This window comes from Rhizobium sp. AN68 (genome assembly GCF_030758035.1).
Lineage (GTDB): Bacteria > Pseudomonadota > Alphaproteobacteria > Rhizobiales > Rhizobiaceae > Agrobacterium > Agrobacterium tumefaciens.
On sequence record NZ_JARWMI010000002.1, the window covers coordinates 851,526 to 966,282 of the forward strand.

General features: G+C 58.6%; 106 protein-coding genes, 2 tRNA genes, 1 other RNA gene and 5 pseudogenes (2 of these 114 only partly in view). 44 read left to right on the top strand and 70 right to left on the bottom strand.

Translation table 11 applies throughout. The features are described 5' to 3' along the window. On the top strand, nt 1-161 hold the 3' end of the coding sequence (locus RBH71_RS07335; protein ID WP_035199628.1) for a DUF2125 domain-containing protein. It extends 841 nt beyond the left edge of the window; 161 of the gene's 1,002 nt are visible here — the last part of the coding sequence; its start codon lies beyond the left edge, outside the window; the stop codon is at nt 159-161. Here the strand turns inward: RBH71_RS07335 and RBH71_RS07340 are convergent. From RBH71_RS07340 to RBH71_RS07355, 4 genes are all read right to left on the bottom strand, one after another. Beyond that, the gene (locus RBH71_RS07340) at nt 158-577 is read right to left on the bottom strand and encodes a GNAT family N-acetyltransferase (protein ID WP_013761790.1); all 420 of its coding nucleotides are present in this window, start codon (nt 575-577) and stop codon (nt 158-160) included. The two genes, RBH71_RS07335 and RBH71_RS07340, sit on opposite strands and share 4 nt — an antisense overlap. 9 nt (nt 578-586) lie before the next feature. Further along, nucleotides 587-1,516 (bottom strand): prephenate/arogenate dehydrogenase family protein, encoded by a 930-nt coding sequence (locus tag RBH71_RS07345; RefSeq protein ID WP_003511341.1) that lies wholly within the window; start codon nt 1,514-1,516, stop codon nt 587-589. After that, nucleotides 1,516-2,622, bottom strand: coding sequence for a histidinol-phosphate transaminase (gene hisC / locus RBH71_RS07350; RefSeq protein WP_003511343.1), 1,107 nt, complete (start codon nt 2,620-2,622; stop codon nt 1,516-1,518). The genes RBH71_RS07345 and hisC overlap by 1 nt, the downstream gene beginning before the upstream one ends. 84 nt (nt 2,623-2,706) lie before the next feature. Further along, nucleotides 2,707-3,468 carry a class I SAM-dependent methyltransferase gene (locus tag RBH71_RS07355; protein WP_003511344.1) on the bottom strand — a complete coding sequence of 254 codons (762 nt, stop codon included), beginning with the start codon at nt 3,466-3,468 and terminating at the stop codon, nt 2,707-2,709. A gap of 107 nt (nt 3,469-3,575) precedes the next feature. Here RBH71_RS07355 and gloB point away from each other — a divergent pair, with 107 nt between their 5' ends. Both gloB and RBH71_RS07365 read left to right on the top strand, forming a co-directional pair. Beyond that, nucleotides 3,576-4,346 carry a hydroxyacylglutathione hydrolase gene (gene gloB, locus RBH71_RS07360; protein WP_003511345.1) on the top strand — a complete coding sequence of 257 codons (771 nt, stop codon included), beginning with the start codon at nt 3,576-3,578 and terminating at the stop codon, nt 4,344-4,346. Then, nucleotides 4,346-4,786: a cupin domain-containing protein gene (locus RBH71_RS07365; RefSeq protein ID WP_013761794.1), complete on the top strand. Its 441-nt coding sequence runs from the start codon at nt 4,346-4,348 to the stop codon at nt 4,784-4,786. Before gloB ends, RBH71_RS07365 begins: the two co-directional genes overlap by 1 nt. A 5-nt stretch (nt 4,787-4,791) precedes the next feature. Here RBH71_RS07365 and RBH71_RS07370 read toward each other — a convergent pair whose 3' ends face one another. Further along, on the bottom strand, nt 4,792-5,565 hold the full coding sequence (locus tag RBH71_RS07370) for a DUF3108 domain-containing protein (protein WP_323687232.1): 774 nt from the start codon (nt 5,563-5,565) through the stop codon (nt 4,792-4,794). Between the two features lie 251 nt (nt 5,566-5,816). Between RBH71_RS07370 and rpmB the strand changes: the two genes are divergently transcribed. From rpmB to RBH71_RS07385, 3 genes are all read left to right on the top strand, one after another. After that, nucleotides 5,817-6,107 (top strand): 50S ribosomal protein L28, encoded by a 291-nt coding sequence (gene rpmB / locus RBH71_RS07375; protein WP_003509888.1) that lies wholly within the window; start codon nt 5,817-5,819, stop codon nt 6,105-6,107. Between the two features lie 111 nt (nt 6,108-6,218). Continuing rightward, nucleotides 6,219-6,857, top strand: coding sequence for a queuosine precursor transporter (locus RBH71_RS07380; RefSeq protein ID WP_003511348.1), 639 nt, complete (start codon nt 6,219-6,221; stop codon nt 6,855-6,857). Nucleotides 6,858-6,972: 115 nt separating this feature from the next. Next, nucleotides 6,973-7,305: a pentapeptide repeat-containing protein gene (locus RBH71_RS07385; protein WP_003511349.1), complete on the top strand. Its 333-nt coding sequence runs from the start codon at nt 6,973-6,975 to the stop codon at nt 7,303-7,305. Nucleotides 7,306-7,309: 4 nt separating this feature from the next. On the opposite strand, the gene RBH71_RS07390 is transcribed toward RBH71_RS07385, so the two are convergent. The 4 genes from RBH71_RS07390 to RBH71_RS07405 all read right to left on the bottom strand — a co-directional run bounded on the left by RBH71_RS07390 (nt 7,310) and on the right by RBH71_RS07405 (nt 12,033). Beyond that, nucleotides 7,310-8,287, bottom strand: a complete 978-nt coding sequence (locus tag RBH71_RS07390) for an esterase-like activity of phytase family protein (RefSeq protein WP_323687233.1) — start codon at nt 8,285-8,287, stop codon at nt 7,310-7,312. A gap of 37 nt (nt 8,288-8,324) precedes the next feature. Further along, the gene (gene cobT, locus RBH71_RS07395; protein ID WP_111801040.1) at nt 8,325-10,229 is read right to left on the bottom strand and encodes a cobaltochelatase subunit CobT; all 1,905 of its coding nucleotides are present in this window, start codon (nt 10,227-10,229) and stop codon (nt 8,325-8,327) included. A 107-nt stretch (nt 10,230-10,336) separates the two neighbouring features. Then, nucleotides 10,337-11,326, bottom strand: a complete 990-nt coding sequence (gene cobS, locus RBH71_RS07400) for a cobaltochelatase subunit CobS (RefSeq protein ID WP_003511352.1) — start codon at nt 11,324-11,326, stop codon at nt 10,337-10,339. 68 nt (nt 11,327-11,394) lie between these two features. Next, nucleotides 11,395-12,033, bottom strand: a complete 639-nt coding sequence (locus RBH71_RS07405; protein WP_013761799.1) for a J domain-containing protein — start codon at nt 12,031-12,033, stop codon at nt 11,395-11,397. A gap of 115 nt (nt 12,034-12,148) precedes the next feature. On the opposite strand from RBH71_RS07405, the gene RBH71_RS07410 reads away from it, so the two are divergent. Continuing rightward, entirely contained in the window at nt 12,149-12,430 is a 282-nt protein-coding gene (locus RBH71_RS07410) for a BolA family protein (RefSeq protein WP_019564879.1), read from the top strand. A 19-nt stretch (nt 12,431-12,449) separates the two neighbouring features. On the opposite strand, the gene aroB is transcribed toward RBH71_RS07410, so the two are convergent. Together aroB and RBH71_RS07420 are read right to left on the bottom strand one after the other, a co-directional pair. After that, nucleotides 12,450-13,583: a 3-dehydroquinate synthase gene (gene aroB / locus RBH71_RS07415; protein WP_003511355.1), complete on the bottom strand. Its 1,134-nt coding sequence runs from the start codon at nt 13,581-13,583 to the stop codon at nt 12,450-12,452. 5 nt (nt 13,584-13,588) lie between these two features. Further along, nucleotides 13,589-14,170 carry a shikimate kinase gene (locus RBH71_RS07420; RefSeq protein ID WP_003511357.1) on the bottom strand — a complete coding sequence of 194 codons (582 nt, stop codon included), beginning with the start codon at nt 14,168-14,170 and terminating at the stop codon, nt 13,589-13,591. 188 nt (nt 14,171-14,358) lie between these two features. Between RBH71_RS07420 and RBH71_RS07425 the strand changes: the two genes are divergently transcribed. From RBH71_RS07425 to RBH71_RS07445, 5 genes are all read left to right on the top strand, one after another. Continuing rightward, nucleotides 14,359-14,532: a hypothetical protein gene (locus RBH71_RS07425; RefSeq protein WP_003511358.1), complete on the top strand. Its 174-nt coding sequence runs from the start codon at nt 14,359-14,361 to the stop codon at nt 14,530-14,532. An 11-nt stretch (nt 14,533-14,543) separates the two neighbouring features. Then, the gene (xerD, locus tag RBH71_RS07430) at nt 14,544-15,524 is read left to right on the top strand and encodes a site-specific tyrosine recombinase XerD (protein WP_416349315.1); all 981 of its coding nucleotides are present in this window, start codon (nt 14,544-14,546) and stop codon (nt 15,522-15,524) included. 63 nt (nt 15,525-15,587) lie between these two features. Beyond that, nucleotides 15,588-16,541, top strand: coding sequence for an acetyl-CoA carboxylase carboxyltransferase subunit alpha (locus RBH71_RS07435; RefSeq protein ID WP_003511360.1), 954 nt, complete (start codon nt 15,588-15,590; stop codon nt 16,539-16,541). 290 nt (nt 16,542-16,831) lie between these two features. After that, a complete protein-coding gene (locus tag RBH71_RS07440; RefSeq protein ID WP_111801038.1) occupies nt 16,832-18,130 on the top strand; it encodes a L,D-transpeptidase family protein in 1,299 nt (432 codons plus the stop codon). Beyond that, entirely contained in the window at nt 18,127-18,363 is a 237-nt protein-coding gene (locus RBH71_RS07445; protein WP_019564883.1) for a sulfurtransferase TusA family protein, read from the top strand. The genes RBH71_RS07440 and RBH71_RS07445 overlap by 4 nt, the downstream gene beginning before the upstream one ends. A gap of 106 nt (nt 18,364-18,469) precedes the next feature. Here the strand turns inward: RBH71_RS07445 and RBH71_RS07450 are convergent, their stop codons facing one another. Both RBH71_RS07450 and RBH71_RS07455 read right to left on the bottom strand, forming a co-directional pair. Next, nucleotides 18,470-19,609 (bottom strand): CobW family GTP-binding protein, encoded by a 1,140-nt coding sequence (locus tag RBH71_RS07450; RefSeq protein ID WP_111803046.1) that lies wholly within the window; start codon nt 19,607-19,609, stop codon nt 18,470-18,472. Nucleotides 19,610-19,816: 207 nt separating this feature from the next. Beyond that, entirely contained in the window at nt 19,817-20,875 is a 1,059-nt protein-coding gene (locus RBH71_RS07455; protein ID WP_046205618.1) for a D-alanyl-D-alanine carboxypeptidase family protein, read from the bottom strand. 224 nt (nt 20,876-21,099) lie between these two features. Between RBH71_RS07455 and RBH71_RS07460 the strand changes: the two genes are divergently transcribed. After that, nucleotides 21,100-22,263, top strand: a complete 1,164-nt coding sequence (locus RBH71_RS07460) for a M20 aminoacylase family protein (RefSeq protein WP_111803047.1) — start codon at nt 21,100-21,102, stop codon at nt 22,261-22,263. Between the two features lie 683 nt (nt 22,264-22,946). Further along, nucleotides 22,947-23,243: a hypothetical protein gene (locus RBH71_RS07465; RefSeq protein ID WP_013761805.1), complete on the top strand. Its 297-nt coding sequence runs from the start codon at nt 22,947-22,949 to the stop codon at nt 23,241-23,243. 115 nt (nt 23,244-23,358) lie between these two features. Here the strand turns inward: RBH71_RS07465 and pbpC are convergent, their stop codons facing one another. The 6 genes from pbpC to RBH71_RS07495 form a co-directional block, all read right to left on the bottom strand. Continuing rightward, entirely contained in the window at nt 23,359-25,437 is a 2,079-nt protein-coding gene (gene pbpC, locus RBH71_RS07470; RefSeq protein WP_162632401.1) for a penicillin-binding protein 1C, read from the bottom strand. Then, entirely contained in the window at nt 25,434-30,878 is a 5,445-nt protein-coding gene (locus RBH71_RS07475; protein ID WP_323687234.1) for an alpha-2-macroglobulin family protein, read from the bottom strand. Before RBH71_RS07475 ends, pbpC begins: the two co-directional genes overlap by 4 nt. A gap of 122 nt (nt 30,879-31,000) precedes the next feature. Further along, nucleotides 31,001-31,189: a Trm112 family protein gene (locus tag RBH71_RS07480; protein WP_003511371.1), complete on the bottom strand. Its 189-nt coding sequence runs from the start codon at nt 31,187-31,189 to the stop codon at nt 31,001-31,003. 10 nt (nt 31,190-31,199) lie between these two features. Then, nucleotides 31,200-31,871 (bottom strand): LON peptidase substrate-binding domain-containing protein, encoded by a 672-nt coding sequence (locus RBH71_RS07485; protein ID WP_003511372.1) that lies wholly within the window; start codon nt 31,869-31,871, stop codon nt 31,200-31,202. 68 nt (nt 31,872-31,939) lie between these two features. Then, nucleotides 31,940-32,908, bottom strand: a complete 969-nt coding sequence (trxA, locus tag RBH71_RS07490; protein ID WP_003511373.1) for a thioredoxin — start codon at nt 32,906-32,908, stop codon at nt 31,940-31,942. A 54-nt stretch (nt 32,909-32,962) separates the two neighbouring features. Next, the gene (locus RBH71_RS07495; protein ID WP_111803068.1) at nt 32,963-33,472 is read right to left on the bottom strand and encodes a prolyl-tRNA synthetase associated domain-containing protein; all 510 of its coding nucleotides are present in this window, start codon (nt 33,470-33,472) and stop codon (nt 32,963-32,965) included. Between the two features lie 256 nt (nt 33,473-33,728). Here RBH71_RS07495 and RBH71_RS07500 point away from each other — a divergent pair. After that, a tRNA-Gly gene (locus RBH71_RS07500) sits at nt 33,729-33,803 on the top strand. A 793-nt stretch (nt 33,804-34,596) separates the two neighbouring features. On the opposite strand, the gene RBH71_RS07505 is transcribed toward RBH71_RS07500, so the two are convergent. From RBH71_RS07505 to ruvC, 24 genes and pseudogenes are all read right to left on the bottom strand, one after another. Next, nucleotides 34,597-34,673 (bottom strand) — tRNA-Met (locus RBH71_RS07505). A 135-nt stretch (nt 34,674-34,808) separates the two neighbouring features. Then, entirely contained in the window at nt 34,809-36,005 is a 1,197-nt protein-coding gene (mnmA, locus tag RBH71_RS07510) for a tRNA 2-thiouridine(34) synthase MnmA (RefSeq protein WP_035199644.1), read from the bottom strand. A gap of 205 nt (nt 36,006-36,210) precedes the next feature. Then, a complete protein-coding gene (locus RBH71_RS07515) occupies nt 36,211-37,401 on the bottom strand; it encodes an OpgC family protein (protein WP_003511376.1) in 1,191 nt (396 codons plus the stop codon). A gap of 488 nt (nt 37,402-37,889) precedes the next feature. After that, nucleotides 37,890-38,972: a Tim44 domain-containing protein gene (locus RBH71_RS07520; RefSeq protein WP_003511377.1), complete on the bottom strand. Its 1,083-nt coding sequence runs from the start codon at nt 38,970-38,972 to the stop codon at nt 37,890-37,892. A 225-nt stretch (nt 38,973-39,197) separates the two neighbouring features. Then, the gene (serA, locus tag RBH71_RS07525; protein ID WP_003511378.1) at nt 39,198-40,793 is read right to left on the bottom strand and encodes a phosphoglycerate dehydrogenase; all 1,596 of its coding nucleotides are present in this window, start codon (nt 40,791-40,793) and stop codon (nt 39,198-39,200) included. An 83-nt stretch (nt 40,794-40,876) separates the two neighbouring features. Continuing rightward, nucleotides 40,877-42,055 (bottom strand): phosphoserine transaminase, encoded by a 1,179-nt coding sequence (locus RBH71_RS07530; protein WP_003511379.1) that lies wholly within the window; start codon nt 42,053-42,055, stop codon nt 40,877-40,879. Nucleotides 42,056-42,271: 216 nt separating this feature from the next. Further along, a complete protein-coding gene (locus tag RBH71_RS07535; RefSeq protein WP_003511380.1) occupies nt 42,272-43,117 on the bottom strand; it encodes an outer membrane protein in 846 nt (281 codons plus the stop codon). A gap of 188 nt (nt 43,118-43,305) precedes the next feature. Continuing rightward, on the bottom strand, nt 43,306-44,658 hold the full coding sequence (gene glmM, locus RBH71_RS07540) for a phosphoglucosamine mutase (RefSeq protein ID WP_003511381.1): 1,353 nt from the start codon (nt 44,656-44,658) through the stop codon (nt 43,306-43,308). Between the two features lie 188 nt (nt 44,659-44,846). Then, entirely contained in the window at nt 44,847-46,811 is a 1,965-nt protein-coding gene (ftsH, locus tag RBH71_RS07545; protein ID WP_003511383.1) for an ATP-dependent zinc metalloprotease FtsH, read from the bottom strand. A 154-nt stretch (nt 46,812-46,965) separates the two neighbouring features. After that, nucleotides 46,966-48,303, bottom strand: coding sequence for a tRNA lysidine(34) synthetase TilS (tilS, locus tag RBH71_RS07550; RefSeq protein WP_111803050.1), 1,338 nt, complete (start codon nt 48,301-48,303; stop codon nt 46,966-46,968). 30 nt (nt 48,304-48,333) lie between these two features. Continuing rightward, on the bottom strand, nt 48,334-49,326 hold the full coding sequence (gene ybgF / locus RBH71_RS07555; RefSeq protein WP_003511385.1) for a tol-pal system protein YbgF: 993 nt from the start codon (nt 49,324-49,326) through the stop codon (nt 48,334-48,336). A gap of 158 nt (nt 49,327-49,484) precedes the next feature. Continuing rightward, entirely contained in the window at nt 49,485-50,018 is a 534-nt protein-coding gene (gene pal / locus RBH71_RS07560; protein WP_003511386.1) for a peptidoglycan-associated lipoprotein Pal, read from the bottom strand. Nucleotides 50,019-50,228: 210 nt separating this feature from the next. Beyond that, a complete protein-coding gene (tolB, locus tag RBH71_RS07565; RefSeq protein ID WP_003511387.1) occupies nt 50,229-51,536 on the bottom strand; it encodes a Tol-Pal system beta propeller repeat protein TolB in 1,308 nt (435 codons plus the stop codon). A 20-nt stretch (nt 51,537-51,556) separates the two neighbouring features. Beyond that, nucleotides 51,557-52,726, bottom strand: a complete 1,170-nt coding sequence (locus RBH71_RS07570; protein ID WP_013761817.1) for a hypothetical protein — start codon at nt 52,724-52,726, stop codon at nt 51,557-51,559. A gap of 8 nt (nt 52,727-52,734) precedes the next feature. Continuing rightward, nucleotides 52,735-53,193, bottom strand: coding sequence for a protein TolR (gene tolR, locus RBH71_RS07575; RefSeq protein ID WP_003511389.1), 459 nt, complete (start codon nt 53,191-53,193; stop codon nt 52,735-52,737). 46 nt (nt 53,194-53,239) lie between these two features. After that, nucleotides 53,240-53,959, bottom strand: coding sequence for a protein TolQ (tolQ, locus tag RBH71_RS07580; RefSeq protein WP_003511390.1), 720 nt, complete (start codon nt 53,957-53,959; stop codon nt 53,240-53,242). Nucleotides 53,960-54,220: 261 nt separating this feature from the next. Continuing rightward, nucleotides 54,221-54,661: a tol-pal system-associated acyl-CoA thioesterase gene (gene ybgC, locus RBH71_RS07585; RefSeq protein WP_003511391.1), complete on the bottom strand. Its 441-nt coding sequence runs from the start codon at nt 54,659-54,661 to the stop codon at nt 54,221-54,223. Continuing rightward, on the bottom strand, nt 54,658-55,194 hold the full coding sequence (locus tag RBH71_RS07590; protein WP_111803051.1) for an NUDIX hydrolase: 537 nt from the start codon (nt 55,192-55,194) through the stop codon (nt 54,658-54,660). The genes ybgC and RBH71_RS07590 overlap by 4 nt, the downstream gene beginning before the upstream one ends. Next, nucleotides 55,191-55,718: an NUDIX hydrolase gene (locus RBH71_RS07595; protein WP_003511393.1), complete on the bottom strand. Its 528-nt coding sequence runs from the start codon at nt 55,716-55,718 to the stop codon at nt 55,191-55,193. The genes RBH71_RS07590 and RBH71_RS07595 overlap by 4 nt, the downstream gene beginning before the upstream one ends. After that, nucleotides 55,718-56,296 (bottom strand): DinB family protein, encoded by a 579-nt coding sequence (locus RBH71_RS07600; protein WP_003511394.1) that lies wholly within the window; start codon nt 56,294-56,296, stop codon nt 55,718-55,720. Before RBH71_RS07600 ends, RBH71_RS07595 begins: the two co-directional genes overlap by 1 nt. A gap of 37 nt (nt 56,297-56,333) precedes the next feature. Continuing rightward, the gene (locus tag RBH71_RS07605) at nt 56,334-56,552 is read right to left on the bottom strand and encodes a DUF2945 domain-containing protein (protein ID WP_075807662.1); all 219 of its coding nucleotides are present in this window, start codon (nt 56,550-56,552) and stop codon (nt 56,334-56,336) included. Nucleotides 56,553-56,604: 52 nt separating this feature from the next. Then, nucleotides 56,605-57,644: pseudogene (gene ruvB, locus RBH71_RS07610) on the bottom strand (Holliday junction branch migration DNA helicase RuvB). Nucleotides 57,645-57,770: 126 nt separating this feature from the next. Further along, entirely contained in the window at nt 57,771-58,388 is a 618-nt protein-coding gene (ruvA, locus tag RBH71_RS07615; protein WP_003511397.1) for a Holliday junction branch migration protein RuvA, read from the bottom strand. Nucleotides 58,389-58,419: 31 nt separating this feature from the next. Then, complete coding sequence (gene ruvC / locus RBH71_RS07620) at nt 58,420-58,932, bottom strand: crossover junction endodeoxyribonuclease RuvC (protein WP_003511398.1); 513 nt, start codon at nt 58,930-58,932, stop codon at nt 58,420-58,422. Between the two features lie 247 nt (nt 58,933-59,179). On the opposite strand from ruvC, the gene RBH71_RS07625 reads away from it, so the two are divergent. Together RBH71_RS07625 and RBH71_RS07630 are read left to right on the top strand one after the other, a co-directional pair. After that, a complete protein-coding gene (locus tag RBH71_RS07625; protein ID WP_035251502.1) occupies nt 59,180-61,489 on the top strand; it encodes a methyl-accepting chemotaxis protein in 2,310 nt (769 codons plus the stop codon). A gap of 132 nt (nt 61,490-61,621) precedes the next feature. Then, nucleotides 61,622-62,623, top strand: a complete 1,002-nt coding sequence (locus RBH71_RS07630) for an LLM class flavin-dependent oxidoreductase (RefSeq protein ID WP_003511400.1) — start codon at nt 61,622-61,624, stop codon at nt 62,621-62,623. Nucleotides 62,624-62,677: 54 nt separating this feature from the next. Here the strand turns inward: RBH71_RS07630 and RBH71_RS07635 are convergent, their stop codons facing one another. Beyond that, nucleotides 62,678-63,424 carry a YebC/PmpR family DNA-binding transcriptional regulator gene (locus tag RBH71_RS07635; protein ID WP_003497595.1) on the bottom strand — a complete coding sequence of 249 codons (747 nt, stop codon included), beginning with the start codon at nt 63,422-63,424 and terminating at the stop codon, nt 62,678-62,680. A gap of 200 nt (nt 63,425-63,624) precedes the next feature. On the opposite strand from RBH71_RS07635, the gene RBH71_RS07640 reads away from it, so the two are divergent. After that, nucleotides 63,625-64,128: a pyridoxamine 5'-phosphate oxidase family protein gene (locus RBH71_RS07640; RefSeq protein ID WP_003511401.1), complete on the top strand. Its 504-nt coding sequence runs from the start codon at nt 63,625-63,627 to the stop codon at nt 64,126-64,128. A gap of 38 nt (nt 64,129-64,166) precedes the next feature. Here the strand turns inward: RBH71_RS07640 and RBH71_RS07645 are convergent, their stop codons facing one another. From RBH71_RS07645 to RBH71_RS07675, 7 genes are all read right to left on the bottom strand, one after another. Further along, entirely contained in the window at nt 64,167-65,009 is an 843-nt protein-coding gene (locus RBH71_RS07645; protein WP_035251509.1) for an MBL fold metallo-hydrolase, read from the bottom strand. Between the two features lie 127 nt (nt 65,010-65,136). Next, on the bottom strand, nt 65,137-65,961 hold the full coding sequence (locus RBH71_RS07650) for a TIGR00282 family metallophosphoesterase (protein ID WP_003511403.1): 825 nt from the start codon (nt 65,959-65,961) through the stop codon (nt 65,137-65,139). Nucleotides 65,962-66,066: 105 nt separating this feature from the next. Continuing rightward, nucleotides 66,067-66,648 carry a 5-formyltetrahydrofolate cyclo-ligase gene (locus tag RBH71_RS07655; protein ID WP_111803052.1) on the bottom strand — a complete coding sequence of 194 codons (582 nt, stop codon included), beginning with the start codon at nt 66,646-66,648 and terminating at the stop codon, nt 66,067-66,069. Beyond that, the gene (locus RBH71_RS07660; RefSeq protein ID WP_003511405.1) at nt 66,648-67,910 is read right to left on the bottom strand and encodes a hemolysin family protein; all 1,263 of its coding nucleotides are present in this window, start codon (nt 67,908-67,910) and stop codon (nt 66,648-66,650) included. Before RBH71_RS07660 ends, RBH71_RS07655 begins: the two co-directional genes overlap by 1 nt. 234 nt (nt 67,911-68,144) lie before the next feature. Beyond that, a non-coding RNA gene (gene ssrS, locus RBH71_RS07665) (6S RNA) lies at nt 68,145-68,303 on the bottom strand. 78 nt (nt 68,304-68,381) lie between these two features. After that, entirely contained in the window at nt 68,382-68,759 is a 378-nt protein-coding gene (locus RBH71_RS07670) for a cell division protein ZapA (RefSeq protein ID WP_003511406.1), read from the bottom strand. Between the two features lie 11 nt (nt 68,760-68,770). After that, a complete protein-coding gene (locus RBH71_RS07675; RefSeq protein ID WP_003511407.1) occupies nt 68,771-69,043 on the bottom strand; it encodes a DUF4164 domain-containing protein in 273 nt (90 codons plus the stop codon). A 324-nt stretch (nt 69,044-69,367) separates the two neighbouring features. Here RBH71_RS07675 and tkt point away from each other — a divergent pair, with 324 nt between their 5' ends. Both tkt and gap read left to right on the top strand, forming a co-directional pair. Then, on the top strand, nt 69,368-71,350 hold the full coding sequence (tkt, locus tag RBH71_RS07680; RefSeq protein ID WP_003511408.1) for a transketolase: 1,983 nt from the start codon (nt 69,368-69,370) through the stop codon (nt 71,348-71,350). Nucleotides 71,351-71,412: 62 nt separating this feature from the next. Then, nucleotides 71,413-72,423 carry a type I glyceraldehyde-3-phosphate dehydrogenase gene (gene gap / locus RBH71_RS07685; RefSeq protein ID WP_003511409.1) on the top strand — a complete coding sequence of 337 codons (1,011 nt, stop codon included), beginning with the start codon at nt 71,413-71,415 and terminating at the stop codon, nt 72,421-72,423. Between the two features lie 200 nt (nt 72,424-72,623). On the opposite strand, the gene RBH71_RS07690 is transcribed toward gap, so the two are convergent. Beyond that, the gene (locus RBH71_RS07690) at nt 72,624-72,890 is read right to left on the bottom strand and encodes a hypothetical protein (protein WP_003511410.1); all 267 of its coding nucleotides are present in this window, start codon (nt 72,888-72,890) and stop codon (nt 72,624-72,626) included. Between the two features lie 386 nt (nt 72,891-73,276). Between RBH71_RS07690 and RBH71_RS07695 the strand changes: the two genes are divergently transcribed. From RBH71_RS07695 to RBH71_RS07705, 3 genes are all read left to right on the top strand, one after another. Next, on the top strand, nt 73,277-75,142 hold the full coding sequence (locus tag RBH71_RS07695; protein ID WP_111803069.1) for a potassium/proton antiporter: 1,866 nt from the start codon (nt 73,277-73,279) through the stop codon (nt 75,140-75,142). Between the two features lie 68 nt (nt 75,143-75,210). Then, nucleotides 75,211-76,413 (top strand): phosphoglycerate kinase, encoded by a 1,203-nt coding sequence (locus RBH71_RS07700; protein ID WP_003511413.1) that lies wholly within the window; start codon nt 75,211-75,213, stop codon nt 76,411-76,413. A gap of 190 nt (nt 76,414-76,603) precedes the next feature. After that, the gene (locus RBH71_RS07705; protein WP_003511414.1) at nt 76,604-77,629 is read left to right on the top strand and encodes a class I fructose-bisphosphate aldolase; all 1,026 of its coding nucleotides are present in this window, start codon (nt 76,604-76,606) and stop codon (nt 77,627-77,629) included. A 56-nt stretch (nt 77,630-77,685) separates the two neighbouring features. Here the strand turns inward: RBH71_RS07705 and RBH71_RS07710 are convergent, their stop codons facing one another. Then, nucleotides 77,686-77,841: a hypothetical protein gene (locus tag RBH71_RS07710; RefSeq protein ID WP_200951524.1), complete on the bottom strand. Its 156-nt coding sequence runs from the start codon at nt 77,839-77,841 to the stop codon at nt 77,686-77,688. 136 nt (nt 77,842-77,977) lie between these two features. Between RBH71_RS07710 and RBH71_RS07715 the strand changes: the two genes are divergently transcribed. From RBH71_RS07715 to RBH71_RS07725, 3 genes are all read left to right on the top strand, one after another. Continuing rightward, nucleotides 77,978-79,267, top strand: coding sequence for an MFS transporter (locus tag RBH71_RS07715; RefSeq protein ID WP_323687235.1), 1,290 nt, complete (start codon nt 77,978-77,980; stop codon nt 79,265-79,267). Beyond that, the gene (locus RBH71_RS07720; RefSeq protein WP_003511418.1) at nt 79,264-79,455 is read left to right on the top strand and encodes a DUF1192 domain-containing protein; all 192 of its coding nucleotides are present in this window, start codon (nt 79,264-79,266) and stop codon (nt 79,453-79,455) included. Before RBH71_RS07715 ends, RBH71_RS07720 begins: the two co-directional genes overlap by 4 nt. 405 nt (nt 79,456-79,860) lie before the next feature. Continuing rightward, nucleotides 79,861-80,376 (top strand): DUF1465 family protein, encoded by a 516-nt coding sequence (locus RBH71_RS07725; protein WP_003511419.1) that lies wholly within the window; start codon nt 79,861-79,863, stop codon nt 80,374-80,376. Nucleotides 80,377-80,527: 151 nt separating this feature from the next. On the opposite strand, the gene rpmE is transcribed toward RBH71_RS07725, so the two are convergent. Next, entirely contained in the window at nt 80,528-80,749 is a 222-nt protein-coding gene (gene rpmE, locus RBH71_RS07730) for a 50S ribosomal protein L31 (RefSeq protein WP_003506183.1), read from the bottom strand. 261 nt (nt 80,750-81,010) lie between these two features. Between rpmE and RBH71_RS07735 the strand changes: the two genes are divergently transcribed. Further along, nucleotides 81,011-82,810, top strand: a complete 1,800-nt coding sequence (locus RBH71_RS07735) for an ABC transporter transmembrane domain-containing protein (RefSeq protein ID WP_013761837.1) — start codon at nt 81,011-81,013, stop codon at nt 82,808-82,810. Between the two features lie 11 nt (nt 82,811-82,821). Here the strand turns inward: RBH71_RS07735 and RBH71_RS07740 are convergent. The 6 genes and pseudogenes from RBH71_RS07740 to RBH71_RS07765 form a co-directional block, all read right to left on the bottom strand. Next, a pseudogene (locus RBH71_RS07740) lies at nt 82,822-84,467 on the bottom strand (FAD-binding dehydrogenase). Between the two features lie 89 nt (nt 84,468-84,556). Continuing rightward, nucleotides 84,557-85,588, bottom strand: a complete 1,032-nt coding sequence (locus RBH71_RS07745) for a peptidoglycan -binding protein (RefSeq protein ID WP_003511422.1) — start codon at nt 85,586-85,588, stop codon at nt 84,557-84,559. A gap of 2 nt (nt 85,589-85,590) precedes the next feature. Next, the gene (locus RBH71_RS07750; protein WP_003511423.1) at nt 85,591-86,610 is read right to left on the bottom strand and encodes a hypothetical protein; all 1,020 of its coding nucleotides are present in this window, start codon (nt 86,608-86,610) and stop codon (nt 85,591-85,593) included. Between the two features lie 200 nt (nt 86,611-86,810). Further along, nucleotides 86,811-87,611, bottom strand: coding sequence for an inositol monophosphatase family protein (locus RBH71_RS07755; protein WP_003511424.1), 801 nt, complete (start codon nt 87,609-87,611; stop codon nt 86,811-86,813). A 164-nt stretch (nt 87,612-87,775) separates the two neighbouring features. Beyond that, a pseudogene (locus RBH71_RS07760) lies at nt 87,776-88,875 on the bottom strand (tetratricopeptide repeat protein). 8 nt (nt 88,876-88,883) lie between these two features. Beyond that, complete coding sequence (locus RBH71_RS07765) at nt 88,884-89,537, bottom strand: thiamine phosphate synthase (protein WP_003511427.1); 654 nt, start codon at nt 89,535-89,537, stop codon at nt 88,884-88,886. Between the two features lie 103 nt (nt 89,538-89,640). Here RBH71_RS07765 and RBH71_RS07770 point away from each other — a divergent pair, with 103 nt between their 5' ends. Continuing rightward, entirely contained in the window at nt 89,641-90,405 is a 765-nt protein-coding gene (locus RBH71_RS07770; protein ID WP_003511429.1) for a sulfite exporter TauE/SafE family protein, read from the top strand. Between the two features lie 100 nt (nt 90,406-90,505). On the opposite strand, the gene RBH71_RS07775 is transcribed toward RBH71_RS07770, so the two are convergent. After that, entirely contained in the window at nt 90,506-90,682 is a 177-nt protein-coding gene (locus RBH71_RS07775; RefSeq protein ID WP_003511430.1) for a YdcH family protein, read from the bottom strand. Between the two features lie 236 nt (nt 90,683-90,918). On the opposite strand from RBH71_RS07775, the gene RBH71_RS07780 reads away from it, so the two are divergent. The 5 genes from RBH71_RS07780 (at nt 90,919) to RBH71_RS07800 (ending at nt 93,830) form a co-directional block, all read left to right on the top strand. Continuing rightward, nucleotides 90,919-91,122, top strand: coding sequence for a YdcH family protein (locus tag RBH71_RS07780; RefSeq protein ID WP_003511431.1), 204 nt, complete (start codon nt 90,919-90,921; stop codon nt 91,120-91,122). 154 nt (nt 91,123-91,276) lie between these two features. Continuing rightward, entirely contained in the window at nt 91,277-91,744 is a 468-nt protein-coding gene (purE, locus tag RBH71_RS07785; protein ID WP_034501985.1) for a 5-(carboxyamino)imidazole ribonucleotide mutase, read from the top strand. A gap of 11 nt (nt 91,745-91,755) precedes the next feature. Then, entirely contained in the window at nt 91,756-92,844 is a 1,089-nt protein-coding gene (locus RBH71_RS07790; protein ID WP_003511433.1) for a 5-(carboxyamino)imidazole ribonucleotide synthase, read from the top strand. Between the two features lie 139 nt (nt 92,845-92,983). Then, nucleotides 92,984-93,109, top strand: coding sequence for a type B 50S ribosomal protein L36 (gene ykgO / locus RBH71_RS07795; protein WP_003497670.1), 126 nt, complete (start codon nt 92,984-92,986; stop codon nt 93,107-93,109). A gap of 100 nt (nt 93,110-93,209) precedes the next feature. Beyond that, nucleotides 93,210-93,830 (top strand): tetratricopeptide repeat protein, encoded by a 621-nt coding sequence (locus RBH71_RS07800; RefSeq protein WP_003511434.1) that lies wholly within the window; start codon nt 93,210-93,212, stop codon nt 93,828-93,830. Nucleotides 93,831-93,899: 69 nt separating this feature from the next. On the opposite strand, the gene RBH71_RS07805 is transcribed toward RBH71_RS07800, so the two are convergent. From RBH71_RS07805 to RBH71_RS07815, 3 genes are all read right to left on the bottom strand, one after another. Continuing rightward, complete coding sequence (locus RBH71_RS07805; protein WP_006314683.1) at nt 93,900-94,157, bottom strand: DUF2312 domain-containing protein; 258 nt, start codon at nt 94,155-94,157, stop codon at nt 93,900-93,902. Nucleotides 94,158-94,308: 151 nt separating this feature from the next. After that, complete coding sequence (locus RBH71_RS07810; protein ID WP_003511437.1) at nt 94,309-94,614, bottom strand: DUF1244 domain-containing protein; 306 nt, start codon at nt 94,612-94,614, stop codon at nt 94,309-94,311. 15 nt (nt 94,615-94,629) lie between these two features. Further along, a complete protein-coding gene (locus RBH71_RS07815) occupies nt 94,630-95,418 on the bottom strand; it encodes an N-formylglutamate amidohydrolase (RefSeq protein WP_003511438.1) in 789 nt (262 codons plus the stop codon). 273 nt (nt 95,419-95,691) lie between these two features. Here RBH71_RS07815 and RBH71_RS07820 point away from each other — a divergent pair, with 273 nt between their 5' ends. Continuing rightward, nucleotides 95,692-96,096, top strand: a complete 405-nt coding sequence (locus RBH71_RS07820; RefSeq protein ID WP_370647635.1) for a DUF1036 domain-containing protein — start codon at nt 95,692-95,694, stop codon at nt 96,094-96,096. Next, complete coding sequence (pyk, locus tag RBH71_RS07825) at nt 96,096-97,535, top strand: pyruvate kinase (protein WP_003511440.1); 1,440 nt, start codon at nt 96,096-96,098, stop codon at nt 97,533-97,535. The genes RBH71_RS07820 and pyk overlap by 1 nt, the downstream gene beginning before the upstream one ends. An 86-nt stretch (nt 97,536-97,621) precedes the next feature. Here pyk and RBH71_RS07830 read toward each other — a convergent pair whose 3' ends face one another. From RBH71_RS07830 to RBH71_RS07835, 3 genes and pseudogenes are all read right to left on the bottom strand, one after another. Continuing rightward, complete coding sequence (locus RBH71_RS07830; RefSeq protein WP_162632403.1) at nt 97,622-99,529, bottom strand: DUF882 domain-containing protein; 1,908 nt, start codon at nt 99,527-99,529, stop codon at nt 97,622-97,624. A 176-nt stretch (nt 99,530-99,705) separates the two neighbouring features. Next, a pseudogene (locus RBH71_RS26640) lies at nt 99,706-99,963 on the bottom strand (helix-turn-helix domain-containing protein); the annotation flags it as partial. Between the two features lie 96 nt (nt 99,964-100,059). Then, nucleotides 100,060-101,249 (bottom strand): annotated as a pseudogene (locus RBH71_RS07835) (sigma-54-dependent transcriptional regulator); the annotation flags it as partial. 169 nt (nt 101,250-101,418) lie between these two features. Here RBH71_RS07835 and RBH71_RS07840 point away from each other — a divergent pair. Both RBH71_RS07840 and RBH71_RS07845 read left to right on the top strand, forming a co-directional pair. Next, complete coding sequence (locus tag RBH71_RS07840) at nt 101,419-103,269, top strand: M3 family oligoendopeptidase (RefSeq protein WP_323687236.1); 1,851 nt, start codon at nt 101,419-101,421, stop codon at nt 103,267-103,269. Nucleotides 103,270-103,311: 42 nt separating this feature from the next. Continuing rightward, the gene (locus RBH71_RS07845) at nt 103,312-103,947 is read left to right on the top strand and encodes an aminotransferase class IV family protein (protein WP_097099901.1); all 636 of its coding nucleotides are present in this window, start codon (nt 103,312-103,314) and stop codon (nt 103,945-103,947) included. Here the strand turns inward: RBH71_RS07845 and RBH71_RS07850 are convergent. Next, nucleotides 103,944-104,852, bottom strand: coding sequence for a sensor domain-containing diguanylate cyclase (locus tag RBH71_RS07850; protein ID WP_003511446.1), 909 nt, complete (start codon nt 104,850-104,852; stop codon nt 103,944-103,946). The genes RBH71_RS07845 and RBH71_RS07850 overlap by 4 nt on opposite strands. A gap of 323 nt (nt 104,853-105,175) precedes the next feature. Here RBH71_RS07850 and RBH71_RS07855 point away from each other — a divergent pair, with 323 nt between their 5' ends. The 6 genes from RBH71_RS07855 (at nt 105,176) to RBH71_RS07880 (ending at nt 112,265) form a co-directional block, all read left to right on the top strand. Continuing rightward, on the top strand, nt 105,176-106,621 hold the full coding sequence (locus RBH71_RS07855; RefSeq protein WP_003511447.1) for a homospermidine synthase: 1,446 nt from the start codon (nt 105,176-105,178) through the stop codon (nt 106,619-106,621). Between the two features lie 148 nt (nt 106,622-106,769). Further along, nucleotides 106,770-107,144, top strand: a complete 375-nt coding sequence (gene omp10 / locus RBH71_RS07860) for an outer membrane lipoprotein Omp10 (protein ID WP_111803056.1) — start codon at nt 106,770-106,772, stop codon at nt 107,142-107,144. A gap of 217 nt (nt 107,145-107,361) precedes the next feature. Further along, entirely contained in the window at nt 107,362-109,293 is a 1,932-nt protein-coding gene (locus RBH71_RS07865) for a 5'-nucleotidase C-terminal domain-containing protein (RefSeq protein ID WP_013761852.1), read from the top strand. Nucleotides 109,294-109,650: 357 nt separating this feature from the next. Further along, complete coding sequence (hemH, locus tag RBH71_RS07870; protein ID WP_003511450.1) at nt 109,651-110,685, top strand: ferrochelatase; 1,035 nt, start codon at nt 109,651-109,653, stop codon at nt 110,683-110,685. A gap of 60 nt (nt 110,686-110,745) precedes the next feature. Next, nucleotides 110,746-111,795 (top strand): SPFH domain-containing protein, encoded by a 1,050-nt coding sequence (locus RBH71_RS07875; RefSeq protein ID WP_003511451.1) that lies wholly within the window; start codon nt 110,746-110,748, stop codon nt 111,793-111,795. Between the two features lie 2 nt (nt 111,796-111,797). Continuing rightward, nucleotides 111,798-112,265 (top strand): NfeD family protein, encoded by a 468-nt coding sequence (locus RBH71_RS07880; RefSeq protein ID WP_003511454.1) that lies wholly within the window; start codon nt 111,798-111,800, stop codon nt 112,263-112,265. Nucleotides 112,266-112,268: 3 nt separating this feature from the next. On the opposite strand, the gene RBH71_RS07885 is transcribed toward RBH71_RS07880, so the two are convergent. Continuing rightward, entirely contained in the window at nt 112,269-113,264 is a 996-nt protein-coding gene (locus RBH71_RS07885; RefSeq protein ID WP_003511455.1) for a KpsF/GutQ family sugar-phosphate isomerase, read from the bottom strand. Between the two features lie 60 nt (nt 113,265-113,324). Continuing rightward, nucleotides 113,325-113,690, bottom strand: a complete 366-nt coding sequence (locus tag RBH71_RS07890) for a PAS domain-containing protein (RefSeq protein WP_013761857.1) — start codon at nt 113,688-113,690, stop codon at nt 113,325-113,327. A 404-nt stretch (nt 113,691-114,094) separates the two neighbouring features. Here RBH71_RS07890 and uppP point away from each other — a divergent pair, with 404 nt between their 5' ends. Then, nucleotides 114,095-114,757: the 5' portion of a polysaccharide biosynthesis protein UppP gene (gene uppP, locus RBH71_RS07895; protein ID WP_003511457.1), read on the top strand. The gene runs 816 nt beyond the window's last position; only the first 663 of its 1,479 coding nucleotides appear in the window; the start codon lies at nt 114,095-114,097; the stop codon falls past the right edge of the window.

Consider the following 114,757-nt stretch of genomic DNA (forward strand, 5'->3'; position numbering starts at 1 on the left):
AGCAGGCGTTTCCGCAGCTGCAATCCACCATCGATACCGCCCGCAAAATGCTCCGCGCACTCGCCGGCGGCGGCGACAGGGCGTCCGTCGACCTCGTGGTGGATCGCGGCCGCGCCACCGTCAGCGGTTTCATTCCGTTGGGGAAGATCCCGCCGATTTAACAGAGAGCTTTTGTAAAAAACACCTCAGCGGCATCCTGAATTTTTGAAAGATGCAGGATGCCGGCTTCTTTGTATCCATTGCGACGATGCCACATCTGCGGTTCCCGCTCGTCCTGCTGGCTGGACGTCATCACCAGTGAGGCACCCTGCTCACGCATCAGAGTTTCCCAAAAAACTGTAAGCGTTGCGCCGACGCCATGTCCCCGAAACTCAGGAACGACGCGGATCATATCCATGTAGGGAATCTTACCCCAGAACATCGAGAACCGCAGAAAACCGACTAGAATCGTATCTTCTTTCGCGACGAGATATTCGCGGCGTCCGACGCAACGCCGCAACCAATCCTCATCGATCCATTTGTCTTCCCGCAGCAGCCATTCGATATCGTCATCCGTCGCCGCCGATATCAATATCACTTCAGCGCCCTACTTCTTCTGATCCAGCGCGTGACGCCCAAAGTCAGGCGTATCGACGTCCTGACCGGCCTCGATGATGGAGCGGCGGATGGAGCGTGTGCGGGAAAACAGTTCGAACAACTTGTCGCCCTCCCCCCAGCGGATCGCCCTTTGCAGCGAAGCAAGGTCTTCCGAGAACCGTGCCAGCATTTCGAGGATGGCATCCTTGTTGTGCAAGCAGACATCGCGCCACATGGTGGGGTCCGAGGCGGCGAGACGCGTGAAATCTCGGAAGCCGGAAGCGGAATATTTGATGACTTCCGACTCGGTTACCGTCTCCAGATCGTCCGCCGTGCCGACGATGTTGTAGGCGATGATGTGCGGCAGATGCGAGACGATCGCCAGAACCTTGTCGTGGTGTTCGGCATCCATTTCATCCACACGCGAGCCGAGCGCCCGCCAGAAATCCTTGAGCCTTTCCAGCGCCTCCGCATCCGTGCCCGGCAGCGGCGTGAAGATGCACCAGCGCTCGCGGAAAAGACCGGAAAAACCGGCATCTGGGCCGGATTTTTCCGTACCCGCCAGCGGATGGCCGGGAATGAAATGCACATTGTCAGGCATATGCGGCGCCATCTGCGCGATGACAGAGGCCTTGGTAGAGCCGACATCGGTGACGATGGCCCCGGGCTTCAGATGCGGCGCGATCTGCTCGGCAACCGCCCCGGATGAACCGACCGGCACTGAAACGATGACAAGATCAGCATCCCTGACGGCCTGCGCGGCGGATGTCGTATACTCGCTTCCAAGCGCCAGTTCCTCTGCCCGCTTCAGCGTTTCCGCGCTGCGGGTGGAAATCGTGACATGCCGGGCAAGACCCAGTTCCTTGATGTCGCGCGCAATAGACGAGCCGATCAGGCCGATGCCAACAAGCGCGATGCGCTCAAACATGATCTCGCCCATTACGCCTGCCCCATGAACTCGGTGAGCGCGGCGATGACGCCAAGATTGGCTTCTTCCGAACCAACCGTCATACGCAAGGCATTGGGGAAACCGTAACCGCGCACGGCACGCAGGATATAACCGCGGCGGCTCAGGAACTCGTCCGCATCTGGTGCACGCTTGCCATCCTGGTCCGGGAAATGGATGAGGACAAAGTTGGTGACTGATGGCGTGACCTTGAGGCCGAGACCGGTGAAGACCGTCGTGAGTTTCTCCAGCCAGAGCGTGTTGTGAGAGATCGCCTTTTCCAGGAATGCCTGATCGCGGATGGCCGCGGCACCCGCTGCGATCGCCGGCGCGCTCATGTTGAACGGACCACGCACCCGGTTCAGCGCATCGATGATGGCGGCCGGACCATACATCCAGCCGACGCGCAGTGCGGCCAGACCGTAAACCTTGGAGAAGGTGCGCGTCATGACCACGTTGCGGTTCCCAGACACCAGCTCGAGACCGGCCTCGTAGTCGTTCTTGCGTACATATTCGGCATAAGCCGCATCAAGCACGAGCACGACATGTTTCGGCAGACCAGCCTGAAGGCGGCGGATTTCCGCGACCGGAACATAGGTGCCGGTGGGATTGCCGGGATTGGCGATGAAAACCATCTTCGTCCTTGGCGTGACGGCGGCAAGAATGGCGTCCACATCGACGGCGCAATCCTTTTCCTTCACCGTCACCGGCGTTGCGCCCGCACCCATGATCTGGATCTTGTAGACGAGGAAACCGTGTTCGGTGATGATCGCCTCATCGCCCGTACCCAGATAGACGTGGCAGAGCAGGCCAAGAAGCTCATCCGAGCCGTTACCGCACATGATATTCGCTATGTTGAGGCCATGCACGTCTGCAATCGCCTGACGCAGCGCAATCGCCTGTCCGTCGGGATAGATTTCCAGATGGCTGGCGGTGGCGGCGAATGCCTCGATCGCCTTCGGGCTTGGCCCGAGCGGCGTTTCGTTGGAGGAGAGCTTATAAACCTTCGCGACGCCATCCACGTGTTCCTTGCCGGGAACATAAGCGGCGATATCCAGAATACCCGGACGCGGAAGAGGTTGGCTAAGCTCTGCACTCATTTGATCGACCTTCGGAAATGCGCCGGGGAGCCCGGCAAAAGCAATGCCGGAGGCATTAGACCGGAATGGCCCCTTTGTCGAGGGTCAGCGCGGCTTTCCGTGCTTTGCGGCGGTGCGGGTGGTGGGCACACCCTGAGGCGCCAGGACCGGCACGAAAACCCGGCGTGAGGCGCGCTGGGTAACGGGCAATCCCTGATAGAGACGTTTCTGTGCCTCAACCACGATAACGCCGGAAAACAGCGGCCAGAGCCTGCGGCCGGTAAGCTCAAGGTATCGGCGGAATTTCAGTACCGGGCGGCTGGTGGTGGGCGGAAAGAATAGCGCTTCGGCGCTTGCCCCCGGCGTAAAATTGGTCTCGCGCAGAAGCGCCGTCAACTGCCCGCGCGAATAGGGCCGGCCCGAGCCGAAAGGTGTGTGTTCCATGCGTGCCCAGACCCCACGCCTGTTCGGCACCACGATCACCAGACGCCCGCCGGGCGCCAGCACCCGCCAGAGTTCTTTCAGGGTTTCGCGCGGATTTTCGGCAAATTCCAGAGCATGCACCATCAACACCCGGTCTATCGACGAATCGGGTAGCGGCAGCTCCTCGTCAAACACCAGCGCCGTGGAGGAAAGCTCGCCTGCCGGCCAGTTCACCGCTCCCTGCCCCGCCGGCATGAAGGCAAAGGTGCGCTCCGTGTCATGACGGAACCGCTCCAGAAACGGCACGGCGTAACCGAGGCCGACCAGCCTTTCCTCCGGCAAAGGCGGCCAGAGCGATGAAAGCGCCATGGTGATCGCCTGCTCGGCCGAGCGGCCAAGCGGGGAATGATAGAATTCGCGCAGATCGACGATATCGGTGTTCATGGGCGAGAATGTAGCATCAGGCGGTTGGACTTCAAGGCGTCTGCGCCTACATTGAAATTCAGGCGGACAAATGCGCCGGCCAAGGCCGGCAAATGGAGAGGACCACGATGAAACCTTTGGAAATAGACGTCTTTCTTTGCCGCAGTGATAATTTTGGCGTTCTGCTGCACGATCCAGAAAGCGGGGCGACCGCCGCGATCGATGCGCCGGAGGAAGGCCCCATCCTGCAGGCTCTTCATGGGCATGGCTGGAAGCTCACGCATATCTTCACCACCCATCACCATCAGGACCATGTGGAAGCCAATCTGGCGCTGAAGGACAAATTCCAGTGCGAAATACATGGCCCACATGATGAGGCGATTGCGATCCCCGGTCTCGACCGGTCCCAGGCCGATGGCGACGAGTTCGAATTTGCCGGACGGCGCGTTCAGGTCATTGCCACACCCGGTCATACGGCGGGGCATATCTGCTACTACCTTCCCGATGACGGCCTGCTGTTTGCAGCCGATACGCTGTTCGCCATGGGTTGCGGTCGCCTGTTCGAACGTACGGCAACAGATATGTGGCACTCTTTCCAGAAGTTAATGGCGCTGCCGGATGACACGAAAGTCTATTTCGGCCACGAATATACACTTTCGAATGCCCGTTTCGCGCTCACCGTCGATCCTGATAACGCGGCTCTAATCGAGCGCGCCGAAAGCGTCGAAAAGGCGCGGCAGGCGAATGAATTCACCATTCCCACCACCATCGGGCTGGAAAAACAGACCAACCCTTATATGCGGGTGGCCGATGCCGGCATCCGCAGTCATCTTGGCCTTGAAGGCGCAACCGATGCCGAAGTCTTTGCCGAAATCCGCACACGCAAGGACAATTTCTGATGGGCGCCGATCTGTCTTCGGCAGCGATCATTCGCGAACTGGAACTGGAGCCGCACCCCGAGGGCGGCTTTTACCACCAGACATTTCGCGACAAGGCAGGTGGTGAGCGCGGCCATTCGACGGCGATCTATTATCTTCTGGAAAAGGGGACGCGCTCGCACTGGCATCGCGTCACCGATGCGGTGGAGGTCTGGCACTATTATGCCGGCGCTCCGATCACCCTGCATCTTTCCGAAGATGGCAGGGAGGTACAGACCTTTACCCTCGGCCCCGACATTCTGGAAGGCGAGCGCCCGCAGGTGATCGTGCCTGCCAATTGCTGGCAATCGGCAGAAAGCCTCGGCGACTTCACCCTCGTCGGCTGCACCGTCTCGCCGGGTTTCGCCTTTTCAAGCTTCGTGATGGCCGAACCCGGATGGTCGCCGGGCGATACGCCGTAACTGCATCAGCCGCCATATTTGGTGGCGGTGATGTAGACTTGGCCTACCCGCGTCGGAATGACGGCGTAGACCGGGGCATAGACATCCATATTGTCCGATTTGGCAAACCAGATCTCCATGGAAATGGATTTCAGGTATTCGATATCCTTACGCCCCTGGCGATAACCCGACTTCGGCACGTAACGCGCCTTGCAGACCATGGCATCGCCGCTGAAGCCATTCGTCTTGAAGGGCTTGGTGCCGCTGGGGCTCAACACCAGATCCAGCCGCGATTCGCCGTCATAGATCGGCAGGCGCGACGGGCAGATGCGGCCGCCGGCGGGAATGATGAGGCCAGAGATTGGATCGAGGACGGAGCGCAGGTCGCCGTCCTTCACATTCACCCAATTGTCCGGCCGCGCCTTCGGCTCCGGTTTCACCGTCGTCGATGTGACGTTGCCGTTGCGATAGACCACATCATAGGTCCGCACCCGCTTGCCGTCCTTGTAAACAAGCGAATATGTGTTCGCCTGCAGCCGATGGCCACGTTTGGCACCCGAAATCGTCGTCTTGCCGGAAATATCCGCCAGAACGCTTGCAAGCCCTGCTGAGCTGAAGGAACCGGAAATCGAATAGTTCGGGCCGTTCATGCGAGTCGAAAAACTCGCCTTGGCAATTGGTAGAATACCGAGATTGATGCTGTATTCGCTTGTATGGCGGGCTTCGGCGGCGAGCGAGGGAGATACGCCTGCAAACGCCATTGTCACAGCCATGAAAATGCTTTTTCCTCTGGCAATCATTTGGATATCACCTTAAAAGAGGCGCGGAAGCGGCCTTATGGGGCGATCATATACGCCGACTTGTGGCAATAAAAAAGCGGATGCCGGTTGAAAACGCCGGAATTTCCTTTCATTTGCTCGCGAGCGGCTTGACTGTTAAGTCCCGTCTGACTATAGAACCGCAACTTTCCAATCATGGCCAGTTGGATTGCCACCACGGTTTTGCCGGTGGCGAGCCAGTGGTGAAACAGACAAACGAAATAGGTGTACCCATGTCCCGTGTATGCGAATTGACCGGCAAGGGCGTCCAGACGGGCAACAACGTCAGCCACGCCAACAACAAGACCAAGCGCCGGTTCCTTCCGAACCTCTGCCAGGTTACGTTGATCTCCGATGCTCTCGGCCAGCGTTTCCGCCTGCGTGTTTCCGCAGCAGCTCTGCGCTCCGTTGAACATCGTGGCGGCCTCGATGCCTTCCTTCTGAAGTCCGGCGAAAACGAACTGAGCATGCGCGCTCGTCTCCTGCGCCGCCAGATCGCCAAGAAGACGGCCGAAGCTGCTTAATTAGCGGTTTCGACATCACTGATATTCAGAAGGCTTGAATGGCTTTTGCCGCTCAAGCCTTTTGCTTGTTCTAATTCGGCTCCAACTGGTGGCATCACCCAGGATAAAAAAATGCCCTACCTGCGCTACACGCTCATTTACGTTCTGCTGATGACACTGGTGGTCGTCGCGTCCAATATTCTGGTGCAATACCCGCTTTCCGGATCGCTGTTCGGCGTCAATCTCGGCGATCTTTTGACCTGGGGTGCCTTTACCTATCCGGTCGCCTTCCTCGTCACAGACCTTACAAACCGCCAGTTCGGCCCGTCAGTCGCGCGCCGCGTCGTACTTGCCGGTTTTATTGTTGGTGTCACACTGTCCTTCTGGACCTCGATCCCGCGTATCGCCGTTGCCTCCGGCACCGCCTATCTGATTGGCCAGCTGCTCGATATTTCCGTATTCAACCGCCTGCGCCGCCAGCGCTGGTGGCACGCACCTCTTGCCGGCTCCATGCTGGGTTCGGTGCTGGATACCGCGCTGTTCTTCTCCATCGCCTTTGCTGCGAGTTTCTCCTTCGTCGGTCCCAACGATGCCTTCGCCATTGAAAATGCCCCCGTGCTCGGCATCTTCGCTCTGGAGGCACCGCGCTGGATTTCCTGGGCGCTCGGCGACCTCTCGGTGAAGATCCTCGTCGGCCTCGTGATGCTCCTGCCCTACGGCGCACTAATGAACACGCTGAAGCCGATGCCAAAGGTCGCCAAATCGGGCTGACACCATTGTCATCCAGGTTTAAGGCTGGGGTGGGAGCGTGGATCGAATCGCGCTTGCAAACCAGCCGACTGCGTTGCAGTCTGCGGTCCGTGGCACAGCTCAGAGGCAGGCAGATATGCAGATCAATGACGTTATCGATATTGTGGAGGCCGCCAGCGCCACGCTTTCAGGCTCCACCTTCAACGACGTCAATCTGTCGGGTACGATGTTCAACGACGTCAATCTCGCCGGAACCAGCTTCAACCAGATCAACTTTTCCGGCGCGTCATTTACCGACAGCAACATGTCCGGCTGGTCGATCGACGATGTTAATCTTTCCGGTCTGAAACTGAGCAACGCCAACCTGTCCGGCGCGCAGATAACAGGATGCCGAATGACCGGGATGAAGATCGACGGCATTCCCGTCGAGGATCTGATGGCTGCCTACAAGGCGGCGCAGCAGGTGTGAACCTTCACTCCACCAACTTGAACTCCAGCATCAGATTGCGCTGGAGAAATGAGTGATTGTCATCGGAAACGATGATGAGGCGCGTGGAACCATCAGGCCCCTTCACCACATCCATGCCTTCCATATTATCGATCTGGTAGACCATGCCCGCTTCCAGCAGGATTTCGCCATCAACCACCGCGCCTGGCCTGATATCGGCAGCCTTGATGCGGCGGATGCGCATCCCCACCCCTTCAGCGAAATTGAAGCGCCGCTCCAGAAGCAGCAGGTCGCCATTGGGCAGGAAAGCGCCGTCCGTCACGTCGAATGAGGGGTGATGGGTGACCGCGAATGTGCCCTTCAACGGGCCTTCCAGTATGGCGGCAAGAAGATTGCCGTCGGCATCGATGCTTTTCTCAGCCACCACGACAAGGGCACCGCCAAGCGGCGGATCGGCCGGCGAGACCGCAAGGGCCTCCATGCCGCCATTGTGGCGCAGTTCGCTGTTGGGAATGAGATGAGGCAGGCGGCTGAGCGGCTTTGAGGTCTCGAACCCCGGATCGGGATAGGCATCGATCCTGTGCCGCTGCTCGTAGCTGACGAATACCTTGCCATCCCGCAGCGCCAGACCTTCCGCATCCATTTCCATCTTGCGGGAAGGTTCACGGCCGCTGGCATCCAGCATGGCAGTGATACGCACGTCAGCCAACCCGGACAGCGCGCCCGACGGGCCGCGTGCGATCTTGCCCGTGAGCCAGTGGCCGGTATCCAGCACAGCAACGAATTCCTGCCCGTTTGGGCGAAAGCGGATGGAGGATATGGCACCGAACAGTTTTTCCGGCGTGCTCATCACCATGCCGCCGATAAATTCCAGCTTGCCGAAACGCCTGGCGCTGGTGCCGACCTCGAAGCCTGACAACAGACGAACGCTGACCGGAACATCGATGGTCGACGCGCCGATCGGAACCGGAACAAGCGCTGCGACCGCAAGAACTGCAGCCATCGCCAGCGATTTACAGGAAAGAAAAGCCCGGCCCCGCTTATCCCGCACGGCGAACCTTGCGGGACGAGCTGGCGGTGGTATTGGTATCCTCGAAGAGAGCAGCAAGCTGTTCGGTCATCGCGCCAGCCAGTTCGTCCGCATCCACGATCGTCACGGCGCGACGGTAATAACGCGTCACATCATGGCCGATACCGATCGCCAGAAGCTCCACCGGCGAACGTGTCTCGATCTGTTCGATAACGGCGCGCAGGTGCCGCTCCAGATAATTGCCCGCATTGACCGACAGCGTCGAATCGTCCACCGGCGCACCGTCCGAAATCATCATCATGATCTTGCGCTGCTCGGGGCGACCGATGAGGCGGTTATGCGCCCACATCAGCGCTTCGCCGTCAATGTTTTCCTTCAGCAGGCCTTCACGCATCATCAGGCCAAGATTGCGCCGTGCACGCCGCCAGGGTGCATCCGCCGACTTGTAGATGATATGGCGCAAATCATTAAGCCGACCCGGCGAGCCGGGTTTGCCGCTGGCCAGCCATTGCTCGCGCGACTGACCGCCCTTCCACGCCTTGGTGGTGAAGCCGAGAATCTCCACCTTCACACCCGACCGTTCCAGCGTACGCGCAAGAATATCGGCGCAGGTGGCCGCAACCGTGATCGGGCGGCCACGCATCGAACCCGAATTGTCGATGACGAGCGAAACCACCGTGTCGCGGAACTTGGTGTCGCGCTCCTTCTTGAAGGAGAGCGGCTGCATGGGATCGATGATAAGCCGCACGAGGCGAGCCGGATCGAGATAGCCCTCTTCCAGATCGAAATCCCACGAACGGTTCTGCTGCGCCATCAGGCGGCGTTGCAGCCGGTTCGCCAGACGTCCGACGGCGCCCTGAAGATGGGCGAGCTGTTTGTCGAGAAACGCGCGCAGGCGGTCAAGCTCCGCCTCGTCGCACAGTTCCTCGGCGTGGATTTCCTCGTCGAATTCCTGGGTGAATATGCGGTAGTCGACCTTCTCGTTGAAATCGTCGAAGGGGCTGTTGGGGCGGCGGGTCTCGCCAGGCGTCTCGGAATCCTCATCGAGATCGTCGGACATTTCCTCGTCCGACATCTCGGCGCCGTCCATCTCGCCTTCTTCCATCTCCTCCTGCGAGGCCTCGCTTTCATCAGCGGGCGTCGCATCGGAACCGGCTTCTTCCTCGACCTGTTCTTCTTCGGTCTCGTTAGTGCGCGGCTGCTCCTCGTCGGATTCTGCCTCCTGGCTTTCCGGCTCGTTATCGTCGTCGCCGAATTCCTCCGCCATCTGCATGGAGGTCAGCATCTTGCGCACCAGCCGCGAAAAAGCCTTCTGGTCGCCAATCACCTTGGAAAGGTCGCTCAGGTCGCCGGCGGCCTTGTCCTCGATGAAGTCGCGCCACAGGTCGAGAACCTTGCCGGCACTGGCCGGTGGCTTTTCACCGGTAAGCTTCTCGCGCACCAAAAGGGCGACGGCTTCGGCAAGCGGTGCATCGTCCTTGGTGTTGATGCCCGAAAAATTCGCCTTGGCATATTTTTCCGTGTTCATGGCCTGAATGTTGGAGGCCATGCCCGGCATGCGCAGTGCACCGATGGATTCCACCCGCGCCTGCTCAACAGCGTCAAAGATCAACCGCGCCTCGGCACCCTGCGGCGACATCACCGCATGGGTGTCAGCGTCATGGCAGGCAAGGCGAAGCGCCATGGAATCGCCAAGGCCACGGGTGACGGCGATTTCCTGCGCGGTGGGTTTCTTGGAAATTTCCGGCAGGCGCATGCGCTCTCCGGCAAGGCCAGGCCGCTCATTGGCGAAAACGACCTCAACCTCTGCATCGCCGGCAACCGATCGCACACATCCGGCAATCGCCTGACGCAACGGTTCGGTATCGACCGCCGTACCCGGTTTTGCTCTGGAATTGTCGCCGCGCGCTGCCATTGTCTTTCCTGTCAGTTGTCGACGCTTCGGAGCCGCCCATCCAAGGATGCGCGGCCCGCCGGCGTCTTCAAGTCATCGGTGATGTTCTCCGGACAAGCCGGGGAAGATCAGGCGCTGAGAACGATGTTCGCAGCACTTTCCTTCAGCTCGACGCCGAAAGCCCGCTGATATTGTTCGGCAACCAGCGTGCGCTCCAGTTCGTCGCACTTGTTGAGGAAGGTCACGCGGAACGCAAAGGCGAGATCGCCAAAGATTTCCGCATTTTCCGCCCAGGTAATGACGGTACGCGGGCTCATGACCGTGGAAAGGTCGCCGTTGACGAAGGCCGAACGGGTAAGATCGGCCACACGCACCATCTTGGAGACGGTTTCGCGACCCTTCGGATTGTTGAGGCTCTTTACCTTTGCGGCAATGATGTTCACTTCCTGCTCATGCGGCAGGTAGTTCAGCGTGGTGACGATGGACCAGCGGTCCATCTGCGCCTGGTTGATCTGCTGCGTGCCGTGGTAAAGTCCCGTCGTGTCGCCGAGGCCGACCGTGTTGGCGGTCGCAAAAATGCGGAAGGCGGGGTGAGGACGGATAACGCGGCTCTGGTCGAGCAGCGTCAGGCGGCCCGAGGATTCCAGCACGCGCTGGATGACGAACATCACGTCCGGGCGACCGGCATCGTATTCGTCGAAGACCAGCGCGACATTGTGCTGGTAAGCCCAGGGCAAAATGCCGTCCTTGAATTCGGTGACCTGCTTGCCGTCTTTAAGGACGATGGCGTCCTTGCCGACGAGGTCGATACGGCTGACGTGGCTGTCAAGATTGACGCGCACGCAGGGCCAGTTCAGGCGGGCAGCTACCTGCTCAATATGGGTGGACTTGCCCGTGCCGTGAAAGCCGGAAACCATGACGCGTCGGTTGTGAGCAAAACCGGCAAGAATAGCGAGCGTCGTATCGCGGTCGAAAAGATAGTCAGGATCAAGGTCGGGCACATAGGCGTCGCCCTGCGAATAGGCGGGAACCCGCAGATCCGTATCAATGCCGAAAACCTCCCGCACGGACACCGTCGTGTCGGGCAGGTTGGAAATATCAAGGTCGATTTTGCTCATCACGTCTCCAAGGCGGGCGGCGGCCACCCGGCCACATCATCAATCAGGCGGTAAACACGAACGTTGGCTTAGCAGAAACCTGACTGCTTTAACAATTGATATGCTTGAACAACAGCCCGAAAACGTTCTTCCGAGCCGCGATCGCCACCATTAGCATCAGGATGGTGCTTTTTGACAAGCTCCTTATAGCGCCTTTTTATCTCTTCCTGCTTTGCACCCGCAGAAAGGCCGAGCGTATCGAAGGCTTTCGCCTCCAGCGTCTTCAACTTGCGGTCCTGCTGCAGGCGCTGGCCGCCGGCCTTTGCCCCGTTTGCAAAACCATTCGTGAAGCCAAAAGGATCGCGGATGCGGGCATTGGCCGCGCCCGCCGCGCCGGAACGCAGCGTGGAGTGCAGCGGGCTGTCGCGCGCAGTCTTGTTCACGCCAACCGTCCAGGTGGGACGATGGCCGGTGATCGCTTCCTTCTGGTAACGGGCGATCTCGGTGTCAGACAGGCCAGAGAAATAATTATAGCCCTTATTGTATTCCTTCACATGCTCGAAACAGAACAGGAAGAATTGCCCCTCGGCATTGCGGCCGACAGGTGCACGGTGAGCGCCCGGCTTGTCGCATCCGTCCCACTGGCAGGTCGGGGCCTGAACCTCAGGTTCCCTGTCCCTTTTTCTGCGTGTACGGATGCGGTCGAAATATTTCGAATCCAGTTTCATGATGCCCTGATTATGGGGTGCGAAAAGGCGCACAACAAGAATTGACAAAGCGGAATGTTGCAGGCTTTTAGGTAGCCCCTTTTAAAGACCAGCCAACAGGATTGGAGCCCATCGCATGTCCCTGCGAGAACGCATAGAAACAAAGCTTCGGCAGAGCTTTTCGCCGGAACGCCTGGTGGTGATCGATGAAAGCCAGATGCATGCCGGCCATCAGCCGGACATAACCGGCACCGGCGAGACGCATATGCGTGTTCAGATAGTGTCTGAAAGCTTCGCAGGCAAGTCACGCATTGAGCGCCACCGGGCGATCAATGCACTTTTGAAACCGGAACTCGACGCCGGGCTGCATGCCCTCGCCATCGAGGCGGCGGCGCCGGGGGAGCCGACGCGGTTCTAGGCAACGCGCGCCTTAAGCCTCAGCCGGGATGCTTTTCCGACAGGAAAGACTGCACCTCGGACGTCGCGACATCGTCGGCCACGAAGGACTGGCCGATGCCGTGAGTTAGGATGAAGGTGAGCTTGCCGCCCTTGACCTTCTTGTCCTGCGCAATTGCCGCCATCAGCATCTCGACCGGCGGCAGTTCACCTGGAATATCCTTCATTGACACTGGCAGACCAACCGCCTTGAGGTGCGCTTCGACGCGCGCGGCATCATCAGGGCTTGCAAGGTTGAGGCGGGCGGAAAACTGGTGCGCCAGCACCATGCCGATGGCGACACCTTCGCCGTGCACCAGCCGCTTGCTGTCATAATTCGTTGCTGCCTCCAGCGCGTGGCCGAATGTGTGGCCGAGGTTCAGAAGGGCGCGTACGCCGTTTTCCTTCTCGTCGGCCACCACCACATCGGCCTTCGCCTGGCAGCTTGTGGCAATCGCCTGGATGCGGGCGGGACCGCCGGTGCGGATTTCATCCCAGTTCTTTTCCAGCCAGAAGAAGAAGTCCGGCTTGTCGATCAAGCCGTATTTCACCACCTCGGCGTAACCGGCGCGGAATTCGCGCTCGCTCAGCGTATCGAGCACCGCCGTATCGGCCAGCACCAGATCGGGCTGATGGAAAACGCCGACAAGGTTCTTGCCTTGGCGGGTATTGATGCCTGTCTTGCCGCCGACGGAGGAATCCACCTGCGACAGAAGCGAGGTCGGTATCTGCACGAAACGCACGCCGCGACGCACGATGCCCGCCGCAAAACCGGCGAGATCGCCGATAACACCGCCGCCAAGTGCAATCACCGCATCGTTGCGCTCCACCCGTGCGGAGAGAACGGCATCGCAAACAGTGACCAGATGTTCGAAGCTCTTGGTCTTCTCGCCTGCGGGCAAGGTCAGCGAAACGGCTTCGATGCCATCCGTCTGCAGGCCGTCCATCAGGCCTTCGAGGTAAAGCGGTGCAACATGCTCGTCAGTGATGATAGCGGCACGCCTGCCCTTCAGCCGCGACGAAATCTCGCCGCCCGCCCTGCCGATCAGGCCCGGTCCGATCAGAATGTCGTAAGCGCGCTCACCGAGCGGCACATGGACAAGACGTTCGTCGGTGTGGATTTCGGAAGGCGTCATGATGCTCAGTCTTTCTGTTCAAGGCCGGCGATGGCGGCCAGCACTTCGGTCACGATGATCTCCTTGCGGACATCGCGGGATTCGATGGTCAGATCCGCTTCCGCATAGATCGGATAACGTTTCTCCATCAGAGCCGCCAGCGTGGCCTTGGGGTTTTCGGTCTTGAGAAGCGGGCGATGATCGCGCTTGTTGACCCTTTCCCACAAAACCTCGATATCGGCCTTCAGCCACAGCGACACACTGCCGCGCGTGATGTGCCGGCGGGTATTGTCGTTGATGAAAGCGCCGCCGCCGGTAGAAATGACCTTGGGGCCACCGCGCAGCAGCCGCTTGACGACCCGCGTTTCCAGCGCCCGGAACTCCTCCTCGCCATAGGTGGCGAAAAGTTCGGCTATCGTCATGCGGGAAACACGCTCGATTTCGACATCCGTGTCGATGAAGGAGACCTTGAGCTGCTGGGCGACCATGCGACCGATCGCGGACTTTCCAGCCCCCATCAGTCCGACAAAGACGACGTTGCGCCCGGCGAGCTTGGCCCGCGCTTGCTCCCCGAGTGTGACCGGGACAGATAAATTCTTTTCATTCATAAAATTGAAAGCCCGTTTGGCATGGATATCTGCAAATGTTTACGAAGCGTCAAGCCAAATTGCTGACTGAATTGCGTTGAATCACATTCATCGCCGCATGCGGCAGCGGCGGACTACCGCTTTTTGATCTTGTCGCCGCTTTCGCTGCACCGCATATACATTCAGACTGCCACCCTCACGGAGCCGCCATGCCAACCCTCTTCCGCTTCACGATGATACTGGCAACCATCGCGGGGCTGATCTATGGCGGCATGGTGCTGCTGGTAATGTTCGTCAAGCCCAATGATCGCGAGGTGACGGTGCGCATTCCTTCCGAGCGGCTGAACCCGCCGTCGGCGGAGCCGGCAAGGCGCACCCCATGAATAGCAAAGAGATGAGCGGGCGGGACGGCGCGCGGCTCGAAAGTTTTCTGGAAATGATGAGCGCCGAACGGGGTGCCGCCGCCAATACGCTCTCTTCTTACGAACGCGACCTTTCCGATCTGCGTGAATTTCTCGGTGGCCGAGGCCAGTCCTTGATGGAAGCCGCAACGGCAGACCTGTCGGCCTATCTGACCCATCTTTCCACTCAGGGCTTTGCAGCCACGTCGCAGGCAAGACGCCTGTCTTCCATGCGGCAATTCTACCGGTTCCTCTATTCTGAAGGACTTCGCGGCGACGACCCGACCGGTACCATTGATGCGCCCAAGAAGGGCCTCACCCTGCCCAAGACGATGAGCGTCGCGGACGTAACGAAACTTCTTGGCATCGCTGCTGAAGAGGCCGCCTTAACCGGCCCCGGCCAGCTTGCCCGCATCCGCATGCATCTCCTGCTCGAACTTCTCTACGCGACCGGCATGCGCGTCAGCGAACTCGTTTCGCTGCCGGTCAAGGTTTTGCGCCAGGAGGGACGCTTCCTGATGATCCGCGGCAAGGGCAACAAGGACCGTATGGTGCTGCTGTCTCGCGCGGCCATCGACGCGATGGAAAAATACGACGCGGCCAGGAAGTCGCTCGTACCTGAGAAAAGCAGGACGCCCGCGTCCCCCAAAAAGGCTGACAGTCCGGAAAGTCCGTGGCTGTTTCCTTCAAACAGCAAGGAAGGGCATCTGCCGCGACAGGTTTTCGCCCGCGACCTGAAGGACATTGCCATTCGCGCGGGCCTCAATCCCTCGGCGGTGTCACCGCATGTCCTGCGCCACGCCTTTGCCAGCCACCTTCTGCAGAACGGCGCCGACCTGCGCGCCGTGCAGGAACTGCTCGGCCATTCCGACATTTCCACGACACAAATCTATACACATGTGCTGGAAGAACGCCTGCAAGAGCTGGTACAAACACATCACCCCCTTGCCAAACAGGGCAAAAACCTTGATTAGAGCGACCGGAACCGCCGGATAATCCGGCTCAAACCTTGCGCAAAACGATCGGAAACGGATCTCATGCACAATTATCTCGACTTCGAAAAACCTATCTCGGACCTTGAAGGCAAGATCATCGAGCTGAAGAAGCTTGCCGATGAAGACGAGAGCATAGACACCTCGGAGGAGATCAATCGCCTGGAATCACGCGTCAATGACGCGATGCAGGATATCTATTCCAAGCTGAACGCCTGGCAGAAAACGCAGGTCGCGCGCCATCCGCAGCGCCCGCATTTCGTCGATTACGCCAAGGCGCTGTTCACGGATTTCACGCCGCTTGCCGGCGACCGCAAATTTTCCGAAGACGCTGCCATTCAGGCAGGCCTTGCCCGCTTTAATGGCCAGCCCGTCGCCATTATCGGTCAGGAAAAGGGTAATGACACCAAAAGCCGCCTGAAGCACAATTTCGGCAGCCCGCGCCCGGAAGGTTACCGCAAGGCGATCCGCGTGCTGGAACTGGCTGACCGCTTCTCGCTGCCGGTCGTGACCCTCATCGATACCGCTGGTGCCTATCCCGGCGTCGGCGCAGAAGAGCGCGGTCAGGCAGAAGCCATCGCCCGCTCGACGGAAATGTGCCTCAACGTCAAGGTGCCGATCGTCTCCGTCGTCATCGGCGAAGGCGGCTCGGGCGGCGCAATCGCGATCGCCACGGGCAACCGCGTCTACATGCTCGAACATGCGATCTATTCGGTGATTTCGCCGGAAGGTGCCGCTTCCATTCTCTGGCGCGATTCGACCCGTGCCAAGGAAGCCGCGACCAACATGAAAATCACCTCGGAAGATCTGAAGTCGCTTGGCGTCATCGACGGCATCATTCCCGAGCCGATGGGCGGCGCGCATCGTGATCCGGCGGCCGTGATTGGTGCCACCGGCGACGTTATCGCCAAGGCGCTCGCCGATCTTTCGCAGCGCTCGGGCACGCAGCTGCGCGCCGAACGCCGCCAGAAATTCCTGGATATCGGCAGAAACCTTTAGAGCGTTTCCAGTAAAAATGCGCAGCGGTTTGCGTGCGGAAATGCGCAAAAAGAGGCAGTTAGATTTTTTGGTGGATCAAAAAGAAGCCAAAACAATCTAGCTCCAGCCTTATTTTCCTTGAATCTCGCCCCAACTCGGCCATAGTCCGGACACATCAACAGATGTATCGGCGGCCGCAGGGGCGGGTCCGATTTGAGTTAAGAAGATGTAAACGGTTAATACCGTATTTAAAATACACGCGGGACGGTGTAGAACTCCGTCGCCCGTGCCATCGTCTTTCGGATCAGATCATGCGTTTGACACAATTTGCTCTTCTCGCCTGCACCGCGCTCATTCTCAGCGGCTGCAACGATACGCTCGAAACCGTCGAACGCGACGTCTCCCACGTTAAAAACAAGGTTGATTACCCGCTTTCTCCGTCCATTCTTGCCGAGATCGACAAGAAGAACATGGATCGCACCTCACCGATCATGATCCGCATCTTCAAGGAAGAAGGCGCGTTGGAAATCTGGAAGGCCAAGCGCGACAACCGCTTCGACAAGATTGCCGAATACCAGATTTGCGCCTGGTCCGGCAAACTCGGCCCCAAGGTGAAAGAGGGCGACCGGCAGGCGCCGGAAGGTTTCTACAACCTGACGCCCGCGCACCTCAATCCCAACTCTAAATATTACCTCGCCATCAACACCGGCTTTCCGAACCGCTACGATGCCGCCAACGGCCGCAACGGCACCAACCTGATGATCCATGGCGCCTGCTCGTCCTCCGGCTGCTATTCGATGACGGATGCGCAGATCCTTGAAATCTACGGTTTCGCCCGCGACGCCTTCAAGGGTGGCCAGAAGACCGTTCAGCTGCAGGCCTTTCCCTTCCGCATGACCGCGGAAAACATGGCCCGCCACCGCCAGAGCGAACATCTCGATTTCTGGAAGATGCTGAAGGTCGGTTACGACAATTTCGAAGTCACGAAACGCCCGCCAGAAGTGAATGTCTGCGAGAAGAAATATGTCTTCAACCAGCAGACCGAAGGCGGCACGTTCAACGCATCTGCGCAATGCCCGGCTATGAGCACGCCGCCGGCACTGGTGAGCGCGCTTTCGAGCTACGAAAAGACCTATGATCTCGCCTATGAAAAGGCGATGAAGAAATATGACGGCATGGCCTGGTACGACCCGAGCGAGGCGGAGCGCAAGGCGCTGGTTGCCGAAAAGCGCAAGGGCCGCGAACCCGCTTATGCTCCGACCGGCTCGGCGCTGAAAGCCGGCAAGCTGATGAAGGAAACGGAATATGCCGCGCTGATGGAGAAGAAGGCGCAGCAGGTGACCTCGTCTTCGCCGGCGACCACCGCAACCGCGTCTTCTCTGCGGACGCCGCATCCTTCGGCAACCCAGCCCGCAGCTCCGCAATCGAACCCTGCCCCGGCGGCCCCGACAATGGTTGCCGCTGCTACGCCTGCGGCTTCGGGGCCTGGTCAGAACGGAACTGCCGCCCAGGTCCCTGTGCCGGCCATGAACCCGCTCGCTTTTTCCGCAGCACCGCCAGCGGAAGCGCCGGAAAAGAAGCCGTTCTGGAAGTTCTGGGCCAAGGAATGACCGACACGGCTGACATAATTTTCGACTTGAGGGGGCTTAAATGCCCCCTTCCGGTTTTAAGAAGCCGTAAAAAACTCGCTGGCCTGCAGGCGGGCGATGTTCTTGTTGTAGAGACGACCGACCCGCTGGCGGTTATCGATATTGCCCATATGTGCAACCAGGATGGGCATAGCCTGGTTGAAACTACGACGTTGACCAAAGGACACCGATTCAGGATCGTGAAGGGAGCGTAATTACCCTCGCTGCCGAGAATACTCCACTCGATCTCCCCCTTGAGGGTGAGATACTCGACAAGGTAAAGGGTGCCCTGCCCACAGGTTTCAACCACAGTTTTGCGACCTAAAACCTCAACCCCGAAACCGCCAGCGGATTGTCCGTCATCGCCTGCCTGTCCGGACGGTCGATGCCCGGCGTGCCGGTGAACGCAGCAAACAGGTCCTGCACGAACGCCTCCGGCAAATCCTTGGTAATCAGCACCATGCGCGTGCGCTGGTCAGATGGGTCCGGCCATACCGCGAGGCGCTCGGGTGTGTGGAAAATGTTCTGTACCCCGTGCAGCACAAGGGGTCGGTCCGGATTGTCCGACAGCTTGACGACGGCCTTCATCCGCAACAACTTTTCCCCATGCGCCGAACGCAGCAAGTCCACGAACATGTCGATTGCCATCGGGGCTATCGGCTGGTCGTGAATGATCGAGAAGGAACGGATCGACGCGTCGTGCCGGTTCACATCGTGGTGGTGATGGTGGCCATCGTGGTCGCCATGATGGTGGTGGTCATGGTCATGGTCATGGTCATGGTGATCGTGTTCCGCCTCTTCCCCCAGCCAGCGGCCGACATCGGCATTTTTGCTGCCGGGATCGTAAAGACCGTTATCCAGCAGTGCGGCAGCACTCCAGTCGGCCCGGTCACCATCCTCGATCGTCGCGCGCGGGTTTAGCGCCTGAAGGCGAGCCGTCAGCGTGGAAATTGTGGAAGCATCGGCAAGCGCGCGCTTCGTCATCACCAGCCTGTCGGCCACCGCCGCCTGCTTCACCGCTTCCTCGTGATTATCGAGTGTGGACAGGCCGTTCACGGCATCCACAACCGTAATGATGCCGTTCAGAACGAAATTCTGCGCAATCACCGGGTTGCCCATGACAGACTGCATGACGGGAGCGGGATCAGCAAGACCGGTGGTTTCGATCACGACCCGCTTCACCGGCTTCAGCTTGCCGGTCTGGATGCCGTCCATCAGTTCCGCCAGCGTATCCACCAGCTCGCCGCGAACGGTGCAGCAAAGGCAGCCTTCCGCCAGTTCGATGATGCCCTCGCCTGCACTTTCAACCAGCATATGGTCGATGCTGACATCGCCGAATTCATTGATGATGATCGCGGCGTCGCTCATATCGGGGTCTTTGAGAAGCCGGTTGAGCAGCGTCGATTTTCCGGCGCCGAGAAATCCGGTGATGATGGAAACCGGTATGCGATCGCGAGACATGTCTTGCCTGTATGTTGATGGCCGCTCCGGCAGATCGTTGGACGATATTAGATCCGGAACCGCGCAATAATCACAAAAAATCGCCCGAGGCCTGAAGGCCACGAGCGACACTGTAATATCATAACAAACCGAAGCTGCGAATACAGATTCCGCTCAGTGTTCAGGCTTCGCGCGCACCCTAATCCATAAGAGTGCGGTTAGGCGAAATCAGAATGTCGGACGCGGGATCGGAATCGGCACGTTAGCCACTTGTCCCTTGGCGCTCGCACCCTTGGCGGTGTTGACCGCCACCGTCTCACTGCCGGGAATGAGACCCGCGAAAGAATATTCCGGCGGACGGGTCATTTCCGTAACGTAGGGCGAATGGATGACCATGCGGCCGGTCTCGTCTCGGCTTTCGCTGCGCACCTTGGCTGCCTTCGGATTGCAGATTTCGGCACTGACGTCGTTTACCTCGGCGGTATCGCCATAGGGTGCCAGCGAGGCGAGTGAAACGCCTTGGCCCGAGGGCGCCGTCAGTCCCATCTGCAGCAGATCAGCGGACTGGTCGGTTCGCCCGGCAAGGCTATCTGCCCCCAGCACCACAGTTATGACCGAACGGCCGTTGCGCACGGCGGAGGACACCTGGTTGAAACCGGATGCGCAGATGAAGCCGGTCTTCATGCCATCTGCGCCATCAAAGCGGCCAACAAGCATATTGAAGTTGGCGTAGTCCTTCTTGCCGGTGGTGACACCTTCCAGCGAGAAATAATGGGCATATTCCGGGAATTCCCGCTTGATGATCAACGCCAGAAGCGCAAGGTCACGCGCCGTCGTATATTGGCCCTTGCCGGGCAGGCCGTTGGCGTTGATGTAACGGGTGGAGCTCATGCCCAGCCGCTGCGCCTGCGCATTCATCTGCGCCACGAAATTATCGCTGGTGCCGCCGATGGTTTCGGCAATCGCCACGGCGATATCATTGGCGGATTTGATGAGCAGCAGCTTCAGTGCGCTGTCCATCGTCAGCTTCTGGCCGGGCTTGAAATACATTTTCGAGGCCGGCTGGTCGGCGGCCTTCTTGCTCATCACCACTTCCGTCTGCGGGCTGAGCTTGCCGGCCTTCATCTGCGAAAAGGCGATATAGGCGGTCATCAGCTTGGTCAGCGAGGCCGGATACCACTTGCGGAACGCTTCTTGGTGGGAAATCACCTTGCCGGTTTTGACATCGACCACCATTTTCGGATTGGCATTCGCCACGGGTGCAGCGGCAACAAGGCCGGCGGTCATGATGGCAATGGCTGCGGAGAGCCGCCGGGCGGCGTTTGGCGATTTAAGATTCTGTGGCAAGGCTTATCCTCGAATTCCCGTCTTCAGTCAGGGAATGGCAATATTCACCATATATGTCCTAGCAATGGCAAAGTACATTGATTACGTCAATTATGCGGCGCACTATCCACTGCGGAGGATAGGCTTTTACGCCATGCCGCACCGATGAACCCAGGAATGAACGAATGCCGATTTTGAACAGAGCCGCCGAACTTCAGCAGGAAGTCAGCGAATGGCGGCGTCACCTGCATGAAAATCCCGAGATTTTGTATGATGTCGACAACACCGCAGCTTTCGTTGCGGACAAGCTGAAATCTTTCGGCGTTGACGAAATCGTGACCGGTCTTGGCCGCACGGGCGTGGTCGGCATCATCAGAGGCAATATTCCGGGCAATCGCACCATCGGCTTTAGGGCGGATATGGATGCTCTTCCCATCCTAGAGGAAACCGGCAAACCCTGGGCTTCCAAAACCGCAGGCGCCATGCATGCCTGCGGCCACGACGGCCACACCGCCATGCTGCTTGGCGCCGCCAAATATCTCGCGGAAACCCGCAATTTCACCGGGTCCATCGCGGTCATCTTCCAGCCCGCCGAAGAAGGCGGCGCGGGTGCGCTCGCCATGGTCGAGGACGGCCTGATGGAGCGGTTCGGCATCGATGAGGTCTACGGCATGCACAATATGCCGGGTATTCCGCTCGGCTCGTTCGCCATCCGCAAGGGTGGTATCATGGCGGCACCGGACAAGTTCTCGATCACTGTCAAAGGTCGTGGCGGCCATGCGGCCCAGCCGCACCGCACGATCGACCCGATCACGATCGGCGCACAGATCGTCGGCAATCTGCAGATGATCGCCTCGCGCAATGCCGATCCGATCCGATCCGTGGTTGTGTCCGTCACTCGCTTTCACGCCGGCTCCAGCCACAACATCATTCCCAACGACGCGCTGATTGCCGGCACGGTGCGTAGTCTGGACGAGACGGTGCGTGATCTCGCGCAGGATCGCATCAAGCAGATGGCGGAAGGCATAGCGCTAGCAAATGGAGCGGAAGCCGAGGTCGTCTATGAGCGTTATTGCCCGGTGACCTTCAACCATGCGGACGAGACCGACCACGCCATCCGCGTCGCCCGCGATGTAGCTGGTGAAAAGAACGTCGACCCCGATGTCGACCCTTCCATGGCGGGCGAGGATTTTTCCTTCATGTTGAAGGAAAGGCCGGGTGCCTTCATCTTCATCGGCAACGGCGATTCGGCCGGCCTTCACAACCCTGGATACGATTTCAACGACGACGCCATCGCCTACGGCATTTCCTATTGGGTGAAACTTGCCGAGCAACGCCCGACGAACTGACTGCCGGGACGCAAAGAAAGCAGAGGAACAGATCGACCGCGATAAAGAACGCGGTTGATCCGCCGGCTACGGCAGGTTAAAGAGCAATTCAGTGTCCACGTAGCTCAGCAGGATAGAGCACAGGATTCCTAAAACAAATTGGGGGTTGCGCCCGGAAACGACGCAATCGATCTGCTCAAAGTCGGGGAAAGCTTCGCTGGTCTTCCAGCATGCCAATCCCGAGCCAAGCTCCGGAGAAATCCGGTGAAGGTGTAGAGACTGGATGGGCAGCACCTAAAAGCCGAAAGGCTCATGGTGAAGGGACAGTCCAGACCACGAACGTCCTATCCAATGGAGATGGGCGGCGGCTAAAGCCGAAGTGGTATGAATCCTGGGGTCGGAGGTTCGAATCCTCTCGTGGACACCATTTTCCTGTAAATTCAGTTTAAAACAATAATATAGAAAAGAGCGGAATGTCGTGACCCGCTTCACTGCTCGCCATGCGGCTCTAGTCCTAGACAAACATAATAGCTGTCCCGTTTCGGTCAGCGTGCACACCGGTATTTTCGAACGGCGACCGCATCGATTGGTCACGTTCGTTTTACCAATTAGCTCCGGTCTTTTGCGCGTTTGATCGCAAACACATCTCGTGCATCCACAAACAGCACCTATCTAAGATGCTCACACCCGATGAAGGAGACAGAATGATCAACGAATATGGCCCATACGTACAGATGGGAACGCTTGCAGAGCAGATGGCCACCCGATACCGGATGGACCCAAATCTCGCACTGGAACCGCACCTGTTGCACTATATGGAAGAAGTCGAGGTAAATATCGCCGCCGACAGCTTCGATCATGTTGGGTTCATGGACAAGATCCGCAGCCGGCTGGAAATGACACTGGCGAAGACCGTCGACCCTCGATGCCGAGAATTCCTGCATGCGGTTGTGGTCGCACTTCAGGAGCGTATCGATCGTCATTCACTCGACGTTGCGTGATCGCCGTTCCTCCTTCCACGTTGCATCAGGTCTCCGCAAATGAACTTCTATGACGCGGGCAAGAAGCTGCCTGCGACGCGGCGTTCAGCAGCGTGGTGCGCAAGCCGTCAAAAATTCACTCGATGAAAACGCGCACGCTCGAAGCGCGGCCATCGGCGTCGATCACGGTCAGCGTTGAAAACCCCTGCCCTTCCGGTCGCCATTCGCTGTTGCGGCGGAGCGAAGCATCCGGGAGCGGCCTGCCGTTGGCGAGCCAGCGGAAGGGCGCGCGGCCGCCTTGCAGCTTCAGCACTAGCGGCGAAATGCCTGACTGGCTGGAGAGCTCCACCCTAGCCCCTTCCGGTGGATAGACGATGCGCGGCGCGCTTTCGCGCCTTGAGGCCGAAAGCAGGCCGCTTGCGGTCAATGTGAAACGCCGCTGGTTGGCGGGAAGGTCGCTCACGGCCACCCGCGCGACGCCAGAGGGTGCAGCAGGCATTGGCGTGATCGCTACGCCGGATTTCTCGAAAGCCTCGAAGAGGATCGGGGCTGCCGTCGCATAACCGGCAATGCCCGGGACGGCGCCGTTATCGGCACGACCGACCCAGACGCCGATGACATGCCGCCCGTCATAACCTACCGACCAGGCATCACGGTAACCGTAGCTAGTGCCGGTCTTGTAGGCGATGCCGCGCTGCTTCATGCCGAGTGGCGGCAGCACACCGGACAGGATGTCGGAGACGTTCCAGATCGCAGCGTCGGCAAACAGCCGATCTCCGGCAAGCCGTTGCGGCGCGGAGCGCACACCGTCCCCCAGCCGCACAGGGTCGCCGCCGCCGGCAAGGCCCGCATAAAGCTGCACCAGATCAACCAGCGAAATACCAGCACCTCCCAGCGCAATGGCAAGGCCCGGCGCCTCGGTGGTGGGAAGCACGAGCTTCACGCCCACGCGGCGGAAACGCACCATCAGCGCAGACGGGCTGACAGCATCCAGAAGCTTTACGGCGGGCACATTGAGCGACAGTTGCAGTGCCTGCCTGATGCTGACATCACCCTGATAATGCATGTCGAAATTACGCGGGCGGTAACCGGAAAAATCCGCCGGGCGATCCTCGATGATGGTTTCCTGCCCGATGAGACCATTTTCAAAGGCAAGGCCATAGATGAACGGCTTGAGAGTGGAGCCCGGCGAGCGCACGGCGCGGCTCATCTCCACGAAACCGCGCCTTGCAGTATCGAGATAATCAGCGGAACCAACTTCAGCCAGAATATCACCGGTCTGCGCGTCGGCCATGACGATGGCGACGGAGACCTTTTCTGTCAGCTTTTCCGCTGCATGGCGGGCAACGGCTTCCAGTTCCCGCTGGATCGGCAATCTGAGCGTCGAGTGCGCCTCGGTGGCATTGGGAAACTTCACGCGTGCGGCAGCCGCCATATGCGGTGCATAGGCCGGCAGATCACGCCGGTTGGCGGGAACGGCTGCAAGGATCGCCCGCTCTGCTTCCCCTTCACCCACCACGCGTTCCACGGCAAGGCGCTGCAAAACCCTCTCCCGCGCCTGCCTTGCCGCATCCGGAAAGCGGTCCGGTCGGCGTTTCTCCGGCAATTGCGGCAGCGCAACCAGAAGAGCCGCCTCCGCCGTGTCGAGCCGGGCGGGCTCCTTGCCAAACCAGGCGAGGCTTGCGGCACGAACACCCTCAAGATTGCCGCCATAAGGCGCGATATTCAGATAAAGATCGAGGATTTCCGCCTTGTCGAGCCGTCTTTCGATCTGGAGCGCGCGCAATCCCTGCAGAAACTTCGCCGAAAACGACCGGTCGGTGCGCGGTTCGATCAGCCGCGCCACCTGCATGGAAAGCGTCGAGGCGCCGGAAACGATCCGGCCGTTGCTTGCCAATTGCCAGGCGGAGCGCAGCAGCGCCCACGGGTCAATGCCGTGATGGTCGTAAAAACGCTGGTCCTCATAAGCGATCAGCATGCGCAGGAACTGCGGATCGATTTCTGCAGCGCTGGTTTTCAGCCGCCAGCGGCCATCAGGTGTCGCAAATGCGCGCAGCAACCGCCCGTCTCTATCCAGCACCTCGAAGGACCGCTGCTGCGCAGCCTCCAGCGGTGGTGGATAGGCCTTGTCCAGCGCATCGAGACCGAAGGCCGCACCGCCTACAAGCAGAGCGGCCGACACGATGCCGACGATGATCGCCTTTTTTCGCCTCATGGGGTTGCCGAACGCACCTCCATGCGGCCCGTTGCCGTGCGGGCGGAAAATTGCGGCCGGTACATATCCTCGACCGAGGCCGCCGGATGATCATAAGTGCCCGGGGTGACGGCCCGGACCACATAGGCCAGCGTGATTTCCGAACTGTCGCCAGCCGTGCGGTCGAAGGCCGCAACGAACCGGTCGTAGCGGAATTCGGTATGCGCAGCTTCGGTTTCCGGCAACCAGTCGAAATTCGAAAGGGCGGCAGAATTGACGAGGCTCGGATTGTCGATCTCGAAACCAGAAGGCAGAAGGTCAGTCACGAGAATGCGTGCTTGCCAGTCATTTTTAGGCGTAACATTCAGCACCGCCACATAACGCTCGTTCTGCACCACCTCGCTCGCGTTCACCTCCTCGCCATCCATGGAATAATAGGTACGGGTAATGGTGAACCCCTCGCCACCGGCGGCAAGCGGTTGTGCCGGGGGCGCGACCGTGGTGACCACCGCCGTGACCGGATCAGCCGACGCGTTGGCGATCTTCAAGGGTGCCGCCAGCAATTCGTCGCCGGTCATCCGCTTGCCGAAACCACCGGTCTGCAAATCGCCGTTCACATCAAGACGGATATCCTTGTCCTCACCTTTGACGGCGCGGGCGGCAAGCAGCATCCATGCCTGTTCCTGGGTGCTGGTATAGGGTTTCTTTTCCCATTCCTTCGCCACGGCACCTGCAAGTTGCGGCACGACGGCAGGAACCGGACGGCTTTCCGCCGCAAGCGCCAGCGTCGCTGCGCCATCACGCAGGGCGGAACCGTAATCCGCCCTTGCGAAGCTAACCTTGGTGGTACGGCTCGCCATATCGAGCGAGGCACCGAACACAGTCTTCGCGCGTGCCTGATCTCCATAAAGCGAAAGGGCTGCGGCAACCTGCGCCTTGGCAAGCGGTGTGGGGAAATCGGCAAGCGCCGTATCCGCATAATATCTGAGATCGTTGATCGCCGCCTTGCGGTTGCGCGCCAGAACGTAAAGCGAATAGGCGATCTCGTTGCCGCGATCCTTGACGTTGCTATCGTAGGAAAGACCGTTTTGCAGGTTGCTCAAAGCCTGCACCATCGCCTGCTCGGGAACATCGTAGTCCTGCTCGCGCGCACGGGTCAGGAAGTCGCTGATATAGGCATCCAGCCATAGATCTCCATAACCGGGAGACCAGAGGCCGAAACTGCCGGAACTCGACTGGAAGGACAGCACCCGGTAGATCGCCTCCTGCACGCGGAGGCGGGTATCCGGGTCCTCGGCGATGCCGCTATCCTTGGTCATTTCCGAGAGATAAAGCAGCGGCAACGCGCGGCTCGTCGTCTGCTCGGCGCAGCCGTAAGGATATTTGTCGAGCATCATCACCAGCGCCGGAATATCGAAGGCTGGCGAGCGTGTGACGTTGACGGCGACGGACGAACCGAGAAGCATGCTATCGGCCAGAAGGTCGCCATTGATCGTCAGGCTGCTATTGGGCGCGATCTTGATTTCACGCCGCGTCGTGACCGGCAGAACGGCTGGACGCACGGGAACATTCAATACCTGCTCCAGCGAAAGACCGGCGGCATTGGAGACCTTGATGGTGATTGCGCCATTGCCCGGCTGTTCGCCTGTCAACGGCACGGTCAGCGACGACTTGCCGCCCTTTTGCAGTGCCAGGGTCTGCGACATCTCACCCTGATCGACTGTAAGTGCCGTGTTGCTGGTCACATCCAGCCGGTAGTCGCCGGCCTCGCCATCGGTATTCGCGATATCGAGCCGCAATTGCGAGACATCGCCGGGCGCGAGGAACTTCGGTGCACTGGCAGTCACCACCACGGGGTCTCGAATGACGGCGTCGGAGACCGCATGTCCCACGCCCGTCTTCGTCCAGGCGACAGCCATGACGCGGGCCGTGCCGTTGAACTGAGGAATATCGAAGCTCACCGTCGCCTTGCCGTCTGCGTCAAGTTCGACAGGTCCCGAGAAGAAGGCCACGAGCTTTTCGGTGGGCGGGCTGCCCTGCAGTGCTGCGCCCCCGCCATCACCGCCCGTTCTAAGGCGGCCGGTGGCGCCAAGCGAACCGTCGATCAGGCGGCCATAGAGGTCGCGGATTTCCAGCCCCAGCCGTCGCTGACCGAAATACCATTCATCCGGCTTCGGCGGTTCATAGCGGGTGAGGTTCAATATGCCGACATCCACAGCCGCGACGATGACATAGGCCTTTTCGCCCACGCCCGCGCCGGCGACACTGATCGGAATTTCAAGCGGCTGACGCGGCAGCGTCTTCTGCGGCGCGCCTAGCGTTACCGCAAGCTTGCGCTCGGCGGGATCGACGGCAAGCCACTTGATGCCTATGGCGCGCATCGGCATGCGGCTTTCCTGCGCATCGCCCGGACGGAACAGCGTGGCCGTCACATACGCCCCCGCGCCCCATTCCTCGGTAACGGGAATGTCGATCTCGCCGCCATCCTCACCGATCTCAGCATTCTGCACGGAAATCAGCTTTTCCGAACCTGACGTGACCATCAGCTGACCGGCAAAACGCGACGATACCTTGAGTTTTGCGGTATCACCGATCTTGTAGTTTTGTTTGTCCAGCGCGATTTCCAGCGCATCCGGCGTCTCTGTCGAGCTTGCCTCGACGTAGAAACCAGCATCAAATTCGACGCTCGAAACCGGTGCGCCATTGCCGGCACCTTCCACTTCCAGCCTGTAGCGGCCCCAGGTGACAGGCACGGAAATCTCACCGCCATTGGCATAGACGGAAACCGTGCCGGTTTCGGTCTGTTTGGTATATTCCACCGGTTCGTACCGCCAGGAGTTACCCTGACGATACCATTGATAGTTTCGCTCTACCTTGATGAGCTTCCAGCTGAGGCCACTCATCGCCTGTTTCGCGCCATCAGCTGTCACGCCGATAATGTGGAAACGGCCAACGGAATTCTGGGCGAGATCACCCGAAAACTGCGGTTTGATGCCGATGACAGGTGCTTGCGCCTTCACCGGCAGCGTCAGAGATCGTTCGACGGCGCGGCCACCGGCCTCGCGCATCCGAACGGTGATGTTGGCGGAAAGCAGCTGCGTGGTGGAAGGCAAATCCGTCAGATCGACATTGAAACTTGCCTTGCCTTCTTCGTCCAGCGCCGGCAGATCGGCAAGCGCGGTGCGATTTTCCTCTTCGCTTTCCTCATCGGCCAGACCGAAGAAATAACCCTCGAAGTCGGTACTCGTGCGGGTCGGCTTGACGGCGACCTCACCTTCCAGCGTCAGGCCGGCTGCGGGCGCGCCGTAGAGATAACGGCCATCGACGTCGATTGGCGTTTCCGCGCCCGGCTCGATCTGTTTCACCTTGCTGGAAAGATCAAATTCGGTGCGATCAGGCACGAAATCATCGACCAGAAAGCTCTTTTCGCTGATCGCAGCCGTTTTCGGATCGGTATGAATGCGCAGCGTCCAGGTGCCGCGCATGGCATTCGCCTGCAAGGGCAGATCGACCGCATGGCCGCCGAGCGCCTTGCCGTCACTCACGAAACGCCGGTCCTCGACGCCATCAGGACGCGAGAAGATGAAGGTCAGCGGCAGATCCTCGATCGCCTTGCCGTCGACATCACGGGCCAGCGCTGCCGCGTGCACGGTCTCGCCGGCGCGGTAGATGCCGCGCTCTGTCCAGCTGAACACGTCGATAGCGCCGGGGGCCGCGCGGCCAGTCACGCCACGGTCGGAAAGATCGAAACCGGCGCGCGTCATGTCCAGAAAGATGTAGTCCTTGTCGCCGTTGCGCGCTGTGAGGATGGCGGGCGCCTGCGCCGCTGTGCCACGCATCAGGCCTGCCGAAAATACTGCCCTGCCGTCTGCATCCGTCTTTGCCGTGCCGAGCACTTCGTTGTTCTTGGCGAGCAATTGCAAATCCACCCCGCCAAGCGGTGCGGCGCTGCCGAGTGAGCGCACGAATACGTTCAGGCCATCGGTGCCGGCATAGGTGGTGATGCCCGTATCGGAAACGAGGAACCACTGCGTGGCGCGCGAATCCCATGTCTCCGGTGCGGTGCCGGGCGGTACGGCGGTCAGCACATAGATGCCGGGCTTCCGCTCTGGCAAGGCTTCGTCCACCGGAAAGCTCGTCACTACGTCCTTGTTGAGGTCCGGCTGAATGTCTATCGAACCTTGCCAGACCAGCTCGCCGAGCTCGTTTTCAATACGGTCGGCGTTGTAACCGTCCATCTGCGTCAAAAACTGCGAGTTTGCCAAGACCGACGTGATGTTACGGTCGCCAATACGGTAAAGCTTCAGATCGGCCTTCTCGGCATTGACCGAAACGATGGGAATGCCGCGCCGCGCCGTGCCCGGCAGCACGAAGTTCTCGCCGGTAAAGCGGACACTCGCTGCACGGTCACGCACGTAGATATCGAGATCGACCTGCTTTTCCAGCGGTTCTTCCACCGAGGACGGCAGGCCGGCGCGGAACGCAATCTTGTAACGCTGACCATGGGTCAGCCCCTCGACGCAAATCTCACTGCCCTTCGCCTCGATCGCCTTGGGTGCAGCACCATCCAATGTGACGAAAGAGGAATAATCGACACCGTTCTTCACCAGAGGTTCGGAAAACTGCACGCATGCGCGCGGGCTGACACTATCCGTATCAATCGTATTGTTGATGACGCGGAATCCCTGGCGCGTGCGCAGATCGGCATAGGCCGCCTTCGTCTGCGCATTATCGGAAAGTGTGAGGCTCTCCTTATAGGCATTAAGCGCCGCGCGATAATTCTGGGTCTTTTCGAAAGCCTGGGCCAGCCGGTTCAACGCCTCGGTGCGGGCACTGACCGTGCGGCTCAACTGATAGGCATTGATGGCAGCGGAAGCGGCCTGGCCCGCAATCGCGTAATTGTCGGTAACCTGCGCCGCCCTTTGCGAAAATTCGGCCCAGAGAGCACCGTCATCGGGCGAAATCGCAAGAGCCGCCTTGTAGGTTTCGATCGCGTCCGCTGCCGCCTGCTGCCTTGCTGTTTGCAGCAGGCTCTCCAGTCCCTGGCTCTGCTGCTCCGCGCTTGCCGCAAGGCCCGATTTCAGCCGGCGCGCTTCCTGCTGCAGGCTATCAGTCACGAAAGAAAGACGCTGCGGTGCACCGATATCGGCTTCAGCGACAACCTGCACGATCTTGCCGGCGACGGCACCGGGGAAGGCATTGAGCTGATTGAAATCCGATTTAAGGAAACACCATTGCACCTTGGGATTGTAGGTGAACGCCTTGCAGGCGGTATCGCCGACGCAAATCTCACCGCACTGCTCAAGCGAGACATTCTGCTCGGTTCTGAGATCGAACCCGAAATAATCGCCATTTTTGGTGGTAACCACCTTGCGGGAAGGTTCCGCCGCCACAGCTGGAATAAAAGTAATGGCGGTTGAGACCGCAATCAACGAGATCCGGACGAGCGCGCGCAACGACATCAGTTTTCTCCCCGCAACAGACATGTCGGGCGGGACTCTGGTCAAATCCACGCACGGTTGTCAACGCATCATCGTCAATTTGCGACGTGACACTGTGGAGAGAGCGGCAGGCAGGGCTAACGCTAGTCTTCTAATTTGCGCGCTTCGGAAATCAGCATGATCGGCACCCCGTCGCGGATCGGGTAGGCGAGCCCTGCGCTTTCGGACACCAGCTCGTTGCGGGCGCGATCGTAGGAAAGACGTCCCTTCGTCAAGGGGCAAACCAGCAGCTCAAGCAGCTTGGGATCGGCATTGCTCATCCTGTCGTCCATGGCGGCGATCCTACTGCAGCACAGTACCGGCCTCGCCCGAGCCCTGGGCAAGAACGATCTCGGTGATGGCGATCAATGTTTCGGCCCGCGTCCTCAGGTCAGGCGCTTCCAGCAGCGCCTGCTTTTCGGCGGGACCAAAGGGAGACATCATGGAAAGCGAATTGACGAGGACACGATTGCCTGCGCGCTCCACGCTTTCCCAATCGGCTTCCAGCTGGTTCGCATCCAGAAACGCACGGAATACCCGCAGCAGATTTTCGCGGTCCACAGCGTCCTCATCATACTCGCCGGAAAGATCGGCGATGAAGGGCGCGTGCCGGAAACTGCGATAGGGTTTGCCCACATCCACCTCTTCCAGCAGGCGGAAGCGGCAGATGCCAGTGAGCGAAATGACATAACGCCCATCCCCGGTCTCCGAAAAGGAAGTGATGCGACCAAGACATCCGACAGCGCTCAAAGGACCACCATCATGCCCCCCCTCAATGACGTGAAGGGCCGGCTGCACCATGCCGATGACCCGGTGGCCGGCCAGTGCCATATCGATCATGGCGAGGTATCTAGGCTCGAAGACATTGAGCGGCAGGTGGCCTTCCGGCAAAAGCAACGCGCCCGACAATGGAAATACCGGCACAGTTTCCGGCAGATCGTTGTTCTTCACATATCTCGCATTTCCGACATGCATGGGATCAAGCCCCCTGTTCACCGCTGCCCGGCCGGCGGATCAACCGCCATGGCCGGGATATGCCCGCATTACGAAAACAAGATTGCCGAAAGCTTCCGGCGCCCGGCCACACTTGCCGGATCCTTGAAGCCCCAGGCCTCGAAAAACTCCAGAAGCTGGCGGCGCGCGCCGTCATCATCAAAGGTTCTGTCCTTGCGCATGACATAGAGCAGATGGTCCGCTGCCTCATCCCGCCGCCCTTGAGCGTTGAGGACCTTGGCAAGCTTCACACGAGCCTCGTAATTATCGGGATCGAGCGCGAGATCACGTTCCAGCGCCACCGGGTCGCCAATCTTGCGGGCTTCTTCATATTGCGCGATCTTTTTCGAGACGAGCTGAATGCCAGCATCTGCGGCCACTTCCGCCGGCAAGGACGAGAGGAGTTCGCTTGCCCGTTCATATTGTCCAACGGCAATCATGCATTCGGCAATACCAGCGATTGCGGCGGCGTTTTCGGGATCGGCCTGCATAACCGCGCCGAACAATTGTGCCGCACCATTATGATCGCCATCCGCCAGAAGCTGCTTTGCCTCTGCCAGAACCGCTTCGATCTCAGCCTTCGGATCACCCGCATCAGGTCCGGCGATCTTGTCGATGAACTGCTTGATCTGGCTTTCCGGTACCGCGCCCATGAAGCCGTCCACCGGCCTGCCATCCAGGAAAGCAACGATGGCGGGAATGGACTGGATGCCGAGTTGGCCTGGAATAGACGGGTGATCGTCGATATTCAGTTTCACAAGCTTCACGCGGCCATTCGCCTCGTTTACTGCCTTTTCGAGAACCGGCGTCAGCTGCTTGCACGGGCCGCACCACGGTGCCCAGAAATCCACCAGAACCGGCTGGTGGCGCGATTCCTCGAGAACATCCTTGGAGAAGGCCGCCGTTGTGGTGTCCTTGATGTGACCGGAAGACGCGCCGTTCAGCTCCCCGCTATATTGCGCGTTGCCGGACATCTGCCCGCCATAGGAACTGCCGTAAGGATTGTTCGTGCCGCTCATGCCGGTCTCCCGTAATCTCTGTCGTATTGTCTTGGTTGAAGCAAAGATCGTATCTCACTCGCTGACTTTCAAGACAAGCGGCGTGTGGCCGGTCGCCTCCAGGAAGCGAATGAGGTCTTTGTTTCCTATCGTCGTCGTCTGGTCGTTGGAAAGCGGATGACCGTTGATAAGCTCGTTTTCCAGAAGATCGCTGTCGAGTACGAAGGTGACCTGCCCACTCGTGTCGTTGATGGCGCCGAAAACCGTGACGGATCCCGGCACGACACCCAGATATTCAAGCATTTTTTCCGGCCTGCCGAAGGATACGCGGCTTGCCGCGCCAATCGTCTTGTGAACGCTTTTCAGATCGACGACCGCGTTCTCCTCAACGGTCAGAACGAAATATTGATCCTTCTTGTCCTTCACAAAAAGGTTCTTCGTGTGGCCGCCCGGGATTAGATCACGCAACGACTGGGATTCGGCAACGGTGTAGACCGGCTCATGCTGTTTTGTCTTATGCTCGATGCCGAGCCCGTCCAGAAACGCGAACAAGTCCGCTGCCGTCTTCGGAGAATTTTCCGCCATATCCTGCCGCCTGCCTTTGCCGATTCCGATGTCCTCTCCGTCATGATTAAGGGGGCAACCGCGGCTTGGCAACGCGTGAAAAAGCGACGGCGCGAAAATTCCCAATCATTTCCGCCGCTTGTCGCATTTCTCAAAGAAATTTTCGCGTTTTTGTCATTTCCCTGTTGCATTCCAAAATCGATTGAGCGATATAGCGCCCGTCGCCGCATTGCGGTGGCCCACGGTTCAGCGTACTACCCCGGACCGATGGATTTGAGCGGGTGTAGCTCAGGGGTAGAGCACAACCTTGCCAAGGTTGGGGTCGAGGGTTCAAATCCCTTCGCCCGCTCCAAATTTTCCCAGGACACAGTTACCTGCGTTATTTCGATTGCTTATGAAGACGCCGATCCCGGTCTGTCGGCTTGGCGTGCATGATTTTTATCGGGCGACATGTAATCAGGCGGAACTTATGGCGAGGATATCCGTTCTTGACGCGAGGCTCCTAACCTCAGTTCCCCTCTGAATTGCCCGCCGCGAGCGGGCATTTTTTTGTCACCCCGTGAAAATACCATTTGGCACAGGGAACAGCTCCCGGGCGCATCGCGTTTTCCTGCGTTGGTCAACACGAGGGGATAGCTCATGTCCATAAATCTCAGACGAACTTGTGTGGTTGCCGTATTTGCCGTCCTGTCCATCCCGGCTGCCTCTTTCGCTGCCGACATGATCAATTACGGAAGGGAAACGGCCCCGAAATACAAAGTGCACCATCATCCACGTGCCGTTGCAAATGTCTATGCTGCCGGCGCGCCCTTACGCTGCAACGATAATATCGTGTCTTACCGCTCCCCTTACGAGCGGCATACGGAAGTGGTTACTCTCTGCCATCCGCCGCTAAACTGGCAAACAGAGTCTTCTACCGCAACAATATGGTCGCCTTGATCTTGTCATAATTCATTTGATGTGCTTTTGTTCGCTCGCCCTTGTGGGAGGGGGTAAAGGTTGAGACCCGCTGGCTGTTTCGATACGGCAAGCGGGTTTCCCTTTTTTTGGCGTCCGGCCAGCCACAGGCAGTGCGAGGAATGCCGCAAATTCTCAACGTACGTCCAGAAGACGACGCAAACTTTGCTTTTCTCATTGAAGATGAATGGTAGCGGGAGAGGGACTTGAACCCCCGACACGCGGATTATGATTCCGCTGCTCTAACCACCTGAGCTACCCCGCCACAGGGAAAACGTGACAGCCATGTGACCGTCCGCGCCATCAGGATGAGCGGCTTATAAGGTGCCGCTCCCCAAAGTGTCAAGCGCATGACGCGCAAAAAATTCGCTTTCCACACGGCGGTGAAAACCGATTTGTTTCAGGCAGCAACCGGCTTTTCCAAAAGCGCCTTCAGCGAAGCCTCGGCGTCCACCGAGCGTTCCGAACGTTCGATGAAACCACCACCGTAAACGCGGGCATCCGCGCCCGGTGCAGAATAGAGCACGCAGGCCTGACCGGGAGCGACACCCGCCTCGCCGGTCATCAAATCCACGTAGATGCCGTTTTCATCGGCATGCAACATCGCTTCGGTTGGCGGGCGGGTGGAGCGCACCTTGGCGAAGCAGGCAAAGCCCTGCCCGGCCTCGTCCGCAAGCGCGCCATCGCCAAGCCAGTTCATGTCTCGCAGATAGACACGGCGGGTCTCCAGCGCCTCCCGCGGACCGACGATGACCCTGCGGCCACGCGCATCGAGATGCACGACATACAGCGGCTCCCCAGTCGCGACACCAATACCCCGGCGCTGACCGATGGTATAATGCACGATACCGTCATGGCGGCCGAGTACGCGCCCGTCCAGATGGACGATATCGCCCGCCAACGCCGCATTCGGCTTCAGCTTGTTGATGATATCGGTATATTTGCCCTGAGGTACGAAACAGATGTCCTGACTGTCGGCCTTCTTGGCGACGACGAGACCCATATCTTCCGCCAGCGCGCGTGTTTCGGCCTTTGAGAGGCCGCCGAGCGGAAACCGCAGATAGTCGATCTGCTCCTGCGTCGTTGCAAACAGGAACCAGCTCTGGTCACGATCGCTATCGATCGGGCGATAGAGCGCGCGGCGTCCCGGTTGGCCGGCAACGGGATTGGGACGCGAGCGGATGTAGTGGCCGGTCGCCAGCGCATCTGCGCCGAGTTCCTGAGCAGTGGCGAGCAGATCGGCGAATTTTACCGTCTGGTTGCAGGCAACGCAGGGGATCGGCGTTTCACCCATCGCATAGGCTTCGGCAAAGGGATTGATGACGGTTTCGCGGAACCGCGCTTCATAATCCAGCACATAGTGGGGAATGCCGAGCGTTTCGCAGACCCTGCGCGCATCGTCAATATCCTGTCCCGCGCAGCAGGAGCCGGCGCGGTGCACAGCCGCACCGTGGTCGTAAAGCTGGAGAGTTATGCCGAGGACGTCATAGCCCTCGCGCTTGAGGATACCGGCCACAACCGAAGAATCGACGCCACCGGACATGGCGACAACGATCCGGGTGTCTTCCGGCCTCTTGTCAAAATCGAGCGTATTCACGTTTTTTCCCATCGTCAGTCATAACGGGGGTAAAGGCCCCGCCGCCTGTCGGTCATCCGCTGCGGCAAGCCTTAGTCGAAAAAGACTGTCCTGCCTCGCCACCATGCGGATTTAAGGGCTGCATATAGAAAGGAATGGCCGCGCACGCAAGTACGGGGCGGAAAACCGCCCCGTAAAGCCATTAGAGTGAGGTGGTGACCGGTTGTTAAGCGCCCGCCGTCTTCTGGCCGCTGCTGCCAATCCACTTGTCGCGCTCCCTCCACAGGGCCGGCAAAGCCAGCAAGCCTATTGCGGTAAGGGCAATTAGCGTCTTGCTGACCTGCGAAAGTTCGGCCGTACGGCCATCCAGATAATAGACGCCATAGACGATAGCCACGTGCCAGACATAGACCTGAAGCGAATGGCGGCCGAGCAGCTGCAGGAATTTCAGCGAGAGCACCCAGATCACGCCCTCCGCAATCGAGCGGACGATCGGGCGGTGATGCTTCGGACCAGCGATCACCAGCCAAGTGAGACCCACACCAACAGCAAGGAAATTGATGAGGTAGACCGGGCCGAAATCGGCACGGATCTCCATCGTGGAGAACTTGCCCATCACGAATTCCGGCATCAGGCCCCAGGCGGTTGCGATACGAAGCGGCATGAAAAACAGGCAGATGAGAAGTGCCGCCTTCGGAAGCCATGTTTGTTGCGGTGAGAAGATCGCCTTCCACGGAATGCGGTTCTGCGCCGTCATCGCGCCCAGCACCAGCGCCGAGTAGAATACAAGCTGCCAACCGAGAAGGTTGAAGCTGACACGGATACCCTGCTCGTCGGCACCCTTGACGAGTTCATTGAGAGGCGTCGTCACGATCTGCTGAAGACCGAGCTGGCCGGCCATCCAGACCAGCAGCGAGCCTGCCATGACATAAGCCCATTTGCCGTCGAGGCAGAGTTTAACAAGGACGGGTGCGAACAGCATGTAAACAATGTACTGCGGCAGAATATCCATGAATGTCGGCTGGAAGAGGAATGTCGCAATCGCCGCCAGACGCAGCGGATCGTCGAACGACGTCATGCCCAGCCAGTTGTACCAGATGTACGGCGCATGCGGGATGACCATGCGGAAGAACAGCACGGCGATGACGAGACCCATCGCATAGCGATAGAGCTCCATCGCCCGGTTCCAGATCATCTGTTTGCCGGCATCATAGCCATATTTCATCATCTTGCGGGCATAGACCATGCCGATCAGCAGACCAGACAGAAAGACGAAACCCTGCGCGTCTTCCACGAAGGCAAACTGGCGGTGATTGATTTCCACCAGCCAGAAACCGCCTGCAAACACCAGATGGTTGATCAGCATGAAGACGAGGAAGTAACCACGCATCCCGTCGATCAGGTCAAAGCGTTTCATCTCGATAGCTCTCCGTTCTCGCGGGCCGTGCATTGCCCGGCCACCCAGCCCGGCTTGCGGGAGGCGGGCCGGGAATTGGATTGTCAACGCTGTTTTGCGCCTGTGGTTCCCTTCCCAAAGCGGTTTAGAACCGGCGCGAAAAGTAACATTGACGTGTACGCATGCTGGTTAGGATGCGCGGACTGAACACCGGATGAATGAAAAACGGCATTCCGTGGAGCAAAAGAGCTATGCGTCAGCGCCACGCCTCGACGAAGAGGGCGCAAACCCCTGCATGGCAGGGAAAACGCGGACAGCCACTCGCGGGACGATACAGATATCACCCGTTAGATTTATCAGTCATTTTTTTGGAGAGTTGCGATCTGCCACCGCGATCACTGAATTATCGACGAAAGACAATGTCGCGGCATCACGCATCGCGGTACGCAAAAGCCCGGAGGTTGGTAAAACCTCCGGGCTGTTTCATTCAGACAAGACTACGCGTCGTCTCAGGCAGCGGCCTGAATGGCGGCGACCTGCCAGTTGTCGTTACCGCCACGGCGCACGAAGGTCCACATTTCCACCGCTTCGGACGGATGCTGCTCGTCCCCTTCGATCACCTTGCCGGAGGTGCGGTCGCGCATAATGTCGATGGCGGAGTAGCGCATGGCTACCGTTGCATAGTCCTGGCCCTCTTCGTGCCAGGCTTCGGCAACATCGCCCTGCAGCAGCGTTACGTCGCGCACGTCGTTTTTCACGCCGCTCGTCGCGTTGTCGCTCAGTTCCTCAGCAAGATAGGACATGGCTTCCGGCGTCGTCAGCTTGCGCAACGTGCCGTAATCTTCAGCCCCATAGGCAGCCTGAACATCCTGCAGCATTTTCTGGAAGACTTCGAGATCGCTCTGGGTAATGCCAATTTCGTCACCTTCGGACATAGCATTGGCATGTGCCACCGGCTTTGCGGTTGCGGCAGTGGCCGCGGCTGCGCCGCCCGCAGCACCGGCAAGCGCGCCGATCTTCGGAATCTTGAACGAGGATGCGGAAGGACCTGCCTGCGGGCCGCCATTAAAGGAGGAGCCGGAATGATCCGTGCGCTGCGATCCGCCTGCGCCACCGAAAGCCGGCTGGCCCTGACGGCGCGATGCGAAGAAACGCATGGCGAACATGACCAGAAGGCCAATCAGCGCCACCTGCAGCAACATACCGAAGAAACCGGCCATACCGCCGAAACCGCCGCCCATGAGCATGCCGAACAGGCCACCCATCAGCAGTCCGCCCATCAAGCCACCCATCATGCCGCCAAACAGGCCACGGCTCTGCTGCGGTGCCTGCGCACCGGGACGCGCCGGCTGTGCAGCGCCGGGCGTCGCCTGGTTTTGCTGGGTGTTAGGAGTCATGCTGCGGTTGATCGGCGCGGTCTGGCCGGGGGCGGTGCTGGTCGACGGCGGCGCGGAAAACGTCCTTGTGCCGCGGCTACCGAAACCGCCGCTCGCACGGCGTGCTTCCGCCATATCGACGGCTACGAAAGATACCGCGATACCAAGCGCGGCGACTGCGAACAAACCTTTGAAGCGCCGAAAGGCAGCAAACATCACTATCTCCTGTTGGCCACCCTCCCATGAGCGGCATATCAGCACGCGATATAGCAACTCATGATCATCATTTTTAGTATGCCCGCCTTAAATTTTTCGTGATATGCAACCAGAGAGAGAAACACGCACACATTTCGGTGAAACCGGCGGTTCAGAAACAAAAAAACCGGCACAGGGTTTCCCCTGCACCGGCCCTTATTGTCCCCTTGGGAGGAACGATAGGTATCAGTCGATGTTGAATGTCAGCGGCCTGACCTGGCGGATTGCCGGGTTGGCGCGCAGCTTGTCCAGCACGTCTTCGGAAACCGGACCATCGACATAAAGAAGCGCGATGGCGTCGCCGCCTTCCTTTTCACGACCGAGCTGGAAGTTGGCAATGTTGACGCCAGCCTCACCAAGCGTGGTGCCCATGAAGCCGATCATGCCGGGAACGTCGGTGTTGGTGATGTAGATCATGTGCGATCCAACATCCGCATCCATGTTGATGTTCTTGATCTGGATGAAGCGCGGCTTGCCATCCGAGAACACCGTACCAGCAACCGAGCGAACCTGGTTTTCAGTCTTGACCGTCAACTTGATGTAACCGTCGTAAACGCCGGTCTTGTCACGCTTGACCTCGGACAGGATAACACCCTTTTCCTTGATCATAACAGGCGCGGAAACCATGTTCACATCCGCAACCTGGCTGCGGATAAGGCCCGCCAGCAACGCGCTGGTCAGCGCCTTGGTGTTCATGTTGGCGGTTGCACCATCATAAAGGATTTCGATTTCCTTGGTGGCGCTTTCCTGCACCTGACCGACGAAGGAGCCGAGGACATCCGCCAGACGGATGAAGGGCTTCAGGCGCGGTGCTTCTTCCGCCGTGATCGATGGCATGTTGATGGCGTTGGAGACGGCACCCTTGACCAGATAATCCGACATCTGCTCGGCAACCTGAAGCGCAACGTTTTCCTGTGCTTCCGTGGTCGAAGCGCCGAGATGCGGCGTGCAGACGACATTGGGAAGACCAAAAAGCGGGCTTTCGGTGGCGGGCTCGACTTCGAAAACGTCAAAGCCTGCACCGGCGACATGGCCGGACTTGATGGCGTCGGCAAGAGCCGCCTCATCCACCAGACCGCCACGGGCGCAATTGACGATACGTACGCCCTTCTTGGTCTTGGCAAGGTTTTCGGCATTGAGGATGCCGCGTGTCTTGTCGGTCATCGGCACATGCAGGGTGATGAAATCGGCCTGCGCCAACAGCTCGTCCAGCTCAACCTTCGTCACGCCCATTTCCTGCGCGCGCTCCGGCGACAGGAAGGGATCGTAGGCCAGAACGTGCATCTTCAGGCCAAGTGCGCGCGAGCAGACGATGGAGCCGATGTTGCCGGCACCGATGACGCCGAGCGTCTTGCCGGTGATTTCGACACCCATGAATTTCGACTTTTCCCACTTACCCGCCTGCGTGGAGCTATCGGCAGCCGGAAGCTGACGAGCGACGGCGAACATCAGCGCAATCGCATGTTCGGCAGTGGTGATAGAGTTGCCGAACGGCGTGTTCATGACGATGATACCGCGGCGCGAAGCGGCCGGGATATCGACGTTATCGACGCCGATACCGGCGCGGCCGATGACCTTGAGATTGGTCGCCGCTTCGATCAGCTTTTCGGTCGCCTTAGTGGCGGAACGAATGGCAAGACCATCGTAATTGCCGATGATTTCAGCCAGCTTGTCCTTGTCCTTGCCGAGTTTCGGCTGGAAATCGACTTCGACGCCACGATCACGGAAAATCTGGACGGCGGTTTCCGACAGTTCGTCGGATACGAGTACGCGAGGTGCCATGGTTCAGGGGCTCCTTGAAAAACGGTGCAGTTTTAAAAGCGGGAAATCGGCGGCCCTGCATCAACGCAGGGCCGGTATCAAAATCAGGCGGCAGCCTTGGAAAGTGTTGCCTTCTGCGTCTGGTAGGCCCAGGCGAGCCAGGGCATGACGGCTTCCATATCGGCCGTCTCGATGGTTGCGCCGGCCCAGATGCGCAGACCGGACGGTGCGTCACGGTAAGCGCCGATATCGAGGGCGACATTTTCCTTTTCAAGCAGGGCAACGATGCCCTTGGCGAAATCCGCCTGCGCAGCAGCATCCAGCGCCTGTACGTCGGGATCGACGATCTTCAGGCAGACGGAGGTGTTGGAGCGGGTTTCCGGCTTGACGGCCAGGTTGGCGATCCAGTCGTTCTTCTCGATAAAGTCGTAGATGACCTTGGCATTGGCATCAGCACGGCCAATCAGCGCCTTCAGGCCACCAAGGTTCTTCGCCCACAGCAGCGCGTCGATATAATCCTCAACGCAGAGCATGGACGGGGTGTTGATGGTTTCGCCAGTGAAGATGCCTTCGATGAGCTTGCCGCCGGAGACCATGCGGAAGATTTTCGGCAGCGGCCATGCCGGCGCGTAGCTCAGCAGACGCTCGACAGCGCGCGGCGAAAGGATGATGACGCCGTGGCCACCCTCGCCGCCCAGAACCTTCTGCCAGGAGAAGGTCACGACGTCGAGCTTTGCAAAGTCCATATCCTGCGCGAAGGCCGCCGAGGTGGCATCGCAGATAGTCAGACCCTTGCGGTCAGCAGGAATGAAATCGGCATTGGGAACGCGGACACCGGAGGTGGTGCCGTTCCAGGTGAAAACCACATCGCGGTCGAAATCGACTTCTGCCAGGTTCGGCAGCAGTCCGTAATCGGCCTCCAACTTGCGTACGTCCTTCAGCTTCAGCTGCTTGACGACATCGGTAACCCAGCCGGCACCAAAGCTTTCCCAGGCAAGCATATCGACGCCGCGTTCACCGAGCAGCGACCAAAGGGCCATTTCAACGGCGCCGGTGTCGGACGCGGGAACAATGCCGATGCGATAATCGGCGGGAACATTGAGAATTTCACGGGTGAGATCGATGGCCTGCTTCAGCTTGGCTTTGCCAACCTTGGCGCGATGCGAGCGACCGAGCGGTGCATCGGATAGAGCATCTAGCGACCAACCGGGACGCTTCGAGCATGGACCAGAAGAAAAATGCGTATTGCCCGGACGGAGGTCCGGCTTCACTATATCTGTCATTTGACTACCCTTTCAGATAGGCGCCTCTCGTTAGGGAGAGGTGTCCTGACGCCGTTGCTATTCCTCTCACCGGCCTCCGTCAAGCGGAATATGTCGCTACGCATGAGAATTTTAGTCCATATGCGTCATGCGACGAATTGGATACCGCTGAAAACAAAAACCGCCCGCACCGGAGGAGGATGCGAACGGCTTGAAGCTAACAGTCGGGCGTGACGTTTATTTATAAACGGCAGGCTGCAGCGGAATATCGGCAGGCGGCATGTATTGCGCGGTATCGCAGCCGTTAAAGACATAACGGCCACCGACGCGAACCTCATGCGAATACAGACCCTTGTCGCGGCCAGGACCGCCACCATTCGCAAAATCGAACATGTCGCCCTTGTTGATCTGGCGGAAGCGGTAACCGACATCTGCCTTCAGATTACAGGTAACATCGATCGATGCACCGGCCATCAGGGCATAGGCGAAGCGCCACTTGCCTCTGCCGCCATGTTCGGTGGTCGGGTCGCAGCCAAGGCCGTTGGTGCTGCACGAAGTATTGCGCAGCTTATCCCATTTGACGTAGGAGCCGCCGATACCGCCACCAACATAGGGCGTGATGCGGCCATAGGTACCAAGATCGACATAGGCGTTTGCCATCAGCGTGTATGCTCTAAGCGAGCTGAGATCCGCTGAAACGCAGGGACCGGGCACGGAACCACAGCCGCCGATGGTAGAACCGCGGAAATCCGATTTACCCATGTAATCGAAGGTTACGTCACTGCGGAAATAGTTGTTGAACTGATAACCGACACCGGCGCCGACGATGTAGCTATCCTTGACATTAGCCGTATCAAAATCGGCGAGATAACCACCCGGTCCACCCTGATAATAGTTGGCGCCGCGAAGCTTGTTGAAGGAATAACCGACGTCGCCGCGCAGATACCAACCACTTGCCTGCGTGATCTGCACTTCGGGTGCCTCGACATAGGCAGGCGCAGGTTCAGCTTGATAAAGATCGGCAGCGAAGGCGCTCGTGCCGGTCATCAGAACGGCCAGAATGCCGGCCAAAGCGTTTTTCATGACTTCCACTCCAGAAGAGGCACCTGCCGTTGCGGCAGCAAATGCCAGTGAACTGTTCAGTCACGGAGATTGGCGTAAAATGGTTAAGTCCCGATTAACCACGATCATTCACTATATTTATTAGGCAATACTCAAAGAAAAAGCCGACTCGAAAGCCGGCTTTTTCTTTTCACATTTGGTGGCGCAATTTATGCAGCCGAGCGGGCATTGGTGATAACGCCGACGAGATCGTTGACGATCTGCTCCACCTTCGCACTATCGTCGCCCTCCGCCATGACGCGGATCAAAGGCTCCGTACCGGAGGGGCGGATAACGAGGCGGCCATTATTGGCCAATGCGCTTTCCGCATCGGCGATCGCCTGCTGCACGATCGGATTTTCCAATGGCTTGCCGCCGGAAATACGGACGTTCTTCAAAAGCTGCGGCACCGGCTCGAACTTGCGGCAAACCTCGCTGACGGTGAGGCCCGAACGTTTGACCTTGGCGAGAACCTGCAAAGCTGCCACCAGCCCATCGCCAGTCGTGCCATAATCCGACAAGACGATGTGGCCGGACTGCTCACCGCCGACGTTGAAATTGTGGTTGCGCATATGTTCGACAACATAACGGTCGCCCACCTTGGTGCGGGCAAGGGTGAGACCCTTGTCGCCAAGGAAACGCTCAAGACCGAGATTGGACATCACGGTTGCGACAATGCCGCCACCACGCAGGGTATTGTCGGAAGCCCAGCTGTCGGCAATCACCGCCATGAGCTGGTCGCCGTCGACGATCTCGCCGCGTTCGTCGACGATGATGACACGGTCCGCATCGCCATCGAGCGCGATGCCGATATCGGCCCGCACCTCATGCACCTTTTTCTGCAGGGCTTCCGGGTGGGTGGAGCCGCATTCGAGATTGATATTGATGCCGTTCGGCTCGTTGCCGATGGTAACGACTTCGGCGCCCAGTTCCCAGAGTGCTGCGGGAGCCACCTTGTAGGCAGCGCCATTGGCACAGTCGATGGCGATCCTGAGCCCGCTCAGCGTCACATCACGCGGCAGGGTACGTTTGACGAATTCGATATAGCGGTAGATATCGCCATCCACGCGCTTGGCGCGTCCGATCTCGCTCGGCTTGGCGAGCTGGGCATAGAGATCCTTGTCGAGAAGATCTTCGATTTCCAGCTCAAGCTCGTCGGAAAGCTTGTATCCGTCGGGTCCGAAAAGCTTGATTCCATTATCGGAAAATGGGTTGTGCGACGCCGAGATCATTACGCCGATATCGGCCCGCAGCGAGCGGGTCAGCATGGCAACAGCGGGGGTTGGAATGGGCCCGAGCAGGAAGACATCAAGGCCGGCCGCGGTGAAACCTGCGACCAGCGCGTTTTCCAGCATGTAGCCCGAAAGCCGTGTATCCTTGCCGATCACGACACGATGGCGATGATGGCCCCGGCGGAAGATCGTTCCGACCGCAATGCCCACACGCATCGCCAGATCCGGCGTCATGGGAAAGACGTTCGATTGTCCGCGGATACCATCGGTTCCGAAATAACGGCGTGCCATTTGAACTCCAAATCTTTCGGGCATTCCGGCATAGCATAAAACTACCGGAAGCGTTTTTGGCTAAATGCCACAAACCACGATAAACAGCACGTAAATTACCGCAAAAATTGCTTATATCTTGTTACCAAACTGAAAAGGCCACCCGGAAAACCGGATGGCCTTTTTCAATAGTCGTCTTGGCCAAGCAATCAGTGCGGCTGCGGCTCCATGCCGCCTTCAGCCTCGCCGTCGCCCTTGGCTTCGCCGTCACCCTTGACTTCGCTTGGGCCGTCCTTCTTGGTGCCTGCTTTCGGAACAGCCGAGCCACGGCTGCCAGGAGAATCGTCACCCAGATCGCGGGCCGGCTTCTCGCCCCTCAGCAAAGCCTTGATCTCGTCGCCCGTGAGGGTTTCGTATTCAAGAAGACCCTCGGCAATAGCAACGAACCCGTCGTGATTGTCCGTCAGGATACGACGTGCCTCTGTATAGGCCTCGTCGATCAGGCGGCGGACTTCGGTGTCGATCGTCTGAGCCGTTGCCTCGGAGACATTCTTGGACTGCGAGACGGAATGGCCAAGGAAGACTTCCTGCTGGTTTTCACCATAGGCGACCTGGCCGAGAGCGTCGGAGAAGCCCCATTGCGTTACCATGGCGCGGGCAAGCTTGGTGGCCTGCTCGATATCCGAAGATGCGCCGGAGGTGATGTTTTCCTTGCCGAAGGTCAACTCCTCGGCAACGCGGCCACCCATCATGATCACCAGACGCGACACCATCCATTTGTAACTCATGGAGTAGCGGTCACCTTCAGGCAACTGCATGACCATGCCGAGTGCACGGCCGCGCGGAATAATTGTCGCCTTGTGCAGCGGATCAGCCAAAGCAACCTTGAGCGCGGTAATCGCATGCCCCGCCTCGTGGTAAGCGGTCAGTTTCTTTTCCGCTTCGGTCATGGCGGAGGAGCGGCGTTCCGCACCCATCATGATCTTGTCCTTGGCGTCCTCGAACTCCTGCATGGTAACCACGCGCTTGTTACGGCGAGCGGCCATCAGGGCGGCTTCGTTGACGAGGTTCATCAAGTCAGCGCCCGAGAAACCGGGGGTGCCACGGGCCAGAACCTTGAGATCGACATTCGGAGCCAGCGGCACGTTGCGAACGTGAACCTTGAGAATGCGCTCACGGCCGACGATATCCGGGTTCGGCACGACGACCTGACGGTCGAAACGGCCGGGACGCAGAAGCGCGGGATCGAGAACGTCCGGACGGTTGGTGGCGGCGATGAGGATGATGCCTTCATTCGCCTCGAAGCCGTCCATCTCGACCAGCAGCTGGTTGAGCGTCTGTTCGCGTTCGTCATTGCCACCGCCGAGACCGGCGCCGCGGTGACGACCGACAGCGTCGATTTCGTCGATGAAGATGATGCACGGCGCATTCTTCTTGGCCTGCTCGAACATGTCACGCACGCGGCTTGCGCCGACGCCGACGAACATTTCCACGAAGTCAGAACCGGAAATGGTGAAGAACGGCACATTAGCTTCACCCGCGACGGAGCGCGCCAGTAGCGTCTTACCAGTACCTGGAGGGCCGACCAGCAGCACGCCGCGCGGGATCTTGCCGCCGAGTCGCTGGAACTTCTGCGGATCGCGCAGGAATTCCACGATTTCCTCAAGGTCCTGCTTGGCTTCGTCCACACCTGCGACGTCGTCAAACGTCACGCGGCCGTGCGCTTCCGTCAAAAGCTTGGCCTTTGACTTGCCAAAGCCCATCGCGCCGCGCGAGCCGCCCTGCATCTGCCGCATGAAGAACAGCCAGACGCCGAGGATGAGGAACATCGGCAAAAGCGTGCCGAGATAGCTCAAAAAACCGGAAGAACCGTCGCTCTCGGGACGCGCGACGATGGTGACGTTCTTGCTCTGCAAGCGCTCCATCAAGCTGTCGTCGATTACTGGGGAATAGGTCTGAAAGGCCGTGCCGTTCTCGGTATAGGTTCCGAGAACCCGGTTACCGGTGACGGTCACGTCGCGAACTCGCCCGGAATCCACATCGCGGACAAACTGGGAATACGGAATTTCCCGCGAACCCGTTTGCGTCGGCGAAGTCTGGAACATGCTGAACAAAGCGATCAGCAAGAGGGCAATCACGGCCCACAAGGCGAAATTTCTGAAATTTGGGTTCATCGAACTCCCCGAACTCACACGGACATGTTTGCTGCCCGCTATTACTCGACCCTAACATAAGGACGACATCTGCCGTTGCCAAGGCAAAGGGCGTTATCTGATGCGTTTTGGTGTAAAAACTATTCCAAGGCAATTCACGAAAAAGAGGCCGGATTTAAACCGGCGGCTGTGGATAGGCCGCACGGCCGAATAAAACCGCGATGGCATTCGCCAACTCAAGGTCGAAGCGCGGCAGAAAAAGATCGAAGGGGGCAAGCCTCGGCACGATACTGATGGCACCTTCCGGAGAGGCTCGACCGGGAACCAACGCGGCATTTTGCGGCAGGATCGCCATCGCCTGTTTTGCAATCCCTGGCGGCACCGCTGGAAAAAGCGCTGCCGCATCCGCAATGCCACCCGTCCTGCCCGCCGCAATATTGACCGGAAAAGCCGATGTGTTTTTCACAAAGAAACGATCGTCCCAGAGGCCCTGCCCGCCAGCCTCGACTTGCAGTTCCGGCATATTCCGATGCTCGCGGAAAAGATAAAGCCCGTCCTTTCGGCGATCGAAAAGAACGCGGCCAACCGTTATCCGTCCGTTCTCGCTGGTTTTGAGAAACTGCAACACCCGATCCATGCTGCTGGCCGCCGGGAAATAGGCCCTTCCACCGAGATTAGCGATGAGCACCGCTAGCCCGTGCCGAAATTCGGGAAGATCGGGCATCAGGCCTTCAATCGACAATCTGGCGAGCGTGGCGTGAAAGAATTCTACGTTTTGTTGGAGAAAAAAGGCGGTTTTCTCGGAATATGCCTGTCGTTTGACGGCGGCCTGCGCATCAAACGGCGGCGGAGAGTCGGAAAGCGACTGCCGCACACGAACCCGCTCGTAGCGCGCGTTGTCATTACTAGGGTCGTCAGACCAGCCACGCGAGCGAGATAATACGAAATCGCGGATCTCCTGTCTTTCACAGGTCAGAAACGGCCGCATGATCCAGTGGCGTCCACCGTATAATACAGCATCCGCCATGCCGGCGAGGCCGAGATTTTCGCTGCTGCCGCTTCTGGCGGCACGCATCGCCACGGTTTCCCGCTGGTCGCCAAGAGTATGCCCCGTCACGATGAGATCGGCGCCAATGTCGCTCGCAACGTCGGCGATCAGACTATATCGGGCAAGACGAGAGGCTTCGGAAATGCCGGAAGCGGGTTTGGGATCATCCCATCGGCGCACGGTATGCGGGATACCGAGTTCCGCGCAGAGCAGGGAGACCTTGTGAGCCTCATCAGCGGATTCCGCCCTGAGGGCATGGTCAACCGTGACGGCGGAAAGCCGCACCCGGTCGGGGTCTGCCTCCGCCCTCGCCTCATGCATTGCCAGCAACAGACCGGTGGAATCGCTACCGCCGGAGATTGCGATGAGAATATGGACGGGTTTGCGAAGATTTTCGACGAAGGACCTAGCCGCAGCGAGCGGCGCAACCGTCTTTTCGTTCAAAATGCGGACATCAACCGGCATGGAAAGACCGCCGCCATGGCAGGAGCAAGATCAGCAGCTCAGCCGCTTCTGTTCGCTGGCAACCTTGTTCAGCACAGTCTTTGAAGCACTGGGATAACGCTTCGGCACTTCGCGCAGCGTGGCGCAGGCGGTCTCGGTGTTGTCCAGAGCTGCAAGCGACATGCCGAGCTTCATCAGCATTTCCGGTGCTTTCGGAGACTTGCCATAGGTCTGATGGCCGTTCAGGAAAGTTTTTGCGGCCTCGTTGAACTTGCCCTGCGAATATTGTGCCTCGCCCAGCCAGAAGCTGGCATCGGCGGCCTTGGTGCCTTTCGGGTAACCCTGGAGATATTGCTGGAACCCCTGCTCCGCAAGCTTGTAATCGCCGGAAAGAACATGACCGTAAGCAGCCTGATAGATATCGCCCTCGCTGGTGAGTGCTGCGGTGTTGACCGGATCGGTCTTGCGCGAACCGTTGCCGGTGGTAACGCCCGGAAGACTACCGGAAGAATTGTTGGCACCCTGGTTCAATGAGCCACCGATCGGCATGCCCTTGGAATCAAGCTCGATGGAGCCAAGCGTCGTCTCTCCCGGTGCACTCGTCGGCGCGTTCGCGGAAGAGGACGGCGAAACGGAAGCGCCACCCTGAGGTGGCGTTTCGATGATCGTTGCAACGTCGTCGCTCGGCGGAGCGGCCGGAGTGGCCTCCGCCTTCTTTTTCGGCGCGGTGGTACTCGCGCCTTTGCCGCCTTCCAGTTCCTGGAAGCGGAATTCATTGTCTTCCTGCGCCTTGCGGATCGTTTCCTGCATCTGCAAAAGCTGGAAGCTCATTTCTTCGATACGGCCGTTGAGCTGCCGGATCTGTTCTTCAAGCTGCTGAACCTTATAGGCTTCATTGGCCTGAACCCGCACAATTGGGACCTGCTGAGAGTTGATCGTGCCGAAGCTACCCCCCGCACCGAACAGCGGACCCGAAACGGCTGTGCCGCTCAAGCCGGTGCAGGCTGCAAGCCCCAGCATTCCCGCCACGACAAGTTTCTTCATCTCATTTGCCCTGCCTTAACTGATTTGCACCGGAATGGCGCAAGCCGGATTTTTTCCATATCAACCGAAAAAGCAACTTAACTTCGGCCAAACTATGAAAAAAACGAAAGGCGGCCCATAGACCGCCTTCCATTCGAGATCACAAAAGCGTCAGGCGATTACATGCCTGCGCCACCGAGAACCGTCACAGCGCGGCGGTTCTGCGACCAGCAGGAAATGTCATCGCAGACGGCGACCGGCTTTTCCTTGCCGTAGGAGATCGTCTTCATGCGGCTTGCCGGAACGCCCTGGGACGCCAGGAAGTCACGGGTTGCAGCGGCACGACGGGCGCCGAGCGCCAGGTTGTATTCACGCGTACCGCGCTCGTCGGCATGGCCTTCGACGGTGATGGCGTATTTCGGGTAACGGGCAAGCCACTGTGCCTGGCGCTGCAGCGTCTGCTGCGCGTCTGCACGGATGGACGTCGAGTCCGTATCAAAGAAGATGCGGTCGCCAACATTAACCGTGAAGTCCTGCTGGGAGCCGGGCGTCGCAGAACCCGCACCGCCGAGACCGAGCTCACCGGCGCTGTTCGGCATGTTCTTCTTGTTCGCGCAGCCTGCGAGAGCAAGAGCGAGCGTCATGGCGATAACAGCCGGATTACGGGCCAGTTTCTGCATCGGGCTGAGTGCCGAAGTGTGTGTACGGCTCATCGCCGGTCTCTCCTTGGGATTGCAATAACGTTGCCAGACACTAACGGATCGAGGTTAATAGCCGGCAAACGCTTATGGTTAACAGAAAGGAAACGTCCCACTTTTTTGCTCCCTCACAACACTTTGCGGCAAGAAAGAGGCAGTTTCCCGTACGGCATATGTAAAAACATGACGGCGCCGGTTGGGCCGGCGCCGTCATGGCAGTCAATATCAGTCCAGAAGCGGCGACCAGGCCGGGTCTGAAGCGAAGGTGGGAGTCTTGATCAGCTGTTCGTTGTAGCCGGTCAAGTCGATCGAATAGAGCTGCGGACCGCCAGCACCAGCGTTCTGGCGGAAGAACATCAGCACACGGCCGTTCGGCGCCCATGTTGGGCCTTCATTATGAAAGCCGCTGGTCAGAATGCGCTCACCCGAACCGTCGGTTTTCATCACGCCAATCGAGAACTTGCCGCCCGATTGTTTGGTGAAGGCGATCAGATCGCCGCGTGGCGACCAGACCGGCGTGGAATACGACCCGTCGCCGAACGAAATACGCTGCTGTCCTGAACCATCGGCATTCATCACGTAAATTTGCTGACGGCCGCCACGGTCGCTTTCAAAGGCAACACGTTGCCCATCCGGGGAGAATGACGGTGCAGTATCGATCGCGGACGTGTTCGTCAGGCGCGTCGTGGTTCGTGAGCGCAGGTCCATGGTGTAGATATTGGCGTTACCATCCTGCTGAAGGCTCATAATGACCTTCTGGCCATCCGGCGAGAAGCGCGGCGAGAATGTCATGCCGGGGAAATTACCGACCACTTCGCGCTGTCCGGTTTCCAGCTGCAGCAGGTAAACGCGCGGCTGCTGGCCTTCAAACGACATGTAGGTGACTTCCTGACGGTTCGGCGAAAAACGCGGCGTCAGAACGATGTCGTTCGAATTGGTGAGGTTACGGACGTTGAAGCCGTCTTGGTCCATGATCGACAGCTGACGCTTGCGGGCTGTCTTCGGGCCGCTTTCGGAGACGAAAACGACGCGGGTATCGAAGTAACCCTTTTCACCGGTGACGCGCTCATAAATGGCGTCCGCAATGATGTGGGCGACACGGCGCCAGTTTTCCGGCTGCGTGAAGAACTGCTGCCCGGTCATCTGCTGGCCTGCGAAAGTATCCCAAAGGCGGAACTCCGCACGCAGACGGCCATCGCTTTCACGCGTCACGCGGCCCGTTACGAGTGCCTGCGCGTTGATAACCTTCCAGTCCTCAAAACGCGGCTGCTGATCCGGGTTGGCGATTTTTTCGATGAAGGCACTCTTGTTGACTGGCGCAAACAGGCCGGAACGCTGCAGATCGGCAGCAATTACGGCCGATACCTGCGCGCCGATGCCGTCACCCGAGATGAAGTCGGTGATGGCGATGGGCAAGGGTTCGACGTTACCCTTGTTGATGTTGATTTCCACCCGCGCAAAAGCCGGTGCGGAGAAAACCGACATAAGGGCCGCGACAGCGAGCACCAGCCGGATCGGCGAAAATATCTTCATGTTGCCAGGCCTTTCAGCATTCATAGCAATTCACTGGGATCGAAATTCACTACGACTTCGTTCCATGCATCATATTTGTCGGCAGGAAGGTTCGTGAACGGAGCAGAACGCATGATGGCGCGATAGGCACCACCGGAAAGGGCGCGACGCGTTCCCTCGGAACCACCCGTTGCTTCGATCTCGGGTCGGCCGATGATGGATCCATCACGGTCAAGCTTCATGGTGACCCGAACGCGAACGTCCGAGGCATCCGCCATGCCGGGAATGATCTGCCAGTTTTTCTGGATTGCGCCACGCAGCGCATCCATTTCCGTCTGGCTGAGCGTCGAACCGCCCGTGGTCTTTTTGCCGCCAAGCGATGCCTGCTGGGTGGAGCGCTTTGCACCACCACCGGAGGGCGCCTGCTTGTTCAAAAGCGCGGCAACATCGTCAGCGTTAAAATCGCTTTCCTTCGACGAAGCGGATTTCGCCGTTTCCTGCTTTTTCTCACCCGGCTTCTTGTCGGAAGGCTTGTCCGTGGACTTTGCCTGATCGGGCTTGGTCTCTGCAGGCTTCTCAGCGGGCTTCTGCTCGGCAGGTTTGGTCTCAGCCTGTTTCGGCACTTCCGGCTTCGGCGGCTCCGGGCGGGAATTCGGGCGCGGCACATTCGGCGGCACGGGAATTTCGGCCGGTTCCTGTTGCACCGGGGGTGGCTCTTCCGCTTTCGTTTCCTGCGGCGGCGGCTCCGTCTTCGGTTGCGGCGCGATCTCGGGCTTGGTCTGCGGCAAGGCGGCCATTTCCTGCGGCTTCGGAGCCGAGGTCTCTTCCTTGACGATTTCCTTCACCTCATTCGCCTTGGTGTCGACAACCGGCTGCGGCTTTTCCTGCTTTGGCGGAGCGGCCGCACTGATATTGTCGTTCGGCTTTGTAGTAGGTGTCGGCGGCGCTTCTATATCGGCCACGTTGTTGCCGACATTCTGAGCGTTCGGAACGATATCCGGACGTGTAGTCGGAACCGGGGCCGACTTTTCCGCCTTCGGCGCGTTCTTGTCGCCTTGCTGGATCTGGCTCAATTCCTCGATTGGCACCAGCTCCACAGGCAGTGCCTCAGCCTGCGACACGTCAAGAGGCTCCGGCGAGCCCAGGGAAACGAGGGCGAAAGCCAGAAGCGATGCGTGCACGATCGCGGATGTGGTAAGGCTGCCCTTCATCGCTGACGTCAATTATCCTGTTTCTGCTGGGTCACAAGGCCGATATTCTTGAAGCCCGCTGCCTGGATACGCGCCATCACGTCGGCGACGACGCCGTAGGCGGCAACGGAATCCGCGCGCACGAAGATGCGTTCGTTATAACCTGTCGTGGCGATTGCCTGCAGCTTGTCGGCCACCTCGGCCGCCTGGATTTCCGTTTCCTGCAAATGGATCTGGCCATTGGCATTGACGGAAATCGTGATCGGCTGCGTATCCGAATTCAGCGCGTTGGCAGATGTCTGCGGCAGGTCGATCGGAACGCCGACCGTCATCATCGGTGCGGCCACCATGAAAATGATGAGCAGCACAAGCATGACGTCAACCAGTGGCGTCACGTTGATTTCGCTGATCGCGCCGCCCCTGCGACGTCCGCCGCGCCCACGGCGTCCACCGGAACCGCCGCTGCTGCCACCTGCTGACATACCCATAACATCTACTCCATTTTGCCTTGCGGCAAATTACTGCGCGGCGCGCTTATTGGGCTGCCTGCCGCGTCTGAAGTTTTTCATCGATCTGGCGCGACAGGATCGCGGAGAACTCGTCGGCGAAACCTTCCATGCGAGCGGAAAGCTTGTGCGCGTCAGCCGTGAACTTGTTGTAGGCGATAACCGCCGGAATAGCCGCGACAAGACCGATGGCCGTTGCCAGAAGCGCTTCGGCGATACCCGGCGCCACGACCGCAAGGTTGGTGGACTTCGAACCGGCAATCGCCTGGAACGAGGTCATGATACCAACGACCGTACCGAAGAGGCCGATGAACGGACCGGCAGAACCGATCGTCGCCAACGAACCGAGGCGGGCCTCGTATTGTTCGCCTTCACGAGCAATCGTCACGTCCATTGCCCGGTCGATACGCATTTGCAGACCGATGGGTGAACGGGCGCCGCGTTCAAATGATTTCTTCCACTCCCGCATGGCGGAAACGAAAATTGCCGCGAGACCAACATTCTGGCGTTCTGCCAGAGTGCGGTAAAGCTCCTCGAGCGACTGGCCAGACCAGAAGACCTGTTCGAACTGGTCGAACTGGCGCTTTGCCTTGCCGAAGCTTACGTATTTGTCGAAGACGATCGCCCACGTCCAGACCGAGGCGGCGATAAGTCCAATCATCACGAACTTCACGATGAGGCCCGCCTGCATAAACAGCGCCCAGAGACTTACATCGTGCGTCGCCGCTGCCAAACCTGCCTGTTCCATAAATATCCAATCCCCGAATCCAAACGCCCGGTACGGGACCGGGCGATTCAAACGCGTGTTAACGCTCGAAGCTATGCAGCAACAGCCGCAAACCCCTTTGCCATACCCCGATACTTGCCAGTAAGCCTTACTTGCCAATAAATTTGGTGAAAGGAAGGCGTGCGCCGCACAAATGCCAGTTGCTAAAGTAAGACACCATTATGGTTAAAGGAGTGTTACAACCGCGCCACGTCTGATGGATTTACTGGACCAGCCCCGAACTTACTTCAGGAATTTTTCGGCCACCGTCTCCGGAAGGCGCCTTGGCCGGCCATTGGCATTGATGACGGCGATGATGACCTTGGCGGCAACAAGGAGCGTTTCGCCGCGCCGGATTTCCTGATTGAGCACCATTTTTGCGCCCCCTGCCTTTTCGGTAAGGGTGGTGATCGTCAACACATCATCCATCCGGGCCGGGCTCTTGAAATCGATCTCCATACGATGGACGACGAAAACGAGACCCTCCTCGTCGGCGGTCAGGAGTGCGCTTTGCTCGCAGCCGAGGCAACGCAGGTAGTCGGTTCGACCGCGCTCGAGAAAATGCAGATAGCGCGCGTGATAAACGAGGCCGGAAAAATCCGTGTCCTCATAATAGACCCGCTGGGTCAGGCGGTGCCCATGTTCGATGAGTTCGCCGGAAAGCGAAACCACAAGCTCGCTCATGATATCTCCTTGGAAAGTTCGGCCGCACCTGAACGACCTTCGCGGACGATAAGATGCTCGTGGCGCTGAGGCAGCATCTCGATGCGCTCAGCAATGAAACGGAGTCTGAGATCGTGTTCCAGCAGCGCGGAAGGCTGCGCGGGCAGCCAGCGGAACTCCACCTCGACGCCATCCAGCACGCGATGCACTATATCGCTTTCATGGAACGGCAAAGGCTGGCGCAGCGAAACCAGATAATAAAATGCCAGTTCATGCGCGGCATAATCATCATAGGCGAAAAAATTCTCCGCCGACCAGAGAAGACGCTCGACAACGCAATCCCGGTCAAGCTCCTCGCCGATCTCGCGGATGATGGTCTGCTCGGAGCTTTCACCGATTTCCGCCCGCCCGCCCGGCAGGGCCCAATAGCTATCCTTGGCGCCACGCTGGACGAGAAGATAGTTGTCGTGGAAAATCAACGCCGCCACACGCATGCTGAACAGCTGCGGCTTGCGGTCCAGCCGGATCATATGGCGCTCAGGGGCAGAAGTCATTTGGCGTCCAGGTCGCCGTCATACCAGACAAGGTGTCTTGTGGTCTCAGGCAGGTGTTCTATTTCATCCGCGATGAAATAGGGCGGAATATCGAGTTCGGTCAATGCATCACGGGTCGCAGCGACCCAGCGAAACTCCAGCTCGTTATCGCCATCCTGAACGCGGTGAATGATATCCGTGGGGTGAAAGGCAAGGGTCTCTGGCAAATCCATCAGGTAATAGAAACCGAGTTCGTGCCACTCCTTACCCTCATAATGGAAAAAATTCTCGACCGCCCATAGAAGCCGCCCGACCTTCGCTTCGACGCCAAGTTCCTCGACCATTTCGCGCGCCAGCGTTTCTTCGGAACGCTCGCCCATTTCGGCGCGGCCACCCGGAAAGGTCCAGAATTTCTCATGGGACGCGCGGTGCACCAACACGTGGCCATCCCGAAACGCCAGCCCCGCAACGCGCATCTGGAAAATGCGTTTCGGCTTGAATTTCATGCGGATACGGGTGTCCTGCACCGTGGTGTCTTGTGTCATTAACTGAACCTGCTGGCTGGAAACATCAAATCGGTTTCCGTCCACCCTAACGCATCCATCTCGGCTTTTCTCGCCTTTGCGTCGTCTCCCACAATGAATTCATCCAGTTGTGGCGGCTTGATCATGGTGCCGGACAACATGGCATGCACCTGCCCGCGATGATGCGTCTGATGCTGGAAGAGATGGGACAACACATCATCGCAGCGATCCTGCTGGATGCGTGTTCCACGATGAATATTGACGATGGCAGCGAGGCCGTCTTCATCCAGCATGTCGACAAAATCGATGAGTTCTTCGTCCAGTTTCGCTTGGGCAACATGCAGCTCCGCCATGGTGGCGAAAGGCTCTTCCTCTTCAAAAGCGGCAAGGCCGAGCGTCCCGCCTTTAATCGCGTCGATATAAAACAGGTCAACGGTGTAGATGTGGTTCAGGGTCGCCCGAAGGGTTGGAAAGAAGCTGACGCGAGCGGCCACGAATTCCTCCTGCAACAGCTGAAGACAAGCCTGATGCAGCCTTAAATTAGCCAGCCGGTTGTTGCGCGCGAGTTTGCGGAAAACCCGCGTCGGATCGTAGGCCATCGACGTCCCTTCTCATGGCGCCTGATAACGCCGCTTTTCAATCGACGTGTTCGAGCTCGGACTTGCTCTTCAGAACCTTCGCCCCATCTTCCTGCTCGATAAGATAAGCGGGTTCGTCCTTGCTGGCCTTGCGCTTTATCGTGGAACCGGAAATCGTTTTTTCGACATCATCAGTAAACGTCTCGACGATTTTTCCTTCGCCGGTTCCGTTGCCCCATTTCCAGCGAACCTTCGTACCCTTGCGATATCCAGACATCATCATTTCCTGACCAAAGAAAATCAAATGCGAAAGCGCCGGGCTTGTTCCCTCAATCCTCTTCCAGCGTCAGCCGGAATTGCGCCGCCTCGAGATCTTTAGGCGGCTGCATGCCCAGATGTTTCCAGGCAGTACCGGTCAGAACGCGGCCGCGCGGCGTGCGCTGGATGAAACCCTGCTGGATCATGTAGGGTTCTATGATGTCTTCGATCGCATCACGCGGCTCCGACAAGCCAGCGGCGATGGTCTCGATACCAACAGGGCCGCCGCCGAAATTGACCGCGATCATGGTCAGATAGCGCATGTCCAGCTGATCGAGACCCATTTTGTCGACAAGCAACCGCGTCAGTGCTTCGTCGGCAATCTCACGGGTGACGGCTTCCGCCCGTGCCACCTCAGCGAAATCGCGAACCCGGCGCAAGAGCCGTCCGGCGATGCGCGGCGTGCCGCGTGCACGCCTTGCTATCTCGCGTGCGCCATCGTCGGTCATGTTCAGACCCATCAGCCGCGCGCCGCGCCGAACGATCAGTTCCAGCTCGTCGACAGTGTAGAAGGCCAGACGGACAGGAATGCCGAAGCGGTCGCGCAGCGGCGTTGTCAGCAAACCAAGACGCGTGGTCGCGGCAACGAGGGTGAACTTGGAAAGATCGATCTTCACCGAGCGGGCCGCAGGCCCTCACCGATGATGAGGTCGAGCTGGAAATCCTCCATTGCCGGATAGAGAATTTCCTCGACTGCCGGGTTGAGACGATGGATTTCATCGATGAAGAGCACATCGCGCTCCTCGAGATTGGTCAAAAGTGCGGCAAGGTCGCCAGCCTTGGCGATCACTGGTCCAGAGGTGGACTTGAAGTTGACGCCAAGCTCCTTGGCCATGATCTGCGCCAGCGTGGTTTTGCCGAGACCGGGAGGCCCGACGAACAACACATGGTCCAGCGCCTCGCCACGGTTCTTTGCCGCCTCGATAAACACCTTGAGATTGGCGCGAGCCTCGGCCTGGCCGGTAAAATCGTCCAGCGACTGCGGGCGCATTGTGGTGTCGATATCTTCACCGCGCTTGTCCGCCGAAATCAGTCTGTCCGCATCGCTCATAGAGGGCATTCCATTGTTCTAAACCAATTCAAGAGATGGTCTTCGCCGCTATATCACGACTGTCGCACGAAGGCGCTTCACGAAATTCAGCATCGCACCCGGCTTCGTTCGCTTGCTGCGCGCAGCTTAGCGTGAAAGTTCGCGCAGGCCGAGCCGGATGAGTTTGGCGCTGTCGCCGCCCTCCCCGCCGTTCTTCAGCGCTGCCGCAACGGCATTTGCGGCCTGATCGCGTGAATAGCCGAGATTGGTGAGCGCCGACACGGCATCCGCCACCGGCGCGGAGGCGACACCCTCGCCAAGTTCCTGCTTGAGCCCGATGGAAGCCGAAGCTTCTCCTGCAAAGGCAGGCGCCTTGTTGCGAAGCTCGGTAACGAGGCGCACCGCCACCTTCGGCCCTACGCCCGGCGCACGCGAAATCATCACCTTGTCCTGCAGCGCTATCGCATTGGCGAGTTCAGAAGGCGACAGGGTAGACAAGACGGCCAGCGCCACTTTCGAACCGACCCCCTGCACGCTCTGCAGGAGATTGAACCATTCCCGCTCAAGTGCGGACAAAAAGCCGAACAGCCTCAACTGGTCTTCGCGCACATAGGTTTCGATGAAGAGGACGACCGCTTCACCAGCGGAACCTATTTTTGAGAGTGTGCGCGCCGAGCAATAGGCGACGTAACAAACGCCGTGCACATCCACCAGCACGTAATCCGTACCGATTTCCTCGATGGTGCCTTTAAGTTTTCCGATCATGATGCCGCCCGCTGCAATGAGACTTCAATATTCAACCGGCCGCCAATAGCCGCGCCATCCTGTCGCCGCCGCGATTATGGGCGTGGCAGATTGCGATCGCCAAGGCGTCCGCCGCATCGTTACCCTTGAATTCTGCTTTCGGCATCAGGATTTTCAGCATCATGTGGATTTGCTGCTTTTCGCCGTGCCCAACACCTATGACGGCTTTTTTGACCGCGTTCGGCGCATACTCGAAAACAGGCAACCCTGCCCGCGCCGGAACCAGCATGGCAATGCCGCGCGCCTGACCGAGCTTCAGCGTGGCGACAGCATCCTTGTTCACGAACGTCTGCTCCACCGCCGCCTCATCGGGCTGATAGCTGTGAACGGTATCCGCCAGCCCATCATGCAGCTGGCACAGGCGGGAGGCGAGATCCATATCACCATCCGATGTCACAGTGCCGGAAGCGACAAACCGAAGGCTGTTGCCGAAGGTTTCGATGACACCCCATCCGGTGCGCCGCAACCCGGGGTCGATACCGATGATTCGAATCGTCTTTTGCATAAGCCACCCTATCTTTTCGGCTGCGACCCTGCCAGCGATAAGTGAACAAAACGACAACATTGATCAAATTTGCAGTGCAGCATTTACCTCTGCTTAAACCGCGTACCGCATTGTTCCCGCACAAAATCAAAAAGGGGAGCTGCGGACATGATGATCCGCAGCGCAATATTTTCGCCATATCAGCCATCCGGTGGCGCCATCAATGCATGGTGCGGGAAGTGATACGGCATTGAGGGCTGCATCGGCCATGCTGAACCGTTTTCATTCCATATCCACCAAAGTGCTCGTGATTTTCCTTGCGCTGATGACGATCTCGACCGGGGCTCTCACGCTTCTCGGCTATCAAAGCAGCAGCGGCGTTCTCGAGGAACAGGCGTCGAAATCCATGGAGAGCATTCTCGTCTTCAGGGGCGACATGCTGCAGGAACGCCTTGAGCAGCTTGAAACGCAGGCGGATTCCATCGCCAAGATCGAATCCCTGCAGATGGCGGTAGTTTCCATGCGCAGCGGCTGGGGCACCGTGCAGAAGAGTTCCGGCGACGCAAAGGCGGAACTGCAACGCGTCTTCGTCAAGGAAAACCCCTACGGAGAGAAAGAAAAGCTCATCAAGCCCGAAAATCCGAGCGGCTTTTATTATTCCACCCATGAAAAAACCCAGACGGATATCGGCGGCTACCTCAAGGGAACCCCATTCAGCGATGTTCTCTTCATCGATCCGGCCGGCACGGTTTATTACTCCTATCTGAAAGGACCGGCTTTCGGGGAAACCGTCACGGGTGGCGCCTGGGCGGATAGCGGCCTTGGGGCTGCTTTTGCGCGCGGAGCCACCAACGCAGGAAAAGCCGTGAACGACGTGGCGCAGACGAGTTTCTCCGGCCTGCGCATCGACGCCGCGACTAAAGAGGCCAGCATCTATTTCGGCATTCCGGTAGTCAAATTCGGTGCGTTCAAGGGCATCGTTCTCTTCCGCGTCAAACAAGAGGTCTTCAGCCAGATCCTCGCGAAAGGCATCTCCGCCGGCAGCTCCGAACAATCCGCGATCGTTTCCGCCGATGGCAAGGTTCTGGGCGTGGACGGCAACGGTCTCGTCAGCCTTAATCCGGCAATCTATGGCTTCCATGCACAAGCACTCAATACGTCCGGCATGACGATCGCCAAGATCAACCGTCCGGACGGCGAAGCCAATGCCTATGCCCGCGCCTTCTCGTTTGCCGGTGAAAAATACCTCGCGGTGGAAAGCATGTTGCGCAGTGAGTTGAACGCCGGTTCCATTTCGATTGCCGGCACGCTAGCCGTCATCGGCCTTTGCGTTCTGGCAGCGATGTGCGCGGCAACCGCCTTTTTTGCACGGCGCCTGTTCGCACCGCTGGAGAAGCTGGCCGGGCTGACCGGCGAAGTGGCGGCAGGCCGTCTCGATGCCGAGATCGGCAATCAGGACCGCAAGGACGAGATCGGCCGCATGGCGCGCGCGCTTGGCAGTTTCCGCGAAAAACTCATTTTGCAGCGGGAAATGGAAGCGACCACGTCCCGCACGCGCGAGGAAGCCGAAACGGCACGCCGCGCACATCTTGCGGAACGAGAGGCCGAGGCCGGCACGCTGCAAATGGTCGTGCGTTCTCTTGACGAAGGGCTGGATCGACTGGCAAGCGGCAATCTCGCCTATCGCATTGAGACTGTCTTCCCAGACGATCTTGAAAGTCTGCGCCACAACTTCAATACGGCGCTTGCAAGGCTCAGCGAGACCATGCAGGCCATCGGCGGCAATTCCGCCGCCGTTCGCGGCGGCTCGGAGGAAATGCGGGTAGGTGCAGACCAGCTCGCTGAGCGCACTGAACGGCAGGCCGCCTCCATTACCGAGACGGCAAGCGCCATCAAGGCAATCACCGAAGCCGTCCGCGACCAGATCGAACGTGCCGAACAGGCAACACGGATCGCCCGCGACGCCAGTACGCAGGCCACTGCGTCCAGCCACGTCATGGAGCAGACCATCGCCGCCATGGAAGCGATCCAGACCTCGTCGCGCCAGATCAACCAGATCATCGGCGTTATCGATGAAATCGCCTTCCAGACCAACCTTCTCGCCCTGAACGCAGGTGTGGAAGCCGCGCGTGCGGGCGAGGCCGGCAAGGGTTTTGCCGTTGTGGCGCAGGAGGTGCGCGAGCTGGCACAACGCTCGGCCGCCGCCGCAAAAGAAATCACCAGCCTGCTGAAGCGCTCCACCGACGAGGTTTCCACCGGCGTGGCACTGGTCGAAAAGGCGGGGGCCTCGCTAACCGGCATCGGCAAGCACGTGCAGACCATCAGTTCCCGCATCGAAGAGATCATGGAATCCACCCGCGAGGAGGCGCATACGCTTGCTGAAATCAACAGCACCGTCACCAGTCTCGACACCATGACCCAGCAAAACGCCGCCATGGTGGAGGAGACGACGGCGGCCATTCACAATCTCGCTTCCGAGGCGGGAGAGATGGACGGCAGGCTCGGACAATTCGTGCTCGCTTCCGACCGGCAACCTCCAGACCATCGCGAAACCCGGCAATTCCGTCGAGCGGGCTAAAAAAATGAAAAGGGGCCTCTTTCGAGGCCCCAATTTTTTTGAACCATCCTTCAATTCTGCGCGACTTCTATGGTAAATCGGGACACGCGCCTTACATCCGCATCAAAGACAGAATTTGTGTAGGAGCGTTGGATGATCCCCTTTTCCATTCTCGACCTTTCGCCAATCGGCGAAGGCGAGAGCGTCAGCCAGGCGCTTGAAAATTCTCGCCGCATGGCGATCAAGGCTGAAGACCACGGTTACAACCGCATCTGGCTTGCGGAGCACCATGGCATGCCTGGTATTGCGAGCGCAGCCACATCGCTCGTGATCGCCCATGTTGGTGCCGCCACGAAACATATTCGCGTCGGTTCAGGCGGCATCATGCTGCCTAACCACTCCCCGCTCGTCATTGCCGAACAATTCGGCACGCTGGCGGCACTGTTGCCTGGCCGGGTCGATCTCGGACTTGGCCGCGCGCCGGGAACGGATATGCGGACGGCAAGGGCGCTGCGCCGCAATCTTGATGCCGGTGCGGAGAACTTCCCGCACGACATCATCGAGCTCCAGCAGTACCTTGGCCAGCCCCAGCAGGATCAGGCGATCCTTGCCGTGCCCGGCATGAATTCGCACGTGCCGCTCTGGTTGCTTGGCTCAAGCACCTATAGCGCGCATCTGGCAGCGGCACTCGGCCTGCCCTATTCCTTTGCGTCGCATTTTGCGCCTGACATGCTGATGGAGGCGATCCATATCTATCGCGAGCGCTTCCAGCCCTCTGCGACGCTGGACAAGCCCTATGTGATGGTTGGAGTGATGGGAGTCGGCGCCGATACCGACGAGGAGGCGCAATATCTCTTCACCTCGTCACAGCAGCAATTCGTCAACCTGCGCCGCAATGTACGCGTCCCGTTCCCCAAGCCGGTTCAGAGCATGGACGACCACTGGAACGAGATGGAGCGTTTTTCGGTGGAACATACCTTGCGTTTCGCCGCCGTCGGCTCGCCTGAAACAATCGGACGCCACCTCGACGGCTTCCTCGCCGAAACGCAGGCCGACGAACTGATCGTCTCGATGCCGATCCACAATATCGAAAAACGGCTGCGATCCGTGGAGATCTTCGCCGATGTGCGGACCTCCATCAGGAAGGCCGCCTAAACAAAAAGCCCCGGAGCGAGGACGCTGCCGGGGCTTTTTTTTAAATCTGAACCGTCAGGCGGAAAGCTTGGCGAGAATTTCTTCCGAAACTTCGAAGTTGGAATAGACGCTCTGCACGTCGTCATCGTCTTCGAGATTGTCGATGAGCTTCATCAGCGACTGCGCCTTTTCCTCATCCACCGGCACCGTGTTCTGCGGCTTCCAGATGGCCTTGACGCTTTCAGCTTCGCCGAGCACGCCTTCCAGCGCCTTGGAAACCTCGTTCATCGCCTCGAAACCGCAGATGATGGTGTGACCGTCCTCAGAAGATTCGACATCGTCGGCACCAGCTTCGATAGCCGCTTCCATGACCTTGTCGGCATCGCCGACTTCGGCCTTGTAAGTGATCTCACCGACGCGGTCGAAGGAGAAGGAAACTGATCCGGTTTCGCCGAGTGCGCCACCAGCCTTGGTGAAGATGGAGCGGACGTTGGAGGCGGTGCGGTTGCGGTTGTCGGTCAAGGCCTCGACGACGACGGCGACGCCACCCGGGCCGTAACCCTCGTAACGGACCTCATCGTAGTTTTCGCTGTCTGCACCGGAAGCTTTCTTGATCGCGCGCTCGATATTGTCCTTCGGCATGGACTGGGCCTTGGCGTTCTGAATTGCCAGGCGCAGGCGCGCGTTCATGTTCGGGTCGGGCATGCCCGCCTTTGCCGCAACGGTGATTTCACGCGCAAGCTTGGAAAACATTTTGGACCGAACGGAGTCCTGCTTGCCCTTGCGGTGCATGATGTTCTTGAACTGTGAATGACCAGCCATGGAAAACCTGATTGTCTTAATTTGGAGATTGCGGGCCTTATAAGTGCGATATGCCCGCCGTTCAAGCCCGCAAGCGCTTTCTCTTGGCCGCAAGAATATAAGGAACTGATTTATCCGCTTTTCGTTTTGACAATGAAAGCGGAAGAGCGGGACATTTTTCACCCTCCCGATCGCCGCAGCAAACCCAACGGAGGAAACACATGGTCAGCCTGACTGAAGCAAGAGAAAACCCTGCCCGCCAGCTCTGGGATGAGGTCAATTCGGTCCATGCCGGCATGCTTGGCCTCGAGGGCCTGCACAATCATATGCAGCCGATGGCACCGCACGCCGACCCCAAGACCAACACGATCTGGTTTTTCTCCAAGAAAGACACCGATCTCGTCAAAACGCTGAAGCCGGGTTCGCGGGCTCATTTTTGTGTCGTCGGCAAGGACCATGATTATCACGCCTGCCTCTCGGGTGTGCTCGAGGCGCGCGACGACAGGACAAAGATCGAAGAATACTGGAACTCTGTCACCGCAGCATGGTACGAGCACGGTAAGAGCGATCCGCAACTGACGATGCTGGCGCTGCATGTTGACGATGCGGAAATCTGGGCCTCGACTGACAGCACGCTAAAATTCGGCTGGGAAATCGCCAAGGCCAATATGTCCGACGATAAAATGCCTGATGTCGGCGTTCGCCAGCACCTCGCCTTCGCCTGAGATACCGACTCCCCCGACTTTCCTCGCCGGTCGCTTTACTACATGCCTTTAGGCACCAGTATCTGCGGCTGGCGGGGAAGGTTTCTCATTGAGACCCGGATGATCGCATCTTTTGCGTAGGCAATCTGGAAGCTTTCCCCAAACATCGTCAGAAACTGCTCCAACGGAGGCCCAGTGCGGTGCATGGGCAAGATCAGTGCGGAGCGCAGGCGCTTGACCACGCGGCTCATGCTGTCGGCCCCCATCGTCAAACCACCATCCACTGGAACCATCAGCACATCCAGACGACCGATTTCGGCATAATGCTTGTCCGTCAGTTCGTGATGCAGATGGCCGAGATGGCCGATACACAGCCCCGCAACCTCGAAGATGAAAATGGAATTGCCGTTTTCCTGAAAGGATTCGTAATCGCCCCAGCGGTTGCGAATGTCAGTCGCGACGTTGCGGATATAGACATCACCGACCAGAAGCTTGTGCTCGGCCTTGTCTCCGGGCGTATCGCTCCAACCGTGCAGCACATGCTGAATGGCCGGATCCGGACTGAGAGTGAAATGCGTCATATGCGCCCGGTTCATCGTCACCACTGTCGGCGTGACCGGTGGGCGATAGACACCATTATAATCTGTGGCGATCGTCACGCCGCCAGGACTTTCGATGAGATAGGTGGAATGGCCGATGAAGCTGATCTTCACCTCTTCCTTAGCCGTGGCCTGCGCCAGCTGGGCACCTGCCGGTTTGAAGCTGGCGAACATGACGCCGGGAATGTTGCGGGCGATTGCCTGGCACTGGCTAACGGGAGGGCGGCTTCCAGCCTGGGAAAAGGCCGCTCCCGCGCACGCAACCAGTCCGGCCATTGCAAGCATTAGCACGCGCAGCATCATGCCACTCCCTCGAACTTGCGAAGAAAGGAAGATGAGGCAGGTTTTGCAGGGCGTCCAGCGCCAACAGCGGCGGAACGCTCACGATCTCGTCATTGTGAACGGGTGATGAGCGCTAGAAGCCGAAAGCTCACGCCCAGAAGGACGGGAGGGTTTCGGAGAGCCTCGGGCCAATTCGCAGCGGTGCGATCTTTTCCGCAAGGCCGGTCCGGTCGGAAATCTCGACGCCGACGCCGCAGATCGTCGCAGGTCCACTGGCGGCTTCGAAACGGCCCTTCGGCATTTTGGAAATGAAGCGGTTGATCGGCTCTTCCTTTTCCATGCCAAGCGAGCTGTCGTAGTCACCGCACATGCCGGCGTCCGACATATAGGCCGTGCCACCGTTCAAGATCTGGGCGTCAGCAGTCGGAACATGGGTGTGGGTGCCGACAACGAAGCTTGCACGTCCATCAACGAAATGACCGAAACACTGTTTTTCGCTCGTCGCTTCCGCGTGGAAATCGAAGATGATGGCGTCGGCCTGCTCCTTCAGCGGGCAAGCAGCGAGAATGTTCTCCGCCGATTTGAAGGGATCGTCCAGTTCCGGATGCATGAAGACCCGGCCCATGATGTTGGCGACAAGCACACGCGCGCCGTTGCGGGCGTAAAAAATGCCCGAGCCCTTGCCCGGCGTACCATCGGGATAATTGGCTGGCCGCAGGAACTGGTCATGGCGCTCGCAGAAGGAAACGGCCTCCTTCTGGTCCCAGACATGGTTGCCGGTCGTCACCACATCCGCACCGGCATTGATGGTTTCGAGATAGATATCCTCGGTGATGCCGAAACCACCGGCGGCGTTTTCGCCATTAACGATGACGAAATCGAGCTTCAGATCGGAAATAAGCCCGGGCAACCTGTCCCAGACAGCCGTGCGTCCGGTCTTGCCAACCATATCTCCGAGAAAAAGAAGCCTCATTCACCCGCCCCGATCTTGCGCATGTTCCTAAATTCCGTCCCCTCTAACGGGTAATCCATCTTTTAAAAAGTGCTAAAGCGCCTTTTTCCCATCGGTCATCAACGGCTAAGCCGAAAACCAGCGCAGGCCACTCTCCGTCAGAACCGCCTGAAGCGGCACGTCATGCGGCTCCGCCGGCACGGATGGCACTTCCTGACAATCAAATGCGACGCCGATGAGAACGGGCGCTCGGCCTTTGCCGTGCAATCTCGCAATAGCGCGATCATAATGACCCGCGCCATAACCGATACGCTGACCCTGCCCGTCAAAGACGGAAAGCGGGACGAGCAGAATATCCGGATCGAGAACTTCTGCGTCCTCTGCCGGACCGGTCGTGCCGAAGCCCGTCTTCACCAGCGGTGCATCCGCATCAAAGGCGCGGAAAACGATGGTCTCCCGGTTCAGCACAACGGGAAGGGCGAGGCGCCCGCCTCTTGTCCGCAGTGCCTCCATCAGCGGCCGAATATCGGCCTCTGAACGGATGGGCATGAAACCGGAAATAACGGCACCTGGCGAGAACGGAATGGCAGATGCACCATATGCCGTCATCGCCTCGCTTTTTTGCTGACGCTCGGCTTGTTGCAACGCATCACGCGCGGCAAGCCTTTCGCCGCGCAGCCTTGCTTTTTCGGCGATGTCGCCAGACATCAGGCAGCCCGGCTCACGAGCACCTTGTCGATACGGTGTCCATCAAGGTCTATGACCTCAAAACGCCAGCCGTTGCGGGTGATGTGTTCGCCCAGTTCCGGCAGGCGACGGAACTCGTCAAGCACCAGACCGGCAACGGTCTCGAACTCGGCGTCTTCGTCGATCTGGAAGCCCATGCGGTAAGCGAACTCATCGGCGGGCATCCAGCCGGCAACGAGGAACGAACCGTCCTCGCGCTCGACGATCGCCGGCTCCTCGTCATTGTCTTCCTGGAAGGCACCTGTGATTGCTTCCAGAACGTCGCCAGAGCTGACGATACCTTCGAAATGGCCGTATTCGTCATAGACCAGCACCATATGCACGGTGGAGCGGCGCAATGACTGGATGACATCGACAGCACTCGTCAGATCCGAGACGACGGGAACTTCGCGCAGAAGCTCGCGCACGTTCAGCTCCTTGCCGGATGCCAGCGCATCGAAAGCGTCCTTGGCGAAAAGCACGCCCAGAATTTCATCGGAGGCGCCGTTGCGCACGGGCAGGCGGGAACGCTGCGTTTCCCGAAGCTGAACACGGATTTCTTCCGCACTGTCTTCAATATCGACGACTTCCACGTCGCGGCGCGGCGTCATCAGGCCACGGGCATTACGGTCGGCAAGGCGCATGACGCTGGTGATCATCGCCGATTCCTCGGTTTCGATGACGCCGGCGCTATGAGCTTCCGCCAGAACCGTGCGGATTTCGTCATCCGTGACCGATGCATTGGACGTGCCGCTATGGCCGAGAAGCGCAAGGATGGCTTTACCGGATTTGTCGAGAAACCAGACCAGTGGCGCGCCGACCTTGGAGAGCATCACCATAGTGGGTGCAACACGGGCAGCGATCTTTTCCGGATCGCGCAGCGCAATCTGCTTCGGCACCAGTTCGCCTACGATCAGCGACAGATAGGTGATGGCGACGACCACGGAGCCCACGCCCAACGCATCGGCAACCCGATCGGGGACGCCCTGCACCGACAGCCATGCCGTGAACCGTGCGCCGAGGGTGGCACCGGAAAACGCACCGGAGAGAACGCCGACCAGAGTGATGCCGATCTGCACCGTGGAAAGAAAGCGTCCGGGATTTTCGGAAAGACCGAGCGCCATCGTGGCGCCCTTGCTGCCGTGCGCGGCAAGCACTTTGAGCCTCGCCGGTCTGGAGGAGACAACGGCAAGCTCGGACATGGCAAGCACACCGTTCAATACGGTGAGCAGGACCACGATCATAATTTCAGTAAACAAGTTTAGCTCTTTGGGCTGTTGAACGGCACGTCGCGGTTTTGGCCGCAGCGCCCTCTTTCAAAAAAAAGGGCATGACAGACATACCAATTGAGATAATAGGGAATTGTTCCGCCATTGCAATGACAGCAGCATAAAAAAGCCGTCTCCGGCAGCAATGAAAAATAACTGTCGACACTATGAGAGTCAGAAGAAGAATCGGGGAGTGACCCGAAACTTCAAGTGCGATCCACGGCGACCGATGGAGATTTACGATCCTGGGTGCCTACAAATGTAGGTGGGCGCCATGTGTCCAGCCCCACGGGACTGGCCAGGGACAGCTCCCTTTGGATCGAGTATGGCCCCAGGGATTGTGGTTCCTGTCGGGAAGCGCAGAACGCCTCTTAGATATAGGACGTATCCAACCAAACCACCAGAGGGCCAAGAACGAATTTTGTTGCTGGAAAGCTTTGCCGGCGATCAATGCGCCGCAGGCTTTGGCCGCGCCAGGAGTTTTTCGGTAATACCGTTCAGACGGTCGGCCAGATCGCTGATGGCAACGGCAACCATCTCGTCCGATCTTGCCTTGTGTTCGGCCATACCGTCGCGGTTGCGAGAAAGGGACGCTATTTCCCCCTCAAGCTTTTCGATCTTGCGGTTGAGCTCGGAAAGTTCGTCCATCACCATGATACCCGACATGACGGTCAAGCGCAGATCACCGATTTCGCCGAACTGGCTCTTTAGATGCCCCACATAACGGTCAAAACGGGTAGCGAGATCGGTCAGGTGCTCTTCCTGCCCTGCCTCGCAAGCCATGCGGTAGGCCTTGCCGTCGATCATAACAGTAACTTGCGCCATGAAACCGCTCCCTATCGATCCAGCACCGCGCGAATCGTCTCCATCGCCGTCACCAGACGACGGGAAACCTCGCGGTTGACTTCTTCGAGACGATTGGCGCGAAACTCGGCCTGGTCCAGCTCGTGCGCGAGCCTTGCGCGATCGACATGGACCCGCTTGACCTCGTTATCGATTTCGCCCGTCTCCCTTTGCCGTTCGATACGCATATCGATGGCATTTTCGAGATTTGTGATGGCAGCGCTCAGCTCCGTCACCGCAGATTGTACGGTCTTCTCAGCCGACATCGTTTTTTCCAACTCGCAAGTAACCGGCCGAATCGTCCGGTTTCAGGCCTTTTCAACATCCAAGAGGTTATTACCCGATTTATCATCACGTCAATCAAACCAGTGCATTGAGGCGTTTTGCTCTGTGGATGAACGAGGAAACGGCGACACATATCGCACGATTTTTCTCGAGACACCCGTTTTGCTAAACGATTTTTATCCTTGAGAGAACCGCAATTGCCCGTGGATTTATTGACTTGCCTGCCTCACCTGCTATGGATCAACCCGCTTTTTGGATAGTTGCGTAAAACTATCTCCCTTCACCCGGAAACAGACGGAAAAGCCATGATTTCTCGCGACAAACACGACCGGATGGCCAATGCAATCCGCTTTCTTGCCATGGATGCAGTAGAGAAGGCCAACTCCGGCCATCCCGGCCTGCCGATGGGCGCAGCTGATGTCGCCACTGTTCTTTTTACCCGCTTTTTGAAGTTCGATCCCAAGAGCTCGCTGTGGCCGGATCGTGACCGCTTCGTGCTGTCTGCGGGCCATGGTTCGATGTTGCTTTACTCGCTGCTCTATTTGACGGGCTACGAGGACATGACGATCGACGAGATCAAGCGTTTCCGTCAGTTCGGCTCCAAGACTGCCGGCCATCCCGAATATGGCCACGCGACCGGCATCGAAACGACGACCGGCCCGCTCGGCCAAGGCATCGCCAACGCCGTTGGCATGGCAATCGCCGAACGCAAGCTGGAAGAAGAATTCGGCTCCGATCTGCAGAACCACTTCACATATGTGCTGTGTGGCGACGGCTGCCTCATGGAAGGCATCAGCCATGAAGCCATCGCGCTCGCCGGCCACCTGAAGCTCAACAAGCTCGTTCTCTTCTGGGATGACAACAACATCACCATCGACGGTGAAGTTGGCCTTTCCGACAGCACCGACCAGATCGCCCGCTTCCAGGCTGTTCACTGGAACACCATACGCGTCGACGGCCATGATCCGGATGCGATTGCCGCCGCGATCGAAGCTGCACATAAATCCGACCGCCCGACCTTCATCGCCTGCAAGACCGTGATCGGTTTCGGCGCACCAAACAAGCAGGGCACCCACAAGGTTCACGGCAACCCGCTGGGCGCCGAAGAAATCGCCGCCGCCCGCAAGAGCCTCAACTGGGAAGCCGAAGCTTTCGTCATTCCGGAAGACGTGCTGGATGCATGGCGTCTCGCCGGCCTGCGCTCCACCAAGACCCGTCAGGACTGGGAAGCCCGTCTCGAAGCCACCGAAGCCGGCAAGAAGGCCGAATTCAAGCGCCGCTTCGCCGGCGATCTGCCCGGCAACTTCGACAGCGCGATCGATGCCTTCAAGAAGAAGATCATCGAGAATAACCCGACCGTCGCCACCCGCAAGGCGTCCGAAGATGCGCTCGAAGTCATCAACGGCATCCTGCCGGAAATGATCGGCGGCTCGGCCGACCTGACGCCGTCCAACAACACCAAGACCAGCCAGATGAAGTCCATCACGCCGACGGACTTCTCCGGCCGGTACCTGCATTACGGCATCCGCGAACACGGCATGGCAGCAGCGATGAACGGTATCGCACTGCATGGCGGTCTCATTCCCTATGCCGGCGGCTTCCTGATCTTCTCGGACTATTGCCGTCCGTCGATCCGTCTGGCTGCCCTGATGGGCATCCGCGTCGTCCACGTTCTGACGCATGATTCCATCGGCGTCGGCGAAGACGGCCCGACTCACCAGCCGGTGGAGCAGATCGCCGCGCTGCGCGCCATCCCGAACCTGCTCGTCTTCCGCCCGGCGGATGAAACCGAGACGGCGGAATGCTGGCAGCTGGCGCTTGAGCAGAAGCATCGTCCTTCGGCGCTAGCGCTCACCCGCCAGAACCTTGCGCCTTCGCGCAAGGAATACGAAGAAAAGAACCTTTCCGCTTACGGCGCCTACGAACTCGTATCCGCAAGCGATGCCAAGGTTTCGATCTTTGCATCCGGCTCGGAAGTGGAAGTAGCGCTCAAGGCCGCAGCGACGCTGAAGGACAAGGGCGTTTCCGCCCGCGTCGTTTCCGTTCCCTGCTTCGAGCTCTTCAAGGAGCAGCCGGAAACCTACCGCAACGCCATCATCGGCAAGGCTCCGGTCAAAATTGCGGTGGAAGCCGCCATTCGCCAGGGCTGGGATTACTTCATCGGCTCCGACGGCGCTTTCGTCGGCATGCATTCCTTTGGTGCGTCCGCGCCGGCGAAGGATCTCTTCAAGCACTTCGGCATTACGGCGGAAGCTGTCGTCGCCGCAGTCGAGGCAAAACTTGCATGAGGGCTTCCCAAGCCCTCACATTCCGCAAAGACCAAGCACATATCTTGTTCGGGAGACTATAAATGACTGTAAAAGTTGCCATTAACGGCTTTGGCCGCATCGGCCGCAATGTTCTGCGTGCCATCGTCGAATCCGGCCGCACCGATATCGAAGTCGTTGCCATCAACGACCTCGGCCCGGTTGAAACCAACGCCCACCTGCTGCGCTACGATTCGATCCACGGCAAGTTCCCGGCAGATGTGAAGGTCGAAGGCGACACGATCATCGTTGGCGGCGGCAAGCCGATCAAGGTTACGGCCGTTCGCGATCCGGCAACGCTGCCGCACAAGGAACTGGGTGTCGACATCGCGCTCGAGTGCACCGGCATCTTCACCGCCCGCGACAAGGCCGCTGCCCACCTGACGGCTGGCGCGAAGCGCGTCATCGTTTCCGCTCCTGCTGACGGCGCTGACCTCACGGTCGTCTTCGGCGTCAACGACGATCAGCTGACGAAAGACCATCTAGTCATTTCCAACGCGTCCTGCACCACTAACTGCCTCGTGCCAGTTGTGAAGGTTCTCGATGACGTCGTTGGCATCGATCACGGCTTCATGACGACGATCCACTCCTACACGGGCGACCAGCCGACGCTGGACACCATGCACAAGGATCTGTACCGCGCCCGCGCCGCAGCCCTTTCCATGATCCCGACCTCGACGGGTGCAGCCAAGGCCGTTGGCCTCGTTCTGCCGCACCTCAAGGGCAAGCTGGACGGCACGTCGATCCGCGTTCCGACCCCGAACGTTTCGGTCGTCGATTTCAAGTTCATCGCCAAGCGCGACACGACGGTTGAGGAAGTCAACGAAGCAATCAAGTCCGCTTCCAACGGCAAGCTGAAGGGCATTCTCGGCTACACCGAAGAGCCTTTGGTCTCCCGCGACTTCAACCACGACAGCCACTCCTCGATCTTCGCGATCGATCAGACCAAGGTCATGGAAGGCAAGTTCGTGCGCGTTCTTTCCTGGTACGACAACGAGTGGGGCTTCTCCAACCGCATGTCGGATACGGCCGTCGCATTTGCGAAGACCATCTGAACAGGCACCACGGTTCGCGAATTAAGAAAAACCGGCAGGCGCAATCCTGCCGGTTTTTCTTTGCCAAAAAATTGCCGGCGGGACGAGGGACCCGCCGGCATCGATCCTGAAGCAAGGCGGGGCGCTTCGGATCGAAGACCATCGCCCGGCAAGAGGCGCATGAGACCAAACCGACCAAGTCTGATGAACTGCACAACCCGTTATTTCTTGTTGTTGATGATAATCTGATCCGAACTGCTACCGCTCCAGATCGTATCGAAAGTCTGTTGCCTCAAATCGCTTTGCTGCATGGAAAGCTTCATCATGCAGTCAGCGAAATCACGCGAACCTTCAGGGTAACCAAACACCCGGCAACGCTCGCGTTGGGCGGCCATGTTTTCAGCCGTCTGTTCCGTGCTGGAACAGCCCGAAACAATTGGGCCGACCGCCAGCAAGGCAATAAATATAGTAATGGATTTCCGTTTCATCCGATCGCTCCGGTCATGGTGAAAGCAACTCGGACGCGACAACTAACGTAGCTGCATTGTCTCTATGTTACGTCGAATCGCCGGCACGCGAATTGTTTGCGCGAAACATCCACAGCGCTATACGCCATGAACGTTTCGCCCGGGCGCCGAAAAAAATCCCATTTCCTGCCTTCGTCTGGTCCACTTTGAAACGGACAAGAAGAACAGGGACAACGGTCGTGCGCAATGCACTTCGGCCCTGCCGTATCATTCGATACACCCCGCCTTGCGTCGCCTTTCATCGCCACCCACAACAGCGCTGACAGACCGCAACCCGTGGCGCATTGACTGCAAACGTGCAGGGCATTGATTGCGACGGCCAGCGCGGTTTGAAAGAGGCGGTGGACGTGGAATCATTTTATCTTCTGTTGCTGGTGGCAACTGTTCTGGTTCTCGTCGCAGCGTTCTCAAGCCTCATCGCCTTCCGGTTCGGCGCACCGCTCCTGCTGCTCTTCCTGATGATTGGCCTTGCGGCAGGCGTGGATGGCCTCGGTATCCAGTTCACCAACAATCCGCTCGCCTATATGCTCGGCTCGCTCGTTCTCGCCGTAATCCTTTTCGATTCCGGTTTCGGTACGTCGATACAATCCTTCCGGCTTTCGGCAGCCCCCGCCGTCGCCCTCGCCACCGTCGGCGTCATCCTCACATCCGTGTTTTTCGCAGGCGCTGCCGCCCTGTTGCTCGGACTGTCGTGGCTGGAAGGCCTGCTGCTCGGCGCCATCGTCGCCTCTACGGATGCGGCAGCCGTATTCTTTCTCTTGCGCATCGGCGGCATTCATATCCGCGATCAGGTCCGCTCAACGCTTGAGGTCGAATCCGGCACCAATGATCCCATGGCGATTTTCCTCACCGTCGCGCTGGTCGAGATCATCGCCAAGGGACAGGGACTGGCCGGCATCGACACCGGCTTCCTGCTGCTGTTCGTCGAGGAAATGGGTCTCGGTGTTATTTTCGGCCTGCTCGGCGGCGTCATGATCGCAACAGTCGTCAACCGTTTCGCTGCCGACCGCGGGCTGGCGCCGATCTTCGTGCTGGCTCTTGCCCTGCTGGTCTTCTCCTTCACCGGCGCTGTTGGCGGCAGTGGATTTCTTGCGGTCTATGTGGCGGGCATCGTTGCCGGCAACCGCCGGATTTTTGCCAAGGAGACCATCCGCCGTTTCCATGAAGGGCTGACCTGGCTTGCCCAGATCATCATGTTCCTGATGCTCGGCCTTCTGGCAACGCCATCGCAATTTCCAGCGATTGCTATTCCGGCCGTGCTGCTTGCGCTTTTCCTGATCTTTGTCGCCCGCCCGCTTGCGGTGTGGCTCAGCCTCATGCCCTTCAACTATACCCAGCAGGAAACCTCCTTCGTGGCATGGGTGGGCCTTCGTGGAGCGGTTTCCATCCTGCTTGCCATCATGCCCATTCTTGGCGGCCTGGACGATGCGCAAATCTATTTCAATGCCGCCTTCATCATCGTGCTCGTGTCGCTTCTGCTGCAAGGCTGGACCATCAAGCCGGTGGCAACACGGCTCGGACTGATCGTGCCGCCGCGCATGGGTGATGTCGACAAACTGGAAGTGGACCTTCCCGGCACTGCCAATCACGAACTGATTTCATACCGCGTGGCCAAAGGCAGCGCCATCATGCAGGGCGAGCGTATTCCCCGCTGGGCAATGCCCTCGCTCGTCGTGCGCGACGGCAAATCCATTCGCTACCAATATGCCGGGCGCCTGCGCGAAAATGATCTCGTCTATCTTTTCATCGCGCCCGGTTATACGCGGCTGATCGACCGGCTGTTTGCAAGCGCCCTGCCGGTTGCGGATGACGACGCCGATTTCTTCGGGATCTTTGCAATCTCTCCCGCGCGTCCGGCCACGGAGCTTGACGCCGCCTACGGCCCCGGCCTTATTTCGGCAAACGAGCATGCCATGAGCATCGCGGAACTGATCGAGGCGCGCCTTTCCGGCAAGGCAGATTATGCCGACCGGGTGCGCCTCGGTTCTATTGTTCTCATCGTTCGGGCGCTGGACGAACATGAGGCGATTACCGGGATCGGAATTTCGCTTGAGCCGGTCGAACCGGCTATCGGCCTGCCGATCTTTATCAGCTTTTCGGAAATTCTCCGCCGCGTGCGCACTTATCTGGCGCAGCGGCGCCAGTCGGGCTCCACCGCTGCCGGCAAGGGCATTTCCGCGCCTTCAGACGAGGCAAGAGAAAATGAGGCCTGACCGGCTTGCGTCGGCAATCAGGCATAGTATGGTCCGTCCCGAACTCGCAACGAAATCAGGATCGACCTATGCCCGCCTTCAAGACCATCGATGACCTTAACGATATTGCCGGAAAGCGCGTCCTTGTCCGTGTTGATCTCAACGTGCCGGTTGCGGATGGCAAAGTGACGGACAGCACCCGTATCGAGCGGGTTGCACCGACCATTCTGGAGCTTTCCGAAAAAGGCGCAAAAGTCATTCTGCTCGCCCATTTCGGTCGCCCCAAGGGTGAACCGGTCGCCGACATGTCGCTCTCCCAGATCGTGCCTGCGGTCGAGGAAGTGCTGGATCACGCCGTTTTCTTTGCATCCGATTGCATCGGTGCGCCGGCAGCCGACGCAGTCGCGAAAATGAATGATGGCGATATCCTGCTTCTGGAAAACACCCGCTTTCACAAGGGCGAAGAGAAGAATGACACCGCCTTCGTCGAGGCTCTGGCAGCCAATGGCGATATCTATGTGAACGACGCCTTCTCTGCCGCGCACCGTGCGCACGCCTCCACCGAGGGCTTGGCGCGTCATCTGCCCGCCTATGCCGGTCGCACCATGCAGGCCGAGCTGGAGGCGCTGGAAAAAGGCCTTGGCCAGCCTGTTCGCCCGGTCGTCGCCATTGTCGGCGGCGCCAAGGTTTCCAGCAAGATCGATCTCCTGATGAATCTCGTCAAGAAGGTCGATGCCCTCGTCATCGGCGGCGGCATGGCCAATACCTTCCTTGCCGCGCGTGGCGCACAAGTCGGTAAGTCCCTCTGCGAGCACGACCTTGCCGAAACCGCAAAACAGATCATGATCGAGGCGGCGACATCCGGCTGTGCGATCGTACTGCCGGAAGACGGCGTGGTTGCCCGCGAATTCAAGGCCGGTGCGGCAAATGAAATCGTCGATATCAACGCCATTCCCGCTGACGCCATGGTTCTCGATGTCGGCCCAAAATCGGTCGAAAGCATCAAAGCCTGGATTTCGCGCGCGGAAACGCTGGTCTGGAACGGCCCACTTGGCGCCTTCGAAATCGAGCCTTTCGATGCGGCAACCGTTGCTGCCGCAAAACATGCCGCCGAATGCACGAAGGCCGGCAAGCTCGTCTCCGTCGCCGGTGGCGGCGATACGGTCGCGGCACTCAACCATGCCGGAGTCTCGGACGATTTCACCTATATCTCGACGGCAGGCGGCGCCTTCCTAGAATGGATGGAAGGCAAGGAATTGCCGGGCGTTGCCATCCTGACCGCCGCCAAGTAGACTTCCCACACTTGCCTGACACGAGGCCGGACAAGCGTTGCTTGGCCGGCCTTGTTTTTTGGTAAGTGCGCATGGGAGGAAAGTTTCAAACGATTGAAATGATTTCAATCGTTTCAATGAGTTAGCATGCCATTTCCCTGCCCTGGAACTTCTGTTATCGGGAATTTATTGTGCCTTGGGAGAATAGCAAATGACCGAACGTCTCGAAGACATCGCAATCAAAATGGTTGCAGACGGCAAGGGCCTGCTCGCCGCCGACGAATCCACAGGAACGATCAAGAAGCGTTTCGACAGCATCAACCTGGAATCAACCGAGACCGCCCGCCGCGATTATCGCGAAATGCTGTTCCGCTCCGACGACGCCATGAAGAAGTGCATCTCCGGCGTCATCCTTTACGAAGAAACCTTGTTCCAGAAGGCCGCAGACGGTACGCCATTCGTGGACATCATCAAGGCCGCCGGCAGCCTGCCGGGCATCAAGGTGGATATCGGCGCCAAGCCGATGGCTTTCCACCCGGGTGAATTCATCACCGAAGGCCTTGACGGCCTGTATGAGCGCCTGCGCAAGTACCATGAAGCCGGCGCGCGTTTCGCCAAGTGGCGCGGCGTCATCACCATCGGTGATCAGCGTCCGAGCTGGGGTTCGATCAAGGCAAACTCCCAATCGCTCGCCCGTTACGCTGCCCTCTGCCAGCAGGCAGACATCGTGCCGATCGTGGAACCGGAAGTGCTGATGGACGGCGAACCCGGTACGCACGATATCGATCGCTGTGCGGAAGTCACGCAATGGGTTCTCCAGACCGTGTTCGCGGATCTGTTCGACGCCCGCGTCAACCTTGAAGGCATGATCCTCAAGCCGAACATGATCATCGACGGCAAGAATGCCCGCAAGGCTTCCGTTGATGAAGTGGCGGAAAAGACCGTGAAGGTTCTGAAGGCGACCGTGCCTTCTGCCGTTCCCGGCATCGCTTTCCTTTCCGGCGGCCAGTCCTCCGAAGAGGCGACGGCGCATCTCTCCGCCATGAATGCCGGTTACGACCTGCCCTGGTCGCTGACCTATTCGTACGGCCGCGCCCTTCAGGACACCGCACTCAAGGCTTGGGGCGGCAAGCAGGAAAATGTCGCCGCCGGCCAGCGTGCTTTCACACACCGCGCGATGATGAACACCCTGGCTGCCAAGGGCAACTGGAAGCAGGAACTCGAAAAGGCTGCCTGAGGCATAGCCCCAGGCATTTATAAAAAATTGAAGCCGCCCCTTGGGCGGCTTTTTCTTTATGGGCGCAAAAGCAGCGTCGCCGACCAGATGACGAAGGCGGCAACCGCTACCTTCCAGCAATCGCCTCTTTTCTTGAGGCCGGGCAGGCCCAAGGGGCGGATGATCTGCACAATCATCGCCAGCAGTAAAAAAAGGCCGATCGCCTTTGTCATTTATTGAGCCTTTTCTTTATTTCTGCATCGTCACAGGCTGGACATTTTTACCGTTCACCAGAAGAGTGCAACTCATTCGGGTAACCCCCGTCTTATGGCCTGCCGACCATACGTTCGAACGCATGAGAGTGTCTTCATGAGCAGAAATCTTCTACCCGTATTCGCTCTTTTATCCAGCACTCTGTTTCTTTTTCTCGGTAACGGCCTTCAGGGTCTCGTGCTACCCATGCGCGGTTCGGCGGAAGGCTATTCCAATGAAATTCTGGGCTTTCTCGGCACCTCCTGGGCGGCAGGCTTCGTCATTGGGTGTTTTGTGGCGCCCGCCATCGTGCGCCGTGCGGGGCATGTGCGGGCATTTGCTTCCTTCGTGGCGCTTGTCTGCCTGACCGTGCTGATGACCGGCCTCGTTATCGATGATGTCTGGTGGATTACGCTCCGCGCGCTTACAGGCTTCTGCACCGCCGGCACTTCCATGATCATCGAGAGCTGGCTGAACGAGCGCGCGACGAATGAGAGCCGCGGCATGATCTTTTCGCTCTATATCGCCATAACGCTGCTTGGCGTCGTGGCTGGGCAGATGATCGTGCCGATGGGCGATATCAGTAATAGCTCGCTGTTCATGATCTGCGGCATCATCTATTGCATCGCCATTCTGCCGGCCACGCTTTCTAAGGCTGCCAGTCCCCAGCCCTTGCAAAAGGTGAAGCTGGACTTACCCGCCCTCTATCGGAATTCGCCGGTCTCCTTCGTCGGTATCCTGATGATCGGCATCGCCAATGGTGCTTACGGTACGCTTGGCGCCGTTTTCGGCGCGCGGGCGGGCCTTGATCCGACCATGATCGCCATCATGGTTTCCGTCACGATTTTCGTCGGCGCACTCGCCCAGCTTCCTGCAGGCCGCCTTTCGGACCGGATTGACCGCCGTTATGTGCTTGCAGGACTGGCGGGGCTTGGCGCGGTTGCGGGCCTGGCCGTGGCGGCCGTGCAGCCGCATGATGTCTATGTGCTCATTCCGATGATCGCCATTTACGGCGCCGCCGCGAACGCGCTTTATCCCATCGCCGTAGCGCATGCCAACGACTTTGCGGCATCGGAAGACTTCGTCAAGGTTTCCGGTGGACTGCTACTGCTTTATGGCATCGGCACCATCATCGGCCCGACGCTCGGCGGCGCGGTCATGACCTATTCCGGCCCCTATGCGCTGTTCCTGGTGACAGCCGTCGCCCATGTGCTGATCACGGCCTATGCCATCATCAGAAGCCGTCAGCGCGCCACGCTTTCGAACGCCGAAAAGGACAATTTCTCGACGATGATGCCGACAACGCCCTCACCGCTCGTGACACCGGAAAGCATTGCGCTTGACCCGCGCGCGCCGCAATATCCCGAGGACGATGGCGACCATGTTGAAAAAGGAGCAGGCATATGAGCCTCTTGGACGATGACCGTCCGCAAAAACCGGTAGCGCATGAGATCGGCAGCGATCTCAGCCTTCTTTCGGTGGACGAGCTGAGCAACCGCATCGACATTCTTCAAACCGAAATCACCCGACTTGAAGAGGAGAGGAAAAGGAAGTCTGCCGGCCGGCTTGCGGCGGAGAACCTCTTCCGGTCCTGACAGGCGGCCTTCAGCAAAACCTCCGGCCAAGTCTTAACTCGATAAGCTGCTGCCACAAAGGCAAACGAGATTAACGATTCTGATGCAGTCTTTCGTTTACCATTAACCAAAAATTAAGCTTTCTGAGAGATTACTATACATGTCCAGTTCTTCTGGGCCTCAGGCATCTTCTCCATACGGCGAATTGGTCTGATTTTTCTCCCTGTTTTACCTTGAGAGCCGCTTTCGCGGCTCTTTTTTTACCGATCACCGGATTTCGTAAAACTGTGGGTATTAACCCTTCTTTAATAATTGCCTTGCGCATTTCAGGTAAAGATACCATCCTGAAAACACTAAAGGCCGGAACAAAATATTACCGGTCGTCGTTGCCTGACAGTGTGGTGCGTGAGCAGGGATTTAAAGAAAATGTCGGAACAGGTTTTAAATACCATTAGCTTTGCGGGTCGCGCGGCTGCTTCCAACCAGTTCAAGACCCTCTATACCGAAGGCATGACCTTGGTTGAGGAAACGGCGAGCTATCTTGATGGAGCCGGTCGTACCGCTTCAAAGGTTCTGCCGCGCATGGCGTCTGTCCTTTACGCGGCAGAATCGATGCGCCTCACCACCCGCCTGATGCAGATGGCGTCCTGGCTGCTTCTGCAGCGCGCCGTCAACAATGGCGAGATGACACGCGATCAGGTTCTCAGCGAAAAAAGCAAGGTGCGGCTCGACAGCTTCAACGTCGATCGCAACGCTCCAGGCTGGAACGACCTGCCTGAGTCCTTCCGTGACCTCATCGAGCGGTCGCTCCGCCTCCAGAACCGCGTTGCCCTTCTCGACCGTGAAATTTACCGCCCGTCCGAAGCCACCAAGGTACCTGACAACGAAAACAGCGTGCAGGCGCAGCTTAACCTTCTGCGCACGGCTTTCTCAATCAACTGAGAAAAGACGACCTTATCCGGACAATTTGAAAAGCAGGCTCATGGGCCTGCTTTTTTGTTTTGGCCTACAATGGGCTCGTTTCACCGGATCGACAGACAATAAAAAAGCCCGGTAAAACCGGGCTTTTTTAAATGATCCGTCCACAAGTGGATTAGAGGCCGAGGCCGCCGAAACGCTTGTTGAACTTGGAAACGCGACCGCCGCGGTCCATAAGCTGCTGGTTGCCGCCCGTCCATGCCGGATGGGACTTGGGGTCGATTTCAAGGTTCATGACTGCGCCTTCCGAACCCCAGGTCGAGCGGGTTTCGTATTCGGTGCCATCGGTCATGACGACCTTGATCGTGTGATAAGCGGGATGGATATCAGCCTTCATGACAATCTTCCTGGTTAAGTGACGTGCGGTCCATTTGCCGCAATTGCGTCAACTGAGCCATTTCAATAAATGAAGCCATAGTCCTGATGGGCTATGGCTTCCCAATTCGATGCGGAGCCTATACATGAAGGTCGCCCAGATAACAAGAGCCTGCTATCCCCTTGTGAAAGGAGATAGCCGCAGGGACTAGAATTTTACCGCGCGCCGGAAATTCACCCGCAAAAGGCCGAAAAACGGCACGGAACGAGGAGTGTAGCGGACGTGGCAGACATTGAAGAGCAGAAAGCGGCTAAACAGAGAAACCTGAAGCCGCTGCTTGGCCTGTTTCCCTATCTCAGGCGGTATCGCGGCCTGATGGCGGCGGCCCTGTTTGCGCTTGTGCTTTCTTCCGCCACGACACTTGCCTTGCCGCTTGCCGTTCGCCGTATCATCGATCACGGTTTCCAGACGCCGGACGGTGGCATGATCAACAGCTACTTCGCCGTGCTTCTGGCCATTGCCGTCCTTCTCGCTCTCGCCAGCGCCATGCGCTATTATTATGTCATGACCATCGGCGAAAGGGTCGTTGCCGATCTGCGCCGGGATGTCTTTGCTCATCTCACCACGCTGTCGCAGCAGTTTTTCGATGCCAACCGCTCGGGAGAGCTGACCTCTCGGTTGACCGCGGATACCGTACAGATTCGCTCGGCGTTCGGTTCGTCAGCTTCCGTTGCGCTGCGTAACATCATCATGTGTTGCGGCGCGGTGGCAATGATGATCTATACCAGCCCCGGCCTTTCCGGCCTCGCGCTCCTGGCCATCCCGTTCATCGTTTTTCCTTTGATTGCTTTCGGGCGCTCCGTTCGTGCCCGCTCCCGCAATACGCAGGACACATTGGCCAATTCCGCCGCCTATGCCTCGGAAACGATCGGGGCGAGCCGCACCGTGCAGTCCTTTAACGCCGAGGCGCTTGCAAATGCCCGCTACGGCGCCTCCGTAGAAGCAGCCTATCAGGGTGCACGCGCAGCGATAGGCGCCCGCTCCATTCTCACCGCCGTCGCCATCGCGCTCGTTTTCGGCAGCGTCGTCGGCATTCTCTGGTATGGTGCGCAAAGCGTTTTGTCCGGCGGCATGACGGCGGGTACGCTTGGCCAGTTCGTGCTTTATTCGGTCATCGCGGCAAGCGGCCTAGGCCAGCTCTCAGAAGTCTGGGGTGAACTGGCGCAGGCGGGCGGCGCGGCCGAACGGCTTTCCGAACTGCTGAACGAGCGCTCGCCCGTTGCCGAGCCGTCAGCACCCGTTTCGATGGTTCAGCCGCCGCGCGGCGAAGCGGCATTCGAGAATGTCGGTTTCATTTATCCACTCGCAACCGGTGGCCCGATCATCTCCGGGCTCTCCTTCAAGGTCAATGCCGGCGAAACCGTCGCCATCGTTGGCCCTTCCGGGGCGGGAAAAAGCACGGTCTTTTCGCTGCTGATGCGGTTCTACGATCCGCAGGAGGGCCGCATCACCATCGATGGCGTCGATATCCGCGATGTTAGCCTTGCCGATCTGCGCGCGCGACTGTCCATTGTTCCACAGGATGTGGCGATCTTTGCCTCCTCCATCCACGATAACATCGCATTCGGTCGGCCGGCTGCGACACGCGAAGAAGTGCGCACGGCCGCTATCGCCGCGCAGGCAGACAGCTTCATCGCCCGGCTGAACGATGGTTATGACACGCAGGTGGGCGAGCGCGGCGTAACGCTTTCCGGCGGTCAACGCCAGCGCATCGCCATTGCCCGCGCCATCCTGCGCAACGCCCCTATCCTGCTTCTTGACGAAGCGACCTCCGCACTGGATGCCGAAAGCGAAACGCTGGTGCAAAAGGCGCTCGATGAGCTGATGAAAACCCGCACCACCATCGTCATTGCCCATCGCCTCGCCACTGTGCTGAAGGCCGACCGCATTCTCGTGATGGATGAGGGCCGTATCATCGAGGAAGGCACGCACCAGAGCCTTATCCGCCAGAACGGCCTTTACGCGAGACTTGCCCGGCTGCAATTCCAGACAGGGCCGGACGAACTGCGCGCTCAAGCGTGAGCCCTGTGGGCTTAAGCCAGCACGCTACCCCCCGCAACACGGCCCGAAAACAGGCAACCGCCGAGGAATGTGCCCTCCAGCGCATTATATCCGTGCATGCCGCCGCCGCCGAAGCCTGCCACCTCTCCGGCAGCATAGAGGCCCGGAACAGGGTTGCCGGCCGCGTCCAGCACCCTCGCCTCTAGGTCCGTATGCAAACCGCCAAGCGTCTTGCGAGTCAACACATGCAGGCGCACCGCAATCAGCGGCCCTTTTGTCGGGTCTAGCAACCGATGTGGTTTTGCAGTGCGCATCAACCGATCACCAAGATAACACCGCGCTCCGTGGATCGCCGTAACCTGCGCATCCTTGCTGAAACCGTTTTCGATCTCCCGGTCTCTTGCCTCTATCTGATAGCGGATGTGGTCAATATTCAGCCGATTGTCCCCGTTTATGGTATTCATCGCCGCCACGAGTTCTTCCAGCGTATCACGGACGGCGAAATCCTCGCCGCGTTCCATGAAAGCCCGCACCGGCCCCGGTGGCTCCTTGCCCAACCGTTTGAGCAGTAGCCGCACATCCTTACCCGTCAGATCTGGATTTTGCTCCGAACCAGAAAGCGCAAATTCCTTCTTGATGATTGCCTTGGTCAGAATGAACCAGCTGTGACCGCTGCCGCGTTCGCCCAGCATCTTAAGCGTGCCGAGCGTATCGAAGCCCGGCATCGCGGGTGCTGCGAGCCGGTTTCCATCCGCATCGCACCAGAAAGACGAGGGGCCGGGCAAAATACGAATGCCATGGTCCGGCCAGATCGGATCGTGATTTTTCACGCCCTCGGTATAATGCCACATACGGTCGCGATTGATGACCGTTCCGCCCGCTGTTTCCGTAATGGCGATCATACGGCCATCCACATGCGCAGGCACGCCACAGACCATGGTCGCGGGGGCTTGCCCAGCCGCTCCAACGGCCAGTTGCGCCGCACCAGTTCCTGATTGCCGCCGATGCCACCGGAACTGACGATGACCGCCGAGGCCGAAAGGACAAAATCACCCTGCTCTTCCCGGCTGCTTGGTTGCCCGCGCAACACCGGATCCCTGGCAAGAACAACACCGGAAATGCCCGTCACCCTGCCGTCAGTGATATCCAGATGATCGACGCGGTGGCGGAACCGAAAGGTGAGCCGACCGCTTGCCGTCATGGTCTTTGCCTTTTCAACGAAAGGCGCCACCACACCGGGGCCAGTGCCCCAGGTGACATGGAAACGTGGAACGGAATTGCCGTGGCCATGAGCAAGGGCACCGCCACGCTCGGCCCAGCCGACCACGGGAAACCAGCGCATGCCCAGCCGATGCAGCCATTGACGTTTCTCGCCTGCGGCGAAATTGAGATAAGCCTCCGCCCAGCGGCGCGGCCAATGATCTTCCAGGCGATCAAAACCGGCGGAGCCGAACCAGTCCTGCCTTGCAAGATCGAGATTGTCGCGCACCCGCATTCGGCGCTGTTCGGGACTATCAACAAAAAACAGACCACCCAGCGACCAGAAGGCCTGCCCGCCAAGGTTCTGCTCCCCCTCCTGATCCACAAGGCAAACACTGAAACCGCGCTCAACAGCCTCTGTCGCTGCGACCAGACCGGCAAGCCCCGCGCCGACAACGATCACATCATATCGCTCCATCAGCTCCTCCCAGATGCGACAGAATTACGTTTACGCGAACGTAAATTCACTTTCAGCTCAAGGCAACCGCTATGATACGGCTTAAGGTGTCAGCGCTCGGTGAGCTTCAGTTCGATACGGCGGTTCTGCTGGCGTGCTTCCGGCGTGTCGCCTTCGGCAATCGGCTGATATTCACCGAAACCGGCAGCGACCAGCCGGTTGGCCGGAACACCCTTGGAGATCAGGAACTTCACCACGGAGGTTGCGCGTGCCGAGGAAAGTTCCCAATTGTCACGGAAGCGACCGGACCCGGAAAGCTGGACATTGTCCGTGTGGCCATCCACGCGCAGAACCCAGTTGATCTCGGTGGGGATTTCCTTGGCAAGATCGATCAGCGCGGCCGCCAGCTTCTCCATCTCCGCCTGCCCTTGCGGATTGAGGTCGTTACCACCGGATGGAAAGAGCACTTCGGACTGGAAGACAAAGCGGTCGCCGACGATGCGAATGTTTTCGCGATCCGAGAGGATTTCACGCAGACGCCCAAAAAAATCAGAACGATAGCGGTTGAGTTCCTGAACCCGCTGCGCCAGCGCAACATTGAGACGGCGGCCGAGATCGGCGATCTTGACTTGTGATGAGGTATCCTTGGCTTCCGACGCCTGCAGGGCGGCTTCCACCGATGCGATCTGCGCCCTGAGCGCCGCAATCTGCTGGTTGAGCAATTCAATCTGTGCGGAGGCGCGGGAATTGGCCTGTCTTTGGTCATCCAGCTCGCCGGTCAGGCTGCCAATCCGGGCATTGGCGCTTGCATTGTTGCCCGATCCCGCATCGAGAAGCGACTGCAGACGTGAGCGCTCGCTTTCAGATGCGGCAAGGGTTGATTGCAGGCTCGCCAGCGCGTCCTCGATATCCTGCTTGCTGCCCTTTTCCATGGCCAGAAGTTCGGTCAATTCGGCAATCTGGCTGTTGAGGCGGGTCAACACCTCGTCCTTGCCACTAATTTCCCGCGACAGAACAAATTGCGCCAGCACGAAGACCGTCAGCAGGAACATGATGGCCATGAGCAGCGTCGACAGCGCATCGACGAAACCCGGCCAATAATCCACACCCCTGTCGCGGCGGCGGTTGCGCGCAAGCGCCATGGCTACTCGCTCCCGTTATCGTGCCGGGTGCGTCCGGAAGATTTTGTCTCGCTGTCGATACGAGTCGACAACCGGTCGAGCGTGCGGCGAAGCGATTTCGATTCCTCCTGCTGCGCCTCGATCCAGTCACGCAACATCTGCTGCTCGCTGCGCATGTTCTTGACCAGACCTTGAATGCCTTCAGCAAGACTCGTCATGGCGGCGAGCGAGCGCTCAGTGCTGACCATTGCGCCGGGTTCAGCGTTGAATTCCCTTGGCCCATCCGCCGACGTATCCGTCACCGACGACAGCCAGTTTTCGAGCTGGGTGTAAAAACGGTTCTGGGCACGGCCGGCCTGAAGATCGAGGAAACCGAGGATCAGGGAGCCTGAAAGGCCGAGGAGCGACGAGGAAAACGCCGTTCCCATGCCGGAAAGCGGCGCAGTGAGACCGGTCTTGAGCGAGCTTAGAATATCGTTGCTGGTGCCGGCGCTGGGATCAAGCGACTGAATGACATTGCTGATGGCGCCGATGGTGCCGATCAGACCCCAGAAGGTGCCGAGCAGGCCGAGAAATACCAGAAGGCCGACAAGATAACGTGAAGTATCGCGCGATTCATCAAGGCGTGTCGCGATGGAATCGAGAATTGTCCGCTGCGTAACTGCAGAAAGCCGGACTTCGCCACGCTTGCCGATCAGCGTGCTCATGGGGGCCAGCAGTTTTGGAGCGCGGCCGACTTTCTCGGCGCTGCCGGCGGCCCGGAATGCGTTAAACCAGCGGACTTCCGAACGCAGGCTCATGGTCTGCGTGAATACCAGAATGATGCCGATGACGAGAACGCCGAGAATGAAGCCGTTCAAGCCCGGATTCGTCATGAAGGCCGTGTGCGCCTGCCGGTAAAGAATGGCCGCCAGAAAGCCGACGAGGATCAGAAACAGAACCATCGTCCACAGAAACGGTGTGGGGCTGGACAGCTTGTGGCTGTATTGCCGTGTGGTCACCGGCTTCTCCACGCCGAGATCGAGCAACTCCGAATCCGCCATAACGTTCGCATTCCCTTCGGTCACGTATCAACCGGACGCTATTTGAAAATTGCGACGATTTGAAGCGAAAAGCCTGTCTTTCGTCACAGGCATTTCACGAAAGCCGGCTTGACCGAAGACCGAAAAAACAAAAACGCCCGGCGATAGTTCGCCGGGCGCCTAAAACCTGGATTAAACGGCAGGTTTTCTGCCGAAATCGATCAACGACCCGGAATCGGACGGTTGGCAACTTCCACAAGTGCCTTGTGGATATATTCGTTTCCGGCAGCAACACTGCCGCTGCCGAAGATATCCGCGCCGCCCTTGGCGTCGGAGGTGAACCCGCCAGCTTCGCGAATCAGCACCAGACCGGCCGCCATATCCCACGGCGAAAGCTCTGCTTCCCAGAAACCGTCGAGGCGACCTGCTGCAACATAGGCAAGGTCGAGTGCTGCAGCACCCATGCGGCGGATGCCGGCTGCTTCACCCATGACATGGCGAAGTTCGACGAGGAATTTGCCGTGATTGCCGCGACCGAGATGCGGCACACCGCAGCCGATGACGCAATCCGTCAACGCCTTGCGCGCGGCAACGCGGATACGACGATCGTTAAGGAACGCGCCGCCGCCACGCTCGGCGGTGTAGAGTTCGTCGGTCGCGGGATTGAAAATCACGCCGGCTACGACTTCTCCGTTACGCTCGAGCGCGATGGAAACGGCGAAATGCGGAATGCCGTGCAGGAAGTTGGTCGTGCCATCTAGCGGGTCGACGATCCAGCGATGCGCACCATCACTGCCCTTTTCCTCGCCGCCTTCCTCACCCAGAAAATCGTAGGTGGGGCGGGCTTTCATCAGCTCGTCGCGCACGATCTTTTCAGCCTTGAGGTCCGCCTGCGATACGAAATCGCTCGGTCCCTTGACCGAAACCTGAAGGTTCTGCACTTCACCGAAGTCACGCGACAAAGACTTACCCGCCTTGAGGGCGGCCTGAACCATCACATTGAGAAGGGCTGAACGTGCCATCGAATTTGTTTCCTGGAAAGCTTGCGAACCACCCGCAAGCTAGCCGGGCAGGAACGTCATTATTTTCTTGAATTGAAAGTTTGCGGTTCAAGACCACAAAACGCGCGGAAATTCAAGGCAAAAAGCCTGCACATGCACGCTGGCGCCGAACAACCGGCCTTGCATCACATCGGACGGAAACGATTTGCCGCCTCGATAGCCTTTTTCTGCTGCTCGTCGGTGATCCCGAGATAAAAATCCTCGAGAGACGGATCCTTCAGCCCGGCGCGGCGGGAAAGCACGTACCATTTGGCCGCCTCCACCGGATCGGGCCGTGTGCCGAGCGCCTGAATGTAAAGATGCGCCACTTTGTTCTGCGCCACGACATCGCCGCGCTGCGCAGCACCGTAAAGCCAGCGGAAGCCTTCATCCAGATTTCGCTCGCCGCCAAAACCGTTGACCAGCCAGATGCCGAGATCGACCTGCGCGGTATCGTAGCCGGCCTTTGCGGCCCGCGTCAGCCAATCGCGCGCCTTGGCCTTTTTTCGGCCGGCACATCCTTGACCGAGTGGTAGATCTGCGACACTGCATATTGCGCGTCGGCAATGCCCTGCTCGGCGGACTTTTCATAATACGGCATGGCCATCAGTAATCCCTTTACGCCGGGATTTTCCGAAACCAGTATCTGCCCCTGTTGAACTGAGCCGAAGCATTGCCGGCTTCCGCCGCACGGTGCATGTAATCGTCGGCCTTCGCCTTGTCGCGGGTAACGAACTTGCCCTCCATCAAAATGAGGGCGAATTTGAACATCGCGACGGGATCGCCACCCTGTGCCGCCTGCTGGTACCAGAAGGCCGCGGTCTTTTTCGTCGCGGGCGATGCCGAGACCACGCGACATCATTTCCGCCACCAGCGTCTGGGCGGCCGCATCGCCGTTCTGCGCACGGTTGAGCGCCTTGTCGAGCGCCTGGACATATTCGCCGCGCTGGAAATGCCCATAGGCCTCATCCACCCGGCCCTTGAACTCCTTTTCAGGCGGCAAGGCCGGCAGGTCCGCGCCCATGCGCTGATAGACGTTGACGCCCTGCGACGGTTGCAAGTCCTTCTGCTCTTCGGACTGCACCCTGCCCTGACGGGAAGGCTGCGCCTCATCCTCCAACTGGCGGGAAAGCGCGTTGCTTTCGCTTTGCGGTCCGGATTGGGCAAAAGCGACGCCCGCCGGCGCGCCGAAAGACAGCGCCAGCAGCGAAATAGAAAGGCAGACGTGAACCGAGCGCATCAACATCGCCTGTATCAACCGTCAAACCGTGGCGCTTTTTCGTCAAGCAACGCGTTGATTTCAGAAACGGCCTGGGCAGCACCCGAGGCATTGTCAAAAACGCCGCTGCGCATCGCCACGAATTCCACGCCGGCTTCGGCCACGGCAACCACCGAAGAGATATCGGTGCCGCCCATGACGATGGATGGAATCTCGATCATCGATGCCCACCATTCGCCGAGTGCCAGATTTTTGGGATGCGCTTCCGGCTTGATGTCGCCTTCGAGCTTTCCAAAAAACACGTAGTCCGGATTGGACTCACCCATCTCCAGAGCCTTATGGCGATCATCGGCATTGCCGCCGCCAACGATCAGCTTCGGCGCGAAATTTTCCACGGCCTCCGCAAGCGCCTCGGCATTGCCCGCCACATGCAGGCCATCCGCCTTCACCCGACTCGCAACGCGGCTGTCGCCCGCGATAAGGGCAGCGGCACCAGCCTCCTGCACCATCGGCACGATCAATTCGGCGCGTTTCTGGAAAGTGGCGTCATCCAGATCATATTGCGGAATGATGACCGAAGCCACATCGCCGCCTCGCAGTGCTTCTTGCAATTCTGTCGCCTGCTTTTGCGCGTCGTCCAATTGCGGGACGATCAGAACAAGGCGGCAACGGTTATCAACTTTGGTCATCGGTTCGTCCATTTCAGGCAGAAGACACTTTCGGCGTTATCTGCACTCGTTTTGATATGATAAATCCGATAGACCGGACCGGCGAAAGGATCAACCTTCATCCATGCTGACCGATTTTCATTTTTTCCTCGTCGCCATCCCCGCAGTCGTGCTTGTCGGCCTTTCCAAGGGCGGGTTGGGCGGTGCGCTGGCACTGATGGGCGTGCCGCTGATGGCGCTTGCCATCCCGCCCGTGCAGGCGGCGGCAATCTTCCTGCCGATCCTGATCGTGATGGATCTTGTGGCGCTATGGGCCTGGCGGCACCACAACCACCGGCAAACGCTCCTTATCATGCTTCCGGGCGCGATCGCCGGCATTACTCTCGGCTGGGCGACCTCAAGCCTCATCTCGGCAGACGCCATGCGCCTCGTCGTCGCCTCGGTGACGATCCTGTTCGTACTGCGTTATTTCCAGGAGAGCTTCAAAAGCCGCAAAGGGCAGGAGATTCCGGCCAGACCGCAGCGTCCGGTGGCTGCAACACTCTGGTCCAGCCTGTCCGGTTATGCGAGTTTCGTGGCCCATGCGGGTGGCCCACCCTTCCAGATCTATGTTCTGCCGCTGAAGCTCGATCCCAAGACCTATACCGGCATGAGCGTGCGTTTCTTCGCGATCATGAATGCAATAAAGCTCATTCCCTATTTCGCGCTGGGAGCGCTTGATGCAACCAACCTCAAGACATCGGCGAGCCTGTTGCCGGTGGCAATGCTGGCGACGCTTGCCGGCGCAAGGGTGGTGAAGTATCTGAAGCCATCAGTGTTCTACCCGCTGATGTATACCATGGCGCTGATCGCGGCGCTGAAACTGCTGTGGGACGGGCTGCCTTTCTAGACCCAAGGCGCCAACTAAAAAGCCCTGGCAGCACGCACGTACCGCCAGGGCCGAAAAAGAATCCGTCAGTCCTTCATCGAAGGCTGGGGAATGGCATCAATCAATGCCTTGTGGAGGCGCGAAGCCTCTGTAGTTCATCCTTCAGGCGCAGTTTACGGCGTTTGAGATCGGCGATCTCTCTATCGTCAGAGGACGGGGAAGCAAGAATACTTTCGAGCTCCTCCTCCAGAGCACCGTGTTTCTTTTCGAGCGATGCAATATGAGCCTGAATGGTCATGCGGCACGTCCTTCCATTTTTAAGCCTACCTCCAGCTCTCCATCGCTGGAGTTTCAGGTTTGCGACGACAATGTGACATGGATCGTTGGTCTTGTCGAAGGCGAAATGAAGGCAATAAGTGGGCAATTTGGTCGCAAGGGATAACTTCCCGTTACCGCGATTTGATGATAGAGGCTCGAGGACCGATGACATACGCGCCGGAGGCTCTCCGGCTGGCATAAAATGGGGATGACAAGATGCCCGATCAGGACCAGGCGGACATCAGGCTTACGCTGGCGCGGCTGCGCCAGGAGCATGAGGATTATGACGCTGCGATCAACGCGATGATCCAGACCAACTGCGATGCGCTGAGAATACAACGCATGAAAAAGAAAAAGCTGGCCGTCAAGGACAAGATGACCCAGATCGAAGATCAGGTCATTCCCGATATCATTGCCTAGAGTGGCTTCCGTGCTTCCTGCCGGATGCACGAGAGACGCTCTAATCTATTGAATTTACGCATCGTGCCTTGCAGAAATCAAAATCGATTTTTGCGCCTATGCTGTAAGCCGGAGAAGCGAAGTGACAGCAGAGACACCCCCCGTCGCCATCATCATGGGCAGCCAGTCCGACTGGGAGACCATGAAGAATGCCGCCGATACGCTGGATGCGCTGGACGTGGAATACGAAGCCCGCATCATTTCCGCCCACCGCACGCCTGATCGCCTTTATGATTTTGCCAATGGCGCGAAAGACGAAGGCTTCAAGGTCATCATCGCGGGTGCCGGCGGCGCCGCCCATCTGCCGGGCATGACCGCCGCCATGACCCCGCTGCCGGTTTTCGGCGTCCCGGTACAATCCAAGACGATGTCCGGGCAGGACAGCCTCTATTCCATCGTCCAGATGCCCGCTGGCATTCCCGTCGGAACGCTTGCCATCGGCAAGGCCGGCGCTATCAATGCCGCACTTCTGGCAGCTGCGGTTCTGGCACTGGGTGACGAGGACCTGGCAGACCGGCTCGATGCATGGCGCGCGCGCCAGTCAGCGGCCGTTGCCGAATATCCCATGGACAGCGCCCAGTGACAGCCTCTAACATGACGATGAATACGAACAATCTCACCATCGGCATCATCGGCGGCGGGCAGCTTGGCCGCATGCTGGCAATGGCCGCCGCACGCCTCAACCACCGCACCATCGTTCTCGAACCGCAAGCCGATTGTCCGGCGGCGCAGGTCTGCAACAGCCAGATCGTCGCGGAATACGGTGACGAGACGGCGCTTGCGGAACTCGCTCGCCTTTGCGATGTCGTGACCTACGAATTCGAGAACGTACCCGTCACCGCAGCCGAGACGCTGAGCGCTTCCGTTCCCGTTTATCCCCCGCCGCAGGCTCTCAGCGCCTCGCAGGATAGGCTGACGGAGAAACGCTTCCTCAACGGTTGCGGCATTCCGACCGCCGATTTCCGCGCCGTGGATAATCAGGAAGAACTGGAAGCGGCATTGGCCGCTTTTGGTGGCAAGGGTGTGCTGAAAACCCGCCGCATGGGCTATGACGGCAAGGGCCAGAGGCTTTTCAAGGGTGGTGAGGACATCGCAGGCGCCTTTGCAGCACTCGGTGGCGTGCCGCTCATCCTCGAAAGCTTCGTCGCTTTCGAGCGTGAAATCTCGATCATTGCCGCCCGTTTCAGGGATGGCACCGTTACCTGCTACGATCCGGCCGAAAACATTCATCTGAACGGCATTCTGCATACATCCACCGTGCCGGCAGCGCTCTCCGATGCGGCGAAGGCGGTTGCCGTGCAATCGGCGGAAAAGCTTCTGGCCGCGCTCGACTATGTCGGCGTGATCGGCATCGAGTTTTTCGTCCTGCCCGATGGTTCGCTCGTTGCCAATGAAATGGCGCCGCGCGTGCACAATACCGGCCACTGGACGGAAGCGGCCTGCGTGGTCTCGCAATTCGAACAGCATATACGAGCCGTCTCCGGTCTTGTCCCCGGCAGCACGGCCCGCCATTCGGATTGTGTCATGACCAACCTCATCGGCGATGACATCAATGATGTGCCAGCATGGCTTTCGAAAAAAGACTGTCTCGTGCATCTTTACGGCAAGACACAAGCACGGCCTGGCCGCAAGATGGGCCATGTGACCGAGCTTTTGCACACAGGAAAAGCCTCAGTCTTTTAAGGCAAAGACGTCTGGAAGTGTTGACAGGCAGGGGTCAAACGGGTATTTGCCTGCCAACCGAAAAGAGCGCGCCCCGTTGCGCGCTTTTGATTGTTTGAATAAGCACGGTAAAAGCCGTGCAAAACTGCGGACCAGTAAAATGAAAATCAAGAATTCGCTTAAAGCGCTTAAGGCCCGTCATCGCGATAACCGCCTGGTTCGCCGCAAGGGCCGCGTCTACATCATCAACAAGCAGAACCCGCGCTTCAAGGCTCGTCAGGGCTGATTGAGTGCCACTGCGGTTCGCGATCACATCGCGGATCACTTTGTTGACAGTGCAGAACTTTGCATTTGATATTGGGCGCAGTCGGGTTAAGCTTTAACCCATGCGCCCAAATCGTTTTTGCACGGCTATCATCGTCGCTCAGGGTTTCCTGCTTTCGGGCCTCCTGCTTTCAGGAATGGCGTCCCTTGGTCATGCGGCAGATGGTCAGCCTCCCGCAGCCCTGGAGGCTGCGCCTTCACCTGCAAAGACAGTTGACAGTCTTTTCGCATCGCTGAAAAAAGAGCGGAATGCGGTCAAGGCGCGCAGCATTGCCAACCAGATCGCTTCCGAATGGAACGATTCCGGCAGCGCGACAATCAATCTCCTGATGCAGTGGGCAGGTGAAGCCGCAGACGAGAAGCGCAACGCCGCCGCTTACGATTTTCTCGACCAGGCTATTTTACTCGATCCGGACTACGTGCAGGCGCCCTATCGCCGCGCCATGGTGCATTTTGCGGATGGCGACACCCGAAAGGCGATGGCGGATATCAATCTGACGCTGGAGAAGGAGCCGCGCTATTTTCCGGCATTGGCGAGCCTTGCAAACATCCTCGAAGCCTCAGGCCGTGACGATCTGGCGCTGAAAGCCTGGGAACGCTATCTCGCGCTCTATCCCGCGGACAAGGACGCCCGCAAAGAGGCCGCTGACCTTTCTGAAAAGCTGGCTGGCACTCGCAGCTGAATATCGCAGACGATCCAAACAAAAATCGCCGCAAAAGCGGCGATTTTTCATTGTGGGACCGTCAACCGATCATTCCATGCCAAGCGCAGCCATATAGGTCTGAAGAATGGTTTCTTCCTCGATACGCTCGTTGGCGTCCTTCTTGCGCAGGCGGATGATGGTGCGGATCGCCTTGGTATCGTAGCCACGACCCTTCGCCTCGCCCATGACATCCTTGATGTCTCCCTGAATGGCGGCCTTTTCCTCTTCGAGACGCTCGACGCGCTCGATGAATTGACGCAGTTCGGCGGCGGCGACGGTTTCGGTGGTGCTCGTTTCGTCCATCATATAATCCTTCATTGGTAGCAGCTCGGGTGAGCCTTGTTCATTAAATCCAGGCGAAGCCTTCGCCGGTCGCCGCCAGCCGGGCAGCAAAAATTCCGGCCTGTGACCTGCCCACTGACGGGCCTCACGTCAAGTCGTTTCCGTCGATCGGGGGTTATTCCGTTGGCTTGTTCTGCTCAAAGGCAGCTTTCTGGGCGTCGCTCGCCTCCGCCTGATATTTTTCCTTCCACTCCTCATAGGGCATTCCGTAGACGATTTCCCGGGATTGCTCCTTGGTGAGTGCAACGCCGGCCTTGTTAGCGGCTTCCCCATACCAGTTGGAAAGGCAATTCCGGCAAAAGCCCGCGAGATTCATCAGGTCGATGTTCTGCACATCGTGACGCTCGCGAAGATGCTCGACGAGACGGCGAAATGCGGCGGCCTCGAATTCAATCTGCTGTTTGTCATTCGGTGTTGTCATGGGGCAGCTCCAGGCTCAGTAGGGGCCGGTGCGAGAGGTGAACAGCTCATATTCATGCAAAATGGGATCGTCGTTCATTGCGGCGAAAATGGGAGCGAGCCGGTCCGACCATTCGGCAATCCCTTCCTCATCCGCGATCAAATCCTGCCGAACTTCAAGAAGCGCATGCGGTATGCCCTTCATCATGCAATGGCGATACATGGTATCGCCCTTCAGCGCCCCGTCATAGGGTTCGTTGTCACCAACGAGAATGTCGCCGGTCGCCCGCAGATGCGCCAGAAGCGGATCGACCGCACGATTATCCGTGTCCCAGAGAACCGCCGCATGCCAGGGCCGCGGTGTTTCTTTCCAGAACGGCGTGTACGAATGCAGCGACAGAACAAGCGGCGCTTCCCCCGACGACTGCGCTACACCGGTGAGCACGCGATCCACGGCATTGTGATAGGGACGATGAAAAATCTCGATCCGTCTTTGCCATTCATCATCCGAAATCGGGTGGTTGCCGGGGATGATCGCCCCGTCCGAAATCTTCATGATAAGGGTCGGATCGTCCTCGCCGCGATTGGGGTCGATCAGGAGGCGCGAAAATCGCCCAAGCACGGCCGGCACGCCGAGGCGGGCCGCAAGAGAGCGCGTCAGCCCTTCAATGCCGATATCAAATGCGATGTGACGATGAAAAGCGGTTTGCGGAAGGCCAAGTTTGCCGTAGTGTGCCGGCAGGAGGTTCATGGCATGGTCCGCCAGAAGAACCATGCCTTTGTCATAATCGCCTTCTATGATTTCATAGGGTATGAAGTCGTTCATCGATAATTTTCTGGGGCAGGATTGAGGAGAAAAGCTTGATGGCATGGCTTGAGGCCGGGCGCAAGTTTCGGCGACAGAACAGCCATCTACCTTATCGCACTCACGATCCCACGAACAATATAATCGATTAAACTCGCGTTGACTTTCTTTGGCGGCCACGCCAAGAAGTGTGTTCATTATAACCATGGAATCCGGATGGAAGCCGTGACTCAGTCATCTCTCGCTCTTCCTCGCCACTTTCGGCATCTTGCCCGTCTTTTCTCCGCAGCGGCATTGTTTCTGACCCCGTTTGTATTCGTGGAGGCCGCGCATGCGGATTTCCGCGTCTGCAACAGCACGCAAAACCTCGTGGGGGTCGCAATCGGCTACCGGGCGCAGGACGGCTGGGTCAGTGAAGGTTGGTGGCAGGTCCCCTCCTCTACCTGCGCAACGCTGATAGAGGGTGAGTTGCAGTCGCGTTATTATTATCTTTATGCCGAGGACGCCGCTCACGGCGGCCGCTGGACCGGTGACGTCAACATGTGCGTGGCGGAAAACGAGTTCAAAATCGCCGGCGTAGACGATTGTTATGCCCGCAGCTTCCAGAGAATGGGTTTCAAGGAATATGACACGGGCAGACAGGGCAGCTGGATGGTCCAGCTTTCCGATACGCCAGGCACACAGGGAAATCAAAACTGATGAAGCGTAACCGCAAAGTCAAAATTCTTGCAACTCTCGGCCCCGCCTCTTCCGACGAGGCAATGATCGAAAAGCTGCATCTCGCCGGCGCCGATCTCTTCCGCATCAATATGAGCCATGCGAGCCACGACGTGATGCGGACGCTGATTGAGCGTATTCGCTCCGTCGAAAGCCGTAACGGCCGTCCCATCGGCATTCTGGCCGACTTGCAGGGTCCCAAGCTGCGCGTCGGTAAATTTGCCGAAACCAAGGTTGATCTCGTTCCCGGCCAGACGTTTACGCTGGACAATAACGATACGCCCGGCGACAACACCCGCGTTTTCCTGCCGCATCCTGAAATTCTCGAAGCGGTCAAGCCTGGCCACCGCCTGCTGATCGATGACGGCAAGCTGCATCTGCGCGCTGAGAAGAGCGACGGCAAGAGCATCGTCACCACTGTCGTTTCGGGCACCCGGATTTCCGACCGCAAGGGCATTAGCCTGCCCGACACCCTGCTCGGCGTCGGCGTTCTGACCGACAAGGACCGCGTCGACCTCGACGCCGTTCTCGCAACCAACGAAGTGGACTGGGTTGCCCTTTCCTTCGTTCAGCGCCCGGAAGACCTGGCCGAAGTGCGCAAGATTTCGCGCGGTCGCGTTGGCCTGATGTCCAAGATCGAGAAGCCGCAGGCTATTGAGCGCATCGAAGAAATCATCGAGCTTTCCGACGCATTGATGGTCGCACGCGGCGATCTCGGCGTGGAAATGCCGCTGGAAGCAGTTCCGGGCATCCAGAAACAGCTGACCCGCGCCTGCCGTCGTGCCGGCAAGCCGGTTGTCGTTGCCACACAGATGCTGGAATCGATGATCACAGCTCCGGTTCCGACCCGTGCGGAAGTTTCGGACGTTGCGACTGCCGTATTCGAAGGCGCCGACGCCATCATGCTCTCAGCCGAGTCCGCTTCCGGCGATTATCCGATCGAAGCCGTATCGACCATGGCATCCATCGCCAGCACGGTGGAACAGGACCCCTATTATTCCAACATCATCTACGCGCAGCGCCCACAGCCGGAAGCGACGGGTGCAGACGCCATTTCGCTTGCTGCCCGCCAGATTGCCGAAACGCTGAAGCTCGCGGCGATCGTCACCTACACCTCGTCCGGCACAACGGGTCTGCGCGCCGCGCGCGAGCGGCCACAGGTTCCGATCATTGCGCTTTCGCCGATCATCCAGACCGCACGCCGTCTGTCGGTCGTCTGGGGCCTGCATTGCGTGGTTACCGGTGACGCCAGCGATCTGGACGATATGGTGAACCGCGCTTGTCGCATCGTCGTGTCCGAAGGTTTCGGCAAGCCGGGCGACCGCATCATCATCTCCGCCGGCGTGCCGCTCGGCACCCCGGGCGCGACCAACATGGTGCGCATCGCCTATATCGGTTCGGACGGCCAGAGCGGCGTCTGATATCGCGATATCAAGCATAATAAAAAAACCCGCCGTCACCGGCGGGTTTTTTGTTGGCCTCTCGGCCACATTGCAGAAAGCGGGGCTCAGTGCATCTTCACCGGCGTGCTGAAACGGCTGGACTCGATCGCCGCTGCACCGGGCTTGAAGCTTGCCGATGTGGCGGAAGCCGACATGTCGTGGCTGAGCATACGGTTGGCGACGACGCGCGGCGCCTTCACCGAACGGCCGGTCGAGCCCTTGTTCTGGTTGAGCGCCCAGTCAGAGATCAGATCCTGCGTCAGACGACCACCGCCGACCATGGCCTGATGGGAAACGGCGGCATCCTGCCTGCTCGGGCGTGAGCCCTTGGTCGGCAAGCCGGCGGTCAGCCCACCATTGATGGAAGGTTTCAGATCAAAGGCGTCACCGAAACCTGCCTCTGGCTCAGCCTTAGCCGTTTCGGCGGGCGCGACTGTAACCTTGTGGTTGACGGCAGCCGGGAACGGCGCGGCTGTCGGCACGGTAGCGGAATTGATCTGCGAACGGGCGGCCTGACCGCTCTGTTCCAGAGCAGCAACCACAGTCGGCGAAAGCGTATCTTTCCGCGCTTCGGCGAGATCTTCGTCGCCTTCCGGATCAGCATTGGCCTGTGCCAGCAGGGCTTCCGCCACAGCCGGACGATTGGCCGGCACCGGAATAGACGCAAGTTCGCCCGTCGCTGCGGGTGTCGCACCATCTGCGGATGCGGTCAGGATCGATCCTTCAGCGTCGCCACGCATGCCACGCGGCCCAAGAAGCGTCGGCACAGGCACGGATACCTCAGCCAGATCGGCAAACTGCTGACGCTCGGCCGGAGCAGAGGTTGGCGTCGGTGTTGTCGCAGCCTGGAGGGCATCCTGCGCCGCATTACGGGCTGGAGAATAAAGCGCGGTGGCAAGGCCCGTATTGGCCGGAGGCTGGTTGCCGAAAGCTGGACGTGCAATGGGCAGCGGCGCAGTGCTCACACCGGGAAGCGGTTGGGCGGAAGCAACGGCGATCGTCGGTTCTGGCTCAGGTGCAGCAGGCGGTGGCGTTGCAGGGCGAGCGACAGCCGGACGTTCTGCGGGCTGCGGCGTAGCGATGCTATCGGGATCTTCATCCTCGTCGCCTCCGCCAAAGAGCGCCTGCAACAGTGTCTTGCGCTTGCCGCCACCACCGGAGGACGCAGGGCCGGCACCGGCGCTGGAAGCAACCTGAATGGAAGAGGAATTGACGCGCTTCTTGTAGTCAGCCAAGGCCTGTTCATAACCGGGAAGCGGATTGCCATCGGAAGGAACGTGCAGCGTATTGCCCTTGGGGAAGATACGCACGAGTTCCTGACGGCTCATGCGCGGCCAGGCACGAACGCCGCCGACATCCATGTGCACGAAGGGAGAACCCGAGGTCGGGTAGAAACCTACGCCGCCAATCTGCATCTGCATGCCGATTTCGCGCAGTGTGGAAAGCTTCACGCCCGGAATGTAGAAATCCATGGCCTTGCCGAGCATATGCTGGCTTTTTTCCGCCACGCCCTTGGTGCGCGTGCGCAGGAGGCCGTTAGTCTCAGGCGAACGGAAGGCCGACACAACGTTGATGTAATCGGTCGCGCCACTGCGGCGGTAGACTTCCCAGACAAGATCGAAAAGACGCGGGTCCATCCGCGTCGGCTGGTTACGACGCCAGTCACGCAAAAAGCGGTTCAGCTCCTGCAGACCCTTCTGGTCGTATTTTCCGTTGCGCTTGAAGGTTATGACCGCCTTCTCGCGTGTATGGATATAATACAGTTTGAGACTGCGCGTTTCGGCGAAAGCTTCCGTCGCCGAGACACCTGCGAATGGCATTGCGGCGAGCATCAAGCAGGCAAAGGTGACAGCGCGTGCCGACAGCTTCGTGCATATATCCTTGATCAAGCCGCGCGCGATCTTGGTCGACAGCGCGATATTTCGATGCAGATATGGCAATTCGATCCCCGCCTGGAAGACAATTTCTGTCACATTGCCTCAAATGAACGTCAAATACGGTGACACGATGGCAAAATTGCCACACAGATGCAACCTTCCTCTATATAGTGAATCAGCCACTAACAAGAGGTTTATAGACGGTAAGCGGATATCCTTGCTCAGAAGTTAACGAATCTTGCTATCTGCCGTCGAATAAGCGGTTTGTGCAATCAGGCCGCATCTCGCAACGGATCGTCCGGATCAATGCCATAATCCTTCAGCTTGCGATAAAGCGTCGAGCGGCCGATACCAAGTTTCCTTGCGACCTGACTCATCTGCCCGCGATAAAAACGAAGGGCAAAACGGATAAGCTCCTCTTCGATCTCGGCCAGCTTCCTGATATTGCCTGAATCGTCCATGCTGGAGATCAGGTTTCCTCCCCGGTATATCGTGGTGGAAATATCTGACGCCTCATCCAGAATGGCGTGACTTTCGGCGGCCGGCGGCGGCGGAGAATAGGCGGCGAGTTTCAGCGACGATCCAGACGGCGACCGGATCGACTCACCCGCATCGTCCCCACCTGCGAATTCCGGCAATTGCAGCGCGATTTGCGGAAAATCGGAATCAGCCAGTTCCTCGCCCTGCGACAGCACGACGGCGCGGAAGACCGCATTTTCAAGCTGGCGGATATTGCCCGGCCAGTCATAGGCCGTTAGCAGTGCCAGCGCGCTGGCATCGAGGCCGACGGGATTTGGCAATTTCTGTTCCACCGAAAAACGCTCCGCGAACACCCGTGCTAGATGGGGAATATCCTCCTTGCGCCGGCGCAACGCCGGAATGGTGATAGGAAAGACGTTGAGGCGGTAATACAGGTCCTCGCGGAAGCGGCCTTCCTTCACCTCTTCGATGAGATCTTGTTGGTGGCGGAAATCAGGCGGACATTCACCTTCTGCACACGCGCGGAACCGACAGTTTCGATTTCGCCCTGCTGAACTGCCCGCAGTAGCTTTACCTGCACGTCGAGCGGCAGATCACCGATTTCATCGAGGAACAGCGTTCCGCCATCCGCTTCCATGAACTTGCCAACGTGTTTTTCCGTGGCACCGGTAAAAGCGCCCTTCTCGTGACCGAAAAGAATACTCTCCACCAGGTTGTGCGGGATAGCGCCGCAATTGACGGTGATGAATGGTTTATTCGCCCTGTCGCCAGCCGACTGGATTGCACGGGCGACCATTTCCTTGCCGACGCCGGATTCGCCTTCCAGCACCACGGGAATGCTGGACTGGGCGGCGCGCTGCGCCAGTTCTATCACCCTCAGCATGGCCGGGCTTGCGGAAACGATATCAGTAAAATTCACGGCATTGCTCCGTCCGCGCCTGCCCGTGCGGGCCTTTGCCTCTCTCCTGTCGAGCTTGAGGGCATTGGAGATGGCGGCGCCGATCCGTTCCGGCGAGACCGGCTTGACGACGAAATCGAAGGCGCCGGCGCGCATGGCCTGCACGACGGTATCGATGCCGCCCTGCCCCGTCTGGACGATGACCGGGACGTCGGTGCCGAGTTCGCCAACGGCTTTCAGGAAGGCGAGGCCATCCATTTCCGGCATCATCAGGTCGAGGACGACAACATTGATCTCGCCGCTATATTGCTTGAGCAGCTCCAGCCCCGCCCTGCCGTTTTCTGCAAGCAAGGCCAGATGCCCATAACGTTCCACCGCATTTTTGAGCAGGCGGCGCTGGACGGGATCATCGTCTATCACGAGAACATGCGCGGTCATTTTTGGCTCCGGTTTCCGGTTTATGGACCTGCGTCATGCGGTCCCTTGTGGCGCACTCTGGCACGGGAGATTTGAACATCCAGTTTTGAGATTTGCTTGCATTTTATCCATTGCTGCGGGAAACAAAGGCCCCATATGCTGCGCAGGCATAACGACAAGGACGCGTTCGATGACCCTCAATCGCCCAACACCGCACCCCGTATTTTCGCTTGCCGAAACCTCCGGCCCTGCCCTTGGCGACCTGCCCGGCTGGAAACTCTCGGATCTCTATCCCTCGGGCGATTCGCCGGAATACAAGGGCGACATTGAGAAGGCGGCGACGCTGGCGGCGGCTTTCGAGGATAAATGGAAGGGCAAGCTTGAAGACGCTGCAAAGGCGACGGGCGCCAACGGCATCGGCGCTGCTCTCAAGGAATATGAAGCGCTGGACGATCTTATCGGCCGCATCGGCTCCTTTGCGGGGCTGACGTATTTTTCAGATACGTCCAACCCGGCAAACGGCAAGCTTTACGGCGACGCCCAGGCGAAACTGACGGATATTTCCGCCCATCTGCTGTTCTTTACGCTTGAACTGAACCGCATCGACGACGCCGTAATGGATGCCTGCATGGCAAACGATGCCTTAGCTGGGCACTACAGGCCGTGGCTGGTGGATTTGCGCAAGGACAAGCCGCACCAGCTCGATGACCAGCTCGAACAGCTATTCCTCGAAAAATCGATGACGAGTGCCAGCGCCTTCAACCGCCTGTTCGACGAGACAATGGCCGACTTGCGCTTCGATATAGACGGCGCAAGCCTTTCGCTGGAAGTAACGCTCAATATGCTTCAGGAGCCGGAGCCGGAAACTCGCAAGAAGGCAGCGCAGGCGCTCAGCACCACCTTCACCAATAATCTGCGGGTCTTCACCCTCATCACCAACACACTGGCCAAGGACAAGAATATTTCCGACCGCTGGCGCAAGTTCGAAGACATCGCCGACAGCCGCCATCTGGCAAACCGTGTGGAGCGCGAGGTAGTCGACGCTCTGGCTGCCGCCGTGAAAAATGCCTATCCGCGCCTTTCGCATCGTTATTACGCCATGAAGGCAAAATGGCTCGGCATGGAACAGATGAACTACTGGGACCGCAACGCGCCGCTTCCCGATACATCGAATACGATCATTCCATGGGATGAGGCGAAGGACACCGTGCTGTCCGCCTATGGCGATTTTGCGCCGGAGATGGCCGATATCGCCCGCCGTTTCTTCGATGAGCAATGGATCGACGCCCCCGCCCGGCCCGGCAAGGCGCCGGGCGCCTTCGCGCATCCGACCGTGCCTTCGGCCCATCCTTATGTCCTCGTCAACTATCTCGGCAAACCGCGCGACGTGATGACGCTTGCCCATGAGCTTGGCCACGGCGTGCACCAGGTGCTGGCCGGCGACCAAGGCGCGCTGATGTGCGCGACGCCGCTGACGCTTGCCGAAACTGCCTCCGTTTTCGGAGAAATGCTGACCTTCCGCAAATTGCTTGACGACACGAAGGACGTCAGGGAACGCAAGGCCATGCTCGCCCGCAAGGTCGAGGACATGATCAACACGGTCGTGCGACAGATCGCGTTTTATGAATTCGAACGCAAGCTGCACACCGCCCGCAAGCAGGGTGAGTTGACCTCCGAACAGATCGGTGAATTGTGGCTTTCCATTCAGGCCGAGAGCCTCGGCCCGGCGATCAAGATTTCCGAAGGGTATGAGACCTGGTGGACCTACATCCCCCATTTCATCCACTCTCCCTTCTATGTTTATGCCTATGCCTTCGGTGATTGCCTGGTGAACTCGCTGTATGCCGTTTACCAGAAGGCCGAGACCGGCTTTCAGGAGAAATATTTCGAGCTTTTGAAAGCAGGCGGCACCAAGCACCATTCGGAACTTCTGAAACCATTCGGCCTCGATGCGACGGACCCTTCCTTCTGGGACAAGGGTCTTGCCATGATCGAAGGGCTGATCGACGAACTGGAAGCGCTTGACAGCAAACAGGCCTGATCGGCTCCGAAAAATACCGATGACAGGCGACGAGCAAAGGCAATGAAACGCAAACCCGCCGATCTGACCTTGAGAGAAACGCTGCGCTGGGAGCCGCAATCGGGCTTTCAGCGCATTGACCAGCATATGCGCCGGCTATTGCGCTCAGCCGATGCGCTCGGTTTCCGAGCACCGGCCAACGCGGTTCAGGTACTGGAGAAGAAGGTGGGCGGCGAAAGTCCGCTCTGCGTGAAGCTGGTCATGAACTACAAGGGTGAGCTCGATATCGAAACGGCCGACTTTCGGCCGTTGCAGGAGGGAACCGTCTGGCGGATCCGCATCGCGACGCAAACCAGGCTTGATTCCGCCGACACCTTCTATCGCCACAAATCATCGCGCCGGGAACCCTATGATGCCGCCCGCGCCGAATTTTCAGCCGGGGATGCAGACGAGGTTCTGCTGCTCAACGAGCGCGGCGAGTTGTGCGAGGGATCATCGACCAGCATCTTCGTCGAAATGCCGGACGGGCAATTGCTAACGCCGCCGCTCGACAGCGGTATTCTGCCGGGCGTCCTGCGTGCCGATCTCATCCGCCAGCGCAAGGCACGCGGGCAGGCATTGAAGCCGGAGGATATTGCCGGTCGACGGCTGTTCGTGGGAAATTCGCTGCATGGGCTGATTGCGGCGGAGCTGGTCTAAACCGTCACCGCCAAAAGCCGGTCGCGGCCCTTTTCCTTGGCAGCGTAAAGCGCCTGATCGGCGCGCATGAAAACATCGTCGGCACTTTCTGCCATCCGATAGGTCGTCATTCCAGCGGAACAGCTATAGGAAAAATCCGGAAACTCGGCCAGAGGTCTGGAAAGACGCACCTTTTGCAGTAGCCGCTCGACGATCTCCCGGCTCTCAACAACCGAACTGCGCGGCAGGATGAGCATGAATTCCTCACCGCCGATCCTGCCAAAACAATCCACCCGCCGGACGACGGAATGGGCGATCCCGACAAAATCGCGCAGCACCGCATCGCCGCATTTGTGGCCGAAACGATCGTTGATGTGCTTGAAAAAGTCGATGTCGAGCGTGCAAAGGCAAAAGGGCGCTTCAAGCCCCTTGCCGACCCGCTCCACCTGTAGCGCGAGTTTGGCGAAAACAAAACGCCGGTTCGCCGTTCCCGTCAATTCGTCGGTCTGCGAGGCGCGCACCGCCAGATCCCGGTCCTGCCGCAGGGTTCTGTAGCCCTGGCGCAATTCGGTGACATCGCTTGCGACACACAGCATCCAGCCATCCTGCTGCACCGTCTCCGTCATCCAGAACCAGCGGCCGTCATACATATCCATCTCGAAGGCACGATACGGCAGCTTGCCGCGCCGGGACTGCGCCGACAAAAGCCAGCCCTCGAAATCGCTGTTTCTGACGACCACGCCGGTTCGCAGACGGTGGTTCAAGCGCATGATTTCCGCCCAGGTCGAAAAATCATCGTCGGCAAGCTGAAAGCTCTGCCGAAACGACGGGTTGGCATGCCGCAACCGGTCTTCGGAATCGTAAAGTGCAATAAGAACGGGGGTGGCGCTCTGAAGCGCTGCGACACGCTCAATAAGACTATTCAACAGGCAACACTCCTGTGATGACGAAAAGCCCCCTTTTCGTCATCTTGCAAAAGCCCCCAAGCCCTAGGACATATACACGAAAAGAAGAACTTGATTATAAACGTAGTCTCTAAAATGCGAAGGGGAAGAATGCGGTCGGAAGGTCTCGACTTCAATCTCGCCGGATCGCAACCGCGCAGAACGGGATCACCACACACCAACCCGTCACAACTTTCGCATCCCGGGCTTGCGCTACCGTCATATGTCCGTCATGCACCTGCCCTTTATTGTGGCACGCTTTTATGATCTAGCTTACTTATTGGCTTAAAAAGGAAAAATGACGAATGACGGACGCAAACCATCCGATTTACGGCGATATTGACGGCCCCATCATCATGATCGGCTTCGGCTCCATCGGGCGCGGCACTCTTCCGTTGATCGAACGTCATTTCAACTTCGACAAGACCAGGCTCGTCGTCATCGACCCGCGCGAGGATATCGCAGCGTATCTGGCCGAGAGAAACATTCGCCATATCCGTACGCATCTGACCAAAGAAAACTACAAGGAGGTGCTCAAGCCACTCCTTAAAGGGGTTCAGGGTCAGGGCTTCTGCGTCAATCTTTCGGTCGATGCCGCATCCGTCGATCTGATGAGGCTCTGCCGCAAACATGGCATGCTCTACATCGACACCGTAGTGGAGCCGTGGCCCGGCTTTTACTTCGATGCAGACGCCGACAATGCCTCCCGTACCAATTATTCGCTGCGTGAGACCATGCTGAAAGAAAAGGCTCGGAAACCGGGCGGCACAACGGCCGTTTCCACCTGCGGTGCAAATCCCGGCATGGTGTCCTGGTTCGTAAAACAGGCGCTGGTCAATCTCGCCAAGGATAGCGGTCTCGACATCGAAGAGCCGCAACCGCATGACCAGCTGGCATGGGCAAAGCTCATGCAGCAGCTCGGCGTCAAGGGCGTGCATGTGGCAGAGCGCGATACGCAGCGGGCAAAAAATCCCAAGCCATTCGGCGCATTCTGGAACACCTGGTCCGTCGAGGGTTTTATCGCCGAAGGTTTTCAGCCCGCCGAACTCGGCTGGGGAACGCATGAAAACTGGATGCCGAAAAACGCGAAAAAACAAAAAAAGGGTAGCAAGGCAGCGATCTATCTCGATCAGCCCGGCGCCAATACGCGGGTACGGACATGGTGTCCCGGACAAGGGCCGCAATATGGATTTCTGGTCACCCACAACGAGGCGATCTCGATTTCCGACTATTTCACCGTCCGCAATGACGATGGCAATCTGATCTACCGGCCCACCTGTCACTATGCCTACCACCCCTGCAACGACGCCGTCCTTTCCCTGCACGAACTTTTCGGTAATGGCGGCACGCCGCAGCCGATCCAGCATGTGCTTGGCGAAGAAGAGCTTGTCGATGGTGCCGACGAGCTGGGTGTTCTTCTCTACGGCCATGACAAAAATGCCTATTGGTATGGCTCGCGGCTAACCTTGCAGGAGGCACGGGCGCTCGCCCCCAGCCAGAACGCGACCGGATTGCAGGTCAGCTCCGCGGTACTGGCCGGAATGGTCTGGGCGCTTGAAAATCCGCAGGCCGGCATCGTCGAGGCGGATGAAATGGATTATCGCCGTTGCCTCGAGGTGCAGCGTCCCTATCTTGGACCGGTCGAAGGACATTACACGGACTGGACGCCGCTCGACGGTCGCCCGGGACTGTTTCCAGACAATATCGACACCTCGGATCCCTGGCAGTTCCGCAACATCCTCGTGCGCTGAGGGCATGGCGTCTCATATTTGTCACGCAGGTGTTTTCATGACGGATGTCAGGAACCCGGGAGAGCAAACAACGTTGCCTTGAAATAAATAACGCTTCACGGCATGGTCGAAACATCAGGGTTTCATCGAATCGCAGGAGAACAGGCTCATGAACTTCAAGACAAGCGCTGCTTTGCTTTGTGCCGCAATCGCGGTGTCTTCATGCGTTGCGCCGGGTCCCTCCCAGCAGACGTCGATGGCACCCTCGCTTGCCCGCGGCCCGGCCGTGGATGGCCGCTGGATCGACCGCAACGGCATCGTATCGACATTCCAGAACGGTGCTTTCTCCACCCGTTCGACCGATACCAACACGCTTCTGGCATCAGGCACCTATGTCACGATTTCGCCGACGCTCTATGAAATCAACATGACGTCGCTGGTGCGCAACACGCAATCGCGCGTCAACTGCGCGCTCGTCTCCCCGGCACAACTGAATTGCACGACAGACAGCAACAGCCAGTTCTCGCTAACGCGTCAGGGCTGATAACACAGTCTTTTCAATGGTATGATCTTTTAAAACGCACGCCTCAAGCGTGCGTTTTGCTTTATTGCGCCACTGTCACAATTTCCGCTTGCGGCAGCTGCCGCTAAATGGAAACATCGCGCTTTGAAAGACTGACATACTTTCAGACTAGAGAATGAGCACGGCCTGATGATGATCGACCGGCCAGGGCTTCCGCTTTGAACAGGAGAGAGGGACCATGAAGAAAATTTTGAGACTGAGTATGCTGAGCGTTTCCGCGATAACGCTTTCAGCCGGAGCGGCTCTGGCCGATTACGAACTCAACATTCTTCACATTAACGATTTTCACTCCCGTATCGAATCGATCAATAAATTCGACTCGACCTGCTCGGCGGAAGAGGAAGGCAAAAACGAATGCTTTGGCGGCGCCGCGCGCCTCTTGACCGCAATCAACCAGACAAGGGACGCGCTCAAGGCTCAAGGCAAGAACGTTCTCTTGCTCAATGCCGGCGACAATTTTCAAGGCTCGCTGTTTTACACCACCTACAAGGGTACCGTTGAAGCCGAAGTGCTGAACGCCATGAAGTTCGACGCCATGACCGTCGGCAACCATGAATTCGACGATAGCGAAGACGGGCTTGCGGGCTTCCTCGACAAGGTTCAGTTTCCGGTCGTGACCGCCAATGTGGTTGCCAGCGCCGCCTCGAAAATCGGCGATCGCGTCAAGCCGTCCATCGTCCTTGAAGTCGGCGGCCAGAAAATCGGCATTGTCGGCGCTGTCGCCAACGACACGGCGGAACTTGCGACCCCCGGCCCCAATATCACCATTGCGGAAGATGTCGCGAAAATCAGCGAACAGGTGCAGAAGCTGAAAGGCGAGGGTGTCAACAAGATCATTGCCCTGACCCATGTCGGATATCCACGCGACCTCGAATTCATCGCGAAAATCCCGGATGTGGACGTCGTTGTCGGCGGCCACTCGCATACGTTGCTCTCCAACACCGACCAGAAGGCCGAAGGACCTTACCCGACACTCGTCGACAATCCCGGCGGCTACAAGGTTCCGGTCGTTCAGGCAGGGCAATACAGCAAATATCTGGGTGACCTGCGCGTCGTCTTCGATGACAGCGGCGTGGTCAAGGAAAGCAAGGGCGATCCGATCCTGATCGATTCATCCTTCAAACCCGACGAAGCAACGCTCAAGCGTATCGATGAACTGAAAGCACCGATCGAAGCGCTGAAATCGAAGGTCGTCGGCACTTCGGAAGGCCCGATCGAAGGTGATCGCAAGGTTTGCCGCGTCAAAGAATGCTCCATGGGTAATCTGGTAGCGGATGCGACCCTTGCCCGCGTCAAGGATCAGGGCGTCACCATCGCTTTCGCAAATAGCGGTGGCCTGCGCTCCTCCATCGATAGCGGCGATGTCTCGATGGGCGAAGTCCTGACGGTTCTGCCGTTCCAGAACACGGTCGCAACTTTCCAGCTGAAGGGCGAGGATATTCGCGCTGCCCTCGAAAACGGCGTCAGCCAGATCGACGATGGCGCAGGTCGTTTCATGCAGGTTTCAGGCATGAAATATTCCTTCGACCGCTCCAAGCCGGCCGGCAGCCGCGTTACTGCGGTCGAGGTCAAGGAGGGCGACGCTTTCGTGCCTCTCGACCCGGCAAAGACCTACACTGTTGCGGCGAATAATTACGTTCGCACCGGCGGCGATGGCTTCAAGGTATTCGCGACCAAGGCGATCAACGCCTATGACTTCGGCCCCAACCTCGAAGAGGCTGTAGCTGCCTATATTACGGCCAACAGCCCCTATAAGCCCTTCACGGACGGCCGCATCACCGAAGTGACGCCTGCCGGTTATGTGGCTCCGGCAAAGCCCGCTGCATCAGCGCCTGCCGCAACAGCACCGGCGGCAACTGCAACCGCTCCGGCCGCCACACCAGCCCCGGCTCCCGCAGCACCTGCTGCGACTGCACCTGCCACCACCACGCCGGCAGCGGCCGCGGCTGCCGCCAGCAAATATGTCGTCGCAAAGGGCGATTCGCTCTGGAAGATCGCGGCGGAGAAGTATGGCGACGGTGCCCTTTGGACCAGGATTGCCAAGGCAAACACGCTGAAGCATCCGAACCATATCGAAATCGGCGAGGAACTGGAGGTTCCGGCTCAATAAGCCGTGAACACATACAGACAGGGCAATTTGCCGCAGACGGGAAGCCGGCCTCGCACCATGAGGCCGGCTTCTTATTTTCCCTTTAAAAACAGATCATTACAGGCTGCGTTTTATCAAAAGACAATGCGTCCGTTACCGCACCTCGGAAATCACCTCTGCAGGTGGTTCAATCCTTACAAATTTCGTCTAGAACACGTGAACAAATTGACGGCACGAGCATATAGCTTGAGCATTTCCGGCAAAACCGCGTCACGGTTTGCGTCCGGCCATGTATAAAAACAAAAAATGGAGCGTTTCCGCCCTTTATCCCAAACGGAAACGTTCTCATGCAACCAGTACGAGTTCAGGGTGTCATTCATGACGACAGAATTATCCGCACTTCCCGTAGACCATCCCCGCGTAAGATTTGGCAAGGTTGGCGTTCTGCTTGTCAATCTTGGCACGCCGGATGGTACGGACTATTGGCCGATGCGACGTTATCTGGCGGAATTTCTGAGCGACAAACGCGTGATCGAATGGTCGCGCCTCTACTGGTATCCGATCCTGTACGGCATCGTCCTCAACAAGCGCCCGCAGAAGGTCGGCAAGGCCTATGAGGCAATCTGGAACCGCGATCGCAACGAAAGCTATCTGCGCACCTATACTCGCAGCCAGGGCGAACTGATGGCACAGGCGCTGAAGGATTTGCCGAATGTCGTCGTTGACTGGGCCATGCGCTACGGCCAGCCTTCCATCGCCTCGAAAATCGACGCGCTGAAGGAGCAGGGATGCGAGAAAATCCTGCTATTCCCGCTCTATCCGCAATATGCCGCATCGACCACGGCGACGGTGAACGACAAGGCTTTCGAACATCTGATGAAGCTGCGCTGGCAGCCCGCCATCCGCACCGTTCCGCCCTATCATGACGATCCTGCCTATATCGAGGGGCTTGCCGCCTCCGTCAAAAACCATCTGGCAACGCTGGACTGGGAACCCGAGATGCTGATCACCTCCTTCCACGGCATTCCGCAATCCTACTTCAGGAAGGGCGATCCCTATTATTGCCACTGCCAGAAGACCGCCCGTCTGCTGAAGGACGCGCTGGGACGGACCGAGAAGAACTTCATGATCACCTTCCAGTCGCGTTTTGGGCCAGAAGAATGGCTGCAGCCCTATACCGACAAGACCATGGAAAAGCTGGCATCCGAGGGCATCAAACGCATCGCCGTCATGAACCCCGGTTTCGTATCGGATTGTCTTGAAACGCTGGAGGAAATTGCCGGTGAGGCCGGAGAAATCTTCCTGCATAATGGCGGCGAGAAATTCACCCACATCCCGTGTCTCAACGACAGCGTCGAGGGTATGACAGTTCTCGAAAAGGTTGTACGACAAGAGTTGCAAGGTTGGGTGTAATCTTGCCATAACGATGCGGGTGTACGATCCCAAAAGTTTGTGGTGCTGGAGGAGGAAGTGATGATTGCATTGGGCGGTTTCGATATCGTCGTCATAGCGGCGGTTGTTTTGGTCATTCTGGTGCTCTTTGCCGGCATCAAGACCGTACCGCAGGGACATCGCTACACGGTTGAACGGTTCGGGCGCTACACCCGCACACTCGAGCCGGGCCTCAACCTCATCGTGCCGTTCTTCGAAAGCATCGGTTCGAAGATGAATGTGATGGAGCAGGTTCTGCATATACCGACACAGGAAGTTATCACCCGCGATAATGCCAGTGTCTCAGCTGATGCCGTCACTTTCTATCAGGTCCTCAATGCCGCACAGGCCGCTTACCAGATCACCAATCTGGAAATGGCGATTGAAAACCTCACCATGACCAACATCCGCTCGGTAATGGGCTCGATGGATCTCGATGAGTTATTGTCGAACCGTGATGCCATCAACGATCGCCTGCTGCGCGTGGTTGACGAGGCGGTGGGACCATGGGGTATCAAGGTTACGCGCATCGAGATCAAGGATATCGCGCCGCCGAAAGATCTCGTCGATTCCATGGCAAGACAGATGAAGGCGGAGCGTGAAAAACGCGCGCAGGTGCTGGAGGCCGAGGGCGCCCGCAATGCTCAGATTCTGCGCGCAGAGGGCGCAAAACAATCTGCCATTCTCGAGGCGGAAGGCCAGCGCGAAGCGGCGTTTCGCGATGCCGAGGCCCGCGAGCGTCTGGCCGAGGCCGAAGCCAGCGCCACCCGCATGGTGTCGGAAGCCATCGCTGCCGGCAATGTCCACGCGATCAATTACTTCGTTGCCCAGAAATATACCGAAGCGCTCTCCAATATCGGCACCGCCAAAAACTCGAAAATCGTGTTGATGCCGATGGAGGCTTCTGCGTTGATCGGCTCGCTCGGCGGCATAGGGGCAATCGCCCGTGACGTTTTCGGCGACAAGGGCGATGCACCAACCGCGCCCGCCGTCCCCGCATCTTCCCGCTCGGTGCCGCCGTCGCGGCCTTCGGCCCAGGCCATCAACGTGACAATTCCCGGTAATCCCTTCGGCTCTTCATCGGAGAAGTGACGATGCTGCAACGGCTTGCCACGGAACTGGGACCATGGAGCTGGTGGATTGCCGGCTTCATTCTGCTGGCTGCCGAGTTGGTCGCTCCGGGCGTGTTTCTGATCTGGATTGGCATTGCCGCGCTGGTGATCGGCGCGCTCTCCCTGCTGCTCTGGGATGCTGCATTCTGGGCGTGGCAATTGCAACTGGTGCTTTTTGCCGCCCTCTCCATCGCCTTCGCCCTGCTTGGCAGGAAATATTTCGGCAAAAACCGTGAGGCAAGCGACGAACCCTTCCTCAATCAACGGGAAGCAAGCCTTGTTGGACGCACAGCGACCCTGCAGGAGCCGGTTGTCGAAGGACGCGGCCGCATAAGGCTGGACGATACCTGGTGGTCCGTTAACGGTGAGGACATGCCAGCCGGAACACGTGTCAGGATCGCAGCTGCGCGTGGCCGCACCCTGACAATAGAGCCGCTCGACCGCCCATAGCGATCAGGCTACACCGATTCTCAACAGATCGTGGAAATGCACCAGCCCTATTGGTCGGTTATCGTCATCAACGACGATCAGCGCACCGATATGGAATTTTTCCAGCGTCGCGAGAGCGCTGGTCGCCAGCACCGATTTTTTGACCGTTTTCGGAGTACGGGTCATAATGTCGTCCACCGTCAATTCCGCGAGGTTGCGCGACAGGTTGCGCGCCATATCGCCCTCGGTGACGATGCCACACAGACGGCCATCCTCGTCCAGAATACCGACGCAGCCGAAATGCTTGCGGGAAAGAACACTGACTGCTTCCGGCATGGAAGTTCCCTTGCCGACTAGCGGCACCCGGTCGCCGGTATGCATGATATCGCTGACCAGCGTAAGGCCCGCGCCCAGTTTGCCGCCGGGGTGAAACACCTTGAAATCACCGGCAGTGAAATTGCGTGCTTCCAGAAGCGCAACGGCAAGGGCATCGCCAAGTGCCAGCTGCATCAATGTGGAGGTGGTAGGCGCAAGACCGAGCGGGCAGGCTTCCTGTTCATTGGGAACCAGAAGCACGATATCGGCTGCCTTCGCCAGCGATGCACTCTCCGAACATGTAAGTGCAATCAGCGGGATGGAGAAACGGCGCGAATAGTTGATGATGCTACGCAGCTCTGAACTTTCACCGCCTTTGGAGATCGCCAGCACTACGTCATCACCGCCGATCATGCCCAGATCGCCGTGGTTGGCCTCTGCCGCATGCACGAAAAACGCAGGCGTTCCCGTGGAGGCGAAGGTGGCCGCGAGCTTGGCGCCTATGTGGCCGCTTTTACCGACACCGGTGATGATGAGGCGGCCATTAGACTGGCCGATCGTCTCGATCGCCTTGCAGAAAGGTTGGGAAAGCCCGTTCCTGAGGGCCTCTTCAAGAGCGGCAAGGCCAGCCCTCTCCATCGAAATCGTCCGCACGGCGGATTCAATCGCATTGTCTTCAACCAGTTTGACGGCTCTCGTAATCATGGCCGACTGTTACTATTTCAACCGGAATAAGTCCACTCTACAGCCGAAAATCGCCGCTCTTTAGTGGCGCAGGTTCGGCGGAGAAATCTCCTCCATCGTTCCCATCCGCTTGAAAGGGATGTTCTCTTCATCGACCAGGTATCGCCCGACTGTCCTTATCCACGAGATAGAGCCGTCATCACGGCGCACGGCATATTCCTGATGGTAAAAGCTGGCGGCCTTGAGCGTCGTGAGCGCAGTTTCGATCACATGATTGCGATGGCCGATATCCACTTTTTCGAGCATCTGAAAAATGCTGATGCCCTGCATCGCCTGCCGCAAAGGAATGCCCAAGAGTTCAGCGCAGACTTCGTCTAGATAGAATCGGTCATTGGTAATATCCCAGCAATAAAAACCGACCTGCTTGACGTTCAAAACGGGATTCATGAAACGACGCTGTGACACAAAATAAAAATCAATTGGATTGCTAAAATAAAACGGATGAGTTCCACCCAATCATAGGGCGATTCCGTATCAAAATGAAACGTTTAAATCTGATCATATTCGAAATATTGGGCATCTCGGCAAATTTTCTTCAGTCGCGGTGCCGAAGCGGCCAGATCGAACGAGGAAGCCCCCCAGCTTTGCCGCAGCCACAGATGTGGTGAAATCGGGGAGGTCTTTATCAACTGTTAACCATAAAAATCCTATTGTTAAAGCGATATTAAAACTTGCGTCGCGTGTCTGGTCTCTTGGTCGTCCACTTCATCTGTCTGCCGCTCATTCGGCTTCAGGAAATGCTGAGACGAACTTTCGATCCGACATGGGCCAAATGCGCCGGGTGAAGAGGAATGATTGTGAAGGGCACCGCCACACGTCTGCCGACGTCGCGGAAAGCAGCAACCCTGCTGCTGCTTGCCTGTACGCTTCTCTACACCCCGGGAACTGTTTTCGCGCAAACAGCGGCCACGCGGCTGCCGGTCGCAGTTCCATCCGGCGATGCAACGCCGGCCGAGAACCCGACAACGACAACTGAAAACGAGGCAAGCACGGTGCGAGCAGCACCGCCACAGCAACTATGGCGCCCCTCGAATAATCCGGGCGACCCGATTTCCGAACAGCAGGAAGAAGCGGGCCAGCCTTATGCCGACGCGGAAAACCCATATGAGCCAACGGTAGACGGCGGTGAAAACCCGCAAAGAGCCACCGAACCCGGACAAACCCCCGGCATCCGGCTCGGTACATTCCTGCTGCGGCCCTCGATCAGCCAGACGATCAATACGGAAAAGCAGACGAACACCGGCGGCCCTTCCAGACGTAACTACCTGACGACGGGTATTCGCGGCACGCTAACCAGCGACTGGTCCCGCCATGCGCTGACTGTAACAGGCGATGGCGCCTGGGAGAAAAATTTCGGCAGCAAGAATGGTGAAGAGCCGAGGGCGCGGATAGAAGCCGATCTGCGCCTCGATCTCGGCGAAGAAACGACGGCTAATCTCAAGGCGGGTTACGAA

Bases quoted from the DNA above. Each gene is read 5' to 3' on its own strand.
- RBH71_RS07345 (WP_003511341.1), bottom strand. From the start codon at position 1,516: ATGGGCGAGATCATGTTTGAGCGCATCGCGCTTGTTGGCATCGGCCTG.
- hisC (WP_003511343.1), bottom strand. From the start codon at position 2,622: ATGAGTGCAGAGCTTAGCCAACCTCTTCCGCGTCCGGGTATTCTGGAT.
- RBH71_RS07355 (WP_003511344.1), bottom strand. From the start codon at position 3,468: ATGAACACCGATATCGTCGATCTGCGCGAATTCTATCATTCCCCGCTT.
- gloB (WP_003511345.1), top strand. From the start codon at position 3,576: ATGAAACCTTTGGAAATAGACGTCTTTCTTTGCCGCAGTGATAATTTT.
- RBH71_RS07365 (WP_013761794.1), top strand. From the start codon at position 4,346: ATGGGCGCCGATCTGTCTTCGGCAGCGATCATTCGCGAACTGGAACTG.
- RBH71_RS07370 (WP_323687232.1), bottom strand. From the start codon at position 5,565: ATGATTGCCAGAGGAAAAAGCATTTTCATGGCTGTGACAATGGCGTTT.
- rpmB (WP_003509888.1), top strand. From the start codon at position 5,817: ATGTCCCGTGTATGCGAATTGACCGGCAAGGGCGTCCAGACGGGCAAC.
- RBH71_RS07380 (WP_003511348.1), top strand. From the start codon at position 6,219: ATGCCCTACCTGCGCTACACGCTCATTTACGTTCTGCTGATGACACTG.
- RBH71_RS07385 (WP_003511349.1), top strand. From the start codon at position 6,973: ATGCAGATCAATGACGTTATCGATATTGTGGAGGCCGCCAGCGCCACG.
- RBH71_RS07390 (WP_323687233.1), bottom strand. From the start codon at position 8,287: ATGGCTGCAGTTCTTGCGGTCGCAGCGCTTGTTCCGGTTCCGATCGGC.
- cobT (WP_111801040.1), bottom strand. From the start codon at position 10,229: ATGGCAGCGCGCGGCGACAATTCCAGAGCAAAACCGGGTACGGCGGTC.
- cobS (WP_003511352.1), bottom strand. From the start codon at position 11,326: ATGAGCAAAATCGACCTTGATATTTCCAACCTGCCCGACACGACGGTG.
- RBH71_RS07405 (WP_013761799.1), bottom strand. From the start codon at position 12,033: ATGAAACTGGATTCGAAATATTTCGACCGCATCCGTACACGCAGAAAA.
- RBH71_RS07410 (WP_019564879.1), top strand. From the start codon at position 12,149: ATGTCCCTGCGAGAACGCATAGAAACAAAGCTTCGGCAGAGCTTTTCG.
- aroB (WP_003511355.1), bottom strand. From the start codon at position 13,583: ATGACGCCTTCCGAAATCCACACCGACGAACGTCTTGTCCATGTGCCG.
- RBH71_RS07420 (WP_003511357.1), bottom strand. From the start codon at position 14,170: ATGAATGAAAAGAATTTATCTGTCCCGGTCACACTCGGGGAGCAAGCG.
- RBH71_RS07425 (WP_003511358.1), top strand. From the start codon at position 14,359: ATGCCAACCCTCTTCCGCTTCACGATGATACTGGCAACCATCGCGGGG.
- xerD (WP_416349315.1), top strand. From the start codon at position 14,544: ATGAGCGGGCGGGACGGCGCGCGGCTCGAAAGTTTTCTGGAAATGATG.
- RBH71_RS07435 (WP_003511360.1), top strand. From the start codon at position 15,588: ATGCACAATTATCTCGACTTCGAAAAACCTATCTCGGACCTTGAAGGC.
- RBH71_RS07440 (WP_111801038.1), top strand. From the start codon at position 16,832: ATGCGTTTGACACAATTTGCTCTTCTCGCCTGCACCGCGCTCATTCTC.
- RBH71_RS07445 (WP_019564883.1), top strand. From the start codon at position 18,127: ATGACCGACACGGCTGACATAATTTTCGACTTGAGGGGGCTTAAATGC.
- RBH71_RS07450 (WP_111803046.1), bottom strand. From the start codon at position 19,609: ATGTCTCGCGATCGCATACCGGTTTCCATCATCACCGGATTTCTCGGC.
- RBH71_RS07455 (WP_046205618.1), bottom strand. From the start codon at position 20,875: ATGACCGCCGGCCTTGTTGCCGCTGCACCCGTGGCGAATGCCAATCCG.
- RBH71_RS07460 (WP_111803047.1), top strand. From the start codon at position 21,100: ATGCCGATTTTGAACAGAGCCGCCGAACTTCAGCAGGAAGTCAGCGAA.
- RBH71_RS07465 (WP_013761805.1), top strand. From the start codon at position 22,947: ATGATCAACGAATATGGCCCATACGTACAGATGGGAACGCTTGCAGAG.
- pbpC (WP_162632401.1), bottom strand. From the start codon at position 25,437: ATGAGGCGAAAAAAGGCGATCATCGTCGGCATCGTGTCGGCCGCTCTG.
- RBH71_RS07475 (WP_323687234.1), bottom strand. From the start codon at position 30,878: ATGTCGTTGCGCGCGCTCGTCCGGATCTCGTTGATTGCGGTCTCAACC.
- RBH71_RS07480 (WP_003511371.1), bottom strand. From the start codon at position 31,189: ATGGACGACAGGATGAGCAATGCCGATCCCAAGCTGCTTGAGCTGCTG.
- RBH71_RS07485 (WP_003511372.1), bottom strand. From the start codon at position 31,871: ATGCATGTCGGAAATGCGAGATATGTGAAGAACAACGATCTGCCGGAA.
- trxA (WP_003511373.1), bottom strand. From the start codon at position 32,908: ATGAGCGGCACGAACAATCCTTACGGCAGTTCCTATGGCGGGCAGATG.
- RBH71_RS07495 (WP_111803068.1), bottom strand. From the start codon at position 33,472: ATGGCGGAAAATTCTCCGAAGACGGCAGCGGACTTGTTCGCGTTTCTG.
- RBH71_RS07515 (WP_003511376.1), bottom strand. From the start codon at position 37,401: ATGAAACGCTTTGACCTGATCGACGGGATGCGTGGTTACTTCCTCGTC.
- RBH71_RS07520 (WP_003511377.1), bottom strand. From the start codon at position 38,972: ATGTTTGCTGCCTTTCGGCGCTTCAAAGGTTTGTTCGCAGTCGCCGCG.
- serA (WP_003511378.1), bottom strand. From the start codon at position 40,793: ATGGCACCTCGCGTACTCGTATCCGACGAACTGTCGGAAACCGCCGTC.
- RBH71_RS07530 (WP_003511379.1), bottom strand. From the start codon at position 42,055: ATGACAGATATAGTGAAGCCGGACCTCCGTCCGGGCAATACGCATTTT.
- RBH71_RS07535 (WP_003511380.1), bottom strand. From the start codon at position 43,117: ATGAAAAACGCTTTGGCCGGCATTCTGGCCGTTCTGATGACCGGCACG.
- glmM (WP_003511381.1), bottom strand. From the start codon at position 44,658: ATGGCACGCCGTTATTTCGGAACCGATGGTATCCGCGGACAATCGAAC.
- ftsH (WP_003511383.1), bottom strand. From the start codon at position 46,811: ATGAACCCAAATTTCAGAAATTTCGCCTTGTGGGCCGTGATTGCCCTC.
- tilS (WP_111803050.1), bottom strand. From the start codon at position 48,303: ATGCCGGTTGATGTCCGCATTTTGAACGAAAAGACGGTTGCGCCGCTC.
- ybgF (WP_003511385.1), bottom strand. From the start codon at position 49,326: ATGAAGAAACTTGTCGTGGCGGGAATGCTGGGGCTTGCAGCCTGCACC.
- pal (WP_003511386.1), bottom strand. From the start codon at position 50,018: ATGAGCCGTACACACACTTCGGCACTCAGCCCGATGCAGAAACTGGCC.
- tolB (WP_003511387.1), bottom strand. From the start codon at position 51,536: ATGAAGATATTTTCGCCGATCCGGCTGGTGCTCGCTGTCGCGGCCCTT.
- RBH71_RS07570 (WP_013761817.1), bottom strand. From the start codon at position 52,726: ATGAAGGGCAGCCTTACCACATCCGCGATCGTGCACGCATCGCTTCTG.
- tolR (WP_003511389.1), bottom strand. From the start codon at position 53,193: ATGGGTATGTCAGCAGGTGGCAGCAGCGGCGGTTCCGGTGGACGCCGT.
- tolQ (WP_003511390.1), bottom strand. From the start codon at position 53,959: ATGGAACAGGCAGGTTTGGCAGCGGCGACGCACGATGTAAGTCTCTGG.
- ybgC (WP_003511391.1), bottom strand. From the start codon at position 54,661: ATGAGCGAGCTTGTGGTTTCGCTTTCCGGCGAACTCATCGAACATGGG.
- RBH71_RS07590 (WP_111803051.1), bottom strand. From the start codon at position 55,194: ATGACTTCTGCCCCTGAGCGCCATATGATCCGGCTGGACCGCAAGCCG.
- RBH71_RS07595 (WP_003511393.1), bottom strand. From the start codon at position 55,718: ATGACACAAGACACCACGGTGCAGGACACCCGTATCCGCATGAAATTC.
- RBH71_RS07600 (WP_003511394.1), bottom strand. From the start codon at position 56,296: ATGGCCTACGATCCGACGCGGGTTTTCCGCAAACTCGCGCGCAACAAC.
- RBH71_RS07605 (WP_075807662.1), bottom strand. From the start codon at position 56,552: ATGTCTGGATATCGCAAGGGTACGAAGGTTCGCTGGAAATGGGGCAAC.
- ruvA (WP_003511397.1), bottom strand. From the start codon at position 58,388: ATGATCGGAAAACTTAAAGGCACCATCGAGGAAATCGGTACGGATTAC.
- ruvC (WP_003511398.1), bottom strand. From the start codon at position 58,932: ATGCAAAAGACGATTCGAATCATCGGTATCGACCCCGGGTTGCGGCGC.
- RBH71_RS07625 (WP_035251502.1), top strand. From the start codon at position 59,180: ATGCTGAACCGTTTTCATTCCATATCCACCAAAGTGCTCGTGATTTTC.
- RBH71_RS07630 (WP_003511400.1), top strand. From the start codon at position 61,622: ATGATCCCCTTTTCCATTCTCGACCTTTCGCCAATCGGCGAAGGCGAG.
- RBH71_RS07635 (WP_003497595.1), bottom strand. From the start codon at position 63,424: ATGGCTGGTCATTCACAGTTCAAGAACATCATGCACCGCAAGGGCAAG.
- RBH71_RS07640 (WP_003511401.1), top strand. From the start codon at position 63,625: ATGGTCAGCCTGACTGAAGCAAGAGAAAACCCTGCCCGCCAGCTCTGG.
- RBH71_RS07645 (WP_035251509.1), bottom strand. From the start codon at position 65,009: ATGATGCTGCGCGTGCTAATGCTTGCAATGGCCGGACTGGTTGCGTGC.
- RBH71_RS07650 (WP_003511403.1), bottom strand. From the start codon at position 65,961: ATGAGGCTTCTTTTTCTCGGAGATATGGTTGGCAAGACCGGACGCACG.
- RBH71_RS07655 (WP_111803052.1), bottom strand. From the start codon at position 66,648: ATGTCTGGCGACATCGCCGAAAAAGCAAGGCTGCGCGGCGAAAGGCTT.
- RBH71_RS07660 (WP_003511405.1), bottom strand. From the start codon at position 67,910: ATGATCGTGGTCCTGCTCACCGTATTGAACGGTGTGCTTGCCATGTCC.
- RBH71_RS07670 (WP_003511406.1), bottom strand. From the start codon at position 68,759: ATGGCGCAAGTTACTGTTATGATCGACGGCAAGGCCTACCGCATGGCT.
- RBH71_RS07675 (WP_003511407.1), bottom strand. From the start codon at position 69,043: ATGTCGGCTGAGAAGACCGTACAATCTGCGGTGACGGAGCTGAGCGCT.
- tkt (WP_003511408.1), top strand. From the start codon at position 69,368: ATGATTTCTCGCGACAAACACGACCGGATGGCCAATGCAATCCGCTTT.
- gap (WP_003511409.1), top strand. From the start codon at position 71,413: ATGACTGTAAAAGTTGCCATTAACGGCTTTGGCCGCATCGGCCGCAAT.
- RBH71_RS07690 (WP_003511410.1), bottom strand. From the start codon at position 72,890: ATGAAACGGAAATCCATTACTATATTTATTGCCTTGCTGGCGGTCGGC.
- RBH71_RS07700 (WP_003511413.1), top strand. From the start codon at position 75,211: ATGCCCGCCTTCAAGACCATCGATGACCTTAACGATATTGCCGGAAAG.
- RBH71_RS07705 (WP_003511414.1), top strand. From the start codon at position 76,604: ATGACCGAACGTCTCGAAGACATCGCAATCAAAATGGTTGCAGACGGC.
- RBH71_RS07710 (WP_200951524.1), bottom strand. From the start codon at position 77,841: ATGACAAAGGCGATCGGCCTTTTTTTACTGCTGGCGATGATTGTGCAG.
- RBH71_RS07715 (WP_323687235.1), top strand. From the start codon at position 77,978: ATGAGCAGAAATCTTCTACCCGTATTCGCTCTTTTATCCAGCACTCTG.
- RBH71_RS07720 (WP_003511418.1), top strand. From the start codon at position 79,264: ATGAGCCTCTTGGACGATGACCGTCCGCAAAAACCGGTAGCGCATGAG.
- RBH71_RS07725 (WP_003511419.1), top strand. From the start codon at position 79,861: ATGTCGGAACAGGTTTTAAATACCATTAGCTTTGCGGGTCGCGCGGCT.
- rpmE (WP_003506183.1), bottom strand. From the start codon at position 80,749: ATGAAGGCTGATATCCATCCCGCTTATCACACGATCAAGGTCGTCATG.
- RBH71_RS07745 (WP_003511422.1), bottom strand. From the start codon at position 85,588: ATGGCGCTTGCGCGCAACCGCCGCCGCGACAGGGGTGTGGATTATTGG.
- RBH71_RS07750 (WP_003511423.1), bottom strand. From the start codon at position 86,610: ATGGCGGATTCGGAGTTGCTCGATCTCGGCGTGGAGAAGCCGGTGACC.
- RBH71_RS07755 (WP_003511424.1), bottom strand. From the start codon at position 87,611: ATGGCACGTTCAGCCCTTCTCAATGTGATGGTTCAGGCCGCCCTCAAG.
- RBH71_RS07765 (WP_003511427.1), bottom strand. From the start codon at position 89,537: ATGACCAAAGTTGATAACCGTTGCCGCCTTGTTCTGATCGTCCCGCAA.
- RBH71_RS07770 (WP_003511429.1), top strand. From the start codon at position 89,641: ATGCTGACCGATTTTCATTTTTTCCTCGTCGCCATCCCCGCAGTCGTG.
- RBH71_RS07775 (WP_003511430.1), bottom strand. From the start codon at position 90,682: ATGACCATTCAGGCTCATATTGCATCGCTCGAAAAGAAACACGGTGCT.
- RBH71_RS07780 (WP_003511431.1), top strand. From the start codon at position 90,919: ATGCCCGATCAGGACCAGGCGGACATCAGGCTTACGCTGGCGCGGCTG.
- purE (WP_034501985.1), top strand. From the start codon at position 91,277: ATGGGCAGCCAGTCCGACTGGGAGACCATGAAGAATGCCGCCGATACG.
- RBH71_RS07790 (WP_003511433.1), top strand. From the start codon at position 91,756: ATGACGATGAATACGAACAATCTCACCATCGGCATCATCGGCGGCGGG.
- ykgO (WP_003497670.1), top strand. From the start codon at position 92,984: ATGAAAATCAAGAATTCGCTTAAAGCGCTTAAGGCCCGTCATCGCGAT.
- RBH71_RS07800 (WP_003511434.1), top strand. From the start codon at position 93,210: ATGCGCCCAAATCGTTTTTGCACGGCTATCATCGTCGCTCAGGGTTTC.
- RBH71_RS07805 (WP_006314683.1), bottom strand. From the start codon at position 94,157: ATGATGGACGAAACGAGCACCACCGAAACCGTCGCCGCCGCCGAACTG.
- RBH71_RS07810 (WP_003511437.1), bottom strand. From the start codon at position 94,614: ATGACAACACCGAATGACAAACAGCAGATTGAATTCGAGGCCGCCGCA.
- RBH71_RS07815 (WP_003511438.1), bottom strand. From the start codon at position 95,418: ATGAACGACTTCATACCCTATGAAATCATAGAAGGCGATTATGACAAA.
- pyk (WP_003511440.1), top strand. From the start codon at position 96,096: ATGAAGCGTAACCGCAAAGTCAAAATTCTTGCAACTCTCGGCCCCGCC.
- RBH71_RS07840 (WP_323687236.1), top strand. From the start codon at position 101,419: ATGACCCTCAATCGCCCAACACCGCACCCCGTATTTTCGCTTGCCGAA.
- RBH71_RS07845 (WP_097099901.1), top strand. From the start codon at position 103,312: ATGAAACGCAAACCCGCCGATCTGACCTTGAGAGAAACGCTGCGCTGG.
- RBH71_RS07855 (WP_003511447.1), top strand. From the start codon at position 105,176: ATGACGGACGCAAACCATCCGATTTACGGCGATATTGACGGCCCCATC.
- omp10 (WP_111803056.1), top strand. From the start codon at position 106,770: ATGAACTTCAAGACAAGCGCTGCTTTGCTTTGTGCCGCAATCGCGGTG.
- RBH71_RS07865 (WP_013761852.1), top strand. From the start codon at position 107,362: ATGAAGAAAATTTTGAGACTGAGTATGCTGAGCGTTTCCGCGATAACG.
- hemH (WP_003511450.1), top strand. From the start codon at position 109,651: ATGACGACAGAATTATCCGCACTTCCCGTAGACCATCCCCGCGTAAGA.
- RBH71_RS07875 (WP_003511451.1), top strand. From the start codon at position 110,746: ATGATTGCATTGGGCGGTTTCGATATCGTCGTCATAGCGGCGGTTGTT.
- RBH71_RS07880 (WP_003511454.1), top strand. From the start codon at position 111,798: ATGCTGCAACGGCTTGCCACGGAACTGGGACCATGGAGCTGGTGGATT.
- RBH71_RS07885 (WP_003511455.1), bottom strand. From the start codon at position 113,264: ATGATTACGAGAGCCGTCAAACTGGTTGAAGACAATGCGATTGAATCC.
- RBH71_RS07890 (WP_013761857.1), bottom strand. From the start codon at position 113,690: ATGAATCCCGTTTTGAACGTCAAGCAGGTCGGTTTTTATTGCTGGGAT.